The sequence below is a fragment of the Bacillus sp. 16GRE42 genome (genome assembly GCF_019837435.1).
In the GTDB taxonomy this organism is placed as follows: domain Bacteria; phylum Bacillota; class Bacilli; order Bacillales; family Bacillaceae_G; genus Bacillus_A; species Bacillus_A wiedmannii.
In genome coordinates, this window is sequence record NZ_JADAXF010000003.1 from 631,753 (window position 1) to 747,095 (window position 115,343).

The following is a 115,343-nucleotide window of genomic DNA, read 5'->3' on the forward strand; positions in this document are numbered from 1 at the left end:
TTTAGCAGAAAGAGCACCGAGAACATCAAATGGATTTTTACGGGAAACAGCTTATTTATCTAGTTCTAGTACGAAAACTTTACTAGAAGATATTAATGTTTCGTTAACAAGTTGGCCAGAATTCATTGTGGCTGTAACAAGTATTTATATACATAAGTTAACAGGTGCAAATGATATTGTTTTAGGTTTACCGATGATGGGGCGTCTAGGTAGTGCATCAATTCATACACCGAGTATGGTAATGAATTTAGTACCACTTCGTCTCACTGTAACTCCAAATATAACTATTACGGAATTATTACAGCAAGTTTCTAAAGAAATCCGAGACGTACGTCGTCATCATAAATATCGTCATGAGGAATTAAGAAGAGACTTAAAGTTACTAGGTGAAAATCAAAGGTTATTTGGGCCGTTAGTGAATGTTATGCCTTTTGATTACGGTCTTAACTTTGCTGGGAATCGTGGTATTACACATAATTTATCAGCAGGACCTGTCGATGATTTATCGATAAATGTTTATAAACGTTTCGATGAAAATGAGCTAATGATTCATTTTGATGCGAACCCGGAAGTATATAATGGCTCGGAACTAGCATTGCATAAAGAAAGATTTATGAATGTATTAGAATTAGTGATAAATGATTATGAAAAAGACGCGTCGATTGGAAGTATAAACATTACTCTTCCTGAAGAAAATCAAAAAGTTTTATTCGAATGGAATGAAACTAAAGAAGCGGAAGAGTTAATTTCTCTACCTATATTATTTGAAAAACAAGTACAAAAAAATCCAAATAAAATAGCAGTTACTTGTAATGGAATAAATCTTACGTATAAAGAGCTAAATGAACGAGCGAATGAACTAGCACACTATTTAGTAGAAGAAGGAATAGGGTCAAATCAGTTTGTAGCTTTAGTATTTCCAAGATCAACGGAAATGGTAGTTAGTATGCTAGCAGTATTAAAGGCTGGTGCAGCGTATTTACCGATAGATCCAGAATATCCAGCCGAGCGAATAAATTATATAGTAAATGATGCAAAACCAGCTTGTATTATAACGCATTTATCGGTTGCATCAACTTTAGTTATAGAAAATGATATAAAAAAGATCGAATTAAATAGTGAAAAAATGCAACTAGCGTTAAACACATATTCTCATATGAATCTACCATTTAGAAATGAAGAATCACTTTTAAAGCCTGCGTATACAATTTACACTTCAGGCTCAACTGGCAATCCAAAAGGTGTAATTGTTCCTATGAAAGCTTTAAGTAACTTTTTATTGTCCATGGATGATATGTTTTCATTACATGAAAATGATCATTTATTAGCAGTTACAACATTTGCGTTTGATATTTCTGCTCTAGAGATTTATTTACCTCTTGTTAGTGGTGCAAGTATAACAATCGCTCCAAAAGAGGTGATTCAAGAGCCTTCGGCGTTAACGGCATTGTTACAAGAAGAAAGAGTGACAATTATGCAAGCTACACCGACACTATGGCAGGCGTTAGTAACTGAATATCCAGAGAGGCTACAAGGACTAAATGTGCTCGTTGGTGGTGAAGCGCTTCCGGCCCATTTAGCAAATACATTAAAAGAATTAGGTTGCTCTATTACAAATTTATATGGACCAACTGAAACGACTATTTGGTCTACTTTCATGAACATCGATGAAAGGGAAAGTGGTATACCTCCTATTGGAAAGCCAATTTGGAGTACAGATGTGTATGTATTAGATGCAGGTTTACAACCAGTACCACCTGGAGTAATTGGTGAATTATATATTGCAGGGGAAGGGCTTGCGAACGGATATTTAGGAAAACCAGAGTTAACGGCTGAACGGTTTGTTGCAGATCCTTATGGAAAACCAGGGAAGCGCATGTACCGCACAGGTGATCTGGTAAAATGGCGTAACGATGGAGTGTTAGAGTACATGAGCCGCGCAGATCATCAAATTAAAATTCGTGGTTTCCGAATTGAATTAGCTGAAATTGAAATGGTATTACAACGACATGAATATATTCAACAAGCGGTAGTAATGGTACGAGAAGATCGCCCAAATGATAAACGAATCATTGCGTATATCGTTGCCGAAGGGAGTGAAGGGATTAACCTTTCAGAAATTCGTTCTTATGTTTCAGAAAGTTTAGCGAATTATATGGTGCCATCGGCATTTGTTGTGCTAGAAGAATTACCATTAACGCCAAATGGTAAGGTTGATAGAAAGAAATTACCTGCTCCTGATTTTAATGAAATGAATAAGGAGAGAGTTGCTAGAAATCCGAAAGAAGAAATATTATGTGATTTATTTGCAGAAGTACTTGGTGTTTCTCGCATTAGTATTGATGATAATTTTTTTGAAATGGGTGGCCATTCGCTTCTTGCATCTCGTCTAATGGCAAGAATCCGTGAAACGTTAAGTGTTGAATTAGGAATTGGAAAACTATTTGAATCGCCAACTGTTGCTGAACTTGCGAAACAATTGGATCAAGCAAAAACTGCAAGACCAGCTATTAAGAAAGTAAGTAGACCAAATGAAGTTCCACTTTCATTTGCGCAGCGCAGGTTATGGTTCTTAAATTGTTTAGAAGGTCCAAGTCCTACTTATAATATTCCATTAGTCATTCGTATTTCTGGAAAGTTGAACGAGGAATCATTGCAAGGTGCTTTTTATGATGTAGTTGAGAAACATGAAACGCTTAGAACGATTTTCCCTAACGTATTAGGTAGTTCCTATCAGAAAATTTTAGATATGGAAAATTTAAATCTAGAGATGATAATAACAAAAACATGTAAAGATGAATTAGAAAGTGTGCTTGTAGAGGCGGTAAGATATAGTTTTAACCTTGATGTTGAACCAGCAGTTCGTCTGCAACTATTTACAGTGAATGAAAACGAACATGTATTACTAATTCTATTGCACCATATTGTAGGGGATGGCTGGTCATTACAACCGTTAACGAGAGATTTTACAGCGGCATATAAAGCACGATGTCAAGGTAACAGAGTTCAGTTAGAGACACTTCCAGTTCAATACGCAGATTATGCACTTTGGCAACAACAGTTGCTTGGTGATGAAACTACACAAGAGAGTCTTATTTCAACACAATTAGAGTTTTGGAAGAAAGAGCTAGAAGGTTTACCAGATCAGCTGGAGTTACCTACAGATTACCAGCGTCCAATTGAAACGAGTTATCGCGGAGAAACAATTCATTTTCAAATAGATGCGGGTATGCATAGTAGGTTAGTAGAGCTTGCACGGAAAAACGGAGTTAGTTTGTTTATGGTGTTGCAAGCAGGACTTAGTGCGCTATTTACAAGATTAGGTGCAGGTACTGATATACCAATCGGTAGTCCGATTGCTGGAAGAAACGATGATGCACTCACTGACATAGTTGGTTTATTTGTAAATACATTAGTGTTACGTACAAATACATCAGGAGATCCAAGTTTTAAAGAATTATTAAATAGAGTGAAGCAGTCAAATCTTGCAGCTTATGAAAATCAAGATGTTCCATTTGAACGACTCGTTGAAGTGTTAAACCCAGTACGTACTCGAAATAGTCATCCGCTGTTTCAAGTTATGTTAGCTTTCCAAAATACGCCAGAAGCAACGTTTGATGCTCCGGATATAGAAGCGAACCTTGAAATTCAAAGCGTTGGTTCTGCGAAATTTGATCTAACATTTGAAATTAGCGAGAGTAACGGAGTTGATGGTACGCCAGACGGCTTAAACGGGTTACTAGAATTTAGTACGGATTTATATAAACGTGAAACGATTCAAAAATTGATTGAACGATTCATTTTGTTATTGGCTGATGCAGCGAAACATCCGGATCAATCAATTGGCACATTAGAAATATTAACTTTAGCAGAGAAAAATACAGTGTTAGAAAAGTGGAATGGTGGTTTTCAAATTGTACCAGAAATGACATTGCCACAATTATTTGAAAAGCAGGCTCATATAAATCCAAATTCTATTGCTGTCGTCTTTGAAGATGAAAAGTTAACTTATGAAGAGTTGAATAAAAAAGCGAATAAAATAGCTCGATTGCTAATTGCAAAAGGAGTTGGCCCTGATCAACTCGTTGCTTTAGCGATGCCGAGATCTTTAAATATGGTTGTAAGCTTACTAGCTGTTCTGAAAGCTGGTGCGGGATACCTTCCGTTAGATCCGGATTATCCGTCAGATCGTATTTCATTTATGCTCCACGATGCGAAACCATCATGTGTTTTAACAAATTCAGATGTGGAAATTGAATGTGATGAGGAACTGAAAATTTTAGTTGATGATGTGAAAGTAATAGGGGAAATTGAGAAATATAGTGAAGACAATATTGATGAAATGGAGCTCATGAAGCAGTTATCTCCTTCCCACATTGCGTATGTTATTTATACATCAGGCTCAACTGGTAGACCGAAAGGCGTTATGATACCTCATCAAAATGTAGTAAGACTTTTAGGCGCAACTGATCATTGGTTCCAATTTGACGAGAACGATGTATGGACAATGTTTCATTCATATGCTTTTGATTTCTCGGTTTGGGAAATTTGGGGACCTTTATTATATGGTGGGCGTTTAGTCGTAGTACCACATACTGTAAGTCGCTCACCGAAAGAATTTTTACAACTTCTTGTTAAAGAAAAGGTAACTGTTTTAAACCAAACTCCATCAGCGTTCTATCAATTGATGCAAGCAGATCGTGAAAATGAAGAAATTGGCCAAAAATTATCTTTACGATATGTTGTTTTTGGAGGAGAAGCACTTGAGCTAAGTCGATTAGAAGATTGGTATAGTCGACATTCTCATAACGCACCAAAACTTATTAATATGTACGGTATTACGGAGACGACAGTACATGTTAGTTATATTGAATTAGATGAAACAATCGTCTCTTTACGAGCAAATAGTTTAATTGGGTGTAGTATACCTGATCTTAAAGTGTATGTGTTAGACAACTATTTACAACCGGTGCCACCTGGAGTAGTTGGAGAAATGTATGTTGCAGGTGCAGGGCTTGCTCGTGGATATTTAGGAAGAGCAGGTTTAACTGCAGAACGTTTTATTGCAGATCCATTTGGTAAGCCAGGTACAAGAATGTATCGTACTGGAGACTTAGCACGTTGGCGTCAAGATGGGACGCTAGATTATATAGGACGTGCAGATCATCAAATAAAAATTCGTGGATTCCGAATTGAATTAGGGGAAATAGAAGCGGTAATAATGAAACATCCTAAAGTTGAGCAAGTAGCTGTTATTGTACGGGAAGATCAACCAGGGGATAAACGGTTAGTTTCTTATATCGTTGCATTAAATAATGAAATGATTGATACGAATGAAATGCGTAAGTATGCTGGAGGTAGTTTACCAGATTACATGGTTCCATACGCTTTTGTAGTAGTAAATGAGTTGCCTTTAACTCCAAACGGTAAATTAGATAGAAAGGCATTGCCGGCTCCAGAATTTATCACATCATCTTCTAGTCGTGGACCAAGAACACCGCAAGAAGAAATGTTATGTGACTTGTTTACAGAAGTTTTAAGTGTGCCGCAAATTGGAATTGATGACGGATTCTTTGATCTAGGTGGCCATTCACTTCTTGCAGTGCAGCTTATGAGTCGTATTAAAGAAGCACTTGGGGTTGAACTAAATATCGGAACTTTATTTGCCGCACCTACTGTTGCGGGTCTTGCTGAAAGACTTGAGGTCGGAAATGGACAAAGTGCACTTGATGTGTTGCTTCCATTACGAGCAAGCGGAGAACAACTACCACTATTTTGTGTACACCCAGCAGGTGGATTAAGTTGGTGCTATGCAGGACTTATGAAATCTTTAGGGACAGATTATCCAATCTACGGTGTCCAAGCACGTGGTATCGCTAAAAATGAAGAACTTCCAAGAAGTTTAGAGGAGATGGCGGCGGATTATTTAAAACACGTTCGTGAAGTACAGCCTCACGGACCATATCGGTTACTCGGTTGGTCGCTCGGAGGAAATGTTGTTCATGCAATGGCGGCGCAACTGCAAAATGAAGGAGAAGAAGTAGAATTACTCGTTATGTTAGATTCTTATCCAGGTCACTTCTTACCGAATACGGAAGCACCTACTGAAGAAGAAGCGTTAATCGCATTACTTGCTTTAGGCGGATACGATCCAGATAATATGGATGGTAAACCACTTACGATGGAAAGTGCAGTAGAAATACTTCGTAAAGATGGTAGTGCATTAGCAAGTCTTGAAGAAGAGACTATTTTGAACTTGAAAGAAACATATGTAAATTCGGTAGGATTGTTAGGGAAATATGTACCGAAAGTTTATAACGGAGATATTTTATTCTTTAGATCTACTGTTATACCAGACTGGTTTGATCCTATCTCTCCAAATACGTGGCTAAATTATTTAGATGGGCAAATTGTGCAACACGATATTGATTGTAGACATAAAGATTTATGTCAACCAGGACCACTTACAGAAATTGGACAAGTATTAGCGAAATATTTGCAGAATAAGAAAGGGGTAAGTACAGTATGACGAATCCGTTTGAAAATGATAATTACACATACAAAGTATTAAAAAATGAGGAGGGCCAGTATTCTCTCTGGCCTGTCTTTCTTGATGTACCTATTGGTTGGAATGTCGTACATGAAGAGGCTAGTAGGAATGATTGTTTACAATATGTTGAAAATAACTGGAAAGATTTGAATCCAAAAAGTAATCAAGTTGGCGAAAAAATATTAGTAGGAAAACGATAATGAAGGCAAAAATAAATCCAAAAATAGTTGTAAGTATCGTATATATAACAGCGATGTTTATGGCTGCGATGGATGCAACGATTGTGAATGTAGCACTCCAAACAATAAGTAAAGAACTACAAGTGCCTCCATCTGCAATGGGGACGGTTAATGTTGGGTATTTAGTTAGCTTAGCTGTTTTCCTTCCGATTTCTGGTTGGTTAGGAGATCGCTTCGGTACGAAAAGGGTATTTCTAACTGCTCTTTTCGTATTTACAACTGCGTCTGTATTATGTGGAATAGCGAACGATATTACTTCATTGAATATTTTTCGTATCATTCAAGGTGCTGGCGGGGGGCTTTTAACGCCAGTTGGGATGGCGATGTTATTCCGAACATTCTCACCAGAGGAAAGGCCGAAAATTTCACGGTTTATTGTGTTGCCAATTGCTGTCGCACCGGCAGTAGGACCAATTATTGGCGGTTTCTTTGTAGATCAAATGTCTTGGCGCTGGGCATTTTATATTAATGTACCGTTTGGAATCTTAGCGTTACTATTCGGTCTTCTATTTTTAAAAGAGCATATTGAAAAATCAGCTGGTCGCTTTGATTCTCTCGGTTTTGTTCTTTCAGCACCAGGATTTGCGATGCTTATTTATGCACTTAGCCAAGGACCATCAAAAGGCTGGGTTTCTCCAGAAATTATGAGTACTGGGATAGCTGGGATTGTACTCATTACATTGTTCATCATTGTAGAACTTAGAGTAAAGCAACCGATGTTAGATTTACGCTTATTAAAAGAACCAGTCTTTAGAAAAATGAGTCTTATTTCATTGTTTTCATCCGCTGGTTTACTAGGAATGTTATTTGTTTTTCCACTTATGTATCAAAATGTAATAGGAGTTTCCGCATTGGAATCAGGTCTTACGACATTCCCAGAGGCGATTGGGTTAATGATATCGTCACAGATTGTCCCATGGTCATATAAGAAATTAGGAGCTCGAAAGGTAATTTCTATTGGACTAATTTGTACGGCGATTATTTTTGTTTTATTAAGTTTTGTAAATCACGATACGAACCCATGGCAAATTCGGGCATTATTGTTTGGTATCGGTATTTTCTTAGGTCAGTCTGTTGGAGCAGTTCAATTTTCGGCATTTAATAATATCACGCCACCTTCTATGGGGAGAGCTACGACTATATTTAATGTGCAAAATCGATTAGGTTCAGCGATAGGAGTTGCAGTTTTAGCTAGTATACTAGCCGGTTTTGGAAATAATAGTGTACAAAATAATGCTCAGTCAGATTTCTTACCATATCAAGCTGCATTAATTGGATCAGCAATATTTTTACTTGTAGCATTACTATTTTCTTTACGTATTTCTGATAAAGAGGTAATGGCAAAGAAGAAGAAAAAGCCGTTACCTGTATTACAAAAAGAGAAAGAAGCTGTAAACGAATAAGTTAATAGCATGATAATATTTTTGAAATAAAGTGATATTCGTACTAAGAAGGAGAGAGTTTACATGATAGAGAGTAAAGTTGTAGATTCTGTACCAACTCTTAATGAGAATAGTTGTCAAATATGGTGGGCAAGAATTTCAGATTTACAATCAGGGCATTACAATTTACTAAACGATGTTGAACGAGAGAAAGCAAATTCATATCATCAATCGGCAGATCGTGCACGATTTATAATAGGTTGTGTAATTAGTAGATTAGTTCTTGGAAAGATCCTTTCTATGTCGCCAGTTCAAGTACCGATTGATCGAATGTGCCCTGTATGTAAGTTACAACATGGTAGACCACAATTACCAGAAGGAATGCCGCAAATATCTGTTTCACATTCGGGTGAGTGGGTTGTTGTTGCATTTACAAAGTCTGCACTTGTTGGCGTTGATGTTGAACAAATGAATCCAAATGTAGATGTTATGAAAATGGCAGAGGGCGTATTAACAGACATTGAAATAGCACAAGTTATGAAATTACCTAATGAACAGAAAATAGAAGGTTTTTTAACATATTGGACTCGAAAAGAAGCAGTACTAAAAGCGACAGGTGAAGGACTAATGATTCCGCCAGTACATATTACTGTGTCGGCTCCAAATGATCCTCCAAATTTGTTAGTTTTTAAGGATAGGCAAGAATTAGTAGAAAATACAATGATGGCAGATATAAGGCCTAGTGTAGATTATATGGCTTCAATTGCAATATTTAGTAAAGAAGTAACTGAAATCACACAGTTAGATGCAGTAGCGCTTTTAAATTATAAATAAGTTAAATAAAAAATCTTATAGAAGAGGTGTTCCTCATGTTAGTAGCGGAAAATAGAACAAATGAATTCACTTATAATGTACAAGCAATAAAAAATATTTTATTTTCTGGAGATACATCATCTATTCATGCATTAGAAAAGCTTTTGAATGATACAGTTCAGTTTGATGTTCTCGAACAAGAGGTACTTGATAGACAGTACATCCCAAAAGAAGCAAAGAATTTCTTTGATAAAAACGGAACATTTCTTTACCGTGTATCCAATGTTAGTTATAAAGGAAAAGTGTTATCTGAGAATCTAATTTTTGCGGACACTTCGTTTTTACCAAATACAATTAAGAGTGAATTAGAGAGTGGAAATATTCCAGTTGAAAAACTTATAGAAAAGATGGAAGTAAGAAGAAACGTACTATACGAAGGATATCAGCCATCTGGGAATATTATTGAATTGTTTGATGGATGCTCTGTTACGGCGAATGTGTATCCAACTAGAAAATATCAAATTGTAAGTAACTGCAAATGTATATTTTATATTTGTGAAGTGTATCATGCTGAGAATATAAAGGAATTACTTAAATAAAACAAGAAACCAGCCTATAAAATGGCTGGTTTCTTGTTTATTTAACAGCTTCTTTTAACTCTTTACCTGCTTTAAATGCTGGAACTTTACCGGCAGCGATTTGAATTTCTTCGCCAGTTTGCGGGTTACGTCCTGTACGAGCAGATCTTTCGCGCACTTCAAAAGTTCCAAAGCCGATTAATTGAACTTTATCGCCTGATTGTAATGCAGTAGCAATTGTGTCAAATACGGATTGTACCGCTGCAGAAGCTTCCTTTTGAGAAATATCAGCGGATTGTGCCACGTTTTTAACTAATTCTGTTTTGTTCATGTTTTCACCTCATAAAAAGTTTTTTAGAATGAATGTTTTAGTATAATGGATAGTATAGAGAAAGCTATTTATATGGTTAGAAAGAATACTATATAGTTATGTTAATTTCGTTGAAAGAGACTGAATCCCTGCTAATAATTAGGGATTAATTAAGAATTGATGTATAGAAAACGCTGTAATATGAGGATGAGGGGGAGAATATGAATGATTTTTCGTGAAAAGAATGAGAAAGAAAGTATATTAATTCGTCAACATGATCATGGTTTTTTAGCTGGAGAGATTGCAAAGCATATAAAAGAAGATTTTTTTGAAGATGAAACATACTTAAAAGAGACAATTGATGCAATATATGAGCATGATAGAGGATGGATAGAACTTGATAAAGTACCAATTTTGAATGATGCTAAAAATATTCCATATACATTTATGGATTGTCCAAGTTCATTGCGTTTTGTTTTTTATACGATTGGTTTGAATGAAATTGAAGATTCAAATCCATACGGAGCATTACTTTGTAGTAAACATTTTTTATCATTTCCATTAAATGATGAAGATGAAGAGATGCTTTCATTTTATACAGGGGAATTGGAACGACAAAAAAGAATATTGAAAACGTTAACAAAAGAACAATTTGCGATGTTCGATAAACATTATAGATTATTAAAGTTTTGCGATGAACTTTCTTTATATGTGTGTATGAATAAACCTGGCGTAGAAAAGACAGATGAAATTGATTTGTTTAAAGATGGTTTTGAAGGAACAGAAATGTTTAATAGTAAAGTGGAGAAACCTATTCAAGCTGAATGGGTGGACGAGGAAACAATTCGGATTACACCGTTTCCATTTCAAACGGAATTTCATACGTATGTAAATTATAAAACAATAAATAAACGTGAAATTGAAGAAAAAGGAATTGCAAAAGCTGATAGAGAATCGGAAATGGAGAAACAAAACATTCGTTTCGTACAATAAGGAGGCGATTTAGATTGAAAGAGTACATGTTAAAACAGGTGGATTACCATGCTTGGGCTAATATACGGTTATTCAATCGACTAAAAGAATTACCAAGCTATGAGACTATTTTTAATGAACAGATACAGAGTGTATTTCCATCAATTAAGGATACTTTTACGCATATTTATATTACAGATCAAGTGTGGTTACACGTATTGCATGGTAAAAGTATGAATGAAGCAATACAAGACCGAGAAAATTTACGCAAACAAATCGAAACTAAATCGTTACATGAATTAGAAAAAATGTTTGAAAACATGGCAAATCAATATAAAGACTTCTTAATTACAATACAAGACGTGAATGCTGTATTTGTTATTGAGAATCCATATGCAGGGAAATTAGAAACTTCAATTTTAGAGTTAGTACAACATGTTGTAAATCATGGGACATATCATAGAGGAAATATAACAGCGATGATCCGTCAACTTGGTCATTCATCGACAATGACGGATTTTGTGCTATATTTACATATGGTTAAAAAGCAGGGGGAGTAATATAGTTTGTAAGAAGGAGAGGCTTTAATTGTAGAAGTCTCTCCTTCTATTTTATTTCGTATTAATGATAGATCGACTGATTAAAGTTTTGCTTTATTTCTTAAGAAGCTTTATTTTCTTGTAATTGCTTAGCGTATTGTACAGCCTTATATGCATTGACTCTACCGTTTTTCCAGTACGTACCTGTACCACTAATTTTATCAGTAGTAGACTCAATAATTTGGCGGATTTGTGTATTGCTATATCCTTGATTTGCTAAAAGAGCAGCGACTCCTGCAACATGAGGTGTTGCCATAGATGTACCACTTAATGATTGATACGTGCTTCCTTTATATGTGGAATATATATTTGAACCTGGTGCTGCAACATCTACCCAGCTACCATAAGTAGAAAATGAAGATTTCTTATCTGATTGATCTGTAGAAGCAACTGCAATCACTTCGCTGTAATAAGCAGGGTAATTAGCTTTTGTATTTCCAGCATTTCCAGCAGCTGCAACTATAACAGAACCTTTATTCCATGCATATTGAACGGCTTGTTGTAATGCAGTACCACCATTTGGAGCTCCTAAACTTAAACTAATTACTTTTGCACCCGAATCAGCAGCTTCTCGAATACCTTGCGCTACAGCATCAAGAGTCCCACTTCCTTGATTATCTAATACGCGGACAGCATAAATTGAAGTTTGTGGGGCAACACCAGCAATTCCGACACTGTTATTCGTAAGTGCTCCAGTAATTCCAGCGCAATGTGTACCATGACCATTACCATCATCAGATGTATTGTCGTTATCAACATAATCATGCCCGTAAATTACTTTCAAAGCCAAATCAGGGTGTGAGCCTTGAACTCCTGTATCAATAATAGCTACTTTTACACCAGGATCACTTCGTTGGCTATCCCAAGCTTGTGGAGCTTGAATCTTTTGCAATCCATATTGATTTTTAAAATATGGGTCGTTTGGAGTCCAAAAGGCGTGAACGTAATAATTCGGTTCTGCATATTCTACATCTGGATTATTTTTATAACTCTTTATTTTTTCTTTTACAGTACCTTTCGAAAATTGAACGACTTCAAAACCTAACTTATCATCTTTAGATAAGACATTGGCTCCGACAGATTTATGAAAAGATTGCACATTACTTAAAGATGCATTTTGCTTGAACTTAACGATTAATTGGTTAGGAACGTAATCAGTAGATGATGTTTCAGCGCTTGAAGTATTCGTGTTAAAGAAGAAACCACCAATAATAAAAGATAAAACAGATAGGAAAACAATGATTTTGTTTTTCAAAAGATTTTTCCTCCCTTTTCTTGTATGAGTTTTTCAGCGACACTTTAATGTCGCATTCTTTTTCAACTATATAGTTAGACCATACGATTTATGACATTTATGTGAAAAACTTTTGGAGGAATAAAAAGGAGTAAACATTGATATAAATATATTTTTAATGAAAGTAATTAAGTAAAAGAGGGGATAAAAAAAGGAATGCTCATCATGTATGAGTCATTCCTTTTTTCATAGATTAACTTGCCTGTTTTTTATGACTTTCTTTCAATTTTTCTGCTTGTAAAAAGCGATTTGTTTCAGCAACAACAATACCACTTAACCCAATAAGGCCAATTAAGTTTGGAATCGCCATAAGTCCATTTGCAATATCAGCAAACGTCCATACGATGCCTAATTTTAAATTCGCACCAATTGCAATCATGACGATAAAGATTGCTTTATAATATTTAACAGCACCTTCTCCAAACAAATAAGCCACGCACTTCTCGCCGTAATACGACCATCCTAAAATAGTAGAGTAGGCAAATAATATAATTGCGATACCAAGAATCATACTACCAGCAGTGCCAAATACAGATTGGAACGCAAGTGTCGTCGCTTCAACGCCAGTTTTACCTGATTTCCATGCACCTGTAGTAATTAATACTAGCCCTGTAATTGTACATACGATAAACGTATCTAGAAAAGTACCAGTCATAGAAACTAAAGCTTGCTTTGCAGGCGAATCTGTTTTTGCAGCCGCTGCTGCAATAGGGGCGCTCCCTAAACCAGCTTCGTTCGCAAATACACCGCGCGCCATTCCAATTTGAATTGCAGATGCAATTGTTGCGCCAATAAAACCACCAGCAGCTGCAGTACCATTGAATGCGCCAGAAAAAATAAGTGAAAATGCTTCTGGAATTTGATCGTAGTGATAGAAAATAATAATAAGTCCAGCAATGATATAAAAGAAAGCTTTAATAGGAACGATGTATCCTGTCACTTTCCCGATTTTTTTCACACCGCCTAAAATAACAATGGCGATTAAAAACGACATGAATATACCAGTTAAAGCAGGGGGGAAAGAGAAATTAATTCGCATTGCCTCTGCAACTGAGTTAGATTGCACCATATTACCGATACCGAAAGAAGCAGTTGTACCGAATATAGCGAATAAAACAGCAAGCCATTTCTTACCTAAACCACGTTCTAAATAGTACATTGGACCACCTGAATATTCACCATTTTCATTACTAACACGGTATTTCACCGCAAGAATGGCTTCGGCATACTTTGTTGCCATACCGAACAAAGCAGTAATCCACATCCAAAAGATTGCACCGGGTCCACCAATTGTCACAGCAGTTGCAACACCGGCTATATTCCCCATACCAATCGTTGCCGCCATAGCTGTCATAAGTGCTTGGAAGTGGCTAATATCTCCAGAGGAGGATGTATCTTCTGATTTTTTAAAAGCTAGTTTGTGAGCGTATAATAGTTTACTAAACTGTAAACCTTTTAAACGCACTGTGAGAATGATACCAGTACCAACGAGTAACAACAACGTTGGTAATCCCCACACATAGTGATTGATTTGTTCTAATACTGTACTTACTGTCTCCATCTGTATTCTCCTTTTTATGAAAAAATAAAAACCACTTCAAGAAAATGAAATGGTCTCTGGAGAAACAAGGGATAGAAAAATAAACCGATACAAATCGGCATTTTCTTTCGCTTGTCTCTGTCCTTTTACCTGAGAGATTATCCGCTATAGTAGCGGATTTGCTCCTTCGGTGCTCGTTTTCCTCCGCGCTATATAAAGCGAGAGGGAGTCTCTCCAGAGATTCGTCCCCATGCAGTTCTACTTGTAACCAAGACCTGAGAGTTTCAAAGTTGATTCAGCAACTTTTTGCCCCGTCGGTAGATCAATAGACCTTCTCCTGAATGGTTCATCCGAATTATAAAATTTATAAAAACATTGATTGTAAATCAATAAAAACATTATAGACAGACAAAATGTGAATTGCAATCTTTTTTTATTTTAAAATAGTAACCAGTTTTATTTTTTTGCGAGTCCTAATTTAACTTCAACTTCATTTAACGTAGATAAAGCGAGGACAATATGTTGGTCCGCAAGTCCTAAAGCATGTTTAGTATTTTCAATTGTTTCATTGGATGGAGTAGAGTTATTTGCTCCGTCTATAATTAAATCTGCTGCATTTTTCATAAATTTAGAAGCAGTCTTAAATTCAGTTTTGAAATAAATTAGTTGTTCTTGTATTTGTACTTCCGATATATTTTCTTTAATTTTCACAGTGTCTATTTCGTTTATAATTTTTTCATATTGCTTGGAAATAGCAGTCATTGTGACTAATAGTTTATTTCTGTCTACTGAATCTCCGTTCGTGTTAATCTCTTCCCAGGCAGGCAACCAATCTTTTTCGATGATGTCATTATAATTTGTAGTTAATTCATCAATTTTTGGTTGTAATTTAGTTTTAAAAGTTTTTGTATCAATTGTTTCTACGGTGGTTTTTTCGTTATTATTTTTATCTTTAGTTGTGTAGAAAATCGTACAGGTAATAATAAAAATAGAAATAACTATTGTCCATTTATTAAAAAATAATTTCTTCAATGGGTAATCCCTCCAAAAATAAACATCTTATAATTATAATATATAACAATAATATTATTAATGGTAGAGAATATAGTATGTAATTGATTTTAATTATATTTTTTATATACATAAATAACTAAGATTAGTAAAATGATGAAAGTAATATGTGAGAAAAGAGGGTTTTTAGTGAAAACGAATAGAAAAAAGCTAGTTTCAAATATTTCAATGGCTATGATATTAGTTGGCTTATTTGCACTCATATATCTGGACAAAGAATCTAAAATGGAAGATTTTCCAGTACCAATGTCAGCAATCCATATTAACGATGATAATGAAGCGGATTATAAATATATAAGTGTAATACCTATTACAAAGGCAAGTGGATGGGAGCACTTAGGGGAAAATGGGCATACTAATAGTTTTAAAAAAGGGGAGCGGAAGGTAACTGTATTACATTATCCAGGAGAAATTACATATTATTTATTTGAACAAAAGGTGAATAAGAAAGGGAGATAAGATAAAGTTGTAATTCGTTAAGGGTTACAGCTTTTCTTTTAATTCTGAATTATTTGAAATGAAATCAGATAAATGGTTTGATAGATGTAGTGATAAATATGATTAGTTCTATATGTCTATAAAGAGTATTAGAGGATTATAAAATTATTATGTGAACTAAATGTTGTGAGAAGAAAATAAATTATATTCTAAAGGGGGAATTAAAAATGTTACTAAAAACAATCTATTGTAAAGTGGAAGAAGAGAAAAAAGAGTTATTTTCAATCGCACAAGAAAAATGGCGTGATATACAGCATCTAGATGGTTTTCACGGACAATTTGGTGGATGGAATGAAGATGAGGCGTGTGTTTATACTTTATGGAATGATAGGGGTGCGTATCAATCATTTATGAATGGTGCTCACGATACCATTTATTTAAATAGTAATCAAGAGGATACGTTTCTTTCATGTGAAATTGAACTGTTTCAAACATTGTATGATATAACTGATATGCCTTTGAAAGAGGTTGTTACAGAAGGGTCATTTGTCAGAGTTGCTATATGTGATGTAAAACAACAGAGAGAAAAGCAGTTTTTACATAAGCAAGAGGAAATTTGGAATAAAGGAATGGAAAAAGCAAACGGGATGATAGGTGGAGTAGTTGGGAAGTCTTTAAAAACTGAAAATCGTTACATAGTGTTAACTTATTGGAAAGATGAAATGGCGCATCAAAATTATGTAGAAGAGATTTTCCCAGAGCTGTATAAACTAGCTAATATTCATGAGGATTTAAAAGACATAAGAGGTAAACAAGCTGTATGTAAGGAAGAGTGGCTTGTATATTAAGTGTTCAAAACGTGCATAAATGAATGTATAATAAAGATATTTTCTTATAAACGAGTAATTAATAGAAGACGTTATATACCCTTTCATGTTAATATATTTAAGTTATAATAGAAGGCTTACCCTTTTGTATTGTACGGTAGAATCAGTGTGAGCTAGAATTTTTTTGAAAAGGATGTGCCTAATTTGCGTATCAATAAATTTATTAGTGAAGCTGGAAAAGCGTCTCGACGTGGAGCAGATAAACTAATTAATGAGAGAAGAGTAATTATTAACGGTAAGGTTGCAAAAATTGGTGACCAAGTAAATCCAGGTGATGATGTACGCGTAAATGGAGAGCAACTTCGTATTGCTCGAGATCACGTATATATCGCTTTAAATAAACCAGTAGGTATTACATGTACGAGTGAAAAAGCTGTAAAAGGTAATATTATCGATTTAGTGAATCATCCATTACGAATTAGTCACATTGGACGTCTTGATAAAGATTCAGACGGTTTAATTTTATTAACGAATGATGGTGATATTGTTAATGAAATTTTACGTGCTGAAAACAAACATGAAAAAGAATATATCGTTTCAGTAGATAAGCCAATTACACCTGATTTTCTAGAGAAAATGGCAGCTGGTGTGAAAATTTTAGGAACGAAAACCCTTCCTTGTGAGGTAACACAGTTATCAAAATATGAATTCCAAATTATTTTAACTCAAGGGTTGAATCGTCAAATTCGTCGTATGTGTGAAGCTTTAGGTTATCAAGTATACACGTTAAAGCGTACAAGAATTATGAATATAGAATTAAATAATTTACCTGTTGGACAGTGGAGAGATTTATCGAAGAAAGAGAAACGACGTCTATTTTCAGACTTAAATTACGAACCACAAGATTGGTAAAATTGAGAAGAGGAAACCAAAAATCTATTTTTGGTTTCTTTTTTTATTTAATAAAAAATCATTTTTAAACACTTGCAAAAATAAAATGAATAAGATATAGTAAATAACAATTAATGGATGTACTTTTAAAAGCAAAGAAAAGGACACGAGTTATTTTATCCGGTTATACAGAGAAGGAAGGAAAGCTGAGAACTTCCTAACGCAGAAAAATAACTTACCACCTTAGAGCTGCACTAGGGAAACTAAGTATCTAGTGCCGTGTAAGCGACGTTATCGCAAAAGAAGCCATTATGTTTTTTTGTGATGGGAATCTGGGTGGAACCACGGATATAAGCATATTCGTCCCTATTTTAGGGATGAATATGCTTTTTTGTATTCAATTTCATAATAAGCGAAGAAAAGGACACGAGTTATTTTATCCGGTTATACAGAGAAGGAAGGAAAGCTGAGAACTTCCTAACGCAGAAAAATAACTTACCACCTTAGAGCTGCACTGGGGAAATTAAGTATCTAGTGCCGTGTAAACGACGTTACCGTAAAAGAAGCCATTGTATATTTACAATGGGAATCTGGGTGGAACCACGGGTAAAAGCACGCTCGTCCCTATTTTAGGGATGAGTGTGCTTTTTATTATGAAATGGAGAGATGAAAAATGAAAGAACAGATGATTGAAATGAAATTTCCGGATGGAAGCGTTAAAGAATTTGTAAAAGGAATTACTTTAGAAGAAATTGCGGGATCCATTAGCAGTAGTTTAAAAAAGAAAGCAGTTGCAGGGAAAGTAAATGATCAGTTATATGATTTACGCCGAAATATTGAAGAAAATGCGGAAGTAGAAATCGTTACTATAGATTCAAATGAAGGGGTAGAAATTGCAAGACACTCTGCGGCACATATTTTAGCGCAAGCTGTAAAGAGAATACATGGTAATGTAAACCTTGGTGTAGGACCTGTTATTGAAAATGGATTTTATTATGATATGGATCTTCCGAGTAGTGTAAACGTAGAAGATTTACCGGAAATCGAAAAAGAAATGAAAAAAATTATAAATGAAAATATAAAAATAGAGCGAGTTGAGGTTTCACGAGAAGAGGCAAAAAAACTGTTTCAAGAAATGAATGATCACCTGAAATTAGAATTGTTAGAAGCAATTCCTAGTGGGGAAAGTGTAACACTATATAAACAAGGTGAATTTGTAGACTTATGTAGAGGACCACATGTACCGTCAACAGGCTATTTGAAAGCATTCCAATTAACTCACGTTTCTGGTGCATATTGGCGAGGTGATAGTAACAATCAAGTGCTTCAGCGTATATATGGTGTTGCGTTCTCTTCTCAAAAAGAATTAGAAGATTATTTACATTTCGTTGAAGAAGCAGCAAAAAGAAATCATCGTAAATTAGGTAGTGAGCTGGAGTTATTTATGTTTTCTGAAGAGGCTCCGGGAATGCCATTTTATTTACCGAAAGGACAAATTATTCGTAATGAATTAGAAGCATTTTTAAGAAAAATTCAAAAAGAGTATAAGTATCAAGAAGTACGTACTCCGTTTATGATGAACCAAGAATTATGGGAGAAATCAGGACACTGGGGACATTACAAAGACAACATGTATTTCTCTGAAGTAGACAATAAAAGTTTCGCATTAAAACCAATGAACTGCCCAGGACATATGTTAATGTTCAAAAATAAATTACACTCTTATCGCGAATTGCCAATTCGTATGTGTGAGTTCGGTCAAGTACACCGACACGAATTTAGCGGGGCATTAAATGGATTATTAAGAGTACGTACTTTCTGCCAAGATGATGCTCATTTATTTGTAACTCCAGAACAAATTGAAGATGAAATTAAATCTGTAATGGCGCAAATTGATTATGTTTATAAAACTTTTGGATTCGAATATGAAGTAGAGCTTTCTACTCGTCCAGAAGATTCAATGGGTGATGATAAGTTGTGGGAGCAAGCAGAAGAGGCATTAGAAAATGTATTACATTCATTGAATTATAAATATAGACTAAATGAAGGTGACGGTGCATTTTATGGACCGAAAATCGACTTCCATATTAAAGACGCCTTAAATAGAAGTCATCAGTGCGGGACAATCCAACTAGATTTCCAAATGCCAGAGAAGTTTGATTTAAATTATATAGATGAGAAGAATGAAAAGAGAAGACCAGTTGTCATTCACAGAGCAGTTTTAGGATCTTTAGACCGTTTCTTAGCGATATTAATTGAGCACTTTGGAGGCGCGTTCCCGGCATGGGTGGCACCGGTTCAAGTGAAGGTCATTCCAGTTTCGAATGCAGTCCATGTACAATACGCAGATGAGATTGCGGATAAATTAGCACAAGCTGGCATTCGTGTTGAAAGAGATGTACGAGATGAAAAGTTAGGATATAAAATAAGAGAAGCACAAATGCAAAAAGTTCCTTATGTTCTTGTTATTGGGGATAAGGAAATGGAGAACGGATCTGTAAATGTACGTAAATACGGTGAAGACCAGTCAGAAGTTATTGAACTAAATGGGTTTGTGGAGAGTATAAAAGAGGAAATAAAAAATAAGAAATAGAGATTGAAAATAAAATACACCATTAACATGTATTACTGAATTTAAAGTAAGTAAAGAACCATAATAAATGATGAAGGGATAGCGATTAAGCTATCCCTTCATCATTTATTGCCATATACTTCACTTCATACTGTTAAATCATTTTCTGATTTTATATTAATGGCTTCTTGTAAGAGCTTTTGGAGAACTGCAGCAAAAATAGCAACCAAGATAGAGGTGAAAATAATGATTAGTCCAATTGTTATAAAACTTGGAGGATCAATTTTTTTTGCCATAAGATAGTAGAGCGGCATACCTAGTAAGTATATGGTACCGATCGTGAGAGCACAGTATTTTATATTTTTTAAAGACTTTACTGATAATTCCGAGAACGCTTTGTTCTTATCAATATAACTTAAAAGTTTAAAAACTTGATACAGAGCAAAGTAAAAAGGTATCGTTGCTACGTAAATATCGATTAAAACGAGAGATTTCATATAAGCGATAGCTGGATACAATTCTCCAGCAAAATTCCCGATTTTAGGCACTAAAAATATGCACAATGCAAGTACTACTATACCTATAAAAACAATAGCTAGTTTTAAAAAGAGTGTTGTAACTTGTTTCATAAAAAGCACCTCGTTTATTTAATAACAACATGATTTTATCATATAATTTATCGTTTTAAAATAAAATTATATTGTTTTTTAATTTGTTATTATTGTTATTTATGTTTCCTATTCATTTTGATGAAAATAAAAAGCTTTTTCATTACAAAGAAAATTCCCTTATAAAGTGGTCTGTCATATTTTTACCTTACAAAAATGTAAGGTAAATGTAAGCGAAATCGAAGGAACGAGTTTTAGAAAAGTGAGAATATGAAATAGGAAAAAGGTTTACGTTACTCGTGTAATCCTTACTGATTGAAAAATTAAAAAATTCTTAAGGGTTTACATGAGAAAAAGATAAGAAATATGTGAGAAAGTAATTTTATACAAAAGGGATGGAGTGAAAGAGATGTCAACAAATGTAGTTACTGTGGAAAGTGTAGAAAAAACGTATGGGAAAAGAAATGAGAATCAGTCAAAAGCATTAAGGGGTGTGTCATTAAGTATAAAAGAAGGAGAATTCGTCGGGATTATGGGTCCTTCTGGGTCTGGAAAAACGACACTACTTAATGTGATTAGTACACTGGATCAAGCGACAGGTGGCAGTGTGACAATAGCTGGCACAAATATTACTTCAATGAAGGGGAATGCTTTATCTGATTTTCGATCTCAAAAATTAGGATTCATTTTTCAAGATTTTAACTTACTAGAAAACTTATCAATTTATGAAAATATCGCTTTACCACTTTCTCTGCAAGGCGTACCTTCAAGTGAGATTACGGGGAAGGTAAATGAGGTTGCAAAGAAATTAGGGATTACTGAAATTTTAACAAAATATCCAACTGCTGTTTCTGGTGGACAAAAGCAAAGAACGGCGGCAGCACGAGCTTTAGTACATAATCCAGCAATCGTATTAGCAGATGAACCGACTGGTGCGCTTGATAGTAAAAATGCAAAAAGCTTATTAGAAGCGATGCAAGATTTACATGAAAATCACAATGTAAGTATTTTGATGGTTACACACGATGCATTTAGTGCGAGTTATTGTGAGCGTATTTTATTTATTCAAGACGGTCTTCTTTATAAAGAGTTAACGCGTCAAGGAACGCGAGAAAATTTCTATCAAGACATTTTAGGCGTGCTCGCTCATATGGGCTCAGCTGCTGAGTCTAAGTAGGGGGCGAGACTATGTTATTCAAATTATCACGTCATAGTATGAAAAAGATGTTAAAAGATTATATGGTTTTACTTATTGGTCTCGTTATTAGTATTAGTATTTTCTACATGTTCCAAACGATGGCGATGAATAGTGAATTTACGAAGGATAATAGTCTTATTAGTAGTATTAGACTCGTATTCTGGGTAGGTGCCATACTATTATCGTTCATTACTGTATTTTATATTATATATGCCAATTCTTTCTTACTCACATTAAGAAGAAAAGAACTCGGTATGTACATGATGCTCGGTGCGAAAAAGAAAAAAGTAGCACAGTTATTATTTATTGAAACATTCGGTATGGGGATTGTCAGTATTATTATCGGGATCTTAGTGGGGATGTTGCTTGCAAGTGTAGCAGGAAACTTTTTAATGAATGGTATGGAAATTTCAGCGAAAGGTAGTTATTCATCTGTATATACACCAGCAATCTTAGTTACAGCTATTTTCTTCTTAATACTATTTTTTATTACTGGTTTAATGAATAGCATCCGGTTATTACGTAAAACAGAATTGGAGTTAATTCGTGAAGATGAAACACTAGATGAAGTAAAGAAAAGTAAAACTCGCATTATTATAATGACGGTACTTGGTATATTGCTAGTAAGTATAGGATACTACTTTATGATCAATGTAAAAATATATGCTGAATTAGGCTTTATAATAGCGACAATCGTTACAACTCTTGGAACATATTTTATCTTTAGTTCATTACTCCCATTTTTTGTGATGAAAATTAAAGGGAATAAAAAACGAAATGAAACGGGCTTAAATAGTTTTACATATGCACAGCTGCGCTTTCGCGTAAATAGTTTATCGAGAGTATTAGGCACTGTAGCGATGTTAATTGCATTAGGCGCAGGTGCGATGACGGCAGGGATGGCATTTCAAAAAAATGTAGGTATTATGACAGACTTCTCACGTGTATATGATGTTGTAATTCATGATCCAAATGATCAAGATAAAGCGGCATTAAAAGAAATGGAAATTGTGGAAGAAAGCAAGTATAAATATAAAGTAGATGGAGAAGCGGTGTATTACTTACGTAACGACTTAACGGCGAAACCACCACTCGTTTCCGATCACTTTGATACAAAAACTTTAAAAGAGCCAGCTCGAAAACGTGTGGCTGAACCTTTAACTGAACCTGTTTATTCTGCTTTGGAAGCTCCCGAAGCAGCCAATAAACTTCCTCGTATGCCAAGGGATTGGGAAGATGCGGTTGTAAGAGAAATACAAATTACACATAATCAATTTAACGGAAAACCGGTAAGAATTGCTGATGAAGAACACTACAAAGCAGTTCAAGGAACGGAACATAGTGTAACATTAGCAAAAGTAGATGATATGAAAAAATATAAACCGTTGTTGCTCGATATAGATAAGAGACAAAAAGAACAAATTGAAAAAACAACAGGTACAAAAGTAGACTTATTTACAAAAATGACAATTTATCAGTTTATGAACAGTTTCATGAGTGGAACAATGTTTATGGGATTTTTCCTTGGAATTGCCTTTTTAGCAATGATGGCAAGTTCGCTAATGTTCAAAATATTAACAGGTGCTTCTCGTGACGTACGCCGTTATGAAATGTTACGAAAAATCGGTGTGAGACGTAGTATGTTAACGAAAAGTATTTATAAAGAAATTTCATATTTATTTATCTTCCCAGCAATTATTGGAATTTCCCACGTGTTAGTAGGGCTTAACTTATTTAGCTTTATATTAGTTGACCCGTTTGTGAAGGTATGGGTGCCGATAGGGATTTTCTTAGTCATTTATTTCATCTATTACTGGATTACTGTCCAGCTTTATAAAGGTATGGTAATGCCGAAAGAAGAGGTTGCGAAATAGTTAAAGGAAAAAAGTCTTTGTTTTGAAAACAAGGGCTTTTTTCTTTATTTTTAATACATTGTGATCGAGTCATTCTATGAATTTTATATTGAAAATTAAGGGAATATTAAGAGTTTATATAGCGGAAAGTTAAGAAGTGTATGGGATATTAAGAATGTGCAAAAGATCAAGGTGAAATTGTTGTATATTTATATTTTTTTGAGGTAGTTTTACTGAACTAAATTGATGTTTTTATAAATTTAAAAGAAAGGAAACTACTTATGAAGAAGATAAAAAAATTAATAAAACTTATTGGAGTCATCATTTTACTATTATTAATCGTAGCACTAATATTTCCTACATGGACCTCGCAAATAAAAGGGAAAAACAGTATAAGTACATTAGAGCAAGTAGAGATAAATGGAAGTGATCATGAAATTATGATACGCGGAAAAGATAAGAACAATCCGGTTATTATTTTTGTACATGGTGGACCAGGTACTTCAGAAATACCATATGCGCAAAAATACCAAAACTTATTGGAAGAGAAATTCACAGTTGTTAATTACGATCAAAGAGCGAGTGGGAAGTCGTATCATTTCTTTGAAGACTATTCGAATCTTACATCAGATCTTCTTGTAGAAGATTTATTAGCTATGACAGATTATGTTTCAAAACATCTTGGTAAAGAAAAAGTAATATTGGTTGGTCATTCTTACGGTACATATATCGGAATGCAAGCTGCCAATAAAGCCCCTGAAAAATATGAAGCATATGTTGGCATAGGGCAAATGAGTGATACAGTAGAAAGTGAAATGGATAGTTTAAACTATGTGATTGAACAGGCACAAAGTGCTGGGAATACAGATGAGGTTGCCTATTTAAATGAGTTGACTGAAAAAATTAAAAATGGTGATACATACACTCCGAGGAATTATGTTGCAAAATATGGTGGAACATCAAGACTCATTGAAAATCCAGATGGTGATAATATTGGGATGCTACTCAGTAATGAATATAACTTTTTAGATGTAATTCGTTATAACGTTGGATTATCACATTCTCAAACTGTCTTATTAGAAAAGGATTTAAAGAACCCATTGCCTACTAAGGTGACTGAAATGAAGCTACCGCTTTATTTCCTTATGGGAAAATACGACTATAATACTTCATTTCATGCAGCGAAAAAATATTTTGATATGATTGAAGTGAATCAAAAAGAATTCATTACTTTTGAAAAGTCAGCTCATTATCCGCAATTTGAAGAGAAGGAAAAATTTTATGAGTGGATGTGCGATACATTCATAAAATAAATAAAGTATATCCGAACTTTAGAGAATTAAAATAGTTAGCGAGACGTATAAAGATTTTAGCTACATATCATTACGTGAAGCGAAGTTAAATAAAAAGACTCTTGTATAAAAAACATGAGTCTTTTTTTTATTGTGCTCTATACAGAAGGAAAAGATTGGATAATGGTCGAAAAATATAATGTAACTTCCGAGAAATGACTGAAAAAATAAAATTTTGTCGAGAGAAAGGGTTAGAAGTATGAAAGAAATGCTACAGTTATTTCGTAACAAAGTGTATGCACGTTTTTTTCTAGCAAATATTTTAGAGCGACTCGGTTCTATGATTGCTGGAGTTTCTTTAATGTTTTATTTGTTAGACCAATACGGAAAACAACCAGTTTACGCAACGATGACACAAATCATGATGGCATTACCTGCATTAATCTTTTTTCTATTAGTAGGGACAGTAGTGGATCGTTTTGATAGACAACGTATTTGTACGGTAAGTAACATATGTTGTTCGCTCTGTAATATCGGAATTCTAATTTCGCTTTATTACGGAATGATTATACTCGTCTTTATATTTTTATTTTTGGAAAATGCATGTATACAATTTTTCTCTCCATCAGAACAGTCGATGATACAGGGAGTAGTTCAATCCGACCAATACGGTGCAGCAGCAGGTGTGAATCAAATGGTGAATAGTTTGTATGCTTTGTTTGGTGTAGGAATTGCAACGATGGTGTACTGGACTTTTGGAATATACGGGAGTATTTTAGTAAATACGCTCACTTTTATTATGAGTGGTATTTTGATTCAAACGATCTCCATTCCAGAAAAAGTGCGTTTGCCAAACGGTAGAACAAAATGGAAAGAAGTTAATTTGAAAATGTTAATAACAGAGTTTCAAAAAGGGATCAAGTATATATCAAAATGACACTTTAAAAAAATTACTTTTAGGATTTATCGTGTTTGGACTATTAAATGGTATTTTAAGCGTATCCACAACTTACATATTAAAATATAAATTAGCACCAGCAACGTATGAAAGTTTAGCGATGGTGGGTGGTGTAGTTGGAGGGATTTCATTACTAATTGGAAGTGTAGTAGCAACAAGTGTAGGGAAGAAATATGCACCCAAGCCTATTATTGTCTTTGGTATGGCTGGCTCAGGGGTCTTTTTCGGTATGTGTTACTTTGTAAACCACGTATGGTCTTTTTATGTATGTATCGCTTTTGCGACTTTCTTTTTACCGTTTATTAATGTTGCAATTATGGGCTGGATGTATGAAATTGTAGAAGAATCATTCATGGGACGTGTTCAAAGTTTACTTAGTCCATTAACGACAGGATTCCAGCTGTTATCTATCGGTGCGATAGCGATGTTGTTCCCGAAATGGATTCGTGCAGATACGTTGTATATTATTTTATTTGGTTTATTATTTTTTGTTACGTGTTTATATCAAACCATTTTACCGAGTGGGAAGAAACGGGTGCAAAGTATAGCTGAAGAGATGTAATATATGTGGTTTTTGATTTCTGAATATTCTATCGGAGGGTAAGGGGAAATCGTTATGTTGATGCGAATTGCTAAATGGTGTGGGGTTACTTGTTTACAACTAGTAGCTGCAATTTTATGTATAATCTGTCTAGGCGCGCTACCGCGTTTATTTAAGGGATTGCAAATTGATTTAATCGGTTTTTGGAACACGATTGTCTTTCTTGGAGGGAAGATACTTCAACCGGGTGAAATTACATATGGATTTCGAGACTCAAGAAAATTATTTCCGCAAATATGGATTCATTATTTTGAAACGATGATTGTATTTCTATCAGCGTTTTTACTATCTTTGCTTATAGCGTATATACTTGTCGTTTGGGTATTGCAGCGTTCTTATATGAAACAGAAAATGTGGAACGGGGTTTTTCTTACGCTTGAGAGTATACCGGATATTTTACTTATTTTATTATCGCAACTTCTTGTCGTAAATATGTTTCAAAAAACAGGATTTATGCCGGTCAAACTGGCTGGATTAGGGGAAGAAAGGATACGTTTGTTACCAATTATATGTCTTACAATACCAACAACATTATTGTTTATTAAACTGTTGTTATTTCGGTTTAAAGAAGAATTAGAGAAAGATTATAGTTTGTTTGCCAAGAGTAAAGGGCTAAGCTTCCGGCATATTTTGACACATCATATTTCAAGAAATGTTTTATTAACGACAATTTATTACGCGAAAACAAATATTTTATTTATGCTTTCCAATTTATATATTATTGAATGGATATTTAATACATATGGTATGTTTGTTTTTGTGAAAGAAAATCCAAAATTAGAAATATTTACAGTGAGTCTAGTAATATTATACGTACCGCTTTTTATACTATTTCGTATATTACATACGCTTTTACAAAATGTTATAAAGGTGCGTGTGTAACATGTGGCAAGTTGTAAAAAGAGATGTGAGATTTTGGATAGGTATTACTTTTTTGAGTGTACTAATGATTGTTAGTATTGGATATACGGTGTTTTTTGATGGGAATATTCGTGAACTTACGATGATGTATAACGAAAAAGGGGAACTAGAGGCAGCACCATTTTCGCCATCAAGTAAATTTTGGTTTGGAAGTGATGTGAAAGGTCGTGACCTTGTTCAATTAATAATAGAAGGTGCAAAATGGACAGTTGGAGCGAGTATAATTATAGCGATTTTACGAGTTATAGTTGGAGGGGGAGTTGGTTTACTTCTTGGTATGTATGGTAAACGTTCTTTTCCAGTTATTTCATCCTTTTTTGATCCTTTTAGTATTGTACCGATGGTTATGATTTCTTATTTTATGTTAAATGAAGTTTTAACGTTTGATAGTGGAGCAGAAGTTGTGCCGTTGTATTTGCGTGTGGCATTTCAAATTATAGTTCTTGTATGTCTTGCTGTACCAACGGTTATGTTGTATGTAGCGCAAGAAGTAAAGCGTATTAAGAAAGAAGAATTTATGTTGGCAGCTACTGTGCTCGGCGGAAGTAAGTGGCATAGGTTGAAGCGCCATATATGGCCGCATATGTTACCGCCATTTCTTTTATTAGTAGCGCAACAATTTGTAAGTACTTTATTACTACTTTTACACCTTGGTTTGTTGCAATTATTTTTTGGTGGAACAATAATCTTCAGTGGAATGGATCCAGATAGTGTAACAAAAGAATGGACTGGCCTAATTGGTCAAAACTTCCGCCATTTAACTACACATACATGGATTGTACTTATACCAATTGCTTTTTATAGTATGACAATTTTAGCGGGAAATCTAGTTAGTCATAGTATGCAAGATGCGATTAAACTAGGAAATGTAAGAACACCAAGGAGCAAGGATAAAGAGGTAAAGGAAGAGAAGCGAGTACAAACTAATGTGAATGATTTTTCCTTTTATAGAGAGATACAAAAATAAAAAAGATAGCTGAAGACAAATTGTTTTCAGCTCTCTTTTTTGTTTATAGTGGTGGTAAATCAATCTTACCTTCTTCAAATAATTCTTTTATCATATGCTTCGTATAACCAGCGGCTTGACCAAAGGTGATTTTTGCTGGCATTGGTGCTTCGTTTGCATCTACAACTATATCAATAATACACGGTCTATTTTGTTTTACCGCATTTTCGAAAGCAGGAAGTAGTTCATCTAAATTCTCAACTCGGTATCCAATACCTCCGCACGCCTCTGCGTATTTTGCAAAATCAGGGTTTGTTAAGTCTGTGCCAAATTCGATATTCCCCATAACTTCTTGTTCGAATTTAATCATGGCGATCTTATTATTATTTAAAACAACGACCACGATCGGCAGTTTATATTTAACAGCTGTTACGAAGTCGTTCATTGTCATTCCAAAACCACCGTCACCACAAACTGCAAATACTTGTTTATTCGGGTAAGCAATTTTTCCAGCAAGTGCACCAGGTAAACCGCAGCCAAGTGTTGCGAGCCAACTAGAAATGATAAATTGTTGATTTGTCATACGGAAGTGTCTTGCTGTCCATACTGTTACATTTCCGACATCGACTGATAATATTGCATCATCTTGAGCTACTTGTTGCAGTGCATGCATAACACGTTGTGGTTTAATTGGAGTAGATGTATCGTCTTCTTGATTGTGTAATTTTTCCTCCCAATTTTTCATCATTTCTTGATGATGCTCTAAGAAGGAATGGTCCTCGTGTTTTTCTACATTTTCAATTAACCATTTTAATGTTTTATCAGCATCACCGGCTAAGCCGATATCTGTTACGTAACGTTTACCGATTTGGGCCGGATCAGTATCGATATGAATTGTTTTTGCTTTTTCGGGTAAGAAACCGGTGAATGGATAAGAAGTACCAATCATAATTAAAGTATCTGCATGTTTCATTGCATCATAAGAAGGTTTCGTTCCAATTAATCCTAATCCGCCGATGCAAAGTGGATGTTCATCAGGGATAATCCCTTTAGCTGGTAATGTAAGTACGATTGGAGCACCGATGTGTTCTGCGAAAGTAAGTAAAGATTCTCTCGCATGTTTCGCACCTTTTCCAGCTAAAATTACAGGCTTTTTCGCTTCACTTATTGCGAGTTTTGCAGCATGTAAATCTTCTTCTTGCGGAAATAACTCAGGTAATGTAAAAGAAGTATTTGTAACACGAGCACCACTTTTTACTTCGAATTTCGGAACATCATCTGGAATCGTAAGAACAGATACACCTTTTTTCGTATAAGCCATTCGAATCGCTTGATTCACGACAGCAGGCAACTGTTCTGCTGACATAATGCGCTGGTTATATACCGCAACATCATCGAATAATCTTTCTAAGTTTACTTCTTGGAAAAAATCCGTCCCGAGTAAATCTGTTTCTACTTGACCTGAAATTGCTAGAACAGGGGCTTTATCGAGTTTAGCATCATATAAACCATTTAATAAATGGATAGCGCCCGGCCCTGCGATTGCCATACAAACGCCGAGTTTTCCTGTTAACTTAGCATAGGCAGCTGCTGCTAGTGCACCAGCTTCTTCATGGCGGACTTGGATGAATTTGATTTTATCTTGTTTTTTTCTTAAAGCTTCAATTATAGAATTGATAGAATCTCCAGGCATTCCGTAAATGTGTTCTACTCCCCAGTCAATTAATAGGTCAACTAATGCTTCACCGGCTGTTTTCCCAAACATAATTTTTCCTCCTTATAATAGGTAGATACTATTATGTTTTGGAGAAAAAGGAAAAATATACAAATGATTATATTGTTATCTTTAATGATGACCAGTAAATAGTGTAAATACTGTTATTAGTAAAAACCCGCTAGTTGCCCATGTTAAAAATGTAAGGAAGGAGAGCTGTTTTTTAGCCTTCCAAAGCATTTCATGAATTGTGACATAGCCAAGTGAACCGATAGCGCTCCCCATAATGAGCCCTTGTAAATGTAGAGCCTTTCCTTCCATCAAAATACCAAAGACAGTACCAGTTCCGAGAATAAGTGAAAGTAATAAAGTCGTAAATAAAAATGAAATGCATTTATGCTTTGTAAAGAGGAAGGGGATGATTAATGCTAGGCCTTCAGGAATATGGTGAATTATAATCGCAAGTAAGAAAGGAATGGCAGAATCATTATGATTTATAAATGCTGTACCTAATGCAAAGCCACTCGGCAAATTATGAATAAATATAGCAAAAGAAAGAAAAAGGAAAGTTTGCCACGCTTGTTGATCTTTTTTATGTATCATTGGATGATGACAATAGTTATCTAATAAGTTCATAACCAAAATACCGATAGCTATACCAAGTATAGGCCCAATTATTTCATAGCTTGCAAATGTTTCAGGAATAATTTCAAGGGATAAAAGGCCAAGCAAAATTCCGCCACATAATGCATATAAACGATGCATTTTTTCTTCAATTAGTTGGCGCGTAGCAATGCCGACAGCACCGCCTAATAGTAATCCACCGAATGAAAAAAATGTAACTATCATAGGAATCCATAATCGTTCCATCGTATCACACTCCGATTCTTCCACTTATTTTTAGCTTACGAAAAGGAAAGTTAGATTAGTCCAAGTAATTGTGTTTGATTATAGAGAAAAAACTAATAATTCGTTATAATTTATATATTAAACTTAAGTGGAAATATGAAATGGGGAATACGTTTGCAAACAAAATGGAGTCTATCTGAATACGAAAATCCAAAACGATATGATATAGAAAATAAAAGTCTGTCAGATTTTCCGTTCTTACTATCATGGGCACAAAAACTAAATATACAAAATGAATGGATTCTAGATATTGCCTGCGGAACAGGAAGGGTTACAATTCCATTTATAGAAAACGGATATCAAATGATTGGTGTAGATATACATGAAGGTATGCTTGCTGAAGCGAAGAGAAAATCTATGGATTGTAAAAAAGTAAAATGGTTACAACAAGACTGTTTACAATTAAAGATTGAAGAAACAATTCTGTTAGCATTTATGGTTGGTCATGGATTTCAACACTTACTTACGAACACAGATCAAAATAAGTTATTAACATCTATTCATCATGTGTTAGCTGATAATGGTATATTTATATTCGATACACGTTTTCCTTCAAAAGAAGAATTAATACAACCATCTACAGAAGAATATTGGACAACTATTATTGATGAAAAGGAAAGAAAATGCGATCTATATACTGAAATGACATACGATTCAATTCAGCAAATACAGCATTACATAACAACAAGAAGGTTTTATGAGGATGATGTGAAAGTAGAAGAACTGAAAACAACGATCGATCTTCGCTATACATATCCGCAAGAGTTAGAAAGATTATTAGTAGTGAATGGTTTTGAATTATTACATATATATAATGATTGGGAAGGAAATAAGTTAGGGGAAGACTGCTATTCTATGGTAGTAGTTTGCCGGAAGAAAAAATAGTGTTATTTTTAAAATATGAGTGTGAAAAGCTTTTAAGGAGAGAAAAAGATGACTTGGTACTTAGATAATGTTTATGAAATAAACAAAGAAGCGCCCTATACATTTTATCTTCCTAGTTCAGAAGTGTTGGAGAAATTAAAGGTTGGAGATTTGGTAAAGCTAATTTTTGTATCTAAAAATGAGGAAGAAGATGGATTTCATGGTGAAAGAATGTGGGTTGTAATCACTGAAAGAAATGAGAAGAAGTTCGTAGGGGAACTGGACAATGATCCGTATCGTTTAGATTTAAAAATAGGTGATAAAATTTCATTTGGAATTGAAAATATATGTGATACGGAATATGATGATCCAGCTTCAAGTGATTGGGATTTTTATTTTGATACGAAGGTAATTGTTAGTGATGATGTACTTGAAAAAAGAGAATTTAACTTTATGCTTAGAGATAATCCAACAGCAGAAGGCGATCCAGGTTGGTCAATTTTAAGTGGCTATGAAAGTGATGACTATGTCAATAATCCTAAAAACTTTCAAATTATTTCAATTGGAGTTATTTTGAATATAGATGATTCTATTTTAAACTTTCTTGAGGAACCACCTTTATGTGCATATGAAAGAAATGATGAAGGTAGATTCTATAAAATTGAAGACTATGATTGGGATGCTTATTTAAATGGATAGATGAAGTTACTATGTTCTAAAGAAAGCGATATATATTATTTCATGCTATGTGCTGGATGAAGGTTTTACAGATAATAATTGAAGAGAATAGTAGTAAATGGAGGAACTAATTATGCAGCAAATAAAAAAAATAGGAAACTCATTTTGGTATATGACACCTGTTTCTGAAACAGATAGACCTATATTAGGAATGGTCGTTGGACAAGAAAAAACATTAATGATTGATGCAGGGAATTCAGAAGAACATGCACAATTATTTCTAGAAATGCTAAAAGAACAAAATGTATTAAGTCCTGATTTCGTAGCATTAACGCATTGGCACTGGGATCATATTTTTGGATTGCCTGTACTACAAGATGCATTAACTATTGCGCATGCTGAAACGAAAAAAGAAATGCAGTCACTAGTATCTTATGAATGGACAGATGAAGCGTTGGACGCACGTGTAAAAGAGGGTACTGAAATTGCATTTTGTGCGGATTGTATCAAGAAAGAGTTTGAAGAAAAAGTGAGAAATATTAAAATCATTCCTCCGGCCTTAACATTCCAGGATCAAATTGAATTAGACCTTGGTGAAGTGACATGCGTGTTAAAACATGTCGGTGGAGATCATGCACATGATTCAGTTGTTATTTACGTGAAAGAAGAAAAGATATTATTTTTAGGAGACTGTATATATGCAGATATCTTTTCTTCAAAATGGAACTATACGACGAAACGAACGTTCAAATTAATCGAAGAATTGGAGTCATTTGATGCTGAAACTTATATTCTTTCTCATGGGACAGCTATAAGTCGGGATGAGTTTTTACAAGAAATGCATTTGTTAAAAACAGTAGGAACTTATACAGAAATTCATAAAGGCGATGAAGAAAACATAAAGGAAGCGTATAAACGAGACGTAAATAGAGAATTAAATGAAGATGAATTAGAAACAATTACGTTTTTTGTAAATGGTTATGAAATGAATAATTAGTAAGACACTACACTAATCAAATATAATTAAACTGCATAAAAAGAGTATTGAAAGTTAATTCAATACTCTTTTCAATAGTTAAATATGTAGTTTCAAACAAATTCTAAATATGGGGTTTATCGTCTGAAATAATGCCATTCTATTTATTTTTCATATAGATAGTGGTTCAAGTGGAAGCTTTCTTCGCTAATTCAGTTATATAGTTAAAAAATCCATTGTGGTTTACATCATATACTACATTTACAGGTCGTCCAGCAACAGTTTCCACCGTACGCCCCTGGCTAGGTCCATATGTATGAATAATACTATTAATTGTTTGTAATTTTGCAAGGCCAGATTTCCCGATAAAGGCAGCAGTTAATACATCCCACAAATAGTAAGTAGAGTTAGTTGAGAAATGAACGAGGGGAGGAACCATTGCATAGCATTGACCAAGAAAATCAACACCAATATATTTACGCTCTTTTGCCCAACTTTCACGTATGTCTATAGTTAATGGAACTTGGTTTGTACTTTCTAGCGTTACTAAGTCGATTTTAATTTTTGATTCCCACACACGAGCTACTGCTTCAGGATCCCAAAACGAATTCCACTCAGCAGTTCCATCATGTTCTGGTTCATGTACATTGCCGGCAGTACGAAATGTTCCTCCCATCCAAACAAGGCGCTCAATTTTCCCCTCGATTACAGGTGCTTCATATAGTGCACGCGCTAAATCGGTAAGAGGCCCTGTAAATAATAAAGTTGTTTTCTCTTCAGTTTGTAGTAGGGTTTCAATTAAATGATGATGTGCAGGTTTTTCTGCTACGGGTGTTACAACTTTTCCAAACTCATTTAAAATTGGTAAAGCATCTACATAAAATGCATGCATCCGCCAGTCTTTTGGAAATGGATTTTTCGCACGGGAATTTGATGCAGCTACTTCAATATTTTCTTTGCCGAAGCGATCAATAATTTTGCGACTTGCAGACATTGCTGGTTCTAAATAGCAATCTGCAGGGATAACTGAAACACCTGTAAGCTCGACATTATCCATCTGTAGTAATAAAAATAGTGAAATTAAATCATCTACACCACCATCATGATTGAAGTACACTTTTTTCATCTTTGTTAATCTCCATCCTATATGATTTAGTTAGGAATTAAATATGAATTGCAGAAAAATCATCAATAATTTCCACCACTTCGATTTTTCCATTAATCAGTAACTCCGGAAGTTCATTATTTACATTTCCCTTCCAATATCCTCTAGCTTGCTCAATTTTTTGAGAGAAAGGAATACCGTCTTCTTTCGGTAAAAGATTTCCGTCACCTTCAAAACAATGTCCAATTACTCGTAGTTTAACAATCTGCAAAACTTCTCGATTGTAAGAATCAAATAATGCTTTCCATTTTAAAGCATCATCATAGCTCTTTGCAGCATATAAACAAGATAATCTTGAAGGGTATTCAGGAAATTCTTGTAGTCTAACCATTTCTACAATCGTTTCTCTAACCGCTCTAATTGTTTGATCGATATAACTCATAACTACTTTAGCATTTTCATTTTTTATATGTAATTCTTCATTTGTATAATGTTCTTTTAAAATTTGTATAGAATCTTCACCGTTAGAATTGAAATGTTCCTTTTCAAAAAAGAAATGAAATAGGGTATTCGTTTGATTTTTATCGAAATGAATGATTTGTCCGATGCTCATTTTTTTCCTTGTTACGATGTGATATGTGTAAAACTCTTGTTTATACATGGTTATCCTCCTAGTAGTAATGTAATTCAATGTTAAATTTAGTAATTCAACATTGAAATATATAAAACCTTTATAAGTCTTAGTAAGAATTTGATCAGAAAGTATAGTGAATATATGATAACGCTTTAAATTTGTTCACAAAATGTTCACTTACGAAGAGGTTTCCATAATCGATATAATGACAAAGACTTAAACAGAAAGGATGATAGAAATTGCCAACAACAAGAAAGGAAAACCTCCAATTTGGTATGATGATGTGCCTTGGGATGGTTATTGTAATGACGTTTTATAATTTATTACTGAATGGAGCAGGAGGGCCAATTCATATTAAGGAGATCACATTAGAACTACTAATTGGATTCATTATTGCATTATTAATTGAAATATGTATCGTTGGACCTTGTGCGAAAAAACTTGTATTCATGTTACCGTTTGATAAATCGAAGAAAATAAATATGATAGTTGCGATGGCGACAGCTATGGTAATTGGAATGGTTTTCTTTATGTCTTTTTACGGAATGGCTATGATGTATTTACATGGTGGACTACAAGGAGACTCATTTGTATCGATGTATTTTTCAATTTTCATTAAAAATTTCATTTTGGCGTATCCATTACAATTAATTATTATGGGGCCACTTGTGCGTTTCTTATTTGGAAAGTTTGTTATGAAGAATAAAACTGTTAATATAGCGTAGTTATAAATATTAAAATATTATATAACGATAAAACAATAAAAAACACATCTCAAATATTTTGAGTTGTGTTTTTTATTGTTCATTTGTAGCTATTTTCATACTGATGTGTCATTTGTCCTTTTGCCTTTATAGGATTATAACTTTTAATTAAGTCAGAAATAGAAGATTAGGAGATGATTTTTTGAAGGGCGTTGTATTTGCTATTTTAGCTGGCGTATTTATTACACTTCAAGGTACATTTAATGCGAAACTTAGTTCACATATCGGTATATGGTCAACGAGTATTATTACGCATTTCATTGGATTCCTTATTGCAACAACAATATTTTTGTTAAAGAAAGAAGAGAAAATAGCGGATTTAAAGGATGTGAAAAAAATATATTTAGTAGCTGGTGCACTTGGCGGATTAATTATTTGTGCAAAAACAGTAGCGATACATGAAATGGGAGTTACATTAACAGCTGGAACACTTATGGTTGCTCAATTATTAACAGCAACTCTAATTGAAATGAAGGGATTATTTCAAATAAAAAAGATACAGATGGAGAGATATCATATTGTGGGAACAATAGTAATGATTATAGGTATTGTTGTATTTAATATGTAAATGAAAGGAGGAAATGAAAATGGAGAATAGATCAGATTTAATTATCCATTATTTGAAAACTAATAAAATGCTTGAAATTTTTTCAGAGATAGATGCAGCTTATTTTCAAGTAAATCATTTTGAAAAAGGCGAGCTTATTTGCAATATAGATGACGCAATGGCTCGTTTATATTTTGTTGTTAAAGGTAAAGTAAAAGTTTATACGATTACACCAGAGGGAAAGAAACTGATCCTTCGTTTTATCAATCCATTGGCGGTTGTTGGCGATATTGAATTCATACAAAATAGCAAAGCGCATAATGTCGTTGAAGCTTGTTCAGATGTTATAGCCATCTCTATTTCTCATGCTGTAATTAGAAATAAGTTATTACATGATCCTATATTTATGAACTTCTTGCTTGAAAACATTGCAAACACATTAAAAATATCGACTCGTTTTACAGCACTTAATTTACTTTATCCAGTAGAAGTACGTGTAGCTAGTTATTTACTTTCTATTTCTACTGATAGTAACGGGAATATGTATAAAAAAGATTTGGATGCAACTTCGATATCAAGTATTGCGGATTTTATAGGAGTAAGTTATCGGCACGTAATTCGGTTGTTACAAAAATTTTATAAAGAAAAATTAATTGAAAAGAGAAATGGAGTTATTGTAATTAAAGATTTTTTTAGAATGAAGGAAGTTGCTAAAAATAATATATATGAGCAATGAAAAGGGGAGAGGGAGTATGATTGGATTTAGTTTAGCTATATTAGCTGGAGTATTAATTAGCTTACAATCTATTTTTAATACGAAAGTGAATGAAAATGTAGGGCAGTGGTTAACAACTGCATGTGTTCTTGGAATAGGTTTCATAAGTTCTATTCTATTTTATATCATTACAGAAAACAGTATTAGCATTAAAGTGTATACTACAAATTATTTGTTTTATGTAAGTGGATTGTTTGGCATCGGGTTAATAATTTGTATAATGGGTGCAATAAAGAGTTTAGGTCCAGCTTATACGCTGCTAATTAGCCTTATTACTCAATTAGTTGTTGCTCTCTGCATTGATACATTTGGATTATTTGGAATAGAAAGGGTTCCCTTACAAATAAATAAATTACTTGGAATAGCTATATTAATTGTAGGGGTAGGAATTTTTAAAGATCTTTTTTCGAATAAGAAAGATATTAATATAAATGAGGATAGAGCTTAAATAAATTACAGGGAGAGTTGTAAATGGTTAGAGAAATAGTAGTGAATGCTCTTCTTGTGAAGATGTCACATTTATTTGAGGAAATCGTAAGTTAACAATTAGCATAGTTGAAAAATAAGTAAACAAGCCTTAGATAAATTGTGATCTTTTATATAGCACTTATTATTTTGAAGTTATGTGAACTATCGTAGTAGGAGAAGTGCTATAAAGTAGGGTATGATTAAAGTTAAATATTACCTAGTATATTTAACTAATGAATACAATGTCTTTTTCAGTTATTATGTTGTAAATAATTTTATGGTAAAATCTTTAACATAATGAAATAAAGGGGTAGTATTCTATGGGTTATTTCTCAAACAGTTTATTAGTTTTGTTTGTCCTGATCGTCTGTAGCTGTATGATTTTTGGTTAATAATATAATGATGGATTTATATAAAAGGAGTTAACTGAGGAGAGGTTAACTTCTTTTTATTTTAAGTTGAGAAGGAATAATATTATTCTTATGGAAGTTTGTATAAATTAATTTCAAAGTAAAGATAATTTTATGAAATAAAAACAAACGAGAAAATAAGGAGTATTTACATGAATAATAGTATAAATTACACATTTAAACACCCAACAAATTTCAATGGATTATTAACTGTATATGAATCTTTAGGATGGAATTCTCTTCAATTAACGGTTAACGAGTTAGAACAAATGTGTAAACAAAGTTGGTATGCAATTTATGCTTTTGATGGTAAGAAGTTAGTAGGGATGGGGCGTATTATATCAGATGGCGTAATAACAGGCGTTATTTGTGGTGTTTGTGTATTGCCAGAGTATCAGTCCATTGGTATTGGAAAAGAAATAGTAGAAAGATTAATCCAGCACTGTGAACAAAACAAGGTTATTCCCCAACTTATGTGTGTAGAAAAATTGCAATCTTATTATGAATCTATAGGGTTTGAGGCATTCTCTATTGGGATGACAAAAACTATTAAAAGATAGTGTGGCTTTATATTTTCGGTGTAGTTGTGCATATTTTCAAACTTCATCATAAAGGAGACGGACTATATGGAGATTGCTAAAGGGGTAGAAATGTTACAACTTGAGTTTCAAGAATTTATTATTCACCCAATTCTTTTATGGGATGATGAAATGGCAGTGTTAATAGATACTGGTTTCCCTGGACAATTTGAAGATATACAAATAGAGATGGAGAAAGTTGGGGTATCTTTTGATAAGCTAAAAGTTGTGATTTTGACACATCAGGATATAGATCATATAGGTAGCCTTCCTGATTTATTGGAGAATGGTGTAAGTGATATTAAGGTTTATGCGCACGAGCTAGATAAACCTTATATTGAAGGGGAGTTTCCTTTACTGAAGGATGGACAAGTAAAGAATCTACCAAAAGGAAAAGTGAGTGATACTGTGATAAATGGGCAAGAAATTCCGTATTGCGGTGGGATACTAATTCTACATACCCCAGGACACACTCCAGGTCATATTAGTTTATATTTGAAACAAAGTAAAACCCTTATTACAGGAGACTCGATGTATAGTGTGAATGGAAAGTTAGAAGGAATTCACGCCCCAACAACTTTAAATGTTAAGGAAGCACAGCAGTCTTTGAAGAGGTATTCAAATCTAGATATTGAATCGGTAGTTTGTTATCATGGGGGATTAAGTAAGGAGAATATAAAGATTCAAATTCAAAATTTGTAAAAGTTGAAGAGGAATTTTTTGTTAAACTGTGCTGAAGTATAATCTAATTAATAGTAAATAAATAATAAAAGAGCTTGTTTGAAAAAAATTCAAACATGCTCTTTTATTAAATGAAATCTATTTAAGATTAACGGCCTAACCCGTTCCAATAAAAAGAAACGATTTCTTGGGCTAATTCATCTATATTTGTAAGAATAGGATTGTGATTTTCATCTTTAAAATTCCCAATTGATAATAAAGATACGAATGCATGAGCCGCAAATGTAGCGTTTCCTCTTGGGATTTCTCCAATTTGCATTGCATCATCAAGTGCTTTTTCTAATACTTCATACATGTTGTCTTCAGCATTTTTTAATTGTTTCAATTGTTCTTCAGATAATGATAGTTTTGCATCTTTCATAAAATTCTTCATATCAATATCCATCGTTGCGTGTAAGTAGACTTTAGCGAAGTCCAATAATCTTTCTTTTAAAGTCTTATTTGTAGAAAGGATTTGAGACATATTTTCGCGTATACGTACCATCATTTGAATCATAGTAGCGGTAAATAAATCTGCTTTTGTTGAATAGTAATAGTAGACGGTTGCTTTCGTAACACCACAAACTTTTGCAACTTCATCCATGGAAACGACTTGATAATTTTGAGTAAGAAATAGTCGAGTTGCAACTTCCAAAATGGTTTCTTTTGTAGATTTTGTATTTTTATTTTGACGAGGCCTTCCGAGAGGACGTTGTTTTTGTTCCAAATCCATTCGCTCCTGACATGTATTGTTGAGATAATTATAACACAAAGTTTTATTCATTCTTGATTAATTAACCGACCAGTATATATAATTAATGTTAGAGGAAAAAAGGAAGGTGGGTTTTTATGAAAAAGCACCCGTTACATATGTTAGGGAGGCTTGTAGCAGGGAAGCATACACAGTGGATAACTTTATCGATTTGGATTCTTATTACATTATTACTTTCATTTACATTGCCACAAGTAAACAGTACGAAAGAACCGAATCCAAAAAATTTACCTGAAACAGCTATGTCGCAGCAAGCGGAAGCACTTATGAAAAAAGAGTTTCCGAATAATGCAGGGAATCCTTTATTAGTAGTATGGTATAAGGATGGTGGATTACAGTCACAGGATTATAAACTCATACAAGACGTTTATAAAGAGTTAAAAGCTAGTCCTTTAAAGGAGCAATCAACGTTACCGCCATTTGATACATTACCAGAACAAGTATTATCAAAAAGTGCATCAAAAGATGGTACATCATTTGTTACACCAGTATTCTTTAACAAGGCAGCTGGAACAGATATATTAAAAGGAAATCTTGATGATTTAAAAAACATAGTGAATAGTAAGATCGATGAAGATCCATTCAAACGAAAACTAAGTGACGCTGGTTTACACGTTCGATTATCTGGACCTGTAGGTATTCAAACGGATGCAGTTAGCTTATTTAGTCAAGCAGATGTGAAATTATTAATTGCTACTGTATTACTCGTATTAGTTTTATTAATTTTACTGTACCGTTCACCGATTTTAGCAATTTTACCCTTACTTGTTGTCGGCTTTGCATACGGTATTATTAGTCCTACACTTGGTTTTTTAGCTAATCACGGATGGATTAAAGTAGATGCTCAGGCAATATCAATCATGACAGTATTATTGTTTGGTGCTGGAACGGACTATTGTTTATTTTTAATTTCAAGATATCGAGAGTACTTGCTAGAAGAAGAAAGTAAATATAAGGCGCTGCAACTTGCAATTAAAGCTTCTGGTGGAGCAATTATAATGAGTGCGCTTACTGTTGTACTTGGATTAGGAACATTATTACTTGCTCATTATGGTGCCTTTCATCGATTTGCAGTACCATTTAGTGTTGCTGTATTCATAATGGGAATTGCTGCTTTAACAATTTTACCAGCATTATTATTAATTTTCGGTAGAGCTGCATTCTTCCCATTTATACCGAGAACAACTTCTATGAATGAGGAGTTTGCAAGAAAGAAAAAGAAAGTCGTAAAAGTTAAAAAATCAAAAGGTGCCTTTAGTAAAAAGCTTGGAGATGTTGTAGTACGAAGACCGTGGACAATAATTATGCTCACTGTATTTGTATTAGGTGGATTGGCTTCATTTGTACCACGTATTCAATACACATATGACTTATTAGAATCGTTTCCAAAAGATATGCCTTCCCGCGAAGGGTTTACGTTAATTAGTGATCATTTCTCAGCTGGTGAATTAGCGCCAGTAAAAGTTGTTGTTGATACGAAAGGAAAAGAGCTTCCTATTAAAGAAGAACTAGAGAAGTTTTCTTTCGTACAAACTGTGAAAGATCCAAAAGTGGGCACAGAAAATAAGCAAATACAAATGTATGAGGTTTCTTTAGCTGAAAATCCATACTCAATTGAAGCGTTAGATCAAATCCCTAAATTAAAAAACAGTGTAGAAAAAGTATTAAAAGATGCTGGGGTTAGTAATGCAGAAAATCAACTATTGATTGGCGGAGAAACAGCGTCATTATATGATACAAAGCAAATTACGGAACGTGATGAAGCAGTTATCATTCCAGTAATGATTAGTATTATAGCTTTATTATTACTTGTTTACTTACGATCAATTGTTGCGATGATTTATTTAATTGTAACTGTTGTATTATCGTTCTTCTCGGCACTAGGAGCAGGGTGGCTATTACTTCATTATGGTATGGGAGCGCCGGCCATTCAAGGTGCGATACCGTTGTATGCATTCGTATTTCTAGTTGCTTTAGGTGAAGATTATAATATCTTTATGGTTTCAGAAATATGGAAAAACAGAAAGACACAAAATCATTTGGATGCAGTAAAAAATGGCGTTATACAAACAGGTAGTGTCATTACATCCGCGGGTTTAATTTTAGCAGGAACTTTTGCGGTATTAGGTACACTTCCAATTCAAGTTCTTGTTCAATTTGGTATTGTAACTGCAATTGGTGTATTATTAGATACATTTATTGTTAGACCATTACTTGTACCAGCAATTACAGTTGTTCTAGGTCGCTTTGCTTTTTGGCCAGGAAAGCTTTCAAGAAAGAGTGAAGAAGTACAAAAGGTGGATGCATAGTTAAGAAAGCCAAGGATATTTTCCTTGGCTTTCTTCTATGTAGTAGTTTATTAATTTTTTGAAGTCAAATCATCAGTTACAGCATGATCAGCATCTTCAATAGCAGTTTCTGGCATTCCATATAAGCCATTCATTGCTTGTTCTTCTACATTAAGGTTTACAGTATTATTATTTTGAATAGGTGTATTGTTTGCGATAGCATTATCTTTTTTATTTACATTTTTGTCATTCATGTTTGAATCCTCCAAACGTCAGTTGATTTATTAATAGTATGTGGTTGGATTCCAATAAATATGTGAATGGATTTTTGCAGATGTTATATAATTAAATAAAAAACTTGAGGATAAATTTAAAATATAAGGAGTGAACAGGTATGGTGAAAACAAGAAAGTTAGCCTTCTAAAATAAAAAAATTTTAGGAGGCTATTACAATGAAGTTTCATATAATTGACATAGAAAATTGGAATAGAGAGCAGTATTTTGAACATTATTTAAAATTGAAATGTACGTTTAGTATAACTGTAAATATTGATATAACGATGTTGTTAAAGGAATTACATCAAAAAGGAATAAAATTTTATCCCGTTTTTATATATTTAATTTCTAGAGTAGTAAATAATCATAAAGAATTTCGAACATGTTTTAACGATGAAGGAGTTTTAGGCTATTGGGAGGAAATGATACCAAGTTATACAATCGTCCATAAAGATGATAAGTCTTTTTCAAGTATATGGACGGATTATTCTAGTGATTTCCACATTTTCTATAAAAATTATGAAGAAGATATGAGATGCTATGCTAATGTTCATGGTCTCTTCACGAAAGAGAATATTCCGCCAAATACTTTTCCTATTTCTAGTATACCTTGGGCTAGTTTTACTGGATTTAATCTTAATATTAATAATGATGGTGATTTTCTATTACCAATTATAACTTGTGGGAAATATTTTAATGAAGAAAATAGGGTTATACTACCAGTTTCATTGCAAGTCCATCATTCGGTTTGTGATGGGTATCATGCGAGTCAATTCCTAGAGGATTTACAGGAGTTAAGTAATAGTTGCAACGAGTGGCTAAAGTAATATCTAATTTTTAATAATATACAATTAAAAATAAATAAAAGAAGAGAACATGTTTATATTGCATGTTCTCTTCTTTATTCATTAATATTGAGTTACAGTGGAAAATATAGGTTGATTTGTAGTTTAATAGTAAATGAGATGATTAATTTTAATTTTCTTTATTTTATAACTATAAAGTTCATAAAACTTATTATTTTGTAACAATGAAGGGGAAAACAAAAATGACAATAATATGTATAGAAAAAGCTACAATTTTAGATGCTGAAAAGTTAACAGAAATAATGACAAGAACATTTGATGAAGAAGCAAAACGATGGCTATGCGGTCAAGGTGATGTAATTGACTATAACATTCAACCACCAGGTTATTCTTCAGTTGAAATGATGAAATATTCGATTGAAGAATTGGATTGTTACAAAGTGATAATGGATGGAAAAATAATCGGAGGAATTATAGTTACGATCTCAGGTAAGTCATATGGCCGAATTGATCGTATTTTTGTAGAGCCTGTTTATCAAGGAAAAGGAATTGGATCACATGTTATTAAATTAATAGAAGAGGAATATCTAAGCATAAGGATTTGGGATCTCGAAACATCTAGTAGACAAATTAATAATCATCATTTTTATGAAAAAATGGGCTATGAAATAATTTTCAGATCTGAAGATGAGTATTGTTATGTAAAAAGAATAACTGTAGAGTCAGCTAAAGAGAACCTGATTAAAAATAATGATATGAAAAATAGCCAATATGAAAACTGTAATCTAGCAAATACAGAGTATTATCAAGTGAATTTAAAAAATAGTTCCTTTGTTGGTAGTAATATAATGCATATGAATATGAGTAATTGTAATGTAAGTCAATCAAAGTTTAGAAATATAAATTTAAAAAGTTCTTTATATGCAGATTTAAATCTTTCCGGTAGTAAATTTTCTTTTGTGACTTTAGGTGGAGTTCATTTTAAAGATACAAGCCTTGGAGAAGATAAACATCCTATTTCATTTAATAGATGTGATTTGGAAGGTAGTACGATAAGTAATAGTAATCTCAAAAATATGGAAATAGAAAATTGTGATATAACTGGTATGAAAATAAATGGTATTCCAATTGAAAATCTGCTTGAGTTATATAATAAAGTGAAAAGTTAACCCGCATGAATTGTAGATAAGCTGGTCGTAATTTGGATATTATACCGAAATAATTGTGTAAAAATAACATAAAGAAATATAGAAGGGAAGGGGTTTCACCCAGGGGTCTAGAATGGATATGTATTGTTATGAATATGGAGGGGAGAAAATATGGAGATTAAACTAAGAGCGGTAGAAATACAAGATGCTAGAGCAATTCATCGTATATGCATACAAGATGATGTTTTACCTTATATGGTTTTCTTACCTAGTATGCGTGTAGATGCGATGGAAAATAGAATTCGTAATTTAGCGCCAAATCAATTTGAATTTGTTGCAGAGTATGATGGAGAAGTTGTTGGATTTGTTGGGTTAACCCAAAGCCCAGGACGTAGATCTCATTCAGGTGATTTGTTTATGGGGGTAGATAGTGAATATCATAATAAAGGCATTGGGAAAGCACTTCTTACAAAAATGCTTGATTTGGCTGATAATTGGTTAATGTTAGAGCGAGTAGAGCTTGGTGTTTTAGCAACGAATCCTAAGGCGAAATCGCTATATGAAAAATTTGGATTTGTAGAAGAGGGAATAAAAGTAGGGAATTTGAAGGCTCACGGAAAGTTCATTAATGAAATTATGATGAGTCGTTTTAGACCTGATGGTTTAATCATACATAATGGATAGTGAAAAGCATGACAGTATACTGGCATGCTTTTTATTTGTTAGTTGTTGTTAGGCAGTTTTGGCTGCACTAAAAATAATGCTAAGCCAATAAAAATAACTGTAATGCCTAGTCCTTGTTGTAAAGAAATAGTCTCATTTAATATAAAATACGCTAGTATACAAGTTCCAATCGTTTCTCCTAAAATACTCATAGAAATAACAGTAGCGCTCATCCATTTTAGTAACCAATTGAATATCGTTTGACCTAAAATCGTAGCAATGAAAGCTAAGCCAATAAAGCACAACCAAGTTTGTATAGAGTAATGGATGAAAGATTCTTGCTGCATGTAGGCAAATATACCGAGAAAACAGGCGCTACTTCCATAACTAATTACCGAATACGGTATAAGTGATAAATCTTTACGAACATGTTGGCTAATGAAAAAATAAGCGGTAATAATTCCGGCCGCAATAAATGCTAAAATATCTCCGTATAATGCTTCTCCGCTGATTTGGAAGTCTTGCCATCCGATGACGCTACTTCCTGAAATAGCGATGAGGCAACCAATAACCGCTCCTTTCGTAAATCTCTCTTTAAATAGAAAGTAACCACCAATCATTGAAAATAAAGGTTGTAATGTTACGATAACTGTAGAACTCGCTACAGAAGTGTATTGTAATGATTCAAACCATAGTACATAATGTGCAGCTAAAAATAGCCCGGATATGAATCCGAATCCCCATTGTCCTCTTGTTACTGTTTTTAGCTCGTTTCGATTATTTTTATTAAATAGTAATAACGGTAATAGAATCAGTGTAGCAAAGAATAATCGGTAAAAAGCAATGATAGCCGCAGGAGCATCTGCCAATTTTACGAAAATTGCTGAAGTTGATAGGGCGAATACGCCGAAAAATAAGATGCAATATGAAAGAATAGGTGATTTCACAGTTTGTCCCTCCGATAGACTGTTTATTATAATGAACTAAATAAGATATAATGTACAAAGGTAAGTATATAAGTCCCAGAGATGATAGGAAAGGATTATTTACTTTTGTTTACTATGTCAGCACAAAGGCAATGAAACATGCAATATGATGGACGAAAGGAAGTTTTTATTATGATACATGATAGACTCGGACAAACTGTATTAAGTTATCGTAAGAAAAATAATATGACAATTCGGGAATTTGCTGATTATGCAGGGATTAGTACTTCACTAATTAGTCAAATTGAACGAGGATATGCGAATCCCTCTTTAAGTGTATTGGAATTAATTGCGAAAGCATTAAATGTACCACTCTTTACACTTTTTATTAATGAAATTGATACAGATTCACTCATTTCTAAGAAAAAAGATCGAAAAAAAGTATATCGGGAGAACAATGATCACATTGTATATGATGTATTAACACCGGATTTTATGAAAGCACGTATTGAAATGTTAATAATGGATTTAAATAAACAAGCAAACACAACGGAAAGTCACTATTCACATGAAGATAAGGAAGAAATTGCTGTTGTTATGAAAGGGGAAGTGTATGTGGAGTTAGAAGGAAAAGAATATTTTTTAGAAGAAGGCGACGTTGTACGTATACCGCCAAACGTGAAGCATCGGTTTTTAAATAAAAGTGATGAATCCAATCATATTTTATTTGTATTGACGCCATCTTTAGGATGAGTATTAAATGATTTTTATTACGGGGGAAAAATAGATGGAAAATAAAATCGTTTTAAAAAGTGGCCTTTCAATTATTTCTCAATGTAAAAGACAGACAAATAATATTTGGCATGCGCATTTTGGAGCAGCTGCAATTGCTAGTTATTTCTTTATGAAAGACAACAATATGGATGAAGAGATAACTCATAATATGTATTACCAAACAAAAAGGATGCTGAACAAGCAAAACTTAGGTGAAGTCATTGATGATAAAGAAGAAATTGATTTTCAAAGTGCTGAAAAAATGATTATAAAATCATTGGAACATACAATTGATGAACTTCATTGGGTGGGGCATAATGTCATTTATGCTGCATTAAGTTTATTAGCTATGAAAGAGTTACAAAAATGGGGTGATAATCAAGAGATTGAAGGGATTACTAACCTTATAATATCGTTTCGAAAAACAATTCCTGGTAGATCATGGATTGGTTTTACAACAAAGGAAGTAAAACAATTAAGTATAAAAGATGAGATAGAAAGTGAATTAAGAAATCCGAAACAATTATCTACGTTTATTTTAAACGAGCTCTCGCAATTTAATATTATTTATAGAGCGGAATCACATCATGATTTAATTGGTCATTTACTTACTTTTTCTCATGCAATTAATATTATGTATGACTTAGGTCATAGAGATATATTCCAACGAGGTATACGTCCGCTGTTGAAACTAGTATACGTGTTACGTGCTAGTCAAAAATTAACGTCAAATAGTAAAATAACTTTACACTCACCGATAGATTTTTTACCTTTAGTCGAATCTAAACGTGCTCATGTATTACCAACAGAAAAAGAATTTTGGCTAAAAGACTATAGTACATTTGATTGGGATTTCGGACATATCTTTAAATTCTCATATAGTTATTTTGATCATATTAAGAGAGCTCCAAAATATAAAGATATAACATTAGAGAAATTCCGATTTATTATTAATGCGTAATGGAGTCTAATGATCTGTATAAAGGGCTAAATTAAAAAATTCTTTGTTGAAAATATATTATTTTGATATTTGTAAGATTTTACATACTTATTTTACTTTTACTAATTATGTAAGTAGGCTATACTAAAATACATACATTTTATTATTGGAGAGAAATAAAACGACATGGAATTAGTGAAATTAGAGAAAGTAATAGAAATTAAAAAAGAAGAGCTGTTATATTTAGTATCGGATTATGGAATTCAACATGAAAAAGTACTGGCATTAAGCCAAGAAATAGACAAATTGATTAATTACTTTATGTTTTTGAAATAGAAAGAACTATGACATGATGTGAAAATGTTATAGTTCTTTTTTATTTGGAAATTCAGATGAATATTCTATATACTGATAATTAATAGAATATTCCGTTTTAAAGGAGGGCATATATGATTTTACATACTAACATTTCAGGCGAAGGGGAACCAATTGTGCTTTTACATTCTGGTGGTATGACAGGTTTAGAAGAATTTGATGAGCAGGTAGCATTTTTTCGAGAAAAAAATTATCAAGTCATTCGTCCGGATTTAAGAGGACATGGAAGATCAGGCGGGACATTGGAGAATTATTTCCTACGTTCTGTAAAGGATTTACATGATACGTTAGTGCATTTACAAATTGATAGATGTCATATAGCTGGTGTTTCCCTAGGAGGATTAGTCGCTTTATTATTCACAAAAAAATATCCAGATAAAGTGAGAACATTAACTTTTTCTGGTATCTTTCCGCTTAAGGGAGAAAATTGGGAGGAGTCTCAGGAGTATGAAGCGAATTGCCATCAGCAATTGATGGAAAATGAAGAAGTTGTAACTTATATGAATCAAATTCATGAAAAAAGTGATTGGAAAGCATTGCTTGAATCGTGGCAAGTTAAAGATTGGTACCCATTCGATGAAACTGGTGATGTAGCTAATCTTCAAGTACCTACACTTTGTATTGCAGGGGGAGATTCGGAAGATGAAGTTACAGCTGCTACAATGTTCAAACAATTAAATGGAAATATTCATATTGCTATTATTCCGTTTGCTGGTCATTTAGTGCACAACGATCAACCAGAAATATATTCGAATATATTGTCTAATTTCTTACAGAATGCACAAGCTGCTAGTCGAATATAAGGACTTTTGGGTATAATAATAAAGGAATTATTAATTGTATCGGTTAGGAGCGCAGCACATATGAAAACAGTTGTTGTTATCGGTGGAGGTATAACGGGACTTTCTACTATGTTTTATTTAGAAAAATTAAAAAAGGATAATAATATCGATTTAAATTTAATCCTTGTAGAAAAAGAAGAGTACTTAGGTGGTAAAATCCATAGTGTAGAAGAAAAGGATTTTATTATGGAATCAGGAGCAGATTCTATCGTTGCTCGTAATGAACATGTTTTACCGCTTGTAAAAGATTTAAATTTAGAAGAAGAAATGGTATATAATGAAACGGGTATTTCTTACATATATTCTGATAATACTTTACACCCAATTCCATCTGACACTATATTTGGGATACCGATGAGTGTGGAGTCGTTGTTTAGCAGTACGCTAGTTTCAACGAAAGGGAAAATTGTTGCTTTAAAAGATTTCATAACGAAAAATAAAGAGTTTACAAAAGATACTTCGCTTGCTGTATTTTTAGAAAGCTTTTTAGGGAAAGAGTTAGTGGAAAAACAAATTGCTCCGGTGCTTTCAGGTGTATATTCCGGTAAATTAAATGAGCTTACTATGGCATCGACATTACCGTATTTACTGGATTATAAAAATAAATATGGAAGTATTATTAAAGGTTTTGAAGAGAATAAAAAACAGTTTCAATCAGCAGGAAACAAAAAGTTCGTATCATTTAAAGGTGGACTATCTACGATTATTTATCGTTTAGAAGAAATGCTGACTGAGACAGTCGTTAAGAAAGGCGCTGTAACGACTGCTGTAAGGAAACAAGGTGATCGCTATGAAATCTCCTTTGCAAATCATGAATCAATCCAAGCTGATTATGTTGTATTAGCAGCTCCTCACGATATCGCACAAACTTTATTACAGTCTAATGAGTTAAACGAGCAGTTTCATACATTTAAAAACTCATCTCTTATAAGTATTTACTTAGGATTTGATATACTTGATGAACAATTACCGGCGGACGGCACAGGATTTATCGTAACGGAAAACAGTGATTTACATTGTGATGCGTGTACATGGACAAGCCGGAAGTGGAAGCATACATCGGGAAAACAAAAGCTATTAGTAAGAATGTTTTATAAGAGTACAAATCCAGTATATGAAACGATTAAAAATTATAGTGAAGAAGAATTGGTACAAGTCGCTTTATATGATATTGAAAAGAGCCTAGGAATTAAAGGGAAACCAGAAGTAGTTGAAGTTACAAATTGGAAAGATTTAATGCCGAAATATCATTTAGAACATAATCAAGCTGTTCAAATATTACAAGAAAAAATGACGGATCTTTATCCTAATGTATACTTAGCTGGAGCCTCATATTACGGTGTCGGAATTGGTGCGTGTATTGGAAATGGAAAAAACACTGCAAATGAAATAATTGCAACATTAAAGGAACTGTCAAAATAGAATACATATATAAATAAAACGTCCCTCCAGTATATTGGAGGGACGTTTTATTTATTTCACTTGAATTGAGATTTTTTTATTAGTTGTATTATTCTCAGTAATCGTTAATGTTATGTTCCCGGATTCTTTAAATGAATAGGATGAGAGTTGATAAAGCTCTTTTATGCCATGTTTCTCTTTTAATTTATTGGCTGGAAGTGATGTTATGTTCGGTTTCCATGATTCTTGCTTACCTGAAGGATAGTTAACTATTATTTCTGGATTATTTAATTGCATTGGTTCCCATGAGGCAAAATATAGTTCAATTTCTGTATCTTTTTTTAGTAATTCTTCTGAGAAATACCCAAGCTCCCCAACATTACCGAAAACAGTAAAGTTTTGATTTTGTAACGTGATATCTAAATGTTTAGGTTGATATGTTGCTGCGTGGTAGATACCATAGGAAAGTGAAAGAGTGGCGGCGATTAACATGCCAATTGAAAATGTTTTAAAGCTATTGCCTTTAAAACTAGTCATCATGAATGAGTTTGGAGCGAACTTTTTTGCAAATAAAAATATGAGTAATATGAGTAAGAGGGATAAACTGATGAATATATACATAGAAAATATACACCTCCATAACAAACTATATTTTAACTATATTTTACCATAAATGTATGGAGGAGGGTGTTATTTTAGAAGGGAAAAGTGAGTGTGGAAACGAAATTATAAGATATGTTATTACGAGTGGAGTGATGGAGATGAAAAGAAAACAATTAATTTTTATAAATAAAGGTAAGAACAGGATAATAGGAGGGGATGTGATTGTATCCTTTTGTTAATGAGTTAGATACACTACTTAGAGAAACTGGTTTTTCAAGTATAAACTGGAGACAAACAGCTCCATGTCATTGGGCATTAGTTGCATATAAATAGAGTATAAAGAGATGGTCAAAATACTATGATCATCTCTTTATTTTTTCTAATCATGTAAAAGCAAGAAGGGTTACTTTTAGTTCGTATTGAATTAAGAGAATAAGCTTCTCTAGAAATAATTGATTAATGGGACATTAAGGACTTTCCTAATTTGAAATATTTTTTCTGCTATAATGAATGTGTAGAAAGAAAGGAATGATTCTATGGCGTTTCCTATATTAGAAACTGAACGTTTACGTTTAGTTGAAATAGAACAATCTTATTGTCAAAAAATATATGAAATTTTTTCATTGGATGAAGTAACATGTTATTACGGTATGAATTCCTTTACGGAGTTTGGACAAGCGTCGCGTATGATTGAATCTTTTTCAAAAAATTACTTTGAGAAAAAGGCAATACGATGGGGGATTGTATTAAAAAAAACAAATACGTTAGTCGGTACAATTGGATTAAATAATTTACAACTATGGAGTAAACGATCTGAAATTGGATATGACTTACATCCTCGTTATTGGGGAAATGGTTATGCCTCAGAAGCGGCTCAAGAAATTATTCATTATGGATTTCGAGATTTAGGCTTATTTAGAATTGGAGCTATTACATACCCTGAAAATGTTACTTCTTGTAGAATGTTATCTAAAATAGGCTTTCATAAGGAAGGGTTATTACGTGGATATATTCATCAAGGAAATAAGCAACATGATGCACTATTGTATTCTATAATTCGAACGGATATAGAGGATATAAATTTATAATAAAAAACCCCTCTTATAAAAGAGGGGGTAAGTAAAAATTAACCTATTTTAGGTAATAAACGTTCTCCGCTTTTCATGCTACTTTTACATAAAGGGCATTTAGGCTCTTCTTCAAATGAAAAGTTCTTTCTCATCCATCCTAAACAATCCTCTGATTCACATTCCCAGACAGGGGTTTGTTCTGGTGGTACTTCTGCTACATCATTCTTTCGATTGCGATACATATAACCACTCCTTTTATGTAAAAAATTTTAGTTATATATTAAAAAGGTTGTTAACCGAGCTGGTAACAACCTTTTTATTGTTTGAATTATAGCTTTACAACGTTTTTAGCTTGAGGTCCACGGTTACCGTCTTCAACTTCGAAGCTAACTTCTTGACCTTCGTCAAGAGATTTGAAGCCGTCGCCAGTGATAGCTGAGAAGTGAACGAATACGTCGTTACCGTCTGCAACTTCGATGAAACCGAAACCTTTTTCGCTGTTAAACCATTTTACTTTACCTGTTAATGTCATGGTAGTGCCTCCTAAAATTTAAAAAGATTACAATATGATCGGCCTTATTTGAATGAAAAATAAAAGTTCACATATTATCAAACACCCATAAGGAGTATAAAATAATCCTTATTGATACTTGATAATATGCAAAGGAAATATGGTGTTAAATTGACCTTAATTACTATCTTACAACAAATGGTGGGAAATAGCAAGTGCTGGTAATACCAGTGTGCAATAGGATGGAGATAATGGGAAAAGACACAAAGACATCTCTTTTATTTATATATTATTCCTAATTTTGGTTTATGCTAAACGGAGAACATTTTTATTGAAAGTTTGCATTAGAGAAACAATATATAGTATTAATATATTTGTTAAGGAGGCGAGAATATTGCAATTTATTCAATTTAAAATAATTGAAGCAGCCAAAGAAGGAAGAAGAAAAATTCATCCAGTATTCGCTGTTATACTTGCAATTGTATTTTTAACTTTAGGTGAATTGTTCATGTTATTTATGTTGTTTTTACCGAAAGCAGAAACACTTTTAATGAAGGCAATTTATAGTGACATTGAGATGATATTGACGTTTGGCGGAGCTGTATTTTTTGTTTTTTTATGGGTTAGATTTGTAGAGAAAAGATCAATTTCATCCATTGGGTTTTGGAGAAATCAGTGGATAAGAAAATATTTGAGAGGTGCATTATTAGGGTTTGTTTTCATTTCAATACCAGTAATGATACTTTTATTAACAGGAATTGTACAACTACAAATGCAACAAATTACGCCAACCGCTATAATTGGAATTGTGGGATCTTTAGTTGCTTTTTTAATACAAGGTGCAACAGAAGAAATTGTTGTTCGAGGTTGGTTATTTCCGGTCCTTTCTGTTAGAAGTCGTATATGGATTGGGATTGTTGTGACTTCTTTTTTATTTGGTTTTCTTCATTTACTAAATCCAGGTATTACAATTCTTTCAATATCGAATATAATATTAGTTGGTGTATTTGCAGCTTTTTACGTTTTGAAAGATAGTAGTCTTTGGGGGATATGCGCATGGCATTCCATTTGGAATTGGGCACAATATAACGTATTCGGATTTGCAGTAAGTGGAATGGCAATGTATTCTACACCACTTTTTAAACCTGTAACAAAAGGATCGGAAGTCCTTCATGGGGGCTCGTTCGGTATTGAGGGGAGTATCATTACAACAATCATGCTTTCTATCGCTTCCATTGTTTTATGGAGACAGTTATGGGGGAAAAATGCGAAGCAAAGAGATTTAAGTTAATGAAAGTGGGAGAAACTATGGGGATTATAGCGTTTGAGGGAGCAAGTGCGGTTGGTAAGAGTAGCACGTGTCGTGAATTAGAAAAAAATTATGGTGCGTACATTATACCTGAAGTGAATGTTTTATTTGAAAGACCAAAAAACGAACATAGAACATGGTATTTTGAAAAACAAGTAGAGCGCTGGAAAATAGCAGTGCAGAAATCAGAGCAATATGAATTAGTAATACTTGATGGCGACATTTATCAACCACTTAGTTATAATTGGTGTTTCCATTTTGATATATTTAATCAGCCGTTATCTTTAATAGAAAACTTTTATAAAGAAAAGCTAATACATAGGGAAATTGGTTTTCCCAATCAATATTTTTATTTATATACGAATGATGAAGAACTTAGAAAAAGGAAAGAATCTGACGAGACAAAAAGAAGAAGAAACTTTGAAAAGCATTTACATATATCAAAATCGTTTCAACGTTATTATGAAAATTTAAATGCTGTTACAGACGGGTACTGCAAAATGATTGATGCGAAAAGTGTAAAATCGAATGAATTAGAAATTGTGAAAAGTGTAAACAGTGTAAACAGTTTAAATGTGTGTGAAGAGACACGTTTTGATGTTTCGAGGTTAGATGCGATTACGAAGTGGTTAAAAGAATATCGTGCATAAAAACAACGAGTGCCTAATAAGGTACTCGTTGTTTTTATGCACAATATATTGATTTTAAAATTTGTAAGTTTGCTTTTTCATTTTTCTTAATAGCATTTGCATTTTTAGCTAGAAAGAGCTGAGAAGGATAAACCGGTAGTTCACCACAAATGTCGATACCATAGACATTTTTATTCCTAATAAGAGAATGTAAACATTTTAATAGTGTAGAAAGTTTCATATGTCCTTGATCCCAATTTGTAATAGTTACTTATGCATCTAAAACATCTTTATCAATGCTTACATATACAGTCTTTGTATGAATATGCGAAAGCATTGTATGTGCAGATATTTCATTAGCTGTATCTATCGGGAACACTTCTACGCATGAATAATCATTAGAATGAATGGTTAAAGAAGAAGGTCCAATAATAATTACTTTCTTTAATTTCGGATTATTTTGAAGAGCGAATGATACCTATGACCCGCAAGAAATAAGAGTATGTTCATTTTCTTCTTTTAAGTTCATATCAGTGTGATGATCAAATAAAATAAGGCTAAATGGTTCATCTATTTCTTTTAGTAGCAAATCAGATACATAATGATAATTTCCAGAACCGATAAAGGTGATTCCTCTTTGCTTTCTACGATATAACTCCCGTTTTATACGCTTTAAAGAAGGAGTCTCGCAATACAGGTTTGCGTGCTCTGAATGACTAAAATCAATATCTTCATGTGAATAAGAATGAAGTTTATTTTGTAATAAATACGTATCATCAAAGTTTAAAAAAGTTAAACCGATATACAATAAACTCATATTTATTCATCTCCTTTATATGTAGGCTAGCATATATTTTTATAAAATTAAAACGAAATGCTTAGAGATGGATCTGCATTTGAAAAAGATCGAGATTTTTGACGGAATAATCTTTCAATTTATAAAGAAAAGAAATACAATATAAGGAAATATACATGTGGTTCAAGAAATAGAAAATATGAATGGGATATGTGGGAGGAAACAAGCAATATGAAAACATTTTTTAAAATAATAGGTATTTTAGCTGGTATGGCGGTAATCGGCGTAGGTTTAACATATGGTATGCTGTATTATCTAAATAATAGTAAACCAGCTGCGAAAAAGGCATCACCAGCTGCTCCGGCAGCAGAGGTACTAGCTGATAGTAATGTAAAAGCTGAAGATGCAAAGCTTTTAGAAAATGGCAATCATTCTTTACAAAATAGCGGTTTTAATAAAAATTTTAAATGGACAGATGAGAACATACAGACAGCGTTACATGAAATGGCACATCAAAAAACGAAAGCTGATCAAAAGTGGGGCTATATTTTTATCACACAAGAACGAATTGAAAGTTTACTTGATATTGTAAAGAGTAATGATCTAGTACAAGGAAATACATATACAGATATTTTAGAGAGATGGAAACAAGGGAAATATGAAAAGATGGACGCGGATCACAACAAGATTTGGAAATTACAAAGCGGGAATTTAGGCGAAGGAAAAGGTGTAATGTCAGAAGCGGAACAAAAAGAGTTAATTAATCAATTGTTTATGCAAAAAGGTACATATTCAGGCAGTAAATTAATTGCAGGTGGGGGACAGACTAATAAATAAGATAATATTGGAAGAGAGTAAGTGCTTATTAGGCAGTTACTCTTTTTTGTGTGCAGCTTTTAGTCTTGTTCTAGTAAGGAAAGAAATGATTGTAAAACGGGTGAAATCCATCTAGATTTATGATAGATTACATAGCTTTGAATAACTGCTGGAGTTTCGATAGGCTGAAAACAGAGTTGTTCTTTTTGACAATTTTCTTGTACAACGATGTAAGGAAGAATTGAAATTCCTAACTCACACATTACAGATTGTTTAATGACTTCAACGTTGGAAGTTTCAAATGTTTTAGCTGGAATATTTCCGCTTTGACGTAAAAATCGATCTACCATTGGTCTATAGCCGCAGCTTTGTTCTGTAAAGATAAATTGAGTATCATTTAGTAAACAAAATGGATTAGAGTGTGTAGAGTAATGTGGAGGTAAAATCCATCCAAATGCTTCATTACAAAAAGTACGCGTAATAAAATCATTATGTTCCATACTTTCTCCAATTATGAAAATAACATCTGATTCTCCTTCACGTAGCTTATTCATTGCTTGTTCGTTTGTAGTTGTTTCCAGTACGATATTTACTTTCGGATTCTCCTGTTTGTACATACGTAATAATTGTGGTAATCGGTACACTGCTAATGATTCGTTAGATGTAATCGTTAATGTTCCCTCTAAATCATCACTATTTTGAGGGATTTCTTGCGCTTTTTCATAAATAGCTAGTAATTCTAGAGCATAAGGATGAAATTGATGACCTGCTTTTGTAAGAAGTACTTTTTTCCCTAATCGATCGAAAAGAGGGAGATGTAAATCGTTTTCTAATGCTTTCATATGCGCTGTTACAGTAGATTGCGCATAACCTAACGCATGAGCAGCTTTAGAAAAACCACCATATTTAACAATCGCACAAAATGTTTTAACGTGTCTCATTTCCATAAGCAATCCCTCTTTTATTATCATGATTTGTGAATGATTATATCACGTATTTCAATTTTCCAAATGGTTAAATTCTTTATAAAATGAAATTGTAGAAATATTCATTTAAGTGATATTGGAGGAGAAAAGATGATCAAAAAGTGCTATCATGTAGCTGTAGTCGGGGCTACAGGTGCAGTCGGACAGAAAATTATTGAACTGTTAGAGAAAGAAACTCAATTTAATATAGTTGAAGTTACATTGCTTTCGTCAAAACGATCCGCTGGTAAAGTAGTGCGATTTAAAGGACGGGAGATAATAATAAAAGAGGCAAAAACAACTAGCTTTGAAGGTGTAGATATTGCCTTTTTTAGCGCTGGAGGAGAAGTTTCTAGACAATTTGTCAATCACGCAGTCTCTAGTGGTGCTATCGTAATTGACAACACGAGTGAATACCGAATGGTACATGATGTACCGCTCGTTGTTCCAGAAGTAAATGCGCACACTTTAAAGAAGCATAAAGGGATCATTGCAGTTCCGAATTGTTCAGCATTACAGATGGTGACGGCACTTCAGCCAATTCGAAAAGCATTCGGATTGGAACGAATTATTGTTTCCACATACCAAGCTGTATCAGGTTCAGGAATTCATGCGATTCAGGAATTAAAAGAACAGACTAAGTCAATGCTTGCAGGTGAAGAGGTTAAGGGTACGATATTACCTGTGAAAAAAGATAAAAAGCATTATCCAATTGCGTTTAATGTACTGCCTCAAGTAGATATATTTACAGATAATGATTTTACATTTGAAGAAGTAAAAATGATTCAAGAAACGAAGAAAATTTTAGAAGATCTCAATTTAAAAATGGCAGCTACTTGTGTGCGTGTTCCAGTTGTTTCAGGGCATTCAGAATCGGTTTATATTGAACTTGAAAAAGAAGCGACTGTTGCAGAAATAAGAGAAGTGTTGCTGGATGCACCAGGTGTTAGACTGCAAGATAATCCTAGTGAACAGCTGTACCCAATGCCAGTATATGCAGAAGGGAAAATAGATACATTTGTCGGGAGAATTAGAAAAGACCCTGATACACCAAAAGGATTCCATCTTTGGATTGTTTCCGATAATTTATTAAAAGGGGCCGCTTGGAACTCGGTTCAAATTGCAGAAACGTTGGTGGAGGAAGGGATAATATAGTATAGGTAAACTAGGAGACTGTTAATGATTACAGTTTCCTAGTTTTTATTTTATAATTGTTGTCTTTATTCCAGCCAAATTTGATTTGAAAGACAGTAAAAAACATCAAGAATGAATAAAGTCCTTTTAGTATGATATAGATATAATCAATACGAGGGGGAAATATGATGTATGAAGTAAAGGGGTACTTTTCATCATTAAAAGGAAGTCATTATGATATTGGAAGGCAACAAGGAGAGTTTGTGAAAAGTCATCCGTATCTCATTCCACAATTTATACAACAAGAACATTTAGTATCAGATAATTATTGGACAGAATCTAGAAATATATTACATCAATATTGTCCTGGAATTAATGATGAAATTGAAGGTTTTTGTGAAGTGTTGAAAATTCCTGCTAGAAATATGATGTATTATTATCAAACACTATTAAAAGCAGGATGTAGTCATTGTGTCGTATTACCTAAAAAGACAGATTCAAAGCACACATATGTATTAAGAAATTATGATTTGTCACCAAAAATAGATGATATGCGTTTTTGCTCTACACATGTTGAAGGCGCGTATGCCCATAGTGGATTTTCTACTTTTTATTTTGGTCGAACTGAAGGTGTTAATGAGCATGGGTTAGCTGTTACATTTTCAGCATGTGGTCAACCAGTAGGGAGTATTGAAGGCTTACGAGAGCCGGTGTTAAATGGTTTACAATGTTTTGCGGTAATTCGAGTATTATTGGAGAAATGTAAAAATGTGCGGGAGGCGATATCACTAGTTGATGAAATGCCAATTGCAAGTAATATTAATCTAATTGTAGCAGATCCTTTAGACGCAGCGCGTATTGAAATATTTGACGGTTTTAAATCAATAACCACAATTGATGAGGAAAGCCATGATTTTATCGTATCAACAAACCATGCGATTAGTTTACCTATTCAAAAATTGAATAATAGAAGATTAGAACAATCTACAAACAGATATCACACATTGTATGAATATTTAAATCAAAATGAACTAGTGAGCATGAAGTCTTTAAAAGGATTAGTAGAAAAAGAGTATCCTACTGGGCTGACAGTACATAATTATGAAGAATGGTTTGGAACTTTGCATTCTGTCTTATTTGATTTGCATAACCGTACAATGAATATTTGCTTCGGATCTCCACTATTCAACGACTGGTACTCATTGAAAGTTGGAGAGAGCCTATCCTTTTCTAAGTTGAATGTGAAATTTAATAATAAAACGTATACTGACTTTTGGAAAGAAGAACGCTATTAATTGATTCAAGAAGAATAAATGAGATAAAATGGTAATAGTGTATATACGAGAGGGATTGCCATTGCTAAAAGTAATGTTACCGATTGTTCTTATCTTATTTGTTGTCGTTTCAATGTATATTACTTATGAAAAAAGAAAAAAGCAGGGGTAAAAGGATTGAAGAGTGCGTTACCTTCAATTTGTTTCTTTGCAATTGCGATTTTAAATTTCTTTGCATATTGGTTTAGCTTTGGCGGTATGTTTACTTGGTTGTTTTCAATCGTATTATTGCTAATTGGAGCATATTTCACGAAATATATTCCAATATCTAAAAAGGTACATTGAAATCTATATGAATCTTAATATGATGTTTTATTTTGAAAAGAGATTATTCTACTAGGTCGTTGTGAAGCGATTTTATAGGATAATCTCTTTTGTTCGTTTAGCTTTGTAAAGAACGTACTGTTCTATTTAGTTGCTCAATAAACTCTCGAGTTGCAGCACACATATATTTATCTTTTCTATATATAAGTCCAATTTCTATTGTTGGAGTAGGATTTTCTATTTTAATAGCTTGAATGTTTTTATTTTGTAAAAAGTCTATATACGGTTTTGGTAACACTGTAATTCCCATTCCTTTAGAAACCATTTGGATTAAAGATTCCATCGTACTAATTTCTAAAATTGGTTTTGGTTTAAAATTGAATTTTTGACAATGAGATGTAATTAGTTCGGTTAAAAAGAAATTTTTAGGTAATAGAATTAAAGGGTAGTTCTGTAATTCAGCAATAGATACATGATTACGTTCAGCTAATCGATGACCGGTTGGTACGACTAATGTAAGTTCACTTTTGTATAGAGGGATAGAAATAATCTCCTTATCTTGCACCGGGAGAAATGTAATGCCAATATCAAGTTCGTTTTGTAATAATTTTTCGCGAATATCTCCTGTACGAAGCCCTAATACAGAGAGTTCTATATTAGGATATAATTGATTAAAATTTAAAATAGCGGGTGGTAGTAAATAATTTACGACGGTTAACAATAATCCTATTGTTAAGGAACCTTGTTGTAACCCGTTTAAATCTTGAATAGCAGAACGAGCTTGTTCGACTTCATGAAAAATGGTTTTACTATGTAATAATAAAATCCTTCCTGCATTAGTTAAAGATATTCTTTTACCAATGCGATCGAAAAGCGGCATTCCTACTTCATGTTCTAATGCACGTATTTGCTGACTTAGAGAAGGTTGTGAAATATTTAATTTCTCAGCTGCTTTTGTGAAATGCAATTCTTTTGAAACAGCTAAAAAATATTCAAGTTGTCGTAATTCGATTGGAATCACCTCAAGTTTAATGATAGGTTATACCTATCATTATTATATAAATAATTGGATTGAACAATGATTTTGTTGAGCTTATAATCATTTTATTAGAGAGGGATTGAAAAGTTTTTGAAGTAAGGATAGATAAGTATCGGAGCAAGGATATTTGAGTGGTTATTACATTTGCTGATCTTTTGTCATTTTAAATGAAAAATAGACAGAGAGTTTGAAAGTATAAATTAATCTATTGAAAAATTGTGGGGTAAGTAAGAGGAGCGATTAAGATGAATAAAGTATATGAGGTACTATCTTTAAACATAGGGTTACCAAAAGAGGTTACATACGGCGGAAAGGTAATTCATACAGGTATAAATAAGAATCAAGTAAGGGAACCAGTGTTTTTATCCTTTTTAAAATTTAATGGAGATGGGCAAGCGGACTTAGTTCATCATGGCGGAGTAGATAAAGCAGTTTGTGTGTATTCTGGAGAACATTATAGATACTGGGAAAAAGAGTTGAATGAAGACCTTGTATATGGAGCATTCGGAGAAAATATAACAATTAGTGGTCTGTGTGAAGAGGATGTTTGTATTGGTGATACATTTCAAATTGGAGAAGCGATTGTACAAGTGACGCAACCAAGACAACCTTGTTTTAAATTAGCTAAGAAATACAATATTCCAAAGTTACCACTATATTTTCAAGAAACAGGATATACAGGATTTTATTTTCGCGTATTAAAAGAAGGATGGGTATCACCTACTGATACGTTAAAATTACTGAAGTCTGATCCAAAAGGTGTTACGGTAGCATTTGCTAATCGTATCATGCATAAAGAAAAACAAAATGTAGTAGGGCTAAAAAGGATTTTAGAAGTACAGGCGCTTTCTACGAGTTGGAGAAATACATTTGAAAGGCGAATGAGGGGAGAAGAAATTAACACGCAGGAGAGACTAGAAGGAAAAAAATAATAAAAAAATATTTTTTATAAATGGTGCATTTCTATTAGTAAAAACGACTTAGAAAGCACTATTTTTATATAACAAACTTATTAATATTCAAAAATCCTAATATTATTTTATTCGACTTATTTTCAAATAGTCAAAACATAAAATAAATTAGACTTTTTTTTTATATTTTATGATAGTATATTGATTGGTAAGACCTATTACTTTAAGAGTAGGTTCTACAACTACATCTAATTTGATGGAATTAACGTATGGAGGGACAACATGGGGAATGTTGAAAATTTTGAAAAACTTCTTTTAGAAGAACCGAAAAGAGAGCAGTTATTTCCTTTATTTGAAGAAGTGTTTGGGATTACAATTCAAACATTGAATGATTTTTCAGAGAGAGGTTATTGGGATGATACATACAAAGCTTTATCATTTTTACAAGAAGATAAAGCAATTGCAAATGTTGCGGCATTTTCGCTACCATTGCTAGTAAATGGTGAAAGAATAAATGCAGCGGGAATTCAATCGGTAATGACACACTCTAATTTTCGTAGACAAGGACTCATGACACAATTAATGAGTAAAATGATAGAAGAAATCGATAAGAAATGTGAATGTACTTTATTGTTTACGGAAATACCTGAACTATATGCATCATTTGGGTTTAAAGTTGTGCAGGAGTATTTGATGACTATTTCATATGATAAAAAGAATAATAATGATTCTTTACTTAGAAAGTTAGATTATTATATGGAAGAGGATAGAAAGTTAATACATGAAACTATTGATAGTAGCCAAAGACTTTCAAATAATTTTGCAACATTAAACTTCCACCCTTCGTTTTATTTGAATATGTATGACTCGGAATGGAATGAGAAATTGTATTATTCAGAGAAGCTAGATGCTCTTATTGTGTATGAAGTAGATAATGAAATGTTGAAATTATATGGAGTGTTTGCACCAGTACTTCCAGTTTTAGATGAAATATGCGAGGAAATCGCTGAAAGATTTACAGAAATCGAATTTTACTTCTCACCAGATCAATTAGGGATTGAGGATGTACAATTTACAGAATTACAGTCAAGTAAGTGTTTAATGGTTCGAAGTAATAAAGAGCTAGATTTTAAAGGATTTAAATTCCCAGTGTTAACGGAATTTTAAATGTTTATATAGATATTTTTGAGGGGGATACAAGTATACATACTATTAAAATAGGTCTATACATATGAAGTCCACTTGAAAAAATGAATTTGAGATTGAATTTTGCAAGCTAATAAATAAATAGAAAAACCGTATTCTTTCTATTTGAGAATACGGTTTTTCTATTTGCGTAATATAAAGCACATTTATTGACCGGAAAGTCATAAATGCTTATCATTTAATAATGTTAAATATTAATTTGCATAATATAATAGAAGTACTGGAAAACTCAAAATTATATAGCTTAAGTAAGGAGGGTATGAATTATTAAATGGTAATTTCATAGGAAAAAGGAGATGAAGTATGAAATCATTTCGCAAATTATTACATTATTTAAAACCATACATGTTCTTCGCTATTATTGGACCACTATTTATGGTACTTGAGGTTGCGATGGACTTAATTCAACCGACTATTATGCAACATATTATTGATGTTGGGATAGCAAATCGTGATTTGAATTATGTAATAAAAATGGGGCTTCTTATGATAGGAGCTGCAGCACTCGGTTTAGTTGGAGGACTTGGGTGTATGATGTATTCTACAAAAGCAGCTGTTAATTTCGCTACAGACATACGAAAAGATGTATTTGCGAAAATAGAAACATTTTCTAGTGAAAATCGTGATTCATTTGGAACTGGGAAATTATTAACGATTGTGACAAATGATATTACTTCTATTCAATCGGCGATGACGATGACATTACGTGTACTTGTTCGTGGTCCTTTGTTATTTATCGGAAGTATAATAATTGTTTTTGTAACAGCACGCGAGTTATTTCCTATATTACTTGTAGTTGTTCCAATTTTATTACTTGCGATTATATTCATTGCAAGTAAAGCGAGCGGAACGTTCAAAAAAGTGCAAGAAGCATTAGATAAAGTGAATACAAAGCTACAAGAAAATTTATCTGGAGTACGTGTTATTAAAGCGTATGTAAGACAAAAATATGAAATTACTCAGTTTGGAAATGTTAATACAAATTTAACGAAGATAAATATTCGAGCGGTGCAGCTTATTTCTTTAATGATGCCAATCATTATGTTAGTTGTAAGCGGTGGGATTGTCGCAACATTATGGATTGGTGGAGAAAAAGTATTTGATGGAACGCTTCAAGTAGGAGCTATTTTAGCGTTTATAAACTATTTGAATATTATTTTAATGTCACTTATGTCTATAAGTATGGTATTTATGCAAATCGCGCGAGCATTTCCATCTGCGGATCGTGTACAGCAAGTTTTAAATACTGAGGTTGATATTACGACGGAAACAAATGCAGTTGCACCTAATCAAATTGAGGGACAAATTGACTTTAAAAATGTTAGTTATAGTTACACGAAAAATAATGAATATGTTTTAAAAGATATTTCATTTAACATATGTAAAGGTGAAAAAGTAGGAATTATCGGTTCTACAGGAAGTGGTAAATCTACTTTAGCAAAACTGTTACCGCGTTTATACGATGTTGATCATGGGGAAGTATGCATTGATGGAATAAATGTTAGAGCATACGATTTACAAAAACTTCGTGCTTCAATCGGGTTTGTACCTCAAAAGGCATTATTGTTTTCAGGTAGCATAGAAGAGAACTTACGTTATGGTAAAGAAGATGCAACGAATGACGAACTGGAAGTAGCGGCTTCATCAGCTTGTGCGACTGAGTTTATTAACAAGTTGGAAGATTCATATCAATATCATTTAACACAAGGTGCGACGAATTTATCAGGTGGACAAAAACAACGTGTATCAATTGCAAGGGCACTTGTGAGAAAGCCATCCATTCTTATATTAGATGATTCTACATCAGCAGTTGATGCGAAATCAGAATCTAACATTCAATCGGCATTAAGAACAGAATATAAAGGAACAACAACATTATTAATCGCCTCTAAAATCTCATCTATAATAGATGCTGATAAAATTCTCGTTTTAGATAACGGTGAATTAGTTGGTGATGGTACACATGAAGAATTGTTAGAACAATGTGAGGTATATCAAGAAATCTATCTTTCCCAAGGTGGCAATTTACATAAAGAAGGTGGGAAAGAACATGCGTAATTTTCAAGGGCAATTTGCTAATAAAGGTGGACGTAAAGCCCCTAAGATGGGTAAAGCTAGAAATACTAAAGGAACAGTAATGCGAGTATGGAACTATATGGGGTATCAAAAGGCTGCTCTTACGTTCGTTATATTTTTAGTATTTGTTACGACGTTACTTGGATTATTAGGTCCTTATTTAATGGGAGTAATTATAGATCAATATATTGTACCGAAAGATTTAAGTGGAACTGCAAGAATGTGTATGTTACTTATCGCCATTTACGGTGTTACAGTGTTTTTAACATGGTTACAAACATTTGTTATGATTAATGTTGCATTAAAAACAATACAAAAAATACGACAAGATATTTTTGAGAAAATCCAAACGCTTTCTTTACGGTTCTTTGATGTACGTTCTCAAGGGGATTTAATGAGCCGTGTTACAAATGATATAGATAATTTGAATCAAGCGTTGACGCAAAGTGTTGTACAAATTATTTCATCAGCATTAACCTTTATAGGTGTAACGATTGCAATGTTCGCATTAGATTGGATTTTAGCAATTGTTACTTTAATTACAGTACCTATTATGTTTTTCGTTACAAAAAAACTAGTTACTTATAGTGGTAAAAACTTTGCAAAGCGTCAACGAGATTTAGGAGAATTAAATGGTTTTATTGAGGAAGCTATAACAGGAGCGGATGTTACAACGTTATATGGGAAAGAAAAAGAAACCGTACAAAATTTCAATAAAATTAATGAACAACTAAGAGTTTCAGCTACGAAGGCGGATACATTTTCAGCTTTTATTTTTCCAAGTATGAACTTTATAAATAACTTAGGTATGGGGCTTGTAATTGGGACTGGTTCAGTTATGGTTTTAAATGGAATGACAACAGTAGGTGTCATTGCGGCTTTTATTAATTATTCTCGTCAATTCTCAAGACCACTCAGTCAATTCGCAACTTTAATGAATACAATTCAAGCGGCAGTTGCTGGTGGAGAGCGTGTATTTGAAATTATGGATGAAGTACCGGAAATTCAAAATAAAAAAGATGCATGCATTGTACAAAATTTACAAGGGCATGTTGCACTCGAGAATGTTTCATTTGGTTATGAGGAAAATAAAACGATTTTAAAAGAAGTGAGTCTTAAGGCACAGCCAGGGGAGACAATTGCTTTAGTTGGTCCAACTGGATCGGGCAAAACAACAATCATTAATTTGCTAACTCGCTTTTACGATATACAACAAGGGCAAATTCATATCGATGGAAAAGATATAAAAGAGTATGATATGAATTCGTTGCGGAGTAAAATAGGGGTAGTTTTACAAGATACGTATTTATTTGCTGGGACAATTATGGATAATATCCGTTATGGTCGACTAGATGCTAGTGATGAAGAAGTAATCAATGCAGCTAAGGCAGCATCTGCACATTCTTTTATTAAACATTTACCGAATCAATATGAAACAAAAATTGCTTCAGAAGGATCGAATTTAAGTCAAGGACAAAAACAACTTCTTGCGATTGCGCGGGCGATTTTAGCAGATGCAGATATATTAATTCTTGATGAAGCGACATCTAATATTGATACGAGAACAGAATTACAAATACAAGAAGGACTAAACAATTTAATGAGAGGTCGAACAAGTTTCGTAATCGCTCATCGACTGAAAACGATTGAAAAAGCAGATCAAATCCTTGTTATAAAAGATGGAAGTGTTTTGGAAAGAGGGAATCATGAATCTCTTATGGAAGATAGAGGGTTTTACTTTGATTTGTATACGAGTCAGTTTAAAATTTAATAAAAACTTTAATATGATGCGGTTTCTCTAGGAAAGAGAAACCGTATTTTTATATTTGTAAACATTATTATCCAAATAGTTGTTCACTAAATGTTTTACCTGCGTATTCTTGCATCCAAGGTAAAACATGCGTAAGGTTATGAAAACACCTTTATGACCCCAATCGTTCACTTGTAATTTTTGGATGTAAAAATTGTTCCAAAAAAGTGTTGTATGAGGAAACTTAAATAGGTGAATTTAAGTTTCTCTATAATATATGAAACTACAATTAGAAAATCACTTATTTTTTAAAGGAGTTAATGGGTAATTGTACGTGCTAAAATCTTTATTAAAAATATCTTGTACTAATTGGATAGTTTCATAATCATAAAAACTATCGTATGTTGGGAGGCGTGGGAATAAAGGATCGGTAATATCAGCATCTGCAAAATCACCTCTAAAAATCGCTCTTTCCTTCTGATGATGCCATGATTTGGTTAGTATGTGTAAAGGAGAAGTTTTTAATTGATATGTTTGTTCTAAGTGCGCAATTTCAGTAGAGAAATTTTCAAGGTAGATATACTTCGTAACAAACTCCTCCTCAGCTGGTTCATATTGCTGCATTAAATGTGGATCTACTTGTTGTAAATCTTTCATTTGCGCTTTTAAATAGTAGAGAAAGATTTTAAATGAAATAGGCTTATTACAAAATTCATTACCATAATAAAAATTCCGAATAGGATTCCATGCTGGGTTTTCTATGTGAGGGGGGGCAATTAGTGAAAAGAATGAACTTACAGCTCTTGTATAGGGGTTTCTTACTAATTTATAGGAATCTTTTCCGTTTGTATATAAAGCCGCAGCTAGTTCAATAAAGTAGTCGGAGGAGTTTTTGTATATTTCATTTTCATAATTATGGATGAAGGAATCGTATTTTATGGCTTGTTTAAATAAATTTATTTGATAAAAAAACCAATGTGCAAGTGAAGTACAGCCACTTTTCTGACTCCAAAATAAAATCAAAGGGAAGTTAGAGTTAAAGTGCGGAACGCGTCCGTATTTAATAATATTTGCAAAATACATAGTTAGCCTCCATTCAGTTATGTCAATTATTTTTAATTTATGAATAAACAACTCGGCATATGAACAAGAGAAGAGGGGTAGAATAGATAATTTAATAACAATATAACTTTGAAATGAAAGCGTTATTTTATAGGGATATGAAAAGAGCAAACAAAAAATGTGTACTCATAACAATCTAAATTATTTTAAGGACCATGATATATCATCAAGGGCTTTATAAATATAACTATACATGCGGTAAAAGAGATACTTTGGATTGTATTTTTGTTTCCAATTTATATTGATCACCTCTCGTTAGCAAAAACTAGCAGCTTCAGTGACAAATGGAAGTATTAATTTACGCGGAATTGTAATAATCTCAAGTGCCATCTGTGCTGAATAGAGAAGTATTGGAGTTAATTCTAAAGCGTGAGTTAATAATAATATAAAGCTTGTTAGGATTGCAAAGCTCCCCAAAAAGAAATTTTTTGAAGTGTTACGGAAATCTTTTATTTAGGAAAAGAAAGAAAAAAATACTGTAACAATGAGTATCAAAAATTTATATTTATCAGCCATTAAACCCCTTCTAAAGAACAGAAACTTATATTATAGCTTATTTTTGTGTATTAATATAAAAAGATTTTGAAATGAATAGTTTAAATACGTGAATGCCGCAACTTAAAAATATTAGTTGGGGTATTTATGAGATCTTTGTTTTAGAAAATAAATAATCTTGAATTAAAAATTTAAAAATAGATTAGTGCCCAAATTTTGTTTGCTGGAGATGTACAGGATATTTGACCGGACAATAAGACGAGCTTTGAATATAGTAATAAAAAAGGGGATGTTGAACAATGGCTAGATATAGTTTACATGCAGGTCACAATAGTATTGTACAGGGTGCGAATTATGGAAATCGGAAAGAACATATTATGGATCGCCAAGTGAAGGATGCAGTTGTTGCTAAATTAAGAGCATTGGGGCATACAGTGTATGATGATACTGATGAAGTAGGGACAACGCAAGCTCAAAATTTAAATAATATTGTATCAAAAACAAACTCACATGATGTAGATTTAGTAGTTTCATTTCACTTAAACTCATATGATACGAAAGCTAACGGTGTTGAAGTTTTGTACTATGACCAACAAGCTTTATCAGCAAAAATAGCAGCGCAACTTTCAAAAGATATTGGCTGGTCAAATCGTGGTGCAAAGGAACGAAAAGACCTTTATGTGTTATCGAATACGAAAGCACCTGCAATCTTAATTGAACTTGGATTTATTGATAATGAAGCAGATATGGCAAAATGGGATCCAGATAAGATTGCTAATTCAATTGTATATGCATTAACGGGGCAATCTGGTGGGACAACTCCGCCAGCCCAAAAAAATATCATTCAATCAGGAGCTTTTTCACCATATGAAACACCCGATGTAATGGGAGCATTAACGTCACTAAAAATGACAGCTAACTTCATCTTACAATCTGATGGTTTAACATATTTTATCTCTGAACCAACTTCAGATACGCAACTTAAAGGAATGACAGATTATCTTGATCGTAAAGGCTGGTGGTATGAAGTTAAGTAAAGATTTTAGTTTAGTGGAACAGAATATTTAAAAATCAATAGTCCGAAAAAGAGGATTACTTATAATGAGTAATCCTCTTTTAAAATTTTTATCTCGTATGAATAAGGTTAGATATAGGAGACGCCCGCCTTGAAAATTGATAAGTAATGCATGTAAGTGGGAAATTCATTGGGCATCTTAGCAATATTTTTAAAAAGAAAAGAAATTTAGAATTTGAATTTAAGTGATTACAATTGAAATAGCACTGAAAACTAATAAAACGGCCATAATGATGTTAAATGATTTAGTATGTTTTAATAAAAGTTTTTGGAACATGGAACCAAATAAGCTCCAACTAAATGTGCTCATTAACCCGACTACACCTAGAAATAATGAGGAAAGTAGAAAACTTGAATATGAATTATAGTAAGGGAGAATAAAAGTTGACACTACAGTCAGCCCGAATAGTATCCCTTTAGGATTGACAAATTGAAGAAAAATCCCCACTGTAAATAAGTTTTTATTATGTTTTTCATCGGGATCTGTACTAGTTTTACTAGTGAGTATTTTAAAAGCTAAATATAGCATGTATGCTACACCTAAAATTTTTAAAGGGAATTCGATTATGGGTAGGATATTAATTAGTACAATATTAAAGAAGCTACATAAGGAAGTGAGGATGAAAAACCCGAAAGCTACTCCAAAACAAAATTGCATACTCCTTTTTAAACCATGTTGATTGGCGTATGTCATAGCTAAAAAATTGTTAGGTCCGGGTGTGAAGCTACTTATAAAAACAAATAACAAAAAAGAAAATATAGGCATTTCAAAACCCCCTAAATATATAGTGTGTGTTATAATGACCGAAAAGAACAATATAACGTGTGCTTTTTATTATACATAACGGTCGTTATATTGTATATAGTGTAGGGGTGTTTCTTATGGAAGAAATTCAACTTATTTTAGCAAAAAATTTAAAAACAATACGTGAAAAAGAGAAAATGAGTTTAGAAAAGGTCTCTCAATTAACAGGTGTGAGTAAAACGATGATTGGACAAATTGAACGAGGAGAGTCAAGCCCAACATTAACAACGATATGGAAAATCGCTAATGGTTTGAAAGTGTCTTTTACTTCTTTAATCAATAATCCGCAACCAGATACGAAAGTTGTTTTACGAAATGATGTACAAGTATTATCAGAAGACAATGGGAGATATAAAGTGTATCCTTCCTTTCCTTTTCAAGATGATAGGAACTTTGAAATCTATACGGTTGAAATTGAAACAGAAGGAAAATTAAGTTCGGAAGGCCATAAAGAAGGGACCGAAGAATTTATTACGGTGTTTGAAGGGGAATTGACAATTGAAATAAATGATTGTCAATATAAATTAAATAGCGGGGATGCAATTCGCTTTAAGGCGGATAAATCGCACTCGTATTATAATTCCGGACGAACGCTAACTCGGTTAAGTATGACCATTTATTATCCAACTTCATAAACTTGCGATTACTTTAAGGATATAAAGAAATGTGTGTTGATAAACCATCTATAAGAGATGGTTTTATTTTATGAATTCATAAAAAAAAGACACTCGTTTGAGTGTCAACATAGTATTGCTCTCGCGTATAGGATTGGAGTAGGTTTATCAAATACATATTGAGATGGTTCGCAATTGATAAACTGTCTTCTTACTCAATGTAACATTGGCAGGGAGAAGTGTAAATTGATAATATATATACGGAAAATTTAGTATAGATAATTTCTACTATCAATATAGTACAAATTGTTTTTATTGCTTAATCACTGTCGTGAAATTATTGAAATATTATTAGATTTAGGAATGACGTAATAGTTACTACTTTAGCAGCTAAGAATGTTTATTATAAAAAAGAATGAATCATTTATTAATCGATTCGTATAATTGTTAAAGAGGCACCTGTTGAACCACCTCCAACTAAATTAACTATGGATAATACGCCGAATAGTTGAAGGGAAATTGTATTACCAGCAATTAAATTGGTTATTAAATTATTATTATAATTTGAAGTTGATATTGCGGGTGAAAAAATAGATCCGGGAAGTGGAGTCGAAGAGTTTAATAGTAGCCTTGTACCAGCAAGTAGTGCAGTTGTCGTATTAACTTGGTAGGTTAAATAATATCTCCCAGTAACAGGAATTGTAAATATATCATTTGTAGCGTTCACTGTAAAATTACCGAGACTTTGGTTATTAGAAAGTGGAATATTAGTTCCACCTAATATGACTGAGATGGGACCACCTAACGTATTATTAGCGAACATAGAGTTTGTTGTAATAATGGGTCCAGTAATGCCTGTGGGACCGGTATTACCTGTGGGACCAGTAGGACCTGTAAGTCTGTATGGAAGAATAATTTCAAGAGCCAGTGATAATAGTTCTTTTTTTATTTTTTCATTCTTATCTTGAATATAAATCACCTCATTTTTAAATTAGAACGTAACCGATTTAGTATTTTGAAATGGACCTATCATTTTATTATATTAATACTACTAGCTATAGCAACGGTAAAAAGTTTATTATATGTAAAAGTCATTTTAGTATGAAAAAGTAGTTATAGAATTTTTCCAAAATGATAGATGTTATATTTTGTTAATTAGTAAACAAAAATGTGGAATGAGGTATTAAATTGAACCGCAATGACAAATTATCGTTGAATAAAGGTATGGTAAGATCTGAAAATATTGGACCTACCTTTCCAGTTCTTCCGCCAATTTATATTCCAACGGGAGCAACAGGTCCAACGGGAGTAACAGGAACAACGGGAGTAACAGGAACAACGGGAGCAACAGGTCCAACGGGAGTAACAGGAACAACGGGAGCAACAGGTCCAACGGGAGTAACAGGAACAACGGGAGCAACAGGTCCAACGGGAGCAACAGGAACAACGGGAGCAACAGGTCCAACGGGAGTAACAGGAACAACGGGAGCAACAGGTCCAACAGGAGTAACAGGAACAACGGGAGCAACAGGTCCAACGGGAGTAACAGGAACAACGGGAGCAACAGGAACAACGGGAGTAACAGGAACAACGGGAGCAACAGGTCCAACGGGAGTAACAGGAACAACGGGAGCAACAGGAACAACGGGAGTAACAGGAACAACGGGAGTAACAGGTCCAACGGGAGCAACAGGCTCAACAGGTTCAACGGGTCCAACGGGAGTTATTGGTCCCATAACAACAACTAATTTATTATTTTACACTTTTTCAGATGGAGAAAAACTTATATATACAGATTCAGATGGGATAGCTCAATATGGTACAACACATATATTACCTCCTGATGAGGTTTCCTATATTAATTTGTTTATTAATGGAATACTTCAACCACAACCATTATATCAAGTTAGTAATGGTCAGCTAACTTTATTGGATAATCAACCACCAACGCAAGGTTCTTCAATTATTTTGCAATTCATCATTATTAATTAAAAAAGACAGATTCTTAAATAACAAGAATCTGTCTTTTTGTTCTACATTAAAGTAGTTAAACTAAGTGACGATAAATTCGATTGTAATTGGAATTCCGCCGTCTAATGCATCTCCGCCAGGAATTGTAATAGCACCAGTAGGTCCAGTAGTAATACTGGAGTTCACACTAGGTTGAAGAATACCGTTTACATAAAAGTTGTAATACGTAAAAGTCGGAAAAGCAGTTGCAGTAGTACCAGCATCGTTTAAACAAGCTGTAGCAGCAATTGCAAAAGCTGCACCTGTTCCTGTTCCAGCTCCTAGTGTAGATGTAAATCTTCTAGATGCCATAAATGGTTGGATGATTGGCAATTAATTCTCACCTCCTACATTATTTTTTGAACGAAGTGTAGAATAACTTGTCCGATATATTGTATGAGAGTTTTCTATAATAGAAACGGCTTCTTAATTATTGAGAGAACATAATTTTAGTAAAGATATTGTTACTTATCTGAAAAGATGGTGTTGTTACTTGTTGGTTATATGCAAATGCTTAGTTTTAAGATTTAAATTAAAATGTGCTTTTGGACCTAAGAGATAAACGTGGAAAATTAAAATAAACTCTTAAGTTTAGGTGTTTAATCTAAGCAGTCAATTATTAAAAACATATAATTAATATGTGAGTCATGAACATAATTAAATATCGTTTTTTCAGTTTAATTATAATTCATGTTTCCTATTTTAAGTGAATGAAACCTATACACAATTTTATAGTTCTTATAATAGGAAAACACTCAAATATAAGATAAGTAAGGAGGAAATAAATGTCACATAACAATTGTTTTGGTCATAACAACTGCAATAATCCGATTGTTTTCACTCCAGATTGTTGTAACAATCCACAAACGGTTCCAATTACTAGTGAACAATTAGGAAGATTAATAACTTTACTAAACTCTTTAATTGCGGCTATTGCAGCGTTTTTTGCAAATCCAAGTGATGCAAACAGATTAGCTTTACTCAATTTGTTTACTCAACTATTGAATTTACTAAATGAATTAGCACCTTCTCCAGAAGGGAATTTCTTAAAACAATTAATTCAAAGTATTATTAACTTACTACAATCTCCTAACCCAGACCTAGGTCAATTACTTTCTTTATTACAACAATTCTTCAGTGCTCTTGCACCATTCTTCTTCTCTTTAATTATTGATCCTGCAAGCTTACAACTTCTATTAAACTTATTAGTTCAACTAATTGGTGCTACTCCAGGAGGTGGCCCAACAGGTCCAACAGGTCCAACAGGTCCAGGAGGCGGAGCAACAGGAGCAACAGGGGCAACAGGGGCAACAGGAGCAACAGGCCCGACAGGAGCGACAGGAGCAGGAGTAACAGGCCCAACGGGAGACACAGGAGCAACAGGAGCGACAGGCCCAACAGGTCCAACGGGAGACACAGGAGTAGCAGGCCCAACAGGTCCAACGGGAGACACAGGAGCAACAGGAGCGACAGGCCCAACAGGAGACACAGGCCCGACAGGAGCAACAGGCCCAACAGGTCCGACGGGAGACACAGGTCCAACAGGAGCAACGGGAGCAACAGGTGGCGGAGCTATTATTCCATTCGCTTCAGGTACAACACCATCTGCGTTAGTTAACGCATTAATAGCTAATACAGGAACTCTTCTTGGATTTGGATTTAGTCAGCCTGGCATAGCTTTAACGGGTGGAACAAGTATCACATTAGCGTTAGGTATAGGTGATTATGCATTTGTAGCACCACGTGCAGGAACTATTACGTCATTAGCAGGTTTCTTTAGTGCAACAGCTGCATTAGCTCCATTATCACCTGTTCAAGTGCAGATACAAATATTAACTGCACCAGCAGCGAGTAATACGTTTACAGTACAGGGCGCACCTTTATTATTAGCACCAGCATTTGCTGTAATAGCGATTGGTGCTACAGCATCGGGAATCATTCCTGAAGCTATTCCAGTAGCTGCTGGAGATAAAATACTGTTATATGTTTCATTAACAGCAGCAAGTCCAATAGCTGCAGTTGCTGGATTTGTAAGTGCAGGTATTAATATCGAATAACTTGTGGTAATGTATTCTGTATATAGCCCTTCCTAATTTTATTAGGAAGGGCTATATTTTATGGGAAGATAGGTGATAAATCAAAATGTATGATTTATACTTTATTATTTATGGAATAAGTTAAATGATTTGAAAAAATTACCTATAAATAAAAAAGATGAATTCTATTAAAAATAGAATTCATCCATTACATAAACGGTATACAAGGAAAGTAAGGTATTTATCGTGAACGTTGAAATGTTATAGTTCAAATTAGTAATAAACTATTTGTTTTTATTACAGTTACATCCTTTTTTCTTTACATAGCCTTGCTCGGCTAAATCTCTTTGTGATTGGGAATTGGAAGATTGAGAATTCGAAGACTGAGAGGATGCTGATGAACTACTATTTTTATTATTAGAGTAGTTTTTTCGATAGTTATAATTACTCATAGTACTATCACCTCCAATTAAATATATAAATATTATATGTATGTACTCTATTAATTGTTACGAAAAAAATAGGAATGGTGGATATACAATAAAAAATCTCCTACGAATTTTCCGAGGAGATAAAAAATTGTCTATTAATGAAATAAATTAATATCCCCAGTAAAGAGGGAAATAGTATGAATCTTGGTAATATAAATTTTGTTGTGGATTAGGAGGCTGAGTTGTTGGGTTTATCGTGCCGCGGTTTTGATTACAGTTTGCTGGGGGACCAATTACTGTAGTGGATTGAATAGGGGATATCGCTTGTTTCCATTGTTGTTCATCGAGACAGTAAGTATGGGCCATCATATTAGCGGGAGTTAGTCTTAAAATATCAGAACCAAAAATAACTTCTGGGGTTGGGGCATCGAAAATAGCTAATAAATGAGTACCATCTGCTGTAGCAATTTCATAATGCCACCACGCTTGTGGAATGTTGGCAACTTGCCCTGGTTTTATCGGTAAGTTTAATATTTGGTTTGTAAAAGGATTAAGTAAGGAAACAACAGCAGATCCTGAAATACAGTAAACAAGTTCAGCTGCATTTTGATGAATATGCGGCTCTATAACATTTCCTGTACTTAAATAGATATCTAATAAAGAAGTATTTTCTAACGTATTTAATTGTTTCATGCCAAGTACGTTTATATAATTTTGGGCATTTTTCTTAAAAAAATTACTTTTACTTAAATCATGGGTGAAATTAGTTGTGGGGGAAGTGTAGTCGATATTAGAAGTCATTTGTATTACCCGCCTTTCTATAGGTAAGTTAGGTTACAAAATTAGGATATGTGTCTAGTCTTTGTTATGTGCCGTTTTCCGTAGCTTAATAAATTTACATATCCCATAAAGAATATAGATTGTACTTTGTACTTACTTTAATATTGATACGGATATATAACAGTTAATATCGATGTTGGGTTAGGGTTGAAGAATATAGAAATTTATTTCATCAATTTTGAAAAAATGGTTTCATTACGATAAAAGACGACTCCCATTTAGAAAGGTAGTCGTCTTTTATTTAAGATAGTTTTTGCTTAATATTTAATTGTGCTTTAGCGGTATTGGCATAATTGAGCCAATCTAATTCCAAGTTTAGTTTAAAATCAAAATGTATTTCGATGATGTCAAAATGAGAAACCTTTGTTTTAAGTGGAACAGTGATCCCATTTACTTTTGCTTTTTTCATCTTATGTGCAATTTTTGGAAATGCAGAGAAAGAAAAATCAATGATTGTAGCACCATCAGGTAAATAAACTGGTTGTAAATCTGTAGTATAAGCTGTAATAGTATTTTCAAATAGTTCATACGATACTAAACTACGGAAAGTGATTGGATCTGTAGTTAATAAATTGTTATTCACAATTGTATCATCCATTATTTTATAAGATATTGCTTGAATATTTGCAGTTCTATCATTCAATAAAGAAAAAATCCCGTTATCTTTCAACGTTTTTGCTATTTGTGTTTGAATGATAATTGTTTGTTCAGCATCATTCATATTGACTTTAGTTTTTAAGTTGTTATTAAAATGGCTATTTTCAAGTGCTATATTATCCTCGAAATAGTTTATAGTTGGTTTATATAATTGATGTATTATTCCAAGAATTTTATAGCAATCTAGTACACTTGTAGTTGTAATACAAATTTGTGAAATACCTGATACATTTTGTATTTCTTGTAATTGTGAGTATGTAGTATATACTGGGGGGAACTCATAGTTTATTTCAAATGAAAGGTTTGTATTAGAAAAAGAATGTATCCCTTTTCTTAAATGAGTTATATTTTTTTGAAGATGTGGCACATATTCGGTTAAAAATTTATGTACTTCAGTATATCTTCCTTTATGTAGATATTGAAAAGCAAGATTTTCTAATTCATACTGGATTGTATATAACCCTAATCGCTTTGCAAGTGGTGCAAATAGTGTTAATGTTTCATTCGCATAAGCTACTTGTTTTGCGGTTTTTTTAACACTCAATGTTTTTATATTGTGAAGGCGATCTATAACTTTAATAATGCCAACACGTATATCTTGTTGAGAGGATACTAGTAATTTTTTAAAATTAATGGCTTCGTACAATACTTTGTTTTGATCTTGTAGTTTTTTTCCTTTTGTTAATCCGTTTACAATATATTGAATAGTCGCACCAAAATGTGATTCAATTTCTTCTAGAGAGTATTCGGTATCTTCTACAACATCGTGTAATAAAGCAGCAATCAATGTTGTAATGTCAGCTTTATAATTTAGCAGTATTTCTGTAATCGCGAAAGGGTGAATAATATATGGTTCTCCAGTTTGACGGTATTGTCCATCATGTGCTTTCTCTGCAAAATGTATAGCTTTTTTCAAAAGTTTTAATTCATCAGATCGTAGATAATTTGCCTTTTGTAATAATACCGTGCTCATATATATCCATCCCTTAAATTTATTTTTAATAATAATTCTATATAATAGAATAAATACCCTTTGAAATTGTTTTAAGTGTGTAAAAAAATAAAGATATTGAGATTAAACTATATTCGTATATCCATTCATACTTTGGATTGATGGAAAAAAGTAATGAACGTGTTAATTTAATATTACATCAATCATTAATAAGGGGTGAAGGTTCATGTCATTTAGTGAAATGATTAGAAATGAAGTACTTGGCTGGGCAGGTGTTTCTGAAAAACCGCATCGATTTGGTGGTATTGAAATAAATTATGGTAAGAAAGAACTTGGTCATTTGCATGGCGATAAGTTAGTTGATTTACCATTTCCAAAGGTAAAGCGGGATGAATTAGTGAGCCAAGGATTGGTGAAACCACATCACGTATTACCTGAATCAGGATGGATAAGTTATTATATAAAGAGTGAGGAGGATATTCCATTTGCAATTGAGTTATTTCGTATGCAATATGACAGAATAAAAAAATAATGAAATAAAATAGATAAGTAAAAATATATTTTCATGTCACATCCCTCCTTAATCGTTCGTCTTGTATGTAGAACGGATAAGGAGGGATTTTATTATGAAACATTTTGATATAGCAATTGTTGGTGGTGGGCTTGCTGGATTAACAGCATCTATATATTTAGCGAAAGCTGGAAGGAAGGTTATTGTATTAGAAAAGTCCAGTCACTTCGGTGGTCGAGGGATCACTATAAATAAAAACGGCATTTGTATGAATCTTGGTGCACATGCTTTATATAGAGGTGGAGAAGCGTTTATAACTTTTAATGAGCTAGGAGTAGATCTTCCAGGTGGAATCCCATCTACAAAAGCACATGGAATATGGAAAGGGGATATTTATACCATTCCAACAGATTTTCGCTCTATTTTATCAACACCGTTACTTTCATGGTCTGCAAAAGTCCAGTTTGCTCGTCTTATGATTCATTTAGGAAATTTAGATGTAGGAAAAGTTCCAAAAATGAGTCTAACTACATGGGCAGAAAATGAAATTAAAGATCCAATGGTTCGAAATATATTTTATGCATTATGTCGAACAACAACATATACGTATGCTCCTACAATACAATTAGCATCTTCCGTACTAAAACAAATACAGTTTTCTATGAAAGAAGGAGTACTTTATGTAGATGTTGGTTGGGAGACGATAATAACAAATTTAAGAGGAATAGCGAATAATAGTGGTGTACAATTTCTGGCTAAAAAGCATGTTTTGAAAATAGAGCATTGTCAAGGAAAACAAAGAATACATTGTTTTGACGATGAAGTATTTGAAGCAGGTGCAGTCATTGTAACAACTCCACCGAAAGAGGCATGTAAAATTATAAAAGGTACAGAAGGAACAAGTTTGCAAAAATGGAGTGAACAATCTATACAAGTGACCGTGGCAGCTTTAGATATTGGTTTAAAACAATTACCGAATCCTTTGCATCATTTTGCATTGGGATTAGATCAATCTATATTTTTCACGAATCAATCGAGAGCAGCTAAATTAAGTGAAGATGGATCAATTGTAGTGAGTCTAATTAAATACCATAACCCTGTACTAGAACTGAATCATATTCAAGAAGAGAAAGAACAGTTAGAAAATATGATGGAATTGTTACATCCGAATTGGAAAAGAGAAGTTGTTGCACAGCAATATTTACCGAAAATAACGGTAGTATATGATTTTCCTCATATTGACCGTGTTGAAAAACCAGGCCCTAATATACCTGGAATGCCAGGTGTTTATGTTGCAGGAGATTGGGCTGGGCATGATGAAATATTAGCTGATGCTGCGGTGGCAAGCGGAAAACGTGCAGCGTTACACATATTAAAGCAATCCGAAGGTGAGGCAATTCATCATGGAAACGGAGCAATTATATGAAGCGTATCAATCATTATTATTTTCGTTAGCATATAGAATCCTTGGGAGTGTTATGGATGCTGAGGATATCGTTCATGACGTTTTTATCTCGCTAAATAATATAGAGGACGTTCAATCTATAGAAAATATGAAAGCATATTTATGTAAAATGGTAACAAATCGCTCAATTGATAAATTACGTTCGGCGGCACATAAACGGAACGTATATGTTGGAATGTGGTTGCCAGAGCCATTTGTGGAAGAGACTGATGATCCATCAGAGTCATTTGTAATGAAAGAATCCATTTCTACGGCATATTTATTACTTTTACAACAATTGTCTGAGGCAGAGAGAGTTGTTTTCATATTAAGAGAAGTTTTCGGTTATGACTACAGAGAAATCGCTTCAATTGTAGATAAGAGTAGTGCGAACTGCCGAAAAATCTTTCAACGTGCACGAAAAAGTATTTTAGATAAGCCGAAGCAGTCAAAGTTAAGTACGAAGAAAATGGCTGCCTATGTGGAGAAATTTGTATCATCATTGCAGTGTGGGGATGCGCAAGGCATGTTAGAAGTATTAAAAACAGATGCGATATTAAAAGCTGATGGTGGTGGTAAAGCTACAACTGCAATCCATCCAATCTATTCTGCAGATAGAATTATACGTTTATTCTTTGGAATTGGGAAGAAGTTTCCGGGAGAATACAATGTTGATTATAAGATAGTAAATGGCGCCCCAGGTGTTCTTGTTAAAGTGAAAAATAAAGTGACCTATGTGCTTTCATTTACATTTGAGAATGAAAAAATCGCAAACATTTATATGATGGTTAATCCGGAAAAACTTATTCACTTAAATATAATAGTATAAAAAAGACGCATTTCTTTAGAAGTGCGTCTTTTTTATTATTTCTCTAACATTTCAAGAGGTACATCTTTTTCGCCGGCTACCTCAAATTTAATTTCCCCGTCTTCTTCATAAATACGTGAAATAATCGGTATAGTAATCATTAATTTTTTATGTTGTTTGCGCTTTCGAGCAGCATCTAAGCTAATCACGTTCATTGTAAGCATCCTTTCTTCTAGAAATATATAAACAAAAGAAAATGCGTCCGGAAAGGGCGCTTAATTGAATTTGAAATACCGATTCATTTAATTGGGGTTTGTATTTTTTAATAACTGCAATCGAATTAAAAATAGTATGAATGGAATAATTGCACGTAGAAATTAACTTTACCAAAAAACGAAACAATATGCTATAAAAAAATTCAAATCTTTGTCATATAACGGGAAAAAGGTTTTTGTTTCGCATATAATGAAAGTAGACGGGCAGCAAGAGCTTTTTCATCATATTGCTTTGGAAAGGCGATGAAAAAATGGATACGTTAGATTCATTATTATTTCAACTTGAACAATATGGAGAAGAGCATGATCGAAATAAAAAAACACGGGAAGAAAAATTACGGAATATTACTCGTGAGATGGGGCAGTTTTTATCGATTTTAGTAAAAGGGTGTAGCGCAAAAAACATTTTAGAAATCGGAACTTCTAATGGTTATTCTACATTGTGGTTAGCTAACGCGGTAGAAGAAACAAATGGAAATGTAACAACTGTAGAGCTTTCTTCAGAACGAGTTGGAGAGGCACTTGTCAATTTTGAAAAGGCAAACCTTTTACAAAGGATTGATGTTCATAATCAAGAAGCAGGGGCATTTTTAGATGCACAATTAGATCACTCATTTGATTTTATTTTCCTAGATTCAGAGCGTACGCAATACATGTGGTGGCTTGAGCATATAAAACGCATTTTACAACCAAAGGGTTTTCTTGTTGTTGATAATGCAACCTCTCATGCAAGTGAGTTAGCCGAGTTTAGAAAAATGATTGAAGAAGATGAAATGTTTGAAACGGTCTTATTGGCATTTCAAAATGGAGCATTTGTAGCGCTTAAGAAGAGTTAGGATTAAGCGTAATATAATTATCACATTTAAGAAGGGTGTATGTCAAAAGATTGAGTACAGTAGGATGGGAAGGACGTAATTTATATACGTAACATACGAAGAATCCGCCTTCAGCATGTTGTTCTCTAGGTCTTAAGTCTGAGGAAAATAATGTTGAGAACAGGTATACTTATACTAAGAAACAGGGAATGACTGCATAGACAGGCATTTCTAAAAAAATCGATTTCAAGCAGTTAGAATGTATATGAAATACGATATAATAGATGAAATATAGTGCATATAAATTCGCACATATAAATAAAGGAGCGATTTTGTTGACTGAACTCGAGAAAAAAGAACCTGTATCCATTGTGAAAGATAATAATGTAGAAGTAGTAGTAGATACAGTTATAAAAGATCAAGAATTAGAGGAACTGAATAAAGAAGCTGATCTTTATGTACAAAAATTAAATAGCGAGCAAAATACGGATTTATCAAAAGTATTGTCACAGCTAGGAGATTTAGGGGATAAAGAGCAACAAGCAGCAGGACAAACGTTATCAGCATTAAAACGTCCTGTAACAGCGATGATGAATGGAAAGAATGAAGAAATTCCAAATACATTGTTAGAATTACGCAAAGTGGTATCAGAGCTTGATCCGAATTCATTAAAAGCAAGTGGTATGAAGAAAATTATGTTTAAAGTATTCAAGAAAAATCCACTTGAAACATACGTGCATAAATATCAATCTATAGATAAACAAATTGAAGAGATTATAAGATCCCTTCTAATTGGTCGTGACAACTTACAAGAAGATACAGTTGGCCTTGAGATGCTTAAAGAACAATCGCACGATAAAATTCACGCTCTGGATAAACAAGTATACTTAGGAAGAAAACTCGCTGGTATGCTGGAAGCTGAGAAACAAAATCCAGAACGTCAAAGAGATATTCCATTAATTAATGATGCATTAGAAAAAATTCTAGTACGTACACGAAATATGCAGCAAGCGAAAAGTGTACTATTACAATCTATCGCATCTGTAGACATTATTAAAAAAAATAATGAAAAGTTAACAGAGGCAATTCGTAATGCAATTACGATGACGCAAAACGTTGTAACAGTTTCAGCTGCTATCCAGTTAGCCCTAACAAATCAACGTAAAACAATTGATGCAGTGAATGCGACAAATGAAGCAATTGAATCAATGGTATTAAGTAACTCACAAGCATTAAAACAAAATACAGAAGAAACAACAAAACTACTTGAAAATCCTGCAATTAGCATGGATAAATTACGCGAATCATTCCAAAACGTATTTGCTGCGATTGAAGCTTCTGAGAAATCATCAGAACGTATTATAGAGTCAAGTAAGAAGTTTGTTATTGAACTAGACACATTTAATGATGAAATGAAACAAAAACTCATTCAGCGTCCAAGGAAATAACAGACTTTTAGAGGAGGTGAAAAAATGAGTTTCATTCAAACAGTATTAGTACTATTGGGTACATTGCTTTTAATCGCATTTACTGTCGTTGTTTTAGTTGTATATTTCGGACGCAAACTGTTTTTTTCATGGACGAAACCATATAAAAGGGCACACGATTCTTTAGATAAGTTATCGAATAAATCTTTGCCGTTTCTACAAGAATTTACACAACATCCACTTTTTTATCGCTGGATTCGTACGGAAGGAAAGAAAGAACAATATACATTAAACACGCTTTTCTGTGCATCGGGTCAACGTACGAGAGAGCAAGTATTCTCAATGTTACCGAAAGAAAAACAGAAAAAAGTACATGTAATGGCAAAAACAACGAAAAAACTTACAAATGAAGATATTGATGTAGCGGCGATGAAAGTAAAAGATTTTTTAAGACAAGAAACGCAGCAAACAGTAAAACCGACAGACTTATCGTTTTATAAATTGTATTTTTATGATCGATATCCAGATGCATTAAATACAATTCAAGCGTATAAACGCTCAATAAACCCTTCATTACAAAGAACGGTTGATGAAATTACAATTTCAGTATTAAATGCCTTGCCGTATTATCAGGAGCAGCGTATGTTTGAACAACAACATAAACTTGAAACATTCTTAATGAAAGATTTAACAGCGATGCTATCGTTAGTCGTACAATTACCACCTTCACAACGACCAGAAAAAGAAGAAGAATTAAAAATCTACTTGCAAAATTTCCAAAAAGAAATGGAAGTAGTCGAGCGAGATATTCGTGACTCGATTGATCACGATTTGAATGTGAAGATGAGAGCAGCGACTGAGAAATTTAAGAATAAATAAAAAAAGCGCCTTAAAGCTATAGTTCTTAGCTTTTAAGGCGTTTTTTATTAGTTGTTATTTTGCTTTAACGGTAGTATGACTAGATGCAACACTTTCATTATGCAATCGATCAACTGCAGTTACTACATACGTATATGTTTCTCCAGAAATAGCTGTTTTATCTACATAAATTTCTCCAAGTTTTGTTTTTCTTACAGTAGTAAGTAAATGTTTCGGATTTTCTATATCCACTTCATTTTTTCCATTCACACGGTAAATGGCGTAATAAGCAGAATCATTCTCTCTATCATCAATGATACCTACAGCAATACCTTCTTCTCTTGGAATGGCCCCTTTTAAAGTCGGTTGTTTTGGTGGATCATGATCAAGCCAAGGCATAGATGGGATTAATGCAGGATGTTTATATATGTCTTTTGCGAGTCTATCTTTAACCCCTATTGGATTGTTATTAATATCTTTTAAGCTAAAATGCATACTACCTTTTATTTCAGGATATAACCGGTTTAATGCAATTTGTCTTGGATATTCTTCAGGATTAGACCAAGCTGGGACAGAATTATTATTAATTTTATAGGCCGCCTGACCGATGTATAGGTGAATCGGTTTATTATTTGTTTCTTTTACCCACCAATCTACTAATATGTCATATGCAGCTGGTGTGAAACCAATATTCCAATAAATTTGTGGTGTAATGTAGTCAATATATCCTTTTTGTATCCATTCACGTGTATCGGCATAAAGGTCATCATAGTTTCTTTGACCTGCAGTTGTGTTAGAGCCAGTTGGATCGTCAGCTATATTTCGCCATACGCCGAACGGACTTATGCCAAACTTTACGTATGATTTTTCTTGTTTTATAGCAGTATTTAAACCTTTGACAAGTTCATTTACATTGTCACGTCGCCAATCTTCTATATTTGTAAATCTACCATTATTATACGTTTCGAACGTTTTTTGATCGGGGAATTGTTCACCCGCTACTTTATATGGATAAAAATAATCATCCATATGCAGTGCATCAATATCGTAATTTTGTACGATTTCTAAAGCGCCTTCTGTAATAAATTTTTTCACTTCTGGAATACCAGGGTTGTAATATAACTTTCCTCCATAAGGTACAACCCAATCCGGATGCTGTTTTGCAGGGTGGTTATCCGATAACCGATTTATATCAGTGTGATTCATCGTTATTCGGTATGGATTAATCCATGCGTGGAATTCTATATTTCTTTTATGTGCTTCTTCAATCATAAATGCGAGCGGGTCGTATCCAGGATCTTTTCCTTGTGTACCTGTAATGTATTCAGACCAAGGACCGTAATTGGAAGGGTAAAAAGCATCAGCGGTTGGTTTTATTTGTACAACAACTGCATTCATACCAGTGTTTTTTACATCGTCTAATAATCTAATAAACTCTTGTTTTTGATTTGCGATAGGTAAGCCAGTTTTTGAGGGCCAGTCAATATTAAGTACAGATGCAATCCATACAGCACGTAATTCGTGTTTTTTATACGTAGTATTTACTTCAGCGTAAGTAGAGTGAGGAGAAATGAAAGAGAAAGGAATAAAAAAGATGCCGATACAACATATCACTAATAAACGTTTCATGATTATTTATACGCCTCCCTATTATATGGTTAGCTAATATGATATCCGAGGTGAGGTTGTACTTACAATTGAGAAAAATAAATATTGAAACATTAATTTAATAGGAAAAATATTTTTACTGAAATTTACTTTCAATATAACTAAATTCTTTTACTTCTTCATATGCTTGTTAGTAAAGTGAAACTTCCTTTCATCCGAAGGGGATAATTTATAAGTATAGGAGGATTAATAAATGAAGGTTTTATTCGTTTGTTCTGGAGGGATGTCCAGTGCAATTGTTGTAAACGCTTTAAAAAAAGAGGCGGAGAAAAAAGGTGTAAACATGGAAGTCTATGCCATTGGAACAAGTGAGATAGAGGAAGAAGTAAAGAATGGCTGGGACGTTGTAATGGTTGCACCTCAAGTAAGACATAGATTTGACTCTGTTAAAAAATTCGCAGAAGAGGAATCTATCCCGTGCGGTATCATACCGCCACAAGCATACACGCCGCTTGGCGGACCGACTTTATTAAAAACTGTAAATGATTTAATTAGTTAGGGGGAAGCGTTATGAATAAATTTGTCACGTTTCTTGATAGAAACTTATCTGGACCGATGGCAAGGCTTTCTGAACAGAGGCATTTACAAGCAATCCGTGATGGAGTTATTTCAGCGTTACCATTTATTATTGTAGGAAGTTTCTTTTTAATCGTAGCATTTCCACCATTACCGAAAGATAGTTTCATATCTGTTTGGGCATTAAAAAATCAAACAAGTATATTAATACCATATCGTTTAACGATGTTTATTATGTCTTTATATATAGCATTTGGAATAGGGTATAATTTAGCGAAAAGTTATAAGCTAGATGCTTTATCAGGAGCACAGCTTGCAGTATGTTCATTACTATTAACATTAACGCCTGAATTAATTGATAAAAAAGGGTTTATGCTTCCGATGACAAATCTCGGAGGTCATGGATTATTCGTGACAATGATTGTTTCTATTTTATCAGTTGAGATTTTAAGATTTTGTAAGACGAAAAATGTAATGATTAAAATGCCAGAACAAGTACCGCTGTCTGTTTCACGTTCGTTTGAAGCACTTATACCTGCTGCATTCGTTATTATTTTAATGAGTTTAGTAACTGTCGTTTTTAGTATTGATTTACATCATGTAGTTGATAAATTAGCGGCACCGTTAGTAAAAGCTGGTGATAGTTACTTCGGTGTAATCATTCCAGTATTTTTAATTACATTTTTTTGGTCATTCGGAATACATGGTGTGTCGGTTGTTGGAACTGTTGCCCGGCCATTATGGGAAGTATATTTAGGGAAAAATGGTGAAGCAGTTGCTAGTGGCGCAAATCAGTTACCATTCATTTCACCAGAACCATTATACCAATGGTTTATATGGATTGGTGGTTCTGGTGCGACGTTAGGACTTGTATTAGCTATGATTGTATTTGGTCGATCAAAATATTCGAAAGCATTATCAAGAACTTGTATTGTGCCTGGTATTTTTAATATTAATGAACCTGTTATTTTTGGATTGCCAATTGTACTAAACCCAATATTAATTATCCCATTTATCATTACACCACTAGTAACAGCAACTATTGCATACTCAGCAACCGCGATGGGGTTTGTTACACCAACACATATAATGCCTCCATGGACATTACCAGCTCCAATTGGTGCATATTTAGCAACAGGTGGGGATTGGAGAGCGATTGTACTCGTATTTATAAACATAACAATATCATTCCTTATTTATTTACCATTCTTTAAAATGTACGACAAAAACATGCTTGAAATTGAGAAAAATGGTGATGGGGAATCTGTTAATCCGTAAGTTTTATATTTTATTTTGAGTGATAGGCATTTTGTCTATCACTTCTTTCACATGAAGTCCAGAGAGGGTGAAATGGAATGAATATAAAATTTAGTTATAAAGGTGTATTTTTATTACTATTTGGAGTGATATGTGCGAATTTCCTTTTCGTACCTTTATTAAGAATGCTACATCTATCACAAATGCATAGTATATGGCTCGTTACAAGCATTGCGGCAAGTATTTTGCTTACAGTAGTTGTTTCTTTTATTGATGGATCGTTTGCATCAAAAGCTCAGTTATTTTATAGATTTATATTATTTTCGATCGGTTGTACGTTTGTAACTTACATGATTGTTTTTTAGTAAAGGGGAGGTCATGCATGCTATGTATATTGCAGGGATTATGTCCGGTACTTCATTAGATGGAATAGATGTAGCACTCGTTCATATAGAAGGAAGCGGTGTAGGTTCTAAAGTTGAACTCATCCATTTTACTACTGTGCCATTTAGTAATGATATGAAAAATGAGATCCAGCAGGCATTATCAATAGAAAATTCAAATGTACAACTCATATGCAGTTTAAATTTTAAACTCGGTTTATGCTTCGCCAATGCTGTAAAGGAAGTTTGTAAAGAGGCCAATTTTCCTTTGGGACAATTAGATGTAATTGGTTCTCACGGACAAACGATTTATCATCAGCCAAAGCAAGATGGTAATATGATTCCTTCCACATTGCAAATTGGAGAACCAGCAGTTATAGCATATGAAACGAATACGACGGTTATTTCTAATTTTCGAGCGATGGATATCGCAGCAGGGGGACAAGGTGCACCACTTGTACCATATTCAGAGGTTATTTTGTATCGTCATCCAACTAAAAATAGACTACTACAAAATATTGGCGGGATCGGTAATGTTACCGTAATACCAAGTCACCTAAGTGATAAGAACGTTATAGCTTTTGATACTGGTCCAGGTAATATGGTAATTGATGAAATGTGTCAAAGGCTATTTCAGTTGTCATATGATCAAAATGGTAAAATTGCAAAACAGGGAGTAGTTGTAGATGAAATTTTGACATATTGTATGAACCATCCATTTTTGAAAATGAATCCACCAAAATCAACTGGTAGAGAACAGTTTGGAGAAGAATTTGTCAGTGAGTTATTGAAGCGGTATGAAAAGCATAGTAAAGAAAATATAGTGACGACTGTCACGATGTTTACAGCAAGTTCAATTGTTCATCAATATAAGGAGTTTATTCTGCCGTATTATGAAATCGATGAGGTGATTTTAGGCGGTGGTGGCAGTTATAATCGTACACTTGTTGAAATGATACGGTATGGATTGAAGGATGAAAAATGCGCCATATTCATTCAAGAAGATATAGGCTATTCTTCAGAGGCGAAAGAAGCAATCGCCTTTGCCATTTTAGCAAACGAAACGTATCATCGTAATCCGAGTAATGTGCCAAGTGCAACAGGTGCAAAGCAATCTGTAGTTTTAGGGAATATAACATTCCCTCCAATTCGAAGAGAATGAGGCGAACATATGAAATATATGATTGGAGTAGACGGCGGGGGAACAAAGACAGAAGCAATTGCATTTGATCAAGACGGAAGTGAACTTGAAAGGGCTACGAGTGGTTTTGGAAATATATTAATAGATTTTGAAGAAGCACTTTTTCATATTATGGAAGCGATTGATCAATGTCAAGAAGGTTTATTAAATGGGCATTGCGTTTGTATTTGTTTAGGATTAGCGGGTGCAAGCGGAGCAAATACAAATGAATTAACATTACGTCTAAAAAAGAAGTATGGAACACAAATTGAAGTTTTTAATGACGCAATGATTGCTCATGCAGCTGCTTTAAAAGGAAAGGATGGAATTTTAACAATTGGCGGTACAGGTGCGATTTGTATAGGAAAGAAAAGGGAAGTGTACGAGTATAGTGGGGGATGGGGACATATTTTAGGAGATGAAGGAAGTGGATATTGGATTGCATTACAATGTTTAAAGAGAATGGCAAATCAATTTGATCAAGGCGTTGCACTTTGCCCATTAAGCTTAAGGATTCAAGATGAGTTTCAACTTTTGACGTCGTCTCATATAAAAAGACTAGTTTATAGTTCATCAAAAGATAAAGTTGCAGCAATCGCACCATTCATTATTGAGGAAGCGAGAAATGGGAATGATGACGCACGTGAAATTATGGTGCAAGCGGCTACGGAATTAACGAGAATTACGGTGAATATTTACAATAAGATGCAGTTTGATTTATCAATTCCAATTGCAGTAAGTGGCAGTATATTACGTTTCGTTCCTGAAATATATGCTGAATTTAAGAAATGCTGCGAGAAAAGTATGGGAGAAGTTATATTTGTATCACCATCAGAACTAGCAGTGAAAGGAACCTATTACTTAATGAAGAATTTATATTTTAATAAATAGCTGTATGAGAATTTTTGTATGATTTGTAAAAATATGATGTTAAAATGTATAAAGGGATGTAAAGTAAGAAAAGTACAATATACATAGTCATTGAATATTGTATAAGTACTCCCATGTAGAAAGTGAATGATTACATGATTAATAGTATGCAATTTTTGTATTTGGTGGCTTCTTATTTATTTGGAAACATATTGACCGCTTATATAGTGACGAAATGGAAACATAATGTTGATATTCGTCAGGAAGGAAGCGGTAATCCTGGCGCAAGAAATATGGGGCGGGTATATGGAAAAGGGTATTTCATCGCTACATTTTTAGGTGATGCGATCAAAGGGGCAATCGTAATTTCTATTGCAAAATCCCTTTTTGAAGATTCTACATTTGTAATGTTAGCTTTACTGGCTGTTTTACTTGGACATATTTACCCGATTTTATTTAAAGGCAAGGGTGGAAAAGGCATTTCAACATTTATTGGAGGATTAATTGCATTTGATTATTTGATAGCGCTTACCCTTGTTGCTGTTTTCATTATATTTTATTTTATCTTTAAAGGATTTACTAAGCCAGGACTAATTACCATCGCTTGTTTACCAATTTGCATGATTTTGTATTCTTACTCTATTGTTACGACTATTTTAAGTGCACTTATCATTGTACTTATTTTATATGTAAATCGAGAATGAAATGAACTTTTTATAAGTGGAGTTAATCTCCACTTATAATTTTTATTAAATACATAAAGGAGATACAACATGGGGCTAATTTATAAAGTTGCTGATCAAGCTTGGGAATTTGAAAGTATACATAAGTTGAATTATAAAACATTTGTAGAAGAAATTCCGCAACATGAAGAAACGAAAGAGCGTGTTCGTATAGATCGTTTCCATGAAGAAAATACATATTTAATTTGTTTAGATGACGATAAGTTAGTAGGTATGGTTACATTGCGAGGAAAACGACCATTCTCGTTAGATAATAAAATTCCAAATCTAGATTATTATTTGCAAAAACATGGAGAAAACGTATATGAAATTCGTTTACTTTCAGTAGAACGTGAATATAGAAATGGAAGAGCGTTGTTAGGTTTAATTCGCTTTTTACATCGTTATTTGCTCCTAAATGGATATGAATTGGCACTCATTTCTGCTACAACACGTGAACTACCTTTATATGAGCAAATGGGATTCAAATCTTTCCATATGTTAGTTGGTACAGAAGAAGCAGCCTTCCAGCCAATGTATGTTACCCCTGCTATGTTTGAAGCATCGAGTGTTGGGGGAATTATGACGAAAGAATATACGTTTTTACCTGGTCCAGTAGATATTGAAGAAAATGTTCGAAAGGCATTTTCTACTAAGCCTATTTCGCATCGTTCTAAGTCATTTCACGTGACGATGGACAATGTGAAAAAACGGTTACTTCACATGACAAAAGCAAAGCATGTACAACTTATGTTAGGAACAGGGACGTTAGCAAATGATGCCATTGCTTTACAGTTACGTTCTTTAAAAGGGAAAGGACTAGTATTAACAAATGGGGAATTTGGTAATAGATTAGTTGGACATGCAGCACGCGCGCAATTACATTTTGATACGTATAAAAAAGAAATGGGAGAACCGTTTATTTATACCGAATTAGAAAAAATAATGGGAACTGGCAATTATGAATGGCTTTGGTTTGTTCACCATGAAACATCAACCGGAATGTTAAATGATTTAGACGAGCTAAATGTTTTAAGTAAAAAGTATAATGTGAAGCTATGTGTAGATTGTATCAGTTCGATTGGAGCAATACCGATAGACTTGAAGGATGTATATTTTGCAAGCGGTGTTAGCGGAAAGGCAATTAAATCGTTTACTGGATTATCTTTCGTTTTTTATAATCATAATGTGAAAGTAAACGAGACATTACCGGCCTATATGGACGTTGGTATGTACGAAGAAAATGAAAGTATTCCATATTCTCATTCATGGAATTTAATTTATGCACTGCAAGAAGCATTAAAGAGATTTGAAGATGCAAAAGCATTTGAAAAAATAAACGAGACGTATGCATATATTGAACAAGCTATTACTAATATGGGTCTAAATCTTGTTTCACCTAAAGAACATGCCGCGCCAATTATAGTTACCATTCAATTAAATGAAAATCAGTCTTCTAAGGCGATTGGCGATGCGTTAGCGTTACAAGGATACATTGTTCATTATGAGTCATCTTATTTACAAAAAAATAATTGGGTCCAAATTGCATGTTTAAATGATTATAAAGAACGCGATATGAAGAGGATGTTAAATTGTTTGCAAATGTGTGTATTACAGAGTGGGGTACATATATAAAGACTTTTTCTTAATATAGATGGTTTCGTATAAAGGAGTTGCTACATACGAAAACTTAGGAATAGACCATTGGAAGAGGTGTTAGTATGATAACTAAAAAACTACCGTTACATATAGATGATATTAAAAAAGCCCAAACCATTTTAGACAGAAATGCTCGTAAAACGCCACTAGTAAAATCTTTTTATTTGACTAGTAAAACAGGTGGAGAAATTCACTTGAAATTAGAAAATATGCAATTAACCGGTTCTTTTAAATTTCGTGGTGCGTTTAATAAAATGTCACAGTTGACAGATCAAGAAAAAGAGAGAGGAGTAATTGCTTGTTCCGCTGGTAATCATGCGCAAGGAGTTGCTTTATCTGCTCATTTACTTGGTATTAAGAGTAAAATTGTGATGCCAATTTCTGCCCCTCAGGCGAAAGTTGAAGCAACTAGAGGATATGGATCAGAAGTGATTTTATACGGTGAAACTTTTGATGATGCGAAGGCAAAATGTGAGGAGATTATTAAGGAAACAGGTGAAACATACTTACATCCATATGACGATATAGAAGTAATGGCTGGTCAAGGTACAATAGGATTAGATATTCTTGATGATATGTGGGATGTAGATACTGTCATTGTACCAATTGGCGGAGGTGGAATTATTTCTGGTATTGCTGTTGCATTAAAATCTTTTAATCCATCCATTAATATTATTGGTGTCCAAGCAGACAATGTTCATGGGATGAAGGCATCTTATGACAAAGGTACGATTGTAGAGCATTATGAGGCACCTACTATAGCAGATGGTTGCGCAGTTAAAATACCAGGCGATTTAACTTTTGAAGTAGTAAAAGAATTAGTAGATGATATTGTAACTGTATCAGAAGGTGAATTAGAAGTAGCGATGAAAGACTTATTACAACGCGGTAAAGCTGTTGTAGAAGGGGCTGGCGCATTAGCTACTGCTGCTCTACTTGCAGGGAAAGTGGATCCATATATTAAAGGGAAAAAGGTAGTCGCGGTTATATCTGGTGGAAACGTAGACCTGCAGCGCATTTCCAGTGTTTGTGAGCAATTTTTTGTAGCCAATGAAGTGAAATAGTATTTAAAAAACATAAATTTTATGGAAGAAGAGCTAAGACAACTAATCTTAGATCTTACTTTTTGTTTACCGTGTAGGGCATATTATAATATACATGCTTTATTTTCCGTATAGTGAATTATTATATTTTATCGTCTACTTTCATAGATAACTCAAATAATTATATCAATATTGTCGAAACGGAAACAGAAATTTAACGTATTATCCGAAAGAAGCCTCCTTCCTCAAGCGTGTGAAAGACGAAAGTCTAGCGGTAGGTGGGGGATGAATTTCGATTTGGCGTAGCCAAACATTTGGTTTTCCTATTTTTTTCGCCTCTGATATAATCATTCTTATAAGAGGTAAAGTTTGGTATAACAATGAAAGTAGATAATAATAATGTAATGTTCAGGTTGTATAATCACCTTCATAGCTTATGGGAAATGAAGCGAAAACTGAGGTGAATGGAAATGCCAAAGCAGAATAAGGCGTACAAATTTCGTCTGTATCCTACAGAAGAACAAGCACATCTCATACGTAAAACGTTCGGATGTGTACGCTTTGTGTATAATAAAATGCTGGCTGAGCGGAAAGAAATATACGAAACATATAATGAGAACAAGGAAGAGCTGAAGAAACAAAAATTCCCTACTCCTGCGAAATACAAAGTGGAGTATGAATGGCTGAAAGAGGTCGATTCCTTAGCATTGGCTAACGCGCAATTAAACTTGCAAACTGCGTATAAGAACTTTTTTAGTGGTCAAAGTGATTTTCCTACATTCAAAAGTAGAAAGAGTAGAAAATCTTATACAACGAATCGCGTAAACGGAAATATTATGTTATTTCATGGTTATATCAAATTACCGAAATTGAAAATGGTGAAACTGAAGCAACATAGGGAGATACCGCCAAGTCATATCATCAAATCGTGTACGATCTCGATGACACCTACTGGTAAATACTATGTGTCCATCTTGACTGAATATGAAAAAGAGATTGTACAAAAAGAAGTACAAAATGTAGTTGGATTAGACTTCGCAATGGCTGAATTATATGTGAGTAGCGAAGATGAGAAAGCCAATTATCCTCGCTTTTATCATCAGATGTTAGACAAATTAGCGAAGGAACAACGAGTATTAGCCAGACGTGTGAAAGATTCGGTACGCTGGAATAAACGACGCATTCGTGTAGCGAAGTTGCATGAAAAGGTCGCAAATCAACGTAAGAATTTCCTTCATCACAAGTCTAAAGAATTGGCTACTCATTTTGACGTTGTAGCAATCGAAGATTTACATATGAAAGGAATGTCACGAGCACTTCGCTTTGGTAAGAGTGTAGCTGATAACGACTGGGGGATGTTAACGACATTTTTAGCATATAAGCTACAAGAACAAGGAAAACAGCTTGTGAAAATAGATAAATGGTTTCCTTCTACAAAGATGTGTAGTCGTTGTGGAAACAAAAAAGAAATGTCACTATCTGAACGTACGTATGCGTGTTCGTGTGGACTAACAATCAGTCGTGACTATAACGCAGCTATCAATATCAAAAAAGAAGCCATGCGGTTATTCGCATTGATATAAAACGTAAGAAATAACCTTTGGAACAAGGGAGTTTGCTCGGCTGTCTTAAGACAAATTCGTTAGCTATCAAAAGTAGCGATGAACCGAGAAGCCCCCACTCGGGGTAAGCTCGTAAGAGATACTAAGTGGTGGGTAGTTCACTATAATGGTTTTAACGTATGAATGAGCTGTTAGGAGGATAGACCATGAATAAGGAAGAACAGGTCATGAACGGTTTCAGGGAATTATATAATAAGATGGTTTGGCTTAATAAGGATAAAATGGAAGAAGGTCTTAAAGGTTTTAAGTCTTCTGAAGTACATTGTATTGAATACATTGAAAACAATTCCGATTCTAACGTGACACAACTTGCAGAGGCTTTTTATGTGACTCGCGGTGCAATAAGTAGAATGACTAAGAAGCTCATAAACAAAGGCCTTATCGAAAGTTACCAGAAATCAGAGAATAAAAAAGAAATCTATTTTAGGCTTACTGAACAAGGGAAAGAAATATATAAAATTCACGAGGAGTTGCACAATGAGTTTCAACAGCGGGATAAAGCTGTATTTGAGCAAGTAACCGAGGCAGAATTCGACAGTATAATTAACTTCGTGGAAAAGTATAGTAGGCATTTGGATGCAGAAATAAAGAAACAAGGTATACATATTAAGTCGTAAATTTGCCTGTTAATGCGAGATATATTTAAATAATAAAAAGGTAGCCTATTCACGGTAAGGCTACCTTTTTATTATTTTATTTTTGTTGACTAATCAACAAAACAGAGTTATTATTTTTGTTGACAAAGCAACAAAGTGTTTTGAGAGGAGAAATTAAATGTCTATTTTTAAATCAAAAAATGAAACTGAAAAAAACATAGATAAACATGCTTTAATATTCGGTCTTATTTCTGTATTTCTTTGTGGTATAGGTTTCAGTATCATTATGCCTGTAGTGCCATTCTTAGTGGAGCCTTATATAAGTAGTCCGGAAGAACAGGCTCTAGTTGTTACGCTACTGACCTCTGTTTATGCGGTCTGCGTGTTTTTCGCTGCTCCTGCACTCGGAGCTTTGAGCGATAAATATGGCCGTCGTCCATTACTTTTAATATGCCTTTTCGGTTCTGCAATCGGGTACTTAGTTTTTGGTATAGGAGGGGCTTTATGGGTACTATTTGCTGGACGTATAGTAGAAGGAATAACAGGCGGGAGCATCAGTACAATTTTTGCATATTTTGCAGATATCATTCCCTCAGAACAGAGAACGAAGTATTTTGGGTGGGTGAGTGCAGTGGTAGGTGCAGGAACCATTATCGGACCAACTCTTGGGGGATTACTTGCAAAGTTTGGTCATTCTGTACCTTTATATTTCGGAGCACTTATAACTTTATTAAATGTTTTATATGGGATGAAATATATGCCTGAGAGTCTTGACAAAAATAATAGGCTAAAAGAAATTACTTTTGTAAGGTTAAATCCTTTTGCACATATGGCAAACATACTTTCCATGAAAAACTTAAAATGGTTACTTGTCTCAGCGTTTTTGCTTTGGATACCTAACGGATCTTTACAAGCAATTTTTACACAATTTACGATGGATACTTTTAGCTGGAAACCTGCACTAATCGGACTTATGTTTTCAATTATGGGCTTTCAAGATATCATTTCACAAGCTTTTATAATGCCAAAGCTTTTGATCAAGCTTAGTGATAAACAAATAGCAATACTTGGGATGGTTTCGGAGATTATTGGTTATAGTTTTATTGCAGCATCTGCTTTGTTTTCACTGTATCCACTACTTATCGTTGGAATGTTAATGTTTGGTTTTGGGGATTCAATTTTCGGGCCTTCATTCAATGGGATGCTCTCAAAGTCTGTCGATTCTAGTGAACAAGGAAGGATCCAAGGCGGTAGCCAATCTATTCAAGCTTTGGCAAGAATGATTGGTCCAATTATTGGAGGACAAATTTATGTATCGCTTGGTCATGCTGCACCTGCTTTTATGGGGATGATGCTTATAGTAGTGGCAATAGCAGTTTTGTATAGGGGGACGCATGTAACTGTATAAACTATCTGCACTAATATGGTCTTTCTTTATATAAGGATGTCTCTGCGGGAATCTTTCCTGAATGAATTGAATAACAGATAAATATAAGAACAAATAATAGGGAGTCAGAACTTAGGAACAAGTGCTGGCCCCTATTTGTTTACGGCTTGAGAGCTAAGAGAAATTAAGAAAGTATTCTGTAATGATCTCATGGTGAAGGTTAAATAGAACTATCAATAATTAAAGTTAGCTTTTTTGAAAGTAAAAAGCTAGGTAAATGACTAGACAGTATCATTATACTTGTACTGAAGTAAATAATGACTCCATTTTTACTTTGCTCTTTTCTCGAATTTCAGCGTCCGCATGGCGCATTACAAATTTATGCGCTATAGCAATTGCTAAAACATCATCTAATAAGCCAATCCCAATAATAGCAGCTATATCTGGAATGAAGTCGATTGTTAATACGTAATAGGATAAAGCGGCTAAAATTATAAATTTCGCTTTAGTAGGTAACCCTTTTTTTCTCATTGTGTAGTATAAAATAATACTTTCATATACGCTAGATTTCCCGAGGCTTGCTGAGCTTTGTTTGAATTTTTTCCAAAGTGTCTGTTTCTCCATATAAACACTCCTTTTACAAAAACATAGATTTTTTAAAAGGATAGACAAAAAAGTGAAGGAATAATCAATTTTATTATTTATCTTATTTTATATTTCCATAAAAATAAGGAATTACCTGTTCAAAATAATAGAATGTTTGTTATGTAACGACTCACATTGTTTCGTTACATAAGTATGTACAGTAAAATGTATGTGGATGATTTATTTATTATTAAACATTTAATAAGCGGTATGGGGGAAGAAAAATGAAGATAATAGAACTACCAATTGAATTCGAATTTAACGGTGCAAAACAATGTATTTATCCGAGCTTACTTATATTAAACAAGGAATTAACTTTAGTGGATACGGGTTATATCAATTTTTTACCTTTAATTGAAGTCGCAATTGTAAAACATGGGTATGAGATGAAAAACTTAAAAAATATAATTATTACTCATTATGATGACGATCATATAGGATCTTTATATGATTTCAAAGTGAAATATCCTCACGTTAATATTATTGCTAGTGAAATTGAATCCAACTACATTAATGGTGAAATAAAATCGGAGAGACTAGTCCAAGCTGAAGAAATGTTACAACGTATGCCAATTGAAGAAAAAGAATTTGGTAAGTGGTTTATACAACAATTAAAAAATATAAGACATATTTCCGTCGATGAAAAAGTATATGATGGTCAAATGATTTTGAATGATGAATGTCAAATAGTAGCGACCCCTGGACATACTTCGGGGCATATTTCATTATATTTTCCAAATTTAAATTGTGTAATTACAGGGGATGCGGCCGTTCAAAATAATTGTGAATTAGAAATAGCTAATCCGGATTTTTGCTTAGATATAGAAAAAGCGGAAGAATCTTTAAAGAGAATTAAAAACCTTAAAGCAGCAAGGTATTATTGCTATCATGGAGGAAAACTCACTGTATGAATTAAAAAACCGATCTTTCCTATATCGAAAAGATCGGTTTTTTAATTCATAGATTTTGCAAGTCTAATCAAATCATTAACACTGTATTTTCTTTTTATGTATAGTTTGTTACCAATGGCGATTTTATATTGAAAACCGTCCTTCTGAAAGATAAGTTCATATGCTAAATCAAAATGAGGATTATATACTGCCTTTATATTATGTTTTAAAATGTAAAATTTAGTTCCCTTATGTACATATTGATCTAATTTATGTTGAACTGGTGAAACAGTGATTTTAAAAATCCTATTACTATCTTTATTGTAGTATCGTAGTTCTAAGTAATCGTTATAGATGTACCCTTGAAATTCGTGAATTTCGAACGGGAATTTTGTAGGTGTTAGTATATGACGCTTAATCTTCAATTCATATTCTTTTACAAATAGTAGCTTCTTTCATAAGAGGGTTAGTTCCATCATAAATTTGATTAATTCGAGATATTTTATTATTCTTTGTTACTATTTCTAAAATGCAACCGATAGTAAATCCATCATCAGTGTCTTTGGAATAAGAAATAAGGACTGTGGTATTTTCTTTTGGAGATGGTACTATTTTAATTTCATGAATAGGTTTTTCCTTTTGGAAAGTAGGTAGTTCAATCCCTTCTGTTACATATGACTGCATTAATTTTTTATCATTTTTGAATAAAGCATGTTTAAATTCACTTATCACATTTGTTTGAGATTTTGCCATAATAATTGAGGTCGATTGAAAATATAGTAAGAAAAATATGCAAAATATCTTTATGAATGTAGTGGTCAATTTCATCACCCTTTAACTATGTTTCCGTAAATTTGAAATATATATGTATAGGAGGGGAGAAGATGAGTTTATTGCTTGATGTAATAATGGCTATAATTACATTTTACCCTCGAAATGACATGAAATTAAAACATCATATTGCCAACTTAAGTGAATTTGAGTGGTTTCGAAGGCTACACGAAGATACAAAGTATACAAGATTAATTTGGAGTAATAGAAAAATTAAGAAGTATATTTTGAATTCGGCAAATATGGAAGCATTAATAAATTTCGAGAAAAAACAAAAACAATTTGTCCAACTAGTACTCGATGAATATAAAAAAAGAAGATAAGAATTTTTTTATTTTTCATATTTGGCGAAACAAATGGTACAATGAAAGCTAATGTGAAAAATAAGGAAAAGAAGTGGTCTATTTGAAAAACTTTTTAGAATTAGGAATTAGTGAAACTTTTAATCATACATTACGTGAAAATGGAATTACAGAAGCAACACCAATTCAAGAGCAGGCAATTCCTGTTATTATGTCAGGTAAAGATATTATTGGGCAGGCGAAAACAGGAACGGGTAAAACGTTAGCATTCGTGTTACCGATTTTAGAAAAAATCAATCCAGAGTCTAGTGATGTTCAGGCTTTAATCGTTGCACCAACAAGGGAACTAGCACTGCAAATTACAACTGAAATTAAAAAAATGCTTGTTCAAAGAGAAGATATTAATGTACTAGCGATTTATGGCGGGCAAGATGTAGCACAACAATTGAGAAAATTAAAAGGCAATACACATATTGTTGTTGCGACACCAGGACGATTATTAGATCATATACGTCGTGAAACAATTGATTTAAGTAATCTTTCAACAATTGTACTAGATGAAGCGGATCAAATGCTTTATTTCGGTTTCTTATATGATATTGAAGATATTTTAGATGAGACACCTGATAGTAAACAAACGATGTTATTCTCAGCAACGATGCCAAAAGATATTAAAAAATTGGCGAAACGTTATATGGATGAGCCGCAAATGATTCAAGTACAAAGTGAAGAAGTAACGGTAAATACAATTGAGCAGCGTGTCATTGAGACGACAGATCGTGCAAAGCCAGATGCACTTCGTTTTGTTATGGATCGTGATCAGCCATTTTTAGCAGTTATTTTCTGTCGTACAAAGGTTAGAGCAAGTAAGCTTTATGATAATTTAAAAGGACTAGGTTATAATTGTGCTGAACTTCATGGTGATATACCTCAAGCGAAACGTGAAAGAGTTATGAAGAGTTTCCGTGAAGCTAAAATTCAGTACTTAATCGCAACCGATGTAGCAGCTCGTGGACTTGATGTAGATGGTGTAACGCACGTATTTAACTTTGATATCCCTGAAGATGTAGAAAGTTATATTCACCGCATTGGCCGAACAGGACGTGCAGGTGGATCAGGTCTTGCAATTACATTCGTTGCAGCGAAAGATGAAAAACATTTAGAAGAAATTGAAAAAACGCTTGGTGCACCATTGCAAAGAGAAATAATCGAACAACCGAAGATAAAACGTGTAGATGAAAATGGAAAACCGGTACCAAAGCCGGCTCCAAAGAAATCAGATCAATATCGTCAAAGAGATAGCCACGAAGGTTCAAGAAGTGGTTCAAGAGGTGGCCCAAGAAACGATTCAAGAAATAGTTCGAGAAATGATAACAATCGATCATTTAATAAGCCAAGTAATAAGAAAAGTAGTGCAAAACAAGGTCAGCAAAGACGTGGCCGTTAAATAGTTATAATTTTAAAAGAGTCGCAAAATATTGCGGCTTTTTTTGCTTGTATACAACAAGGGTGATACCGAGAAAAAACGGAAATTTCATTCACCGTATTTAAAATGAATTTTAAAACTTATAAAGGGAATTTTATAGTCCAAAACCAGTAGAGCAAGGGTATTACTACCATGTCGCAATTCAAGAACAAGTGCAACTTATGTACGAACAATATTTAATCGAAAAAAAAAATCGAGAGAAAACAATTCGTACTAGCGCCCTGATGATGATACGGGTTATGAAAAAATCAATTGGTATAACGATAAGAAAACATTTTTTGCTAACAAAGAATTGGACGATTTGGTGAAAGAAATTCGTAACACATTCAAACGGTACGGGAATGTTATGCTGCAGCAAAAAGAGAACGGAACTTATTATGTCTACTATTTCGGCAGAATACTTTGGTTGAAAGAAAAGGTAATGTAGCGAGCGAGTATTTTCATTACACATTCCGCAATTATCGAAATGGAACAAGAGAAGTTTATGAAGGATTTAACTCGTATTGGGATACGATCGTTGGAAACTGGAAAACTAATTTGTTCGTTTTGCTCGATGGGGAACTTGAGAAGCACAACTGCCATCCTTATTGGGAAATTGCTTACTACGACGATGAAGGTAATGTAGTACGAAGTTACCTGAAGGGATAGTATGCGATATAAGAAAAAAGGACTAGCAGTCGTACCTGCCGTCCTTTAATAGGAGAAAAAGTATTCTTGTTTAGAACTACGCATAAACAGAAAATCTGCTTGTAATTAGCTTTACCTTAAATGTACGTGTCTATACAAAAAGGGATAAGTAAAAAATACTTATCCCCAGGAAGGGAAATCCCAAGCACCAAAATGGTTCGTATTGGTCTGCAGGTTCAAAAGTAGTATATGTAAAACGAAAAATCTCATACAAAAAGCAGACAACGATTTTGGTTGTCTGCCAGTGAGTTCAATGAGTTAGCTAATTGTAATAAATTGCATCCCCATTACGAGAAGAGTGAAGCTGCTAGTTCAAACAGCTTGTTGGTATTATTTTCGATTTCTTAAAAAATATACAGAGAAAGCAGATAAGTGAAGAACCTACCTGCTTCTGCTGTAACAAAAGAAAGAAGTATTAGCCGTGGACACGGCGGCTTGAAAATAGTATGTATTTTTATTTGAAAAATATTCAAGGGGTGAAGAAACATGGAACGTTTGATAAATGATGTCTGTGAAATTAATCAGCTAATTAATAAAACAAAAGAGAAAAACAAAGAGCAAATATAACAATAAAAAGGTTGAGCTAGATGGTTGTATCTTTAATTCAGAAGCCGAGTCTAAATATTATGAGCTGTTAAAAGAAAAGCAAGGTGCAGGTGAAATACAGGCAATCGAATTGCAACCATCGTTTGTTCTACAACCTGGTTATAAAAAGAATGGCAAACGGTTTGATGCAATTACATATAAAGCAGAATTCATGATCTATTTGCCAAACGGTGATGTAAAAGGTGTAGTAACTGACATCTTTAGTATTAAAAAGAAAATGTTCGAATATTATTTCCCACATTTGTCGCTTGTTGCATCTTGATTATATAACGTTATCAGAACAAATAGTGCGAATGACAGCAATCTTAACAAGTGTTTTACGTTGGATTTATATATTTTAATTTTTTTATAAATGTCTGAATTAATGTATAGGAGGAGTTACGTTATGTTCTGCTTAGAAATCATTATAGGATCCGTATTAGGTTCGTTTGCTACTTGTGGCTTACTCTATTTTGGTTTTAGAGCAGAGGAAAATAAAATAGCGGTTATGCAAAAAATAATGATGGAAATAAAGTTTAATACAATTTGTTTATGATGTATATTAATTTTCAGATATCGGATTTGCTTAGTAACAAAAAAGTCTCTCCAATCAGATTTGAAGAGACTTTTCTTTCACATATCATAGCAATTTAGCTCGTGTTAAATTAGGATTTAAGTTCATTCTAAGATGTTTATGGCGTACCGATAGTTACTGCCAGCAATGCAGCAATTCCATCTAAAGCTTCCTGTACTGTAGTAGGAGGAAGAGGAGCCTAGTTTGCTGGATTATTAGGTGTATAAGCTAAATCGAAAGCATCATCAACTCTAATTAAAGATGTATTTGTTCCTATAAGATTTATTCGGGAACGAATAGGTAATGAATCAACTGTCGCTCTGACTCTTGTAATATCGTTATTAGCGCCGTTGACAAATGAATTTCCAGAATTAGGGCTGGGATTGAAGATGTTTTCTGTAATAGCAAAGCTGGTTAAATTTAAGGGGCAATTGGAATATGACCAGGTAGCACATTAATAATGACATTACCATTTATTCCTCCACCAACTAAGTTGACTTGGGTATCTGTGGTTGCTTGCGAATTAATAGTAATATTGCCACTAGAAACGAACGAAGCAAACATTTCCATGTTAATTCCATTTTGAGTATAACCAGCGGATAACATTGAATTACGGATATTCACTTGATTCACAGAAGTCGATAAAGTTGTGAATATAGGAGTAGGGGTTATATTAACGCTAACAAAGAATAATTTACCTGAAACACTTTGTGCCGTTTGAAAGTTAAAATCAAGAGGCGAACTTAGTAATGTCAGATTAACAAACCCAGATCTAGGATCCTGGGAAAAGTTTAAATCAAACCAAGACGGATCATTTATATCGAAAGGAATTTGTAATCTAGTAAATAAAGTACTAGTTTCTACTAATTGAACGTTAGCTTTTAAATGAATTAATGGTTCGATATAGTTGCCAGGTCCAATAGAGATAGCATAACGTTTAGTTATATTTAAGGGATCCGGAAATGGTGCTATAGCATCTGTTATTGATGCCATTACTGCAGTCACTGTTAAAAATGGTGCGTATTCAGAATCATCACCAGCTTTGTTTAAATAGACGATTTGAGTGAAAGTTGGTAGGGGTTCTATACATCCTGGTCCGGTAGGCAGAGTGAATGGTGGAATAGCTGGTAAAGTAGGTCCGAGTAAATCAGGCTTTTATTAAAGCGGAAGATAATAACTCGTCCATAATAATTTCACCTCTAAAAAATTAGTATTTCTAATAATAAATGCGAAAATAGAGCAAAGTGAAATGGATAAGTGAAAAATTAGACAACAAAATTTTCGCAAAAGTATTATTTAACTGAAAAGAGCACCAACAGAGAGTGTGGTGCTCTTGGACCAAGGACTATATTTTGTATTTTTTAAAGTTCATATAAGTGTATGAATTTTTAGGATAAACAGTAAATTTATTTTCACTAAAATTCTTATTTAAATAAAGAATCCCTAGGATTAGGGGTTCAAACCTTGGTATATTTCACACGACATTAAAAAAAGAAAAGAACCCTCTATATAAAGAGTTATTCAAGTGATTTAATCTATTAATTGCACTCATGGTAACATTCATCACATGAGTCGTTATTATCGTTACAGCAGATACAAAATGTTTTTTGAACAAATAAACTAACTGCACTAGTAGGACCTTCCTGCTTTGTAAGAGTAAGACTTTGAAAATCTTCAACTTGAAATATTTTTGTTTGAACGGGTTGTAATGTAGTAGTAATTGGTATGCTAGATCTTCTTGTTAGAATAGTTACTTGAACGGGTGCACTCATACCAACAACAAATAACTGGATTAATGTTTTATTGTGATTGTTTGTAAAATCCTCAAATACAGTTTGTGGAGTGGTAGTTTCAAGGAAAACAGATACAGGTATATTTCCATTTGCATTTTCTTCAGAACCTGCAATTGTATGCGTATCAATAAAACAGTTGTTTTTTTGATTGCCCGAATGTGACTGTTTTTTATAATACTTTTTACCATCTTTATAAAAGTAATCAGCCATATGAATATAAATCTACCTTCATTTAGATGTCTATATAGTTTATTTAAAAAGGCGAAGTAGTGCTTGTACAACATAATAAAATCCGCTCTCGTAATTACTTAAAAATGTTATTTGAAAATTAAAGAGCGCCATCCAAGGTACTCTCAGCTAAACACTGATATTGAAAAAGAATACAACATAATATCGTATGTATGCTTCTGAGGGATGTGCGGATTTAATATAAAATAGTTATTGGAATGAAATGAAGAGTAACCAATGGTTTATTAATGAATATATAGTGAGTGGAGTCATGGTTGAGGGGCCAGATTATGATGATTCCTAATATAAAAAGAGAGCTAGAAGGCCCTCTTTAATAGTTGTTGTATTCGCCAGAAAAAAGGAAATTTTCAAGCGTATTAATGTGTTAAAAATTTTGTGAACATGAAGTGCAAGGTCCACCAGTAGGTTGAAATACAACATTGTCAACAAAGGCTGTTGCGCCTTCACCACCTGTAGCAGTATTTTGGAAAGAAATACAAGCTATAGTCACAGTAGCAGGTATACACACAACAAGAACATAATGTTGGAAAAGAGATTGTGGTTGATTCATAACTGGTACAATATGTGGAATGTTTGATGGACCAAGAGTTGCAGGGGCTGGGGGACATGCTTGCCCAAGTTCTGGAAAAGATACAGAAGCTATAAGAAATGCACCATCCCTTACATCTGCAGCAAATGAAAATGTAAAACAACAACCTTCGTCAACATCAACTGTTTGATTAATACTTCCACCTGGACCAATTGATGCAGCTAAGAGACTAAATGACCCATCTGGCAGAAAACGACCACTATGAACGTTTGGAAAACCTACTTCTGAAACAGAACCTACTTGATTCCAACCTGGAACTGGATCTACTCCTACAGGTGGTATGTCAAATCCAGGGTTGTTAAGAACATTATTACATGGACAACATCCTACAGCAGTTGGTCCAGTCGCTCCGGTCGGCCCAGTTGGCCCAGTTGGTCCAGTTGGTCCAGTCGCTCCGGTCGGCCCAGTCGGTCCAACTTGAGGTGGGGGTACAGGGGGGAGAAAACAATCACATGGAATATGAAATTTCTTTTTAAATTCACTCATTTTTACACCATCCTTATCATTCATTCACCCACTTACACACTACAACTTATGAATTGGTTAACACACAAGTATAAGAAAAAGGCCCTTGAAAATTAAAATAAATAAAAAAATAAGTCCTTATGTCACAAATATAAACCCATTCCATAATATATAAGGAACATGGGTTCACTCCAAAAAGCTTTTAATATATATAAGGGAGTCCGCTTCCTAAATCAATACCGTTGAACCTGTTGCTTCTGTCGGTAAAGTGAATGACGAAAAATAGATAGGAGTGTTGAATCGATTAAACTTGATTTAACCGCAGTTCCATGTAAAACAATATTTTCTTCATTCATACCTTCATCTCCTATGATTGCTCGTCATAGGAGGTGAAGGTAGCAAAAAGCAAATCATGAAGTTGGAAAGCAATTATATAAAAGGGCAAGGATTGTTAAGGGGAATTAAAGAATGTATCGTAGTGAATGGAAAATACAAGAAGAATTATACGATTATAATGGTTGGATAATATACGATGGTGAATGGGGTGAAGTGGACAAGCGTTTTTATTTTATAAATTAAACAAAAATTTCATTTAATAAGTATTCAAAAATCAAAAAAGAGCACTCAATAAAGTGCTCTCGTGACGAGATTCATTTTGTAATGACTATTTCAAATTATAAAGAAAGGAACACAGAATATTATATGTGCGTGTAGTCAATTGAGTTCGTTTTTTACAAACAAAGAGCAGCTAGAAAAAGCTAACTGCTCAATACTAGGAGATACAGAGAAGACTACTTTAAATGAATCTTGGCATATAGCCTAAATACAGTATTGACCGAATATTTATTTTAAATCCAATTTATTTAAAGTAAACATCCCAATAGATATAATGACTGCGCCTGCTGCAGAACCTAGCAAGTCTCTCCAGCCTAATGTATTTAGAGGTGTATCTGTTAAATCCATAATTAAGAAGAGAGCAAACATTAATACACCAAATGCTAAGCATCCCCAAAATGTTTGCAAATATTTAATCATCTTCTTTCGGAACTTGCTCATATACATCACCCTTGTTAACGCTTTATATTCTTATAAATAAATTGCGGAAATTTATGATTATTACCTTTATGCTCAATGCACAGAAGCTGATTGAGAGTGGCGATAAAAACCCAGCAGAAGCGTTAAAAGAAACATTGAATCCACGGAATGAAGAAGCTGTTAAAATGGTTAGCTGTACTTGGATTTTAAAGACAAAAACTCCTATTGAATATAGGAGTTTTTTCTTTGTTTGAAAGTTCAAAAAGATATATAATAATTTTCTGACTATTAAATTTGGAGGGGTATAAATGAAAAATGAAACGTTGCATACTCAAGAAGATATTAATAAAATGCTCGATTCGTTATTAAGACCGGCAGAACCATTTTGGAATGAATTTTATGAGAATAGAGAAAAAGATGTTCCGTTTTTTGAAAATGTTCCAGATGAGAATCTAGTTTCGTATATCCAAAAAAAGCGGGTTTCAAAAGGAAAAGTACTAGAACTTGGATGTGGTCCGGGTAGAAACGCAATTTATCTAGCAAATAAAGGATTTGAAGTAACAGCAGTGGATTTATCTATAGAGGGCATTAATTGGGCGAAAGAGAGGGCGTTAGCAAAAGGAATAGAAATCGATTTTATTTGTGATTCGATTTTTAATTTAGAGTGTCAAAATGATTTTGATTTTGTGTACGATTCGGGCTGTTTACATCATATTCCACCGCATAGAAGAATAAATTATGTGAATTTAATTAAAAACTCCTTGAAATCGGGTGGTTATTTTGGATTAACATGTTTTTCGGCAGGTGATTTAGATGAGCGAAATGGATCAGAAATAACAGATTGGGATGTATATAGAGGATGGAGTCTACAAGGTGGCCTTGCATATTCAGAAGAAAAATTAAGAGATATATTTGACGAGTTTGAAGTGATCGAAATTAGAAAGATGAAGCAAATTGACCAACCAAATACTATGTTTGGAGAATCATTTCTTTGGACAGCATTATTTAAGAAGAAATAAGAAAGTAGATAATTGACAAACTCATCGTTTTTATAGACAATATATTTATAAGAATATACGTTCGGTTTTTGCTTGCCGGTGTATGTTTTGCATAAATACATAACAAGGGGTTGTCTCTATATGAGTAACACAAATCAAAAAATTACTACGTTTTTAATGTTTGAAGGTAAAGCTGAGGAGGCGATGAATTTTTACACGTCGCTATTCGATCAATCAGAAATTGTAAATATCTCTCGCTACGATGAAAATGGACCTGGTAAAGAGGGAACTGTAATTCATGCAACTTTTACGCTAAATGGACAAGAGTTCATGTGTATTGATAGTTATGTAAAGCATGGTTTTACATTTACACCATCTATGTCTCTTTATGTAACTTGTGAGACGGAAGAAGAAATTGAAACGGTCTTTCATAAACTAGCACAGGATGGATCTGTACTAATGCCTTTAGGTTCTTATCCATTTAGCAAAAAGTTTGGCTGGTTAAATGATAAATATGGTGTGTCTTGGCAGTTAACGCTTGCGGAATAAAAATTTAAAAAGAAAAAGCGTAGCCTATTTATAGTTACGCTTTTTCTTTTTAAGAATTTTGCTTGCCGAATCTTTCACCGAGTTTAGCTAACAATTCAGGCTGATCCTCTTGGCTCATTACAACTTCAACAAAGATAAGTCGATTCATATTAAAATTTATTTTAGTTAAGACTTCTGCTAACTCTATTTCATTTTTCACTTTAAATGTTTGGCATTTTTCTTCTGATCCGAATACGTTTGCTAGTTTCGTGTAATCCCATATTTGTATGTCATTATACGGTTGATTTTGGCCGTGAATTGCACGTTCAACAGTATATCCATTGTTATTGATTAAAAATATAATCGGTTTTAAATTTTGCCGAAGTATAGTCGATAACTCTTGAACAGTTAATTGGAAAGAACCATCACCAATAATTAAAATGTTACGCCGTGATAAATCAGCGAGCTGTGTACCGAGTAGAGCAGGTAATGTATAACCAATTGATCCCCATAATGGTTGTGCTACATATGTAGTGCTATTTGGTAAAGGGATAGCGGCACTACCGAAGAAAGGCGTTCCTTGCTCTGCAATTAAAACATCGTTTTCTTGTAAGAAATGGTATATTTGTTGCCAAAAACGTTTTTGTGTAACCATTTGTGCTTTTGGATTGAACTCTTCTGTCATAGATAGTGATTCTGAAATAAAGGGCTTCATTTCAAGTGTTTCCTCAATACGATGTTTGATTAAATCACTTAATTGTTCTAAAACATCTTTCATTACAACTGGTCCGTATTTTTTATCAATAATTTTCACAGTATAGGGATGGATTTCTATAACTTGCTCTTTCGTAAAACCTTGTGTAAAGCCGCCAGTAATAGTATCAGTTAATTTCACACCAATACTAATAATACAGTCAGATTCATCAATTCTTTTTCGTATGTATGGAGAACTAACATCCCCAGTATAAATTCCTATAAATTGAAGGTGTTTTTCAGGGAATATTCCTTTTCCCATACTTAACGTTGCGATAGGAAACCCAGTTTTTTCTACGAATTGATGCAAATATTCTTCCGCATGAAAACGAGCCACTTCAAAATCAGCTAAAATAACAGGTTTTTTGGCACTGTTTATTTTTGAAGTCGCATGTAGAAGCATTTTATCCAGCGCATCTTTATTACTTAAAACTGGTTTATGTAAAATTGGTTCCGTAGGTTTATTAATTGGCTTATTATATACATCAATCGGTAATTGAATATGAACAGGGCGTTTCTCACTCCAACATGCACGTAACACACGGTCAATTTCCTCAGCGGGCATGCTCAGGTGTTAATTTTGATTGTGCTACCGTGATTTCTCTATACATATTGGAGAAATGATCGAACTTTCCATCACCTAACGTATGATGAACGAGTGCTCCATTTTCCATTACTGTTGTTGGTGGTGTCCCTGTGATTTTTATAATAGGTACGTTCTCTGCGTATGAGCCAGCAACGCCGTTAATGGCGCTTAACTCTCCAACACCGAAAGTGGTAATAAGAGCCGCGATTCCTTTTATACGAGCATATCCATCAGCAGCATATGCTGCATTTAGTTCATTACAATTGCCAACCCACTCTAACTTTTCATGTGCTACTACGTCATCTAAAAAAGCCAAATTATAGTCACCAGGGACACCAAAAATATGCTCGATTCCTAATTCGCTTAGTCGGTCTAGTAAATATGTACTTACTGTATATTGCGTTTTCAATTGAATCATCTCCTAATTGTGCAGTGAATATTTCAATAGACTAAAGAAGTTCCAATGCGTTCATTAAAATATTGATTACTGGATTGTGGTATAATTTACATACAGGGGGAAAGTAGATGACACAACATAAAGAAGAACAGATGAATGAAGCATTAGCATTATTTTACTTTGCATATAAAACATTTACTGAAAAGCCAGATGAAATTATAAAAGAGTATGGCATACAACGAGTACATCACCGAATTTTATTTTTTATCGCACGCTTTCCAGGTATAAGCGTAAATGAGTTATTATCACTGTTAGAAATTAGTAAACAAGCTCTTCACGGACCACTACGACAACTTGTGGAAAAGGGCTTAATTGAGAGTAATGAAGCTACACATGATCGCCGTGTGAAACAGTTATCTTTAACAGAAATAGGTGTAGATTTAGAGAAAAAATTGAGCGATGTTCAAAGACAACAAATGGGTGCTATTTTTTCAAAATTTGGTGAATCGTGTGAAGAAAATTGGCATCAAGTTATGAATGAAATGGCAAATAGCCGATCAGGTTTTGATGCTTGGATGTCGAAGCGAGAAGTTGTAATCGATCAAACATAATAAGAAATATATCTGTTTTATAGTTTGAAAAAGAACAAATTTTATCCATACATTTGGCAAATATGGATTGGTCATAGAGTGAATGGATAAAAAGATACATTACTAGATACTTTATACGTGTACGCAATGGAACAATACAATTCACATTTCCGAGAGGGGAATTATTATGATAAAACTTGTACTTATTCGTCACGGACAAAGTTTATGGAATCTTGAAAATCGCTTTACAGGATGGACAGATGTAGATTTATCAGAGAATGGATTAAGTGAAGCGAGAGAAGCAGGAGCAATATTAAAGAAAAACGGATATACTTTTGATGTAGCTTATACATCTGTATTAAAACGAGCAATCCGGACGTTATGGATTGTACTTCATGAGATGGATCTTGCTTGGGTGCCAGTACATAAATGTTGGAAGCTAAATGAAAGACATTACGGTGCATTGCAAGGGTTGAATAAAGATGAAACCGCGAAAAAATATGGTGAGGAGCAAGTTCATATTTGGAGAAGAAGTATTGATGTAAGACCACCTGCTCTTACTGAGGATGATCCTAGATATGAAATGAATGATCCAAAATATAAAGCACTTAAAAAAGGTGAGTTTCCATTGACTGAATGTTTAGTGGATACGGAGAAAAGAGTACTTGATTATTGGCATTCAGAAATTGCGCCATCATTAAAAAGTGGTGAAAAGGTAATTATTTCATCACACGGTAATACGATTCGTTCGCTAGTGAAACACTTAGATAACCTTTCAAGCGATGGTGTTGTTTCATTAAATATTCCAACGAGCATTCCACTCGTGTATGAATTAGACGATGATTTACGTCCGATTCGCCATTATTACTTAAGTATGGACGGAGAAGTACCAGAAGGGGAAATTCCGAAACATATTTCTTTTTAACATGAAAATTTGAAACGCATGCTTGTCTACATATACAATGTAGATTCATGATAAAGTGAAACTTTAATCAGTGGGGGGTTCATCCCCATTGATTATTAGTTGAACCAATCGGGCTTTTAAGGGCAGTTGATCCCCTACCTAACTTCTATGCTTTCGCTAAATTTTCAGGTGGAGGTCTTACTGCCCGTTAATGCGTGGTAAAAGACGTGGCACCTTCTAATGTATATGCGATATTGCTAAATTTAGAAGCTTGTCCACGTCTTTTGTCATAAAGAGAGCTACTTGTGCATGTAATGATATCGTGAGTAGTTTTTGAATGGAGGGTGATGTCATTGGTGATCTCTAACATTCGAATCGGCTTATTTATTTTAGCAATCGTTTTTCTAGTTCTTGTTTTCTTTTACTGGAGAAATGAAGAGCTCTACGAGGAGAAGAAGCAACGAATTAGAAAGACTTGGTATGGGTTGTTTATAATATTAGTCACCGTGTATTTCATGATAAAAGGAATTGATTTAACCCTCTGGAAAAATCTTTTAATGTTCACTGCAATGGTTATTTTCGTTGATATCGCATTTATTTTAACACCAAATATTTCAGAAATATGGGGAGCGAAATTTAGCGATATCGGTAAGACTGTTCAATCGATAAAACGGTCATTAATTGCTTCTAAAGCAAGAGGAGAAATATACACAACAATTATTCAAAATGTTAATCCAGCAGTATTCGGTACAATGGAATGGCATATGGAAGAGGAATATACAAAGAGCTTAAACGCATTTTTAGATTCGTATGGAGAAAAGATTGGTGCGAAAATTGTTGTATTTGAAGCGGCAAAAGAATTAAATACAAACTTTCGTGGTATCCGTTCTCAATTTAGTATTATCATTCCGTTAGAACACATTGAGCAATTGAATGAACAGAAAGCGGTGCAAGTAGAAAATGTCGGAATAATACCAGCAAAAATGGTGAGTGATGTTTTCATTGTTATTGATGGGAAGAAAAATAACCTGCAAGATCGAGATTTTGAAAATGTATATAATTTAACAATACATCATAGTTATTTTAGTAAATAAGGACAGGATTTTCTTCTGTCCTTTTCACTTATACATAAAGGGAAAGCAAATTTAGACAAACTTGTATAAAATCGGACAATCATTCCTACACTAGCACGTAGAGGTGATTGTAGTGATAAAAGATTATGACAATGATTTTTTTAAAGAAGAAAATGAAGATACAACTGATTTCTCGTTAATAAAAGGAGATACTTTGCAGCAAGTAGAAGAGTTAGAAGAAGAATTAAAAAGAAAATGATACGTGTACACGCTGTCTACATTTGCGATATAATATAAATAGAAGATTGTATCTTTTTGAAGAGGGGGAGAAGAGATGGCTGAAGTAAACGTACAAAAATCTTCATTTTTTAAAGAAAAAAAAGAAGAACCAAATACAGATTTCTCTCTTGTGAAAGGTGCATTGACTCAAAATATAGATCGATTAGAAAAATTTGTAGAGGCAATTCCATATAAGTATATAAAAAAGGGTAATTTAAAAGAGAATGCGTAAAAACATTCTCTTTTAAATTATCTCTTTATGATTTGTTTATGCGTTATTTCTTTTTTTGTTTAAAAATGATTTTATACATAAAATACCCAAGGGCTGCAAAAATGAATCCAATAGCAGCACCAACTATTTGTTTCATAAACAATAAGTATAACGAAGCAATAATTAGGGTAAATAAGATTAAAATTAATACATACTTTGAAATAAATTCTAACCCTTTGTACACTAGTAGAATGACACCTGAAAGAACAGTGATGATAGGTAATATCCTATTTTCGAAAAAGCCTTCCTTTTTTTTGCTAGAATGCTGTTGTTTATTCAATATAAATATACTCCCGTCTTAAAGGATTAATCTTTTATTAGTTTTGTTATTTCATTTACGAAAAGATTTTTGGTTAAATAGGTTATATCAAAGGAATCATTTATTATATTTCGAGTTAATAGCCATTGGGTGTTGGGTGATTCAATAACAAAGAATCCATTGTCAGAAATAACCTCATTCTTTTCGGTTGTATCTAGACGCATAATAGTGTAAATAGACTGTGTTGTTTTTAAATCTATTATCAAATTTTCAGCATATAAGGAATTAAATCCATTCTCTATTAACATTGTTTTCCCTTCTTGAATAGACAAAGGGAAAAACTTTTCAATATTTTGTACGATATGGTTTGGAAGAGTTCCTACAATGTCACTGCCTTTTTCTTCTTGCTGAAATACTAGCTGTAATAAATTTTTAGATTCTAAAAATAATCTATCGTCTGAAATTTCTTCGATTTTATGTGCAATACCATCTAAACTCTGATATGTAACGTTTGAAGTGTTATCAATATAAATGTTAGCAGTAATCGTTGTTTCGTTTATAAAATCGATTTTTTGAAGTAATAATGAAAGTTGCGGGTTACACATAGTGTTGAATAATTTCTCTATACTCGGTTGTAATTGCATTTCTTTAGTTTGTTGATTAAAGTTTAACAATCCTCTAGCATAAAGGGAATGCGCTGCAGTCAATAATATTTTTTCGACATCTGCTTTCTCTAGTTCATCATAAATAAGACTTAGTAATTCTTTTGCATAAGTTTGATTTTCTTTGGAATTCATTAGAAATGCTAATTCTTCTATAGAAACAATTTGTTTTTTATTCATAGCTCTGAAAAAGTCTAATTAGAGACTTTTTTTACCTCATTTCTTCAATTGATTTTTAATTTATTTTAAAAAATTAGTGAAGCTATCTGTAAAACTTGAAATACTCTCTTTAAACTTTTGACGAGGTACAAATTTATCTGCTAATTCATTGAATGCGGTTCCACCTACAGTAGAACCAATAATGCCACCTGCAATTGCACCAACAGCTGTACCAACTGGAGGGAAAATTAATGAGCCAGCTAATGCACCCGCTTCAGCACCCGCTACTCCACCTGCATAAGTTGAAGCTAAATTTCCAACTACCTTTCCTGTAGAATAAACTGTATCCATAGCAATATTAACACCAGCTTGAGAGCCATCATATTTTTTAAAATCACCTTGTATGGCGGATGTTAATGAACTTACTTCTCCTAATGCAGTAAGGGAAATGGAAGC

General features: G+C 33.5%; 110 protein-coding genes, 7 pseudogenes, 1 riboswitch and 2 other annotated features (2 of these 120 only partly in view). Of the genes and pseudogenes, 80 read left to right on the forward strand and 37 right to left on the reverse strand.

The window, feature by feature from the left end; translation table 11 throughout:
* The 5 genes from ILS93_RS19695 to ILS93_RS19715 all read left to right on the forward strand — a co-directional run.
* A protein-coding gene (locus ILS93_RS19695) for an amino acid adenylation domain-containing protein (protein WP_098102827.1) crosses the window boundary here: on the forward strand, positions 1 to 6,529 show its 3' portion. It extends 632 nt beyond the left edge of the window; only the last 6,529 of its 7,161 coding nucleotides appear in the window; the start codon falls outside the window, past its left edge; its stop codon occupies positions 6,527 to 6,529.
* On the forward strand, positions 6,526 to 6,750 hold the full coding sequence (locus ILS93_RS19700; protein WP_000184070.1) for an MbtH family protein: 225 nt from the start codon (positions 6,526 to 6,528) through the stop codon (positions 6,748 to 6,750). The genes ILS93_RS19695 and ILS93_RS19700 overlap by 4 nt, the downstream gene beginning before the upstream one ends.
* The gene (locus tag ILS93_RS19705; RefSeq protein ID WP_088046888.1) at positions 6,750 to 8,192 is read left to right on the forward strand and encodes an MDR family MFS transporter; all 1,443 of its coding nucleotides are present in this window, start codon (positions 6,750 to 6,752) and stop codon (positions 8,190 to 8,192) included. Before ILS93_RS19700 ends, ILS93_RS19705 begins: the two co-directional genes overlap by 1 nt.
* A gap of 63 nt (positions 8,193 to 8,255) precedes the next feature.
* Positions 8,256 to 9,005 carry a 4'-phosphopantetheinyl transferase Sfp gene (sfp, locus tag ILS93_RS19710; protein WP_000573029.1) on the forward strand — a complete coding sequence of 250 codons (750 nt, stop codon included), beginning with the start codon at positions 8,256 to 8,258 and terminating at the stop codon, positions 9,003 to 9,005.
* 35 nt (positions 9,006 to 9,040) lie between these two features.
* Positions 9,041 to 9,583 carry a hypothetical protein gene (locus ILS93_RS19715; protein WP_000959141.1) on the forward strand — a complete coding sequence of 181 codons (543 nt, stop codon included), beginning with the start codon at positions 9,041 to 9,043 and terminating at the stop codon, positions 9,581 to 9,583.
* Between the two features lie 37 nt (positions 9,584 to 9,620).
* Here the strand turns inward: ILS93_RS19715 and ILS93_RS19720 are convergent, their stop codons facing one another.
* The gene (locus ILS93_RS19720; RefSeq protein WP_001043960.1) at positions 9,621 to 9,893 is read right to left on the reverse strand and encodes an HU family DNA-binding protein; all 273 of its coding nucleotides are present in this window, start codon (positions 9,891 to 9,893) and stop codon (positions 9,621 to 9,623) included.
* A gap of 204 nt (positions 9,894 to 10,097) precedes the next feature.
* Between ILS93_RS19720 and ILS93_RS19725 the strand changes: the two genes are divergently transcribed.
* Positions 10,098 to 10,865, forward strand: coding sequence for a DUF3891 family protein (locus ILS93_RS19725; RefSeq protein WP_000577278.1), 768 nt, complete (start codon positions 10,098 to 10,100; stop codon positions 10,863 to 10,865).
* 14 nt (positions 10,866 to 10,879) lie between these two features.
* Positions 10,880 to 11,404 carry a DinB family protein gene (locus ILS93_RS19730; RefSeq protein ID WP_000666442.1) on the forward strand — a complete coding sequence of 175 codons (525 nt, stop codon included), beginning with the start codon at positions 10,880 to 10,882 and terminating at the stop codon, positions 11,402 to 11,404.
* Positions 11,405 to 11,504: 100 nt separating this feature from the next.
* On the opposite strand, the gene ILS93_RS19735 is transcribed toward ILS93_RS19730, so the two are convergent.
* The 3 genes from ILS93_RS19735 to ILS93_RS19745 all read right to left on the reverse strand — a co-directional run bounded on the left by ILS93_RS19735 (position 11,505) and on the right by ILS93_RS19745 (position 15,309).
* The gene (locus tag ILS93_RS19735) at positions 11,505 to 12,698 is read right to left on the reverse strand and encodes a S8 family peptidase (protein ID WP_000790928.1); all 1,194 of its coding nucleotides are present in this window, start codon (positions 12,696 to 12,698) and stop codon (positions 11,505 to 11,507) included.
* 232 nt (positions 12,699 to 12,930) lie between these two features.
* Positions 12,931 to 14,298, reverse strand: coding sequence for an alanine/glycine:cation symporter family protein (locus tag ILS93_RS19740; protein ID WP_000451054.1), 1,368 nt, complete (start codon positions 14,296 to 14,298; stop codon positions 12,931 to 12,933).
* 107 nt (positions 14,299 to 14,405) lie between these two features.
* Positions 14,406 to 14,525, reverse strand: a riboswitch (glycine riboswitch).
* Between the two features lie 208 nt (positions 14,526 to 14,733).
* Entirely contained in the window at positions 14,734 to 15,309 is a 576-nt protein-coding gene (locus ILS93_RS19745; RefSeq protein WP_064477280.1) for a hypothetical protein, read from the reverse strand.
* A gap of 132 nt (positions 15,310 to 15,441) precedes the next feature.
* Between ILS93_RS19745 and ILS93_RS19750 the strand changes: the two genes are divergently transcribed.
* From ILS93_RS19750 to thrS, 4 genes are all read left to right on the forward strand, one after another.
* Entirely contained in the window at positions 15,442 to 15,807 is a 366-nt protein-coding gene (locus ILS93_RS19750) for a hypothetical protein (protein WP_098102826.1), read from the forward strand.
* 206 nt (positions 15,808 to 16,013) lie between these two features.
* Complete coding sequence (locus ILS93_RS19755; RefSeq protein WP_064477278.1) at positions 16,014 to 16,634, forward strand: YdbC family protein; 621 nt, start codon at positions 16,014 to 16,016, stop codon at positions 16,632 to 16,634.
* A gap of 183 nt (positions 16,635 to 16,817) precedes the next feature.
* Positions 16,818 to 17,525 carry a 23S rRNA pseudouridine(2604) synthase RluF gene (gene rluF, locus ILS93_RS19760; RefSeq protein ID WP_001222161.1) on the forward strand — a complete coding sequence of 236 codons (708 nt, stop codon included), beginning with the start codon at positions 16,818 to 16,820 and terminating at the stop codon, positions 17,523 to 17,525.
* 125 nt (positions 17,526 to 17,650) lie between these two features.
* Positions 17,651 to 17,875 (forward strand) — a binding site (T-box leader).
* A gap of 35 nt (positions 17,876 to 17,910) precedes the next feature.
* Positions 17,911 to 18,133 (forward strand) — a binding site (T-box leader).
* A gap of 44 nt (positions 18,134 to 18,177) precedes the next feature.
* On the forward strand, positions 18,178 to 20,097 hold the full coding sequence (gene thrS / locus ILS93_RS19765; protein ID WP_098102825.1) for a threonine--tRNA ligase: 1,920 nt from the start codon (positions 18,178 to 18,180) through the stop codon (positions 20,095 to 20,097).
* A 125-nt stretch (positions 20,098 to 20,222) separates the two neighbouring features.
* On the opposite strand, the gene ILS93_RS19770 is transcribed toward thrS, so the two are convergent.
* Positions 20,223 to 20,705 carry a DUF2975 domain-containing protein gene (locus tag ILS93_RS19770; protein WP_098102824.1) on the reverse strand — a complete coding sequence of 161 codons (483 nt, stop codon included), beginning with the start codon at positions 20,703 to 20,705 and terminating at the stop codon, positions 20,223 to 20,225.
* Between the two features lie 388 nt (positions 20,706 to 21,093).
* Between ILS93_RS19770 and ILS93_RS19775 the strand changes: the two genes are divergently transcribed.
* The 6 genes and pseudogenes from ILS93_RS19775 to ILS93_RS19800 all read left to right on the forward strand — a co-directional run bounded on the left by ILS93_RS19775 (position 21,094) and on the right by ILS93_RS19800 (position 28,474).
* Positions 21,094 to 21,861 carry an ABC transporter ATP-binding protein gene (locus ILS93_RS19775; protein WP_098102823.1) on the forward strand — a complete coding sequence of 256 codons (768 nt, stop codon included), beginning with the start codon at positions 21,094 to 21,096 and terminating at the stop codon, positions 21,859 to 21,861.
* Between the two features lie 11 nt (positions 21,862 to 21,872).
* A complete protein-coding gene (locus tag ILS93_RS19780) occupies positions 21,873 to 23,756 on the forward strand; it encodes an FtsX-like permease family protein (RefSeq protein ID WP_098076260.1) in 1,884 nt (627 codons plus the stop codon).
* 260 nt (positions 23,757 to 24,016) lie between these two features.
* Complete coding sequence (locus tag ILS93_RS19785; protein ID WP_088046884.1) at positions 24,017 to 25,048, forward strand: alpha/beta fold hydrolase; 1,032 nt, start codon at positions 24,017 to 24,019, stop codon at positions 25,046 to 25,048.
* A gap of 238 nt (positions 25,049 to 25,286) precedes the next feature.
* Positions 25,287 to 26,547, forward strand: a pseudogene (locus ILS93_RS19790) (MFS transporter).
* A 54-nt stretch (positions 26,548 to 26,601) separates the two neighbouring features.
* Positions 26,602 to 27,468 (forward strand): ABC transporter permease subunit, encoded by an 867-nt coding sequence (locus tag ILS93_RS19795; RefSeq protein ID WP_222661146.1) that lies wholly within the window; start codon positions 26,602 to 26,604, stop codon positions 27,466 to 27,468.
* 1 nt (position 27,469) lies between these two features.
* Positions 27,470 to 28,474 carry an ABC transporter permease subunit gene (locus ILS93_RS19800; protein WP_088046882.1) on the forward strand — a complete coding sequence of 335 codons (1,005 nt, stop codon included), beginning with the start codon at positions 27,470 to 27,472 and terminating at the stop codon, positions 28,472 to 28,474.
* Between the two features lie 43 nt (positions 28,475 to 28,517).
* Here ILS93_RS19800 and ILS93_RS19805 read toward each other — a convergent pair whose 3' ends face one another.
* Both ILS93_RS19805 and ILS93_RS19810 read right to left on the reverse strand, forming a co-directional pair.
* Complete coding sequence (locus ILS93_RS19805) at positions 28,518 to 30,218, reverse strand: pyruvate oxidase (protein ID WP_064474098.1); 1,701 nt, start codon at positions 30,216 to 30,218, stop codon at positions 28,518 to 28,520.
* Positions 30,219 to 30,299: 81 nt separating this feature from the next.
* Positions 30,300 to 31,037 (reverse strand): ZIP family metal transporter, encoded by a 738-nt coding sequence (locus ILS93_RS19810; protein WP_064474099.1) that lies wholly within the window; start codon positions 31,035 to 31,037, stop codon positions 30,300 to 30,302.
* Between the two features lie 135 nt (positions 31,038 to 31,172).
* Between ILS93_RS19810 and ILS93_RS19815 the strand changes: the two genes are divergently transcribed.
* The 3 genes from ILS93_RS19815 (at position 31,173) to ILS93_RS19825 (ending at position 33,615) form a co-directional block, all read left to right on the forward strand.
* Complete coding sequence (locus ILS93_RS19815; protein WP_088046881.1) at positions 31,173 to 31,961, forward strand: class I SAM-dependent DNA methyltransferase; 789 nt, start codon at positions 31,173 to 31,175, stop codon at positions 31,959 to 31,961.
* A gap of 48 nt (positions 31,962 to 32,009) precedes the next feature.
* Complete coding sequence (locus ILS93_RS19820) at positions 32,010 to 32,639, forward strand: immunity protein Imm33 domain-containing protein (protein WP_088046880.1); 630 nt, start codon at positions 32,010 to 32,012, stop codon at positions 32,637 to 32,639.
* Between the two features lie 112 nt (positions 32,640 to 32,751).
* A complete protein-coding gene (locus ILS93_RS19825) occupies positions 32,752 to 33,615 on the forward strand; it encodes an MBL fold metallo-hydrolase (protein WP_098102819.1) in 864 nt (287 codons plus the stop codon).
* A 166-nt stretch (positions 33,616 to 33,781) separates the two neighbouring features.
* Here the strand turns inward: ILS93_RS19825 and ILS93_RS19830 are convergent, their stop codons facing one another.
* Both ILS93_RS19830 and ILS93_RS19835 read right to left on the reverse strand, forming a co-directional pair.
* Positions 33,782 to 34,720, reverse strand: coding sequence for a nucleoside hydrolase (locus ILS93_RS19830; RefSeq protein WP_098102818.1), 939 nt, complete (start codon positions 34,718 to 34,720; stop codon positions 33,782 to 33,784).
* A gap of 37 nt (positions 34,721 to 34,757) precedes the next feature.
* The gene (locus tag ILS93_RS19835) at positions 34,758 to 35,360 is read right to left on the reverse strand and encodes a DUF2441 domain-containing protein (protein ID WP_098102817.1); all 603 of its coding nucleotides are present in this window, start codon (positions 35,358 to 35,360) and stop codon (positions 34,758 to 34,760) included.
* 212 nt (positions 35,361 to 35,572) lie between these two features.
* Here ILS93_RS19835 and ILS93_RS19840 point away from each other — a divergent pair, with 212 nt between their 5' ends.
* The 6 genes from ILS93_RS19840 (at position 35,573) to ILS93_RS19865 (ending at position 39,577) form a co-directional block, all read left to right on the forward strand.
* Positions 35,573 to 36,058, forward strand: coding sequence for a DUF2798 domain-containing protein (locus tag ILS93_RS19840; RefSeq protein ID WP_098102816.1), 486 nt, complete (start codon positions 35,573 to 35,575; stop codon positions 36,056 to 36,058).
* A 181-nt stretch (positions 36,059 to 36,239) separates the two neighbouring features.
* On the forward strand, positions 36,240 to 36,665 hold the full coding sequence (locus ILS93_RS19845; RefSeq protein WP_098102815.1) for a DMT family transporter: 426 nt from the start codon (positions 36,240 to 36,242) through the stop codon (positions 36,663 to 36,665).
* A gap of 19 nt (positions 36,666 to 36,684) precedes the next feature.
* Entirely contained in the window at positions 36,685 to 37,380 is a 696-nt protein-coding gene (locus ILS93_RS19850; protein ID WP_142315054.1) for a Crp/Fnr family transcriptional regulator, read from the forward strand.
* A gap of 16 nt (positions 37,381 to 37,396) precedes the next feature.
* Positions 37,397 to 37,867, forward strand: coding sequence for a DMT family transporter (locus tag ILS93_RS19855; RefSeq protein ID WP_222661148.1), 471 nt, complete (start codon positions 37,397 to 37,399; stop codon positions 37,865 to 37,867).
* Between the two features lie 582 nt (positions 37,868 to 38,449).
* Positions 38,450 to 38,857, forward strand: a complete 408-nt coding sequence (locus ILS93_RS19860; RefSeq protein ID WP_222661150.1) for a GNAT family N-acetyltransferase — start codon at positions 38,450 to 38,452, stop codon at positions 38,855 to 38,857.
* 66 nt (positions 38,858 to 38,923) lie between these two features.
* Complete coding sequence (locus ILS93_RS19865) at positions 38,924 to 39,577, forward strand: MBL fold metallo-hydrolase (RefSeq protein ID WP_098102812.1); 654 nt, start codon at positions 38,924 to 38,926, stop codon at positions 39,575 to 39,577.
* 127 nt (positions 39,578 to 39,704) lie between these two features.
* Here ILS93_RS19865 and ILS93_RS19870 read toward each other — a convergent pair whose 3' ends face one another.
* A complete protein-coding gene (locus tag ILS93_RS19870; RefSeq protein WP_081257100.1) occupies positions 39,705 to 40,328 on the reverse strand; it encodes a TetR/AcrR family transcriptional regulator in 624 nt (207 codons plus the stop codon).
* Positions 40,329 to 40,444: 116 nt separating this feature from the next.
* Here ILS93_RS19870 and ILS93_RS19875 point away from each other — a divergent pair, with 116 nt between their 5' ends.
* Positions 40,445 to 42,676, forward strand: coding sequence for an MMPL family transporter (locus tag ILS93_RS19875; protein WP_064474109.1), 2,232 nt, complete (start codon positions 40,445 to 40,447; stop codon positions 42,674 to 42,676).
* A 50-nt stretch (positions 42,677 to 42,726) separates the two neighbouring features.
* Here the strand turns inward: ILS93_RS19875 and ILS93_RS19880 are convergent, their stop codons facing one another.
* A complete protein-coding gene (locus tag ILS93_RS19880) occupies positions 42,727 to 42,909 on the reverse strand; it encodes a DUF4021 domain-containing protein (RefSeq protein WP_000998381.1) in 183 nt (60 codons plus the stop codon).
* 198 nt (positions 42,910 to 43,107) lie between these two features.
* On the opposite strand from ILS93_RS19880, the gene catA reads away from it, so the two are divergent.
* The 3 genes from catA (at position 43,108) to ILS93_RS19895 (ending at position 45,569) form a co-directional block, all read left to right on the forward strand.
* A complete protein-coding gene (gene catA / locus ILS93_RS19885) occupies positions 43,108 to 43,758 on the forward strand; it encodes a type A chloramphenicol O-acetyltransferase (RefSeq protein ID WP_098102811.1) in 651 nt (216 codons plus the stop codon).
* Between the two features lie 221 nt (positions 43,759 to 43,979).
* Positions 43,980 to 44,906 (forward strand): GNAT family N-acetyltransferase, encoded by a 927-nt coding sequence (locus ILS93_RS19890; RefSeq protein ID WP_064474111.1) that lies wholly within the window; start codon positions 43,980 to 43,982, stop codon positions 44,904 to 44,906.
* A 150-nt stretch (positions 44,907 to 45,056) separates the two neighbouring features.
* Positions 45,057 to 45,569: a GNAT family N-acetyltransferase gene (locus tag ILS93_RS19895; RefSeq protein WP_048529052.1), complete on the forward strand. Its 513-nt coding sequence runs from the start codon at positions 45,057 to 45,059 to the stop codon at positions 45,567 to 45,569.
* 38 nt (positions 45,570 to 45,607) lie between these two features.
* Here ILS93_RS19895 and ILS93_RS19900 read toward each other — a convergent pair whose 3' ends face one another.
* Positions 45,608 to 46,495: a DMT family transporter gene (locus tag ILS93_RS19900; RefSeq protein WP_064474112.1), complete on the reverse strand. Its 888-nt coding sequence runs from the start codon at positions 46,493 to 46,495 to the stop codon at positions 45,608 to 45,610.
* Between the two features lie 138 nt (positions 46,496 to 46,633).
* Here ILS93_RS19900 and ILS93_RS19905 point away from each other — a divergent pair, with 138 nt between their 5' ends.
* The 5 genes from ILS93_RS19905 (at position 46,634) to ILS93_RS19925 (ending at position 50,827) form a co-directional block, all read left to right on the forward strand.
* Entirely contained in the window at positions 46,634 to 47,227 is a 594-nt protein-coding gene (locus ILS93_RS19905) for a helix-turn-helix domain-containing protein (RefSeq protein ID WP_306461236.1), read from the forward strand.
* A 34-nt stretch (positions 47,228 to 47,261) separates the two neighbouring features.
* The gene (locus ILS93_RS19910; protein WP_064474113.1) at positions 47,262 to 48,209 is read left to right on the forward strand and encodes a hypothetical protein; all 948 of its coding nucleotides are present in this window, start codon (positions 47,262 to 47,264) and stop codon (positions 48,207 to 48,209) included.
* A gap of 165 nt (positions 48,210 to 48,374) precedes the next feature.
* The gene (locus ILS93_RS19915; protein ID WP_000424361.1) at positions 48,375 to 48,524 is read left to right on the forward strand and encodes an aspartyl-phosphate phosphatase Spo0E family protein; all 150 of its coding nucleotides are present in this window, start codon (positions 48,375 to 48,377) and stop codon (positions 48,522 to 48,524) included.
* A 113-nt stretch (positions 48,525 to 48,637) separates the two neighbouring features.
* The gene (locus tag ILS93_RS19920; RefSeq protein WP_064474114.1) at positions 48,638 to 49,366 is read left to right on the forward strand and encodes an alpha/beta fold hydrolase; all 729 of its coding nucleotides are present in this window, start codon (positions 48,638 to 48,640) and stop codon (positions 49,364 to 49,366) included.
* 60 nt (positions 49,367 to 49,426) lie between these two features.
* Complete coding sequence (locus tag ILS93_RS19925) at positions 49,427 to 50,827, forward strand: protoporphyrinogen oxidase (RefSeq protein WP_064474115.1); 1,401 nt, start codon at positions 49,427 to 49,429, stop codon at positions 50,825 to 50,827.
* A gap of 51 nt (positions 50,828 to 50,878) precedes the next feature.
* Here the strand turns inward: ILS93_RS19925 and ILS93_RS19930 are convergent, their stop codons facing one another.
* Positions 50,879 to 51,427 carry a hypothetical protein gene (locus ILS93_RS19930; RefSeq protein WP_064474116.1) on the reverse strand — a complete coding sequence of 183 codons (549 nt, stop codon included), beginning with the start codon at positions 51,425 to 51,427 and terminating at the stop codon, positions 50,879 to 50,881.
* 518 nt (positions 51,428 to 51,945) lie between these two features.
* Here ILS93_RS19930 and ILS93_RS19935 point away from each other — a divergent pair.
* Complete coding sequence (locus ILS93_RS19935) at positions 51,946 to 52,497, forward strand: GNAT family N-acetyltransferase (RefSeq protein WP_064474117.1); 552 nt, start codon at positions 51,946 to 51,948, stop codon at positions 52,495 to 52,497.
* A 38-nt stretch (positions 52,498 to 52,535) separates the two neighbouring features.
* On the opposite strand, the gene ILS93_RS19940 is transcribed toward ILS93_RS19935, so the two are convergent.
* Together ILS93_RS19940 and cspD are read right to left on the reverse strand one after the other, a co-directional pair.
* A complete protein-coding gene (locus ILS93_RS19940; RefSeq protein ID WP_000286202.1) occupies positions 52,536 to 52,721 on the reverse strand; it encodes a cold-shock protein in 186 nt (61 codons plus the stop codon).
* 86 nt (positions 52,722 to 52,807) lie between these two features.
* Positions 52,808 to 53,011: a cold-shock protein CspD gene (gene cspD / locus ILS93_RS19945; protein WP_000176365.1), complete on the reverse strand. Its 204-nt coding sequence runs from the start codon at positions 53,009 to 53,011 to the stop codon at positions 52,808 to 52,810.
* A gap of 373 nt (positions 53,012 to 53,384) precedes the next feature.
* Between cspD and ILS93_RS19950 the strand changes: the two genes are divergently transcribed.
* Together ILS93_RS19950 and ILS93_RS19955 are read left to right on the forward strand one after the other, a co-directional pair.
* Positions 53,385 to 54,281, forward strand: coding sequence for a CPBP family intramembrane glutamic endopeptidase (locus ILS93_RS19950; protein WP_064474118.1), 897 nt, complete (start codon positions 53,385 to 53,387; stop codon positions 54,279 to 54,281).
* Between the two features lie 17 nt (positions 54,282 to 54,298).
* Positions 54,299 to 54,949: an AAA family ATPase gene (locus tag ILS93_RS19955; RefSeq protein WP_064474163.1), complete on the forward strand. Its 651-nt coding sequence runs from the start codon at positions 54,299 to 54,301 to the stop codon at positions 54,947 to 54,949.
* A 34-nt stretch (positions 54,950 to 54,983) separates the two neighbouring features.
* On the opposite strand, the pseudogene ILS93_RS19960 reads toward ILS93_RS19955, so the two are convergent.
* Positions 54,984 to 55,745: pseudogene (locus tag ILS93_RS19960) on the reverse strand (arginase family protein).
* Between the two features lie 210 nt (positions 55,746 to 55,955).
* Here ILS93_RS19960 and ILS93_RS19965 point away from each other — a divergent pair.
* Positions 55,956 to 56,561 carry a PRK06770 family protein gene (locus ILS93_RS19965; protein WP_064474119.1) on the forward strand — a complete coding sequence of 202 codons (606 nt, stop codon included), beginning with the start codon at positions 55,956 to 55,958 and terminating at the stop codon, positions 56,559 to 56,561.
* A gap of 59 nt (positions 56,562 to 56,620) precedes the next feature.
* On the opposite strand, the gene ILS93_RS19970 is transcribed toward ILS93_RS19965, so the two are convergent.
* A complete protein-coding gene (locus ILS93_RS19970) occupies positions 56,621 to 57,511 on the reverse strand; it encodes a LysR family transcriptional regulator (RefSeq protein ID WP_098102520.1) in 891 nt (296 codons plus the stop codon).
* A gap of 105 nt (positions 57,512 to 57,616) precedes the next feature.
* Between ILS93_RS19970 and ILS93_RS19975 the strand changes: the two genes are divergently transcribed.
* The 3 genes and pseudogenes from ILS93_RS19975 (at position 57,617) to ILS93_RS19985 (ending at position 60,258) form a co-directional block, all read left to right on the forward strand.
* On the forward strand, positions 57,617 to 58,660 hold the full coding sequence (locus tag ILS93_RS19975; RefSeq protein WP_222661153.1) for an aspartate-semialdehyde dehydrogenase: 1,044 nt from the start codon (positions 57,617 to 57,619) through the stop codon (positions 58,658 to 58,660).
* Positions 58,661 to 58,827: 167 nt separating this feature from the next.
* A complete protein-coding gene (locus tag ILS93_RS19980; RefSeq protein WP_088046633.1) occupies positions 58,828 to 59,934 on the forward strand; it encodes a C45 family autoproteolytic acyltransferase/hydrolase in 1,107 nt (368 codons plus the stop codon).
* A 61-nt stretch (positions 59,935 to 59,995) separates the two neighbouring features.
* Positions 59,996 to 60,258, forward strand: a pseudogene (locus tag ILS93_RS19985) (hypothetical protein).
* A 97-nt stretch (positions 60,259 to 60,355) separates the two neighbouring features.
* Here ILS93_RS19985 and ILS93_RS19990 read toward each other — a convergent pair.
* Positions 60,356 to 61,258, reverse strand: coding sequence for a LysR family transcriptional regulator (locus ILS93_RS19990; RefSeq protein WP_064474123.1), 903 nt, complete (start codon positions 61,256 to 61,258; stop codon positions 60,356 to 60,358).
* A gap of 263 nt (positions 61,259 to 61,521) precedes the next feature.
* Between ILS93_RS19990 and ILS93_RS19995 the strand changes: the two genes are divergently transcribed.
* The 4 genes from ILS93_RS19995 (at position 61,522) to ILS93_RS20010 (ending at position 67,240) form a co-directional block, all read left to right on the forward strand.
* Positions 61,522 to 62,208 (forward strand): MOSC domain-containing protein, encoded by a 687-nt coding sequence (locus ILS93_RS19995; RefSeq protein WP_088046635.1) that lies wholly within the window; start codon positions 61,522 to 61,524, stop codon positions 62,206 to 62,208.
* Positions 62,209 to 62,469: 261 nt separating this feature from the next.
* Entirely contained in the window at positions 62,470 to 63,354 is an 885-nt protein-coding gene (locus tag ILS93_RS20000; protein WP_064474125.1) for a GNAT family N-acetyltransferase, read from the forward strand.
* A 342-nt stretch (positions 63,355 to 63,696) separates the two neighbouring features.
* Positions 63,697 to 65,451: an ABC transporter ATP-binding protein gene (locus ILS93_RS20005; protein WP_088046636.1), complete on the forward strand. Its 1,755-nt coding sequence runs from the start codon at positions 63,697 to 63,699 to the stop codon at positions 65,449 to 65,451.
* Positions 65,444 to 67,240, forward strand: a complete 1,797-nt coding sequence (locus ILS93_RS20010) for an ABC transporter ATP-binding protein (protein ID WP_064474127.1) — start codon at positions 65,444 to 65,446, stop codon at positions 67,238 to 67,240. Before ILS93_RS20005 ends, ILS93_RS20010 begins: the two co-directional genes overlap by 8 nt.
* A 276-nt stretch (positions 67,241 to 67,516) precedes the next feature.
* On the opposite strand, the gene ILS93_RS20015 is transcribed toward ILS93_RS20010, so the two are convergent.
* Together ILS93_RS20015 and ILS93_RS20020 are read right to left on the reverse strand one after the other, a co-directional pair.
* Positions 67,517 to 68,302: a sulfotransferase family 2 domain-containing protein gene (locus ILS93_RS20015; protein WP_064474128.1), complete on the reverse strand. Its 786-nt coding sequence runs from the start codon at positions 68,300 to 68,302 to the stop codon at positions 67,517 to 67,519.
* A 294-nt stretch (positions 68,303 to 68,596) separates the two neighbouring features.
* A pseudogene (locus ILS93_RS20020) lies at positions 68,597 to 68,857 on the reverse strand (hypothetical protein).
* 278 nt (positions 68,858 to 69,135) lie between these two features.
* Between ILS93_RS20020 and ILS93_RS20025 the strand changes: the two are divergent.
* Complete coding sequence (locus ILS93_RS20025; protein ID WP_064474129.1) at positions 69,136 to 69,873, forward strand: N-acetylmuramoyl-L-alanine amidase; 738 nt, start codon at positions 69,136 to 69,138, stop codon at positions 69,871 to 69,873.
* A gap of 219 nt (positions 69,874 to 70,092) precedes the next feature.
* Here the strand turns inward: ILS93_RS20025 and ILS93_RS20030 are convergent, their stop codons facing one another.
* Positions 70,093 to 70,677 carry a LysE family transporter gene (locus tag ILS93_RS20030; RefSeq protein ID WP_064474130.1) on the reverse strand — a complete coding sequence of 195 codons (585 nt, stop codon included), beginning with the start codon at positions 70,675 to 70,677 and terminating at the stop codon, positions 70,093 to 70,095.
* A 59-nt stretch (positions 70,678 to 70,736) separates the two neighbouring features.
* On the opposite strand from ILS93_RS20030, the gene ILS93_RS20035 reads away from it, so the two are divergent.
* Positions 70,737 to 71,351, forward strand: a complete 615-nt coding sequence (locus ILS93_RS20035; RefSeq protein ID WP_098103702.1) for a helix-turn-helix domain-containing protein — start codon at positions 70,737 to 70,739, stop codon at positions 71,349 to 71,351.
* A 406-nt stretch (positions 71,352 to 71,757) separates the two neighbouring features.
* Here ILS93_RS20035 and ILS93_RS20040 read toward each other — a convergent pair whose 3' ends face one another.
* Positions 71,758 to 72,309, reverse strand: a complete 552-nt coding sequence (locus ILS93_RS20040) for a BclA C-terminal domain-containing protein (protein ID WP_064474132.1) — start codon at positions 72,307 to 72,309, stop codon at positions 71,758 to 71,760.
* Between the two features lie 209 nt (positions 72,310 to 72,518).
* Between ILS93_RS20040 and ILS93_RS20045 the strand changes: the two genes are divergently transcribed.
* A complete protein-coding gene (locus tag ILS93_RS20045) occupies positions 72,519 to 73,322 on the forward strand; it encodes a DUF4183 domain-containing protein (RefSeq protein ID WP_222661155.1) in 804 nt (267 codons plus the stop codon).
* A gap of 60 nt (positions 73,323 to 73,382) precedes the next feature.
* On the opposite strand, the gene ILS93_RS20050 is transcribed toward ILS93_RS20045, so the two are convergent.
* Positions 73,383 to 73,673: a DUF4183 domain-containing protein gene (locus tag ILS93_RS20050; protein ID WP_001121646.1), complete on the reverse strand. Its 291-nt coding sequence runs from the start codon at positions 73,671 to 73,673 to the stop codon at positions 73,383 to 73,385.
* A 452-nt stretch (positions 73,674 to 74,125) separates the two neighbouring features.
* Between ILS93_RS20050 and ILS93_RS20055 the strand changes: the two genes are divergently transcribed.
* Positions 74,126 to 75,397: an exosporium glycoprotein BclB-related protein gene (locus ILS93_RS20055; protein ID WP_222661157.1), complete on the forward strand. Its 1,272-nt coding sequence runs from the start codon at positions 74,126 to 74,128 to the stop codon at positions 75,395 to 75,397.
* Positions 75,398 to 75,975: 578 nt separating this feature from the next.
* Here the strand turns inward: ILS93_RS20055 and ILS93_RS20060 are convergent.
* Together ILS93_RS20060 and ILS93_RS20065 are read right to left on the reverse strand one after the other, a co-directional pair.
* On the reverse strand, positions 75,976 to 76,608 hold the full coding sequence (locus ILS93_RS20060) for a cupin domain-containing protein (protein WP_064474135.1): 633 nt from the start codon (positions 76,606 to 76,608) through the stop codon (positions 75,976 to 75,978).
* Between the two features lie 280 nt (positions 76,609 to 76,888).
* The gene (locus tag ILS93_RS20065; RefSeq protein ID WP_064474136.1) at positions 76,889 to 78,277 is read right to left on the reverse strand and encodes an HD domain-containing protein; all 1,389 of its coding nucleotides are present in this window, start codon (positions 78,275 to 78,277) and stop codon (positions 76,889 to 76,891) included.
* A 205-nt stretch (positions 78,278 to 78,482) separates the two neighbouring features.
* On the opposite strand from ILS93_RS20065, the gene ILS93_RS20070 reads away from it, so the two are divergent.
* The 3 genes from ILS93_RS20070 to ILS93_RS20080 all read left to right on the forward strand — a co-directional run bounded on the left by ILS93_RS20070 (position 78,483) and on the right by ILS93_RS20080 (position 81,040).
* Positions 78,483 to 78,788, forward strand: coding sequence for a luciferase domain-containing protein (locus tag ILS93_RS20070; RefSeq protein ID WP_002035104.1), 306 nt, complete (start codon positions 78,483 to 78,485; stop codon positions 78,786 to 78,788).
* A gap of 94 nt (positions 78,789 to 78,882) precedes the next feature.
* Complete coding sequence (locus tag ILS93_RS20075; RefSeq protein ID WP_222661159.1) at positions 78,883 to 80,193, forward strand: phytoene desaturase family protein; 1,311 nt, start codon at positions 78,883 to 78,885, stop codon at positions 80,191 to 80,193.
* On the forward strand, positions 80,171 to 81,040 hold the full coding sequence (locus ILS93_RS20080; RefSeq protein ID WP_064474138.1) for a sigma-70 family RNA polymerase sigma factor: 870 nt from the start codon (positions 80,171 to 80,173) through the stop codon (positions 81,038 to 81,040). Before ILS93_RS20075 ends, ILS93_RS20080 begins: the two co-directional genes overlap by 23 nt.
* A gap of 35 nt (positions 81,041 to 81,075) precedes the next feature.
* Here the strand turns inward: ILS93_RS20080 and ILS93_RS20085 are convergent, their stop codons facing one another.
* Positions 81,076 to 81,234: a hypothetical protein gene (locus ILS93_RS20085; RefSeq protein ID WP_001100983.1), complete on the reverse strand. Its 159-nt coding sequence runs from the start codon at positions 81,232 to 81,234 to the stop codon at positions 81,076 to 81,078.
* A gap of 311 nt (positions 81,235 to 81,545) precedes the next feature.
* Here ILS93_RS20085 and ILS93_RS20090 point away from each other — a divergent pair, with 311 nt between their 5' ends.
* The 3 genes from ILS93_RS20090 to ILS93_RS20100 all read left to right on the forward strand — a co-directional run bounded on the left by ILS93_RS20090 (position 81,546) and on the right by ILS93_RS20100 (position 84,415).
* Positions 81,546 to 82,130 carry an O-methyltransferase gene (locus tag ILS93_RS20090; RefSeq protein ID WP_000380142.1) on the forward strand — a complete coding sequence of 195 codons (585 nt, stop codon included), beginning with the start codon at positions 81,546 to 81,548 and terminating at the stop codon, positions 82,128 to 82,130.
* A gap of 314 nt (positions 82,131 to 82,444) precedes the next feature.
* Complete coding sequence (locus ILS93_RS20095) at positions 82,445 to 83,557, forward strand: toxic anion resistance protein (RefSeq protein ID WP_000137410.1); 1,113 nt, start codon at positions 82,445 to 82,447, stop codon at positions 83,555 to 83,557.
* Between the two features lie 24 nt (positions 83,558 to 83,581).
* Positions 83,582 to 84,415: a DUF3974 domain-containing protein gene (locus tag ILS93_RS20100; protein ID WP_064474139.1), complete on the forward strand. Its 834-nt coding sequence runs from the start codon at positions 83,582 to 83,584 to the stop codon at positions 84,413 to 84,415.
* Positions 84,416 to 84,469: 54 nt separating this feature from the next.
* On the opposite strand, the gene ILS93_RS20105 is transcribed toward ILS93_RS20100, so the two are convergent.
* Positions 84,470 to 86,029, reverse strand: coding sequence for a glycoside hydrolase family 10-like protein (locus tag ILS93_RS20105; RefSeq protein ID WP_088048199.1), 1,560 nt, complete (start codon positions 86,027 to 86,029; stop codon positions 84,470 to 84,472).
* A gap of 226 nt (positions 86,030 to 86,255) precedes the next feature.
* On the opposite strand from ILS93_RS20105, the gene ILS93_RS20110 reads away from it, so the two are divergent.
* From ILS93_RS20110 to ILS93_RS20160, 11 genes are all read left to right on the forward strand, one after another.
* Entirely contained in the window at positions 86,256 to 86,561 is a 306-nt protein-coding gene (locus ILS93_RS20110; protein WP_064474141.1) for a PTS sugar transporter subunit IIB, read from the forward strand.
* Positions 86,562 to 86,572: 11 nt separating this feature from the next.
* Positions 86,573 to 87,856 (forward strand): PTS sugar transporter subunit IIC, encoded by a 1,284-nt coding sequence (locus ILS93_RS20115; protein ID WP_222661161.1) that lies wholly within the window; start codon positions 86,573 to 86,575, stop codon positions 87,854 to 87,856.
* Positions 87,857 to 87,933: 77 nt separating this feature from the next.
* Entirely contained in the window at positions 87,934 to 88,200 is a 267-nt protein-coding gene (locus ILS93_RS20120) for a hypothetical protein (RefSeq protein WP_016126936.1), read from the forward strand.
* Between the two features lie 22 nt (positions 88,201 to 88,222).
* A complete protein-coding gene (gene anmK / locus ILS93_RS20125) occupies positions 88,223 to 89,380 on the forward strand; it encodes an anhydro-N-acetylmuramic acid kinase AnmK (protein ID WP_064474164.1) in 1,158 nt (385 codons plus the stop codon).
* A 9-nt stretch (positions 89,381 to 89,389) separates the two neighbouring features.
* The gene (locus tag ILS93_RS20130) at positions 89,390 to 90,289 is read left to right on the forward strand and encodes a BadF/BadG/BcrA/BcrD ATPase family protein (RefSeq protein ID WP_064474142.1); all 900 of its coding nucleotides are present in this window, start codon (positions 89,390 to 89,392) and stop codon (positions 90,287 to 90,289) included.
* 134 nt (positions 90,290 to 90,423) lie between these two features.
* Positions 90,424 to 90,972, forward strand: a complete 549-nt coding sequence (gene plsY, locus ILS93_RS20135; protein WP_064474143.1) for a glycerol-3-phosphate 1-O-acyltransferase PlsY — start codon at positions 90,424 to 90,426, stop codon at positions 90,970 to 90,972.
* A 69-nt stretch (positions 90,973 to 91,041) separates the two neighbouring features.
* Positions 91,042 to 92,625, forward strand: a complete 1,584-nt coding sequence (locus tag ILS93_RS20140) for an aminotransferase class V-fold PLP-dependent enzyme (RefSeq protein WP_088048198.1) — start codon at positions 91,042 to 91,044, stop codon at positions 92,623 to 92,625.
* Between the two features lie 86 nt (positions 92,626 to 92,711).
* Positions 92,712 to 93,713 (forward strand): bifunctional threonine ammonia-lyase/L-serine ammonia-lyase TdcB, encoded by a 1,002-nt coding sequence (gene tdcB, locus ILS93_RS20145; protein WP_064474145.1) that lies wholly within the window; start codon positions 92,712 to 92,714, stop codon positions 93,711 to 93,713.
* Between the two features lie 449 nt (positions 93,714 to 94,162).
* Positions 94,163 to 95,275: an RNA-guided endonuclease TnpB family protein gene (locus tag ILS93_RS20150; RefSeq protein ID WP_222661163.1), complete on the forward strand. Its 1,113-nt coding sequence runs from the start codon at positions 94,163 to 94,165 to the stop codon at positions 95,273 to 95,275.
* 185 nt (positions 95,276 to 95,460) lie between these two features.
* On the forward strand, positions 95,461 to 95,931 hold the full coding sequence (locus ILS93_RS20155; protein ID WP_064474147.1) for a MarR family transcriptional regulator: 471 nt from the start codon (positions 95,461 to 95,463) through the stop codon (positions 95,929 to 95,931).
* 157 nt (positions 95,932 to 96,088) lie between these two features.
* On the forward strand, positions 96,089 to 97,318 hold the full coding sequence (locus tag ILS93_RS20160; RefSeq protein WP_222661165.1) for an MFS transporter: 1,230 nt from the start codon (positions 96,089 to 96,091) through the stop codon (positions 97,316 to 97,318).
* A 273-nt stretch (positions 97,319 to 97,591) separates the two neighbouring features.
* On the opposite strand, the gene ILS93_RS20165 is transcribed toward ILS93_RS20160, so the two are convergent.
* Positions 97,592 to 97,921, reverse strand: a complete 330-nt coding sequence (locus ILS93_RS20165) for a YkvA family protein (protein ID WP_064474149.1) — start codon at positions 97,919 to 97,921, stop codon at positions 97,592 to 97,594.
* A 245-nt stretch (positions 97,922 to 98,166) separates the two neighbouring features.
* Here ILS93_RS20165 and ILS93_RS20170 point away from each other — a divergent pair, with 245 nt between their 5' ends.
* Positions 98,167 to 98,853, forward strand: a complete 687-nt coding sequence (locus tag ILS93_RS20170) for an MBL fold metallo-hydrolase (RefSeq protein WP_064474150.1) — start codon at positions 98,167 to 98,169, stop codon at positions 98,851 to 98,853.
* 41 nt (positions 98,854 to 98,894) lie between these two features.
* On the opposite strand, the pseudogene ILS93_RS20175 reads toward ILS93_RS20170, so the two are convergent.
* Positions 98,895 to 99,654 (reverse strand): annotated as a pseudogene (locus tag ILS93_RS20175) (hypothetical protein).
* A 62-nt stretch (positions 99,655 to 99,716) separates the two neighbouring features.
* On the opposite strand from ILS93_RS20175, the gene ILS93_RS20180 reads away from it, so the two are divergent.
* The 5 genes from ILS93_RS20180 to ILS93_RS20200 all read left to right on the forward strand — a co-directional run bounded on the left by ILS93_RS20180 (position 99,717) and on the right by ILS93_RS20200 (position 103,279).
* A complete protein-coding gene (locus ILS93_RS20180; RefSeq protein WP_064474152.1) occupies positions 99,717 to 99,986 on the forward strand; it encodes a hypothetical protein in 270 nt (89 codons plus the stop codon).
* Positions 99,987 to 100,059: 73 nt separating this feature from the next.
* Positions 100,060 to 101,412, forward strand: a complete 1,353-nt coding sequence (locus ILS93_RS20185; RefSeq protein WP_064474153.1) for a DEAD/DEAH box helicase — start codon at positions 100,060 to 100,062, stop codon at positions 101,410 to 101,412.
* 505 nt (positions 101,413 to 101,917) lie between these two features.
* Positions 101,918 to 102,076: a hypothetical protein gene (locus ILS93_RS20190; protein ID WP_218012029.1), complete on the forward strand. Its 159-nt coding sequence runs from the start codon at positions 101,918 to 101,920 to the stop codon at positions 102,074 to 102,076.
* 594 nt (positions 102,077 to 102,670) lie between these two features.
* On the forward strand, positions 102,671 to 103,006 hold the full coding sequence (locus ILS93_RS20195; RefSeq protein WP_081257102.1) for a DUF1064 domain-containing protein: 336 nt from the start codon (positions 102,671 to 102,673) through the stop codon (positions 103,004 to 103,006).
* A 123-nt stretch (positions 103,007 to 103,129) separates the two neighbouring features.
* Positions 103,130 to 103,279: a hypothetical protein gene (locus ILS93_RS20200; RefSeq protein ID WP_176546182.1), complete on the forward strand. Its 150-nt coding sequence runs from the start codon at positions 103,130 to 103,132 to the stop codon at positions 103,277 to 103,279.
* A gap of 136 nt (positions 103,280 to 103,415) precedes the next feature.
* Here ILS93_RS20200 and ILS93_RS20205 read toward each other — a convergent pair.
* The 4 genes and pseudogenes from ILS93_RS20205 to ILS93_RS20220 form a co-directional block, all read right to left on the reverse strand.
* Positions 103,416 to 104,410, reverse strand: a pseudogene (locus tag ILS93_RS20205) (exosporium leader peptide); the annotation flags it as partial.
* 425 nt (positions 104,411 to 104,835) lie between these two features.
* Entirely contained in the window at positions 104,836 to 105,300 is a 465-nt protein-coding gene (locus ILS93_RS20210; protein ID WP_064474155.1) for a hypothetical protein, read from the reverse strand.
* Between the two features lie 403 nt (positions 105,301 to 105,703).
* The gene (locus ILS93_RS20215) at positions 105,704 to 106,414 is read right to left on the reverse strand and encodes a hypothetical protein (RefSeq protein WP_064474165.1); all 711 of its coding nucleotides are present in this window, start codon (positions 106,412 to 106,414) and stop codon (positions 105,704 to 105,706) included.
* An 822-nt stretch (positions 106,415 to 107,236) separates the two neighbouring features.
* On the reverse strand, positions 107,237 to 107,449 hold the full coding sequence (locus ILS93_RS20220) for a hypothetical protein (protein WP_000033161.1): 213 nt from the start codon (positions 107,447 to 107,449) through the stop codon (positions 107,237 to 107,239).
* Positions 107,450 to 107,736: 287 nt separating this feature from the next.
* Between ILS93_RS20220 and ILS93_RS20225 the strand changes: the two genes are divergently transcribed.
* Positions 107,737 to 108,447, forward strand: coding sequence for a class I SAM-dependent methyltransferase (locus tag ILS93_RS20225; protein WP_000787500.1), 711 nt, complete (start codon positions 107,737 to 107,739; stop codon positions 108,445 to 108,447).
* 120 nt (positions 108,448 to 108,567) lie between these two features.
* Entirely contained in the window at positions 108,568 to 108,975 is a 408-nt protein-coding gene (locus tag ILS93_RS20230; protein ID WP_064474156.1) for a VOC family protein, read from the forward strand.
* 49 nt (positions 108,976 to 109,024) lie between these two features.
* Here the strand turns inward: ILS93_RS20230 and ILS93_RS20235 are convergent.
* A pseudogene (locus ILS93_RS20235) lies at positions 109,025 to 110,711 on the reverse strand (alpha-keto acid decarboxylase family protein).
* A 107-nt stretch (positions 110,712 to 110,818) separates the two neighbouring features.
* Between ILS93_RS20235 and ILS93_RS20240 the strand changes: the two are divergent.
* From ILS93_RS20240 to spoIISB, 5 genes are all read left to right on the forward strand, one after another.
* Positions 110,819 to 111,301 (forward strand): MarR family winged helix-turn-helix transcriptional regulator, encoded by a 483-nt coding sequence (locus ILS93_RS20240; RefSeq protein WP_064474158.1) that lies wholly within the window; start codon positions 110,819 to 110,821, stop codon positions 111,299 to 111,301.
* Positions 111,302 to 111,467: 166 nt separating this feature from the next.
* A complete protein-coding gene (gene gpmA / locus ILS93_RS20245; RefSeq protein WP_064474159.1) occupies positions 111,468 to 112,205 on the forward strand; it encodes a 2,3-diphosphoglycerate-dependent phosphoglycerate mutase in 738 nt (245 codons plus the stop codon).
* 332 nt (positions 112,206 to 112,537) lie between these two features.
* Positions 112,538 to 113,278 carry a type II toxin-antitoxin system SpoIISA family toxin gene (locus ILS93_RS20250; protein WP_222661167.1) on the forward strand — a complete coding sequence of 247 codons (741 nt, stop codon included), beginning with the start codon at positions 112,538 to 112,540 and terminating at the stop codon, positions 113,276 to 113,278.
* A 112-nt stretch (positions 113,279 to 113,390) separates the two neighbouring features.
* Positions 113,391 to 113,516: a hypothetical protein gene (locus ILS93_RS20255; RefSeq protein WP_064474161.1), complete on the forward strand. Its 126-nt coding sequence runs from the start codon at positions 113,391 to 113,393 to the stop codon at positions 113,514 to 113,516.
* A gap of 75 nt (positions 113,517 to 113,591) precedes the next feature.
* Positions 113,592 to 113,768, forward strand: coding sequence for a stage II sporulation protein SB (spoIISB, locus tag ILS93_RS20260; RefSeq protein WP_064475198.1), 177 nt, complete (start codon positions 113,592 to 113,594; stop codon positions 113,766 to 113,768).
* 43 nt (positions 113,769 to 113,811) lie between these two features.
* Here the strand turns inward: spoIISB and ILS93_RS20265 are convergent, their stop codons facing one another.
* The 3 genes in view from ILS93_RS20265 to ILS93_RS20275 are tightly spaced (at most 60 nt apart) and all read right to left on the reverse strand, a layout consistent with a single transcriptional unit that may run on beyond the window.
* Positions 113,812 to 114,087, reverse strand: a complete 276-nt coding sequence (locus ILS93_RS20265; RefSeq protein WP_064475199.1) for a hypothetical protein — start codon at positions 114,085 to 114,087, stop codon at positions 113,812 to 113,814.
* Between the two features lie 26 nt (positions 114,088 to 114,113).
* Complete coding sequence (locus tag ILS93_RS20270; protein ID WP_176713062.1) at positions 114,114 to 114,908, reverse strand: hypothetical protein; 795 nt, start codon at positions 114,906 to 114,908, stop codon at positions 114,114 to 114,116.
* A gap of 60 nt (positions 114,909 to 114,968) precedes the next feature.
* Positions 114,969 to 115,343 carry the end of a WXG100 family type VII secretion target gene (locus ILS93_RS20275; RefSeq protein ID WP_064475200.1) on the reverse strand. It continues 606 nt past the right edge of the window, so 375 of the gene's 981 nt are visible here — the last part of the coding sequence; the start codon falls outside the window, past its right edge; its stop codon occupies positions 114,969 to 114,971.

What these genes read in the sequence shown, in the direction of transcription:
- ILS93_RS19700 (WP_000184070.1), top strand. Translation starts at nt 6,526, where the DNA reads ATGACGAATCCGTTTGAAAATGATAATTACACATACAAAGTATTAAAA.
- ILS93_RS19705 (WP_088046888.1), top strand. Translation starts at nt 6,750, where the DNA reads ATGAAGGCAAAAATAAATCCAAAAATAGTTGTAAGTATCGTATATATA.
- sfp (WP_000573029.1), top strand. Translation starts at nt 8,256, where the DNA reads ATGATAGAGAGTAAAGTTGTAGATTCTGTACCAACTCTTAATGAGAAT.
- ILS93_RS19715 (WP_000959141.1), top strand. Translation starts at nt 9,041, where the DNA reads ATGTTAGTAGCGGAAAATAGAACAAATGAATTCACTTATAATGTACAA.
- ILS93_RS19720 (WP_001043960.1), bottom strand. Translation starts at nt 9,893, where the DNA reads ATGAACAAAACAGAATTAGTTAAAAACGTGGCACAATCCGCTGATATT.
- ILS93_RS19725 (WP_000577278.1), top strand. Translation starts at nt 10,098, where the DNA reads ATGATTTTTCGTGAAAAGAATGAGAAAGAAAGTATATTAATTCGTCAA.
- ILS93_RS19740 (WP_000451054.1), bottom strand. Translation starts at nt 14,298, where the DNA reads ATGGAGACAGTAAGTACAGTATTAGAACAAATCAATCACTATGTGTGG.
- ILS93_RS19750 (WP_098102826.1), top strand. Translation starts at nt 15,442, where the DNA reads ATGATGAAAGTAATATGTGAGAAAAGAGGGTTTTTAGTGAAAACGAAT.
- ILS93_RS19755 (WP_064477278.1), top strand. Translation starts at nt 16,014, where the DNA reads ATGTTACTAAAAACAATCTATTGTAAAGTGGAAGAAGAGAAAAAAGAG.
- thrS (WP_098102825.1), top strand. Translation starts at nt 18,178, where the DNA reads ATGAAAGAACAGATGATTGAAATGAAATTTCCGGATGGAAGCGTTAAA.
- ILS93_RS19770 (WP_098102824.1), bottom strand. Translation starts at nt 20,705, where the DNA reads ATGAAACAAGTTACAACACTCTTTTTAAAACTAGCTATTGTTTTTATA.
- ILS93_RS19775 (WP_098102823.1), top strand. Translation starts at nt 21,094, where the DNA reads ATGTCAACAAATGTAGTTACTGTGGAAAGTGTAGAAAAAACGTATGGG.
- ILS93_RS19780 (WP_098076260.1), top strand. Translation starts at nt 21,873, where the DNA reads ATGTTATTCAAATTATCACGTCATAGTATGAAAAAGATGTTAAAAGAT.
- ILS93_RS19785 (WP_088046884.1), top strand. Translation starts at nt 24,017, where the DNA reads ATGAAGAAGATAAAAAAATTAATAAAACTTATTGGAGTCATCATTTTA.
- ILS93_RS19795 (WP_222661146.1), top strand. Translation starts at nt 26,602, where the DNA reads ATGTTGATGCGAATTGCTAAATGGTGTGGGGTTACTTGTTTACAACTA.
- ILS93_RS19800 (WP_088046882.1), top strand. Translation starts at nt 27,470, where the DNA reads ATGTGGCAAGTTGTAAAAAGAGATGTGAGATTTTGGATAGGTATTACT.
- ILS93_RS19805 (WP_064474098.1), bottom strand. Translation starts at nt 30,218, where the DNA reads ATGTTTGGGAAAACAGCCGGTGAAGCATTAGTTGACCTATTAATTGAC.
- ILS93_RS19810 (WP_064474099.1), bottom strand. Translation starts at nt 31,037, where the DNA reads ATGGAACGATTATGGATTCCTATGATAGTTACATTTTTTTCATTCGGT.
- ILS93_RS19815 (WP_088046881.1), top strand. Translation starts at nt 31,173, where the DNA reads ATGAAATGGGGAATACGTTTGCAAACAAAATGGAGTCTATCTGAATAC.
- ILS93_RS19820 (WP_088046880.1), top strand. Translation starts at nt 32,010, where the DNA reads ATGACTTGGTACTTAGATAATGTTTATGAAATAAACAAAGAAGCGCCC.
- ILS93_RS19825 (WP_098102819.1), top strand. Translation starts at nt 32,752, where the DNA reads ATGCAGCAAATAAAAAAAATAGGAAACTCATTTTGGTATATGACACCT.
- ILS93_RS19830 (WP_098102818.1), bottom strand. Translation starts at nt 34,720, where the DNA reads ATGAAAAAAGTGTACTTCAATCATGATGGTGGTGTAGATGATTTAATT.
- ILS93_RS19835 (WP_098102817.1), bottom strand. Translation starts at nt 35,360, where the DNA reads ATGTATAAACAAGAGTTTTACACATATCACATCGTAACAAGGAAAAAA.
- ILS93_RS19850 (WP_142315054.1), top strand. Translation starts at nt 36,685, where the DNA reads ATGGAGAATAGATCAGATTTAATTATCCATTATTTGAAAACTAATAAA.
- ILS93_RS19855 (WP_222661148.1), top strand. Translation starts at nt 37,397, where the DNA reads ATGATTGGATTTAGTTTAGCTATATTAGCTGGAGTATTAATTAGCTTA.
- ILS93_RS19860 (WP_222661150.1), top strand. Translation starts at nt 38,450, where the DNA reads ATGAATAATAGTATAAATTACACATTTAAACACCCAACAAATTTCAAT.
- ILS93_RS19865 (WP_098102812.1), top strand. Translation starts at nt 38,924, where the DNA reads ATGGAGATTGCTAAAGGGGTAGAAATGTTACAACTTGAGTTTCAAGAA.
- ILS93_RS19870 (WP_081257100.1), bottom strand. Translation starts at nt 40,328, where the DNA reads ATGGATTTGGAACAAAAACAACGTCCTCTCGGAAGGCCTCGTCAAAAT.
- ILS93_RS19875 (WP_064474109.1), top strand. Translation starts at nt 40,445, where the DNA reads ATGAAAAAGCACCCGTTACATATGTTAGGGAGGCTTGTAGCAGGGAAG.
- ILS93_RS19880 (WP_000998381.1), bottom strand. Translation starts at nt 42,909, where the DNA reads ATGAATGACAAAAATGTAAATAAAAAAGATAATGCTATCGCAAACAAT.
- catA (WP_098102811.1), top strand. Translation starts at nt 43,108, where the DNA reads ATGAAGTTTCATATAATTGACATAGAAAATTGGAATAGAGAGCAGTAT.
- ILS93_RS19890 (WP_064474111.1), top strand. Translation starts at nt 43,980, where the DNA reads ATGACAATAATATGTATAGAAAAAGCTACAATTTTAGATGCTGAAAAG.
- ILS93_RS19895 (WP_048529052.1), top strand. Translation starts at nt 45,057, where the DNA reads ATGGAGATTAAACTAAGAGCGGTAGAAATACAAGATGCTAGAGCAATT.
- ILS93_RS19905 (WP_306461236.1), top strand. Translation starts at nt 46,634, where the DNA reads ATGCAATATGATGGACGAAAGGAAGTTTTTATTATGATACATGATAGA.
- ILS93_RS19910 (WP_064474113.1), top strand. Translation starts at nt 47,262, where the DNA reads ATGGAAAATAAAATCGTTTTAAAAAGTGGCCTTTCAATTATTTCTCAA.
- ILS93_RS19915 (WP_000424361.1), top strand. Translation starts at nt 48,375, where the DNA reads ATGGAATTAGTGAAATTAGAGAAAGTAATAGAAATTAAAAAAGAAGAG.
- ILS93_RS19920 (WP_064474114.1), top strand. Translation starts at nt 48,638, where the DNA reads ATGATTTTACATACTAACATTTCAGGCGAAGGGGAACCAATTGTGCTT.
- ILS93_RS19925 (WP_064474115.1), top strand. Translation starts at nt 49,427, where the DNA reads ATGAAAACAGTTGTTGTTATCGGTGGAGGTATAACGGGACTTTCTACT.
- ILS93_RS19930 (WP_064474116.1), bottom strand. Translation starts at nt 51,427, where the DNA reads ATGTATATATTCATCAGTTTATCCCTCTTACTCATATTACTCATATTT.
- ILS93_RS19935 (WP_064474117.1), top strand. Translation starts at nt 51,946, where the DNA reads ATGGCGTTTCCTATATTAGAAACTGAACGTTTACGTTTAGTTGAAATA.
- ILS93_RS19940 (WP_000286202.1), bottom strand. Translation starts at nt 52,721, where the DNA reads ATGTATCGCAATCGAAAGAATGATGTAGCAGAAGTACCACCAGAACAA.
- cspD (WP_000176365.1), bottom strand. Translation starts at nt 53,011, where the DNA reads ATGACATTAACAGGTAAAGTAAAATGGTTTAACAGCGAAAAAGGTTTC.
- ILS93_RS19955 (WP_064474163.1), top strand. Translation starts at nt 54,299, where the DNA reads ATGGGGATTATAGCGTTTGAGGGAGCAAGTGCGGTTGGTAAGAGTAGC.
- ILS93_RS19965 (WP_064474119.1), top strand. Translation starts at nt 55,956, where the DNA reads ATGAAAACATTTTTTAAAATAATAGGTATTTTAGCTGGTATGGCGGTA.
- ILS93_RS19970 (WP_098102520.1), bottom strand. Translation starts at nt 57,511, where the DNA reads ATGATAATAAAAGAGGGATTGCTTATGGAAATGAGACACGTTAAAACA.
- ILS93_RS19975 (WP_222661153.1), top strand. Translation starts at nt 57,617, where the DNA reads ATGATCAAAAAGTGCTATCATGTAGCTGTAGTCGGGGCTACAGGTGCA.
- ILS93_RS19980 (WP_088046633.1), top strand. Translation starts at nt 58,828, where the DNA reads ATGTATGAAGTAAAGGGGTACTTTTCATCATTAAAAGGAAGTCATTAT.
- ILS93_RS19995 (WP_088046635.1), top strand. Translation starts at nt 61,522, where the DNA reads ATGAATAAAGTATATGAGGTACTATCTTTAAACATAGGGTTACCAAAA.
- ILS93_RS20000 (WP_064474125.1), top strand. Translation starts at nt 62,470, where the DNA reads ATGGGGAATGTTGAAAATTTTGAAAAACTTCTTTTAGAAGAACCGAAA.
- ILS93_RS20005 (WP_088046636.1), top strand. Translation starts at nt 63,697, where the DNA reads ATGAAATCATTTCGCAAATTATTACATTATTTAAAACCATACATGTTC.
- ILS93_RS20010 (WP_064474127.1), top strand. Translation starts at nt 65,444, where the DNA reads ATGCGTAATTTTCAAGGGCAATTTGCTAATAAAGGTGGACGTAAAGCC.
- ILS93_RS20015 (WP_064474128.1), bottom strand. Translation starts at nt 68,302, where the DNA reads ATGTATTTTGCAAATATTATTAAATACGGACGCGTTCCGCACTTTAAC.
- ILS93_RS20025 (WP_064474129.1), top strand. Translation starts at nt 69,136, where the DNA reads ATGGCTAGATATAGTTTACATGCAGGTCACAATAGTATTGTACAGGGT.
- ILS93_RS20030 (WP_064474130.1), bottom strand. Translation starts at nt 70,677, where the DNA reads ATGCCTATATTTTCTTTTTTGTTATTTGTTTTTATAAGTAGCTTCACA.
- ILS93_RS20055 (WP_222661157.1), top strand. Translation starts at nt 74,126, where the DNA reads ATGTCACATAACAATTGTTTTGGTCATAACAACTGCAATAATCCGATT.
- ILS93_RS20060 (WP_064474135.1), bottom strand. Translation starts at nt 76,608, where the DNA reads ATGACTTCTAATATCGACTACACTTCCCCCACAACTAATTTCACCCAT.
- ILS93_RS20065 (WP_064474136.1), bottom strand. Translation starts at nt 78,277, where the DNA reads ATGAGCACGGTATTATTACAAAAGGCAAATTATCTACGATCTGATGAA.
- ILS93_RS20070 (WP_002035104.1), top strand. Translation starts at nt 78,483, where the DNA reads ATGTCATTTAGTGAAATGATTAGAAATGAAGTACTTGGCTGGGCAGGT.
- ILS93_RS20075 (WP_222661159.1), top strand. Translation starts at nt 78,883, where the DNA reads ATGAAACATTTTGATATAGCAATTGTTGGTGGTGGGCTTGCTGGATTA.
- ILS93_RS20080 (WP_064474138.1), top strand. Translation starts at nt 80,171, where the DNA reads ATGGAAACGGAGCAATTATATGAAGCGTATCAATCATTATTATTTTCG.
- ILS93_RS20085 (WP_001100983.1), bottom strand. Translation starts at nt 81,234, where the DNA reads ATGAACGTGATTAGCTTAGATGCTGCTCGAAAGCGCAAACAACATAAA.
- ILS93_RS20090 (WP_000380142.1), top strand. Translation starts at nt 81,546, where the DNA reads ATGGATACGTTAGATTCATTATTATTTCAACTTGAACAATATGGAGAA.
- ILS93_RS20100 (WP_064474139.1), top strand. Translation starts at nt 83,582, where the DNA reads ATGAGTTTCATTCAAACAGTATTAGTACTATTGGGTACATTGCTTTTA.
- ILS93_RS20110 (WP_064474141.1), top strand. Translation starts at nt 86,256, where the DNA reads ATGAAGGTTTTATTCGTTTGTTCTGGAGGGATGTCCAGTGCAATTGTT.
- ILS93_RS20115 (WP_222661161.1), top strand. Translation starts at nt 86,573, where the DNA reads ATGAATAAATTTGTCACGTTTCTTGATAGAAACTTATCTGGACCGATG.
- ILS93_RS20120 (WP_016126936.1), top strand. Translation starts at nt 87,934, where the DNA reads ATGAATATAAAATTTAGTTATAAAGGTGTATTTTTATTACTATTTGGA.
- anmK (WP_064474164.1), top strand. Translation starts at nt 88,223, where the DNA reads ATGTATATTGCAGGGATTATGTCCGGTACTTCATTAGATGGAATAGAT.
- ILS93_RS20130 (WP_064474142.1), top strand. Translation starts at nt 89,390, where the DNA reads ATGAAATATATGATTGGAGTAGACGGCGGGGGAACAAAGACAGAAGCA.
- plsY (WP_064474143.1), top strand. Translation starts at nt 90,424, where the DNA reads ATGATTAATAGTATGCAATTTTTGTATTTGGTGGCTTCTTATTTATTT.
- ILS93_RS20140 (WP_088048198.1), top strand. Translation starts at nt 91,042, where the DNA reads ATGGGGCTAATTTATAAAGTTGCTGATCAAGCTTGGGAATTTGAAAGT.
- tdcB (WP_064474145.1), top strand. Translation starts at nt 92,712, where the DNA reads ATGATAACTAAAAAACTACCGTTACATATAGATGATATTAAAAAAGCC.
- ILS93_RS20150 (WP_222661163.1), top strand. Translation starts at nt 94,163, where the DNA reads ATGCCAAAGCAGAATAAGGCGTACAAATTTCGTCTGTATCCTACAGAA.
- ILS93_RS20155 (WP_064474147.1), top strand. Translation starts at nt 95,461, where the DNA reads ATGAATAAGGAAGAACAGGTCATGAACGGTTTCAGGGAATTATATAAT.
- ILS93_RS20160 (WP_222661165.1), top strand. Translation starts at nt 96,089, where the DNA reads ATGTCTATTTTTAAATCAAAAAATGAAACTGAAAAAAACATAGATAAA.
- ILS93_RS20165 (WP_064474149.1), bottom strand. Translation starts at nt 97,921, where the DNA reads ATGGAGAAACAGACACTTTGGAAAAAATTCAAACAAAGCTCAGCAAGC.
- ILS93_RS20170 (WP_064474150.1), top strand. Translation starts at nt 98,167, where the DNA reads ATGAAGATAATAGAACTACCAATTGAATTCGAATTTAACGGTGCAAAA.
- ILS93_RS20180 (WP_064474152.1), top strand. Translation starts at nt 99,717, where the DNA reads ATGAGTTTATTGCTTGATGTAATAATGGCTATAATTACATTTTACCCT.
- ILS93_RS20190 (WP_218012029.1), top strand. Translation starts at nt 101,918, where the DNA reads ATGGAACAAGAGAAGTTTATGAAGGATTTAACTCGTATTGGGATACGA.
- ILS93_RS20200 (WP_176546182.1), top strand. Translation starts at nt 103,130, where the DNA reads ATGTTCTGCTTAGAAATCATTATAGGATCCGTATTAGGTTCGTTTGCT.
- ILS93_RS20210 (WP_064474155.1), bottom strand. Translation starts at nt 105,300, where the DNA reads ATGGCTGATTACTTTTATAAAGATGGTAAAAAGTATTATAAAAAACAG.
- ILS93_RS20215 (WP_064474165.1), bottom strand. Translation starts at nt 106,414, where the DNA reads ATGAGTGAATTTAAAAAGAAATTTCATATTCCATGTGATTGTTTTCTC.
- ILS93_RS20220 (WP_000033161.1), bottom strand. Translation starts at nt 107,449, where the DNA reads ATGAGCAAGTTCCGAAAGAAGATGATTAAATATTTGCAAACATTTTGG.
- ILS93_RS20225 (WP_000787500.1), top strand. Translation starts at nt 107,737, where the DNA reads ATGAAAAATGAAACGTTGCATACTCAAGAAGATATTAATAAAATGCTC.
- ILS93_RS20230 (WP_064474156.1), top strand. Translation starts at nt 108,568, where the DNA reads ATGAGTAACACAAATCAAAAAATTACTACGTTTTTAATGTTTGAAGGT.
- ILS93_RS20240 (WP_064474158.1), top strand. Translation starts at nt 110,819, where the DNA reads ATGACACAACATAAAGAAGAACAGATGAATGAAGCATTAGCATTATTT.
- gpmA (WP_064474159.1), top strand. Translation starts at nt 111,468, where the DNA reads ATGATAAAACTTGTACTTATTCGTCACGGACAAAGTTTATGGAATCTT.
- spoIISB (WP_064475198.1), top strand. Translation starts at nt 113,592, where the DNA reads ATGGCTGAAGTAAACGTACAAAAATCTTCATTTTTTAAAGAAAAAAAA.
- ILS93_RS20270 (WP_176713062.1), bottom strand. Translation starts at nt 114,908, where the DNA reads ATGAATAAAAAACAAATTGTTTCTATAGAAGAATTAGCATTTCTAATG.